The organism is Halomonas sp. HMF6819 (assembly GCF_044335525.1).
Taxonomy (GTDB): domain Bacteria; phylum Pseudomonadota; class Gammaproteobacteria; order Pseudomonadales; family Halomonadaceae; genus Vreelandella.
Window position 1 is genome coordinate 1 of the sequence record NZ_JBIQVY010000003.1, and the last position, 111,805, is coordinate 111,805.

Genomic DNA, 111,805 nt, shown 5'->3' on the forward strand with positions numbered 1-111,805 from the left:
CGATGTTTGTCAACCGCTGATTTCAGCGCGTGAAGCAAGCGATTAAAACTGCGCTAACTTCCTGACAAACCGAAGGTTTTCACCTTCATTCACCGCCTGAAACGTTGTCCGTCCCCGGCAGCGGATGCGTACTTTACGGATTTGGCGGGGCGAGTGCAAGCGGTTTTGTAAAAATCTTTCACGGCTAACCGTCAGGCCTTTTCAAAGCATTTCGGCCACGCCCGGGTTAACGGTTAAACTAGCGCTCTCGCCCACCATCTCCGAGGTCCTTGATGAGCCCCCACCTGCTATCCGTCGATTCATTGAACCGCGAAGGCGTCGATCATCTGCTGCGCGTGGCCGCGCAGATGGAGCCGATCGCCAGCCGCCAACAGGTCACCCGTGTGTTGGAAGGCGCGGTACTGGGCAATCTGTTTTTCGAAGCCAGTACCCGTACGCGCGTGAGCTTCAACGCCGCGTTCTGCCGGTTGGGCGGGAGCGTGTGCGACACCACCGGCTTTACCTTCTCCTCCATGGCGAAGGGCGAGTCGCTTTACGACACCAGCCGCGTCATGAGCGGCTACTGCGATGCGATCGTGATGCGCCACCCGGAGCAGGGGTCGGTTGCCCAGTTCGCCGAGGCGACCAACGTGCCGGTGATCAACGGCGGCGACGGCCCGGGCGAGCACCCAAGCCAGGCGCTACTGGATCTTTATACCATCGACAAGGAGTTTCAACGCCTTGGTAAGCGCCTGGAAGGTGCCCACATTCTACTCACCGGCGATCTGAAGTACGGGCGCACCGTGCATTCGCTGATCAAGCTGCTCTCGCTTTATGACCCGCTGCGCATCACGCTGGTATCACCGCCGGGGCTCGAGATGCCGGCACACCTTGTGGACCTGGTGACTTCGCGCGGCCACCGGGTCGAGATGCGCGAGCACCTGGGCACGGACTTCAGCGATCTGGACGTGGTGTACACCACGCGCATTCAAAAGGAGCGCTTCACCGAAGAGATGAACGAGAGCTTCAAGGGCGTCTCGGACGACTTCGTCGTCAACAAGGGCTTTCTCGATCGCCACTGCACAAGCTCCACGATCGTCATGCACCCGCTGCCCCGCGACAGCCGCCCTGGCGTGAACGATCTCAACGTGGATTTGAACGGCGACCCCAGGCTTGCGATCTTCCGCCAGACCGATAATGGCATCCCGATGCGCATGGCGATTTTTGCCACGCTGCTGAAAGTCGACGGTTTGATCGCCGAGGATTTGCGCCCGGTCCGCTGGTTCGTCCCCCATCAGACCGGCACGCTGGACCGCTAAGCGTTAGAAAAAGAAAGGATAAAAAAGAGGCGCAGACGTTAGAGCGAGAGACGCCCGCCGGGAAGCCCTTCCCGGTGGGCAAACCAGCCTTCCAGGATGAGCACGGCGGCGATGCCATCGACACTCTCTTCGCGGTAGTTACCGCGGTGGCCGGCGTCGCGGGCGATGCTTTTGGCCTCTTTGGTAGAGCCGCGCTCGTCGACCATTTCCACCTGTTTGCCAAAGCGCCCATGAAGCCGGTTACCGAACTTGCGCGCGCGCCGGCTCATCTCCGACTCGCTGTCGTCCATGTTGAGCGGCAGCCCCACTACCAGCAGATCCGGCTGCCACTCTTTTAACAGCGCCTCGACGCGCTGCCAGTCGGGAATGCCGTCGCGGGCGGTCAGCGGCTCGAGCTCGCGAGCGCTTTTCAAAAGCTCGTTGCCGACCGCCACGCCGATACGCCGCGTGCCGTAATCGAAGGCGAGTACCAGCCGCTGACCGGGCGCCGCCACTAGGCGTGCCCTGCGTCGCGGGTCATGAGGTTCAAATCCACGCCGAGAATGCCCGCCGCGCTCGCCAACCGCTCGGCGGGGGGCGTGGCGAAAATCACGCGCTCATCGCCTTCCACGGTCAGCCAACTGTTCTCCTTGAGCTCTTCCTCGAGCTGGCCGACTTCCCAGCCAGCGCAGCCCAGGCAGACCAGAAACTGCTCCGGCCCGTCGCCGTCGGCGAGCGCCTTGAGAATATCCATCGAGGTGGTGAGTGCGACGTTGTCATCGACCTGAACGCTGGAGTCCCACTGCTGGCTGTCGCCGACATGAAGAATGAAGCCGCGATCCTTATGCGTCGGGCCACCGTAGTAAACCGGCGCGTTGCGGTGCGGGCTTTCCTCACCGCCGAGCGAGAGCTGCTCGAACAGCGTGTCGAGGGTGATCTCGAGGGCGTGGTTGATGATCACGCCCATGCAGCCGTTGTGATCGTGATCGCACAGATAGATCAGACTGCCGGCGAAATTGGCGTCGTCGAGGTGCGGCATTGCCATTAAAAAGTGGTGCTTTAAGCTTTGCATGCGTCTCCTACGGCGCGCCGAACGTCAGCGCGCCTCGCTTGATAGGCAGTAAATAGCGCGGGTGAAGCCTCTACGCGCCAAGGCGGCGCTCAACGGCGTCCAGCAAGAGCCCGGCAATGTTGGTGCCGCGCTGATCGTCGATTTCGCGCACGCAGGTGGGGCTCGTGACGTTGATTTCGGTAATGTAGTCACCGATCACGTCGAGCCCCACGAACATCAGCCCCTTCTCCTTGATGACCGGTTTGACCTGATCGATCAGCCAGTGATCGCGGGCGGTGAGCTCGCGAGTCACGCCGCGCCCGCCGGCGGCCAGGTTGCCGCGGGTCTCCCCGGCGGAGGGAATGCGCGCCAACCCAAACGGCACCGGCTCACCGTCGACCAGCAGAATGCGCGTGTCGCCATCCTTGATTTCGGGCAGGTAGCGCTGGGCCATGATCTGGCGCTGCCCGCGCAGAGTGAGCTGCTCGATCACCGCGCCGATGTTGCGCCCGTCAGGGCCGATATGAAAGATGCCGGTGCCGCCCATGCCGTCGAGCGGCTTGAAGATGACGTCGCCGTGCTCAGCGTGGAAGGCGCGCAGTACGTCATCGCGGCTGGCGACGATCGTGGGCGTACAGCACTCGGGAAACTGCTGGGCGAAGAGCTTTTCGTTGCACTGCAAAAGCGCTTGGGTCGGATTGACGATCAGTACGCCTTCGCGCTCGGCAAAGCCCAGCAGGTGCACCGCGTTGATGAACTCGGCGTCGACCGGCGGGTCCTTGCGCATCAGCACCGCGTCCAGGCTTGCCAGCGGGCGCGACTCGACCTCGCCCAGATCGAACCAGTGCGCCGGGTCGCGGTGAACGGTCAGCGCGCGCATGCGGGCGTGGGCCTTGCCTGCCTCCAGGAAAAGGTCGCCCTGCTCCATGTAATACAGGGTATAGCCGCGCTCCTGGGCGGCCCACAGCATGGCCAGCGTCGTGTCCTTTTTATAGGCAATGGCGCTGATGGGGTCCATTACGACGCCAAGCTGCAGATTCGGTTGACTCATCGGGGCACTATCCCTTCATAAACGGTAGAGAAGCAGTATGACGCACCGCTAAGGCGGCGCAAACCTCACTGGGTGAGCGCGCCGGGCACCAGGCGGATCGCATCCGGGGCGAGGGTGATCAACTGCTGCTTATAAAGCCGGCCGATCGCCTGCTTGTAGGCGCTCTTGCTCACCCCGAGCCGCGCCTTGATGGCGTGGGCATCGCTCTTGTCGCCCAGCGGCAGATAGCCGCCGCTCTCTCTGAGCGCGGCGAGGATCGTCTCGCCCACCACGTCCAGGCGCGCCGCGCCCGGTGGCAGCAGCGAAATATTGACCCGGCCATCGTCCCGGCGCTGCTTGACGTAGCCGGTCACCGACTGACCGCGACGCAGCGGTTTGGTGATGTCGTCCTGGTAGATCAGCCCCCAGTAACGATGGTTGACCACGACCTTGAGGCCCAAGTCGGTGCGGTCGGCGACGATAATGGCGACTTCCTCGCCGTTTTCAAGGTTTGATGCGTCGTCGCTCAAAAAACGATCAAGGCGCTGGGAAGCGACCGGACGTCCACGGTCATCCTCATAGAGCATGACCAGCACGCGCTTGCCGGGGTCGGGGCGAAAGCGCTGCTCACCGTAGGGCAGCAGTACGTCCTTGGGCAGGCCCCAGCGCAAAAACGCGCCGGTGTCGTTGACGGTCACCACTGTCAAATAGGCCACTTCCCCGATACGGGCAATTGCATCGCTTGCAGGCCCGGGGGTGGGGCGCGCGTCGTCAGCCATGAGCACTTCCTCGATAATTGAGCCTTCATTATGAGCCCTGGGCCTGCCGGGGGCAAAGCGGGTGACCCCGCGCCTGCGTTAAATGCGTTTAGGCCGAGCTGCTATGCTCAATGGGTCAATAAAAAACGGGCCAGTCAAAAAACAGGCCAGTAAAAAACGGATCATTAAAAAAGGGGGCGGCGGCATGGAAGGATTCACGCTGTTGGATACGGGGGTGCTGATCGGCTATATCGCGCTCATCGCCTGGATCGGTTCGCGCTTTGGTAAAAACCAGCACAGCCCGGAAGACTACTTTCTGGGCGGGCGCAGCATTCCCGGCTGGGCGATCGGGCTTTCGGTGATGGCCACCCAGGCCAGCGCCATTACCTTCATCGGCGCGCCGGGCTGGGGGTTCGAGGGCGGCCTCGAGCGGCTAGTGACCTTTCTCAACGTCCCGCTGGCGATGATCGTGCTGATTCTGGTGCTGGTGCCGGTGTTTCATCGGGCGGGCATCTACAGCATTTATGAGCTTCTCGAGCGCCGCTTCGGCCCCAACACGCGCACGCTGACCGCACTGCTGTTTTTGATCGCTCGCGGCCTTGCCACCGGCGTGGTGCTCTACGCCCCGGCGCTGGTGCTGGCGGTGGTCACCGGCTGGAGCGTAAACCTGACCATCGTCATCATGGCGGTGCTGGCGATCAGCTACACCGTGCTTGGCGGCATCAGCGCGGTGATCTGGACCGACGTCATCCAGATGTTCGTGCTCTGGCTCGGGGCGCTGTTGAGCGTCATCTTTTTGGTCACGAGCCTGCCCGGCGGCTGGAGCGATGTGTTCGCGTTTGGCGCCGAAAGCGGCCTGTTCAACGCCATCGATCTGTCGCTCAACCCGAATGTGACCTACTCGCTGTGGGCCGGGCTCTTCGGCGGCTTCTTTCTTCACGTGGCGTACTTCGGCACCGATCAAAGCCAGATCCAGCGCGTGCTGTCGAGCCCCTCGGTGCCGGACGCCCAGCGCTCCCTGTTGATCGGCGGCTATCTGCTGATTCCCCAGATGCTGCTGTTTCTATTCGTAGGCATCATTTTAGCTACCTACTACCAGCAAAACGGCCTGAGTGCGCCGGAGAACCTCAACGAATTGCTGCCCCGCTACGTGGTCGAGACCTTTCCCTCCGGAATGGCGGGGCTGGTGATCGCCGGCGTGTTCGCCGCGGCAATGTCGAGTCTGGACTCGGCGCTCAACTCGCTCTCTGCGGTCTCGATACGCGACTTTTACAGCCGCTATATCAAACGAGACGCCAGCGACGCTCATTATCTCAAGGCCTCGCGCTGGGCGACGGTTTTCTGGGGCGGCTACGCCACGCTGTTCGCGTTCTTTGCCGGCAATCTGGGTCCGGTGATCGAGGCGGTCAACCAAGTGGGCTCCTGGTTCTACGGGGCGCTGTTAGGCACCTTTTTGCTGGCAATCTTTAGCCACCGCAGCAACGCCCGCGGGGCGATGGCAGGACTGTGTACCGGTATGCTCGCGGTGTGGGCAACCACTGCCTTTCTGGATATCTCCTGGCTCTACAACAACACCGTGGGCGTGGTGGTTTCGGTCGGCGTGGGGTATCTGGTGAGCCTGAGCGCGCCGGCGCCCAGCGCCGAGGCGCTGGGTGACGTGATCATCGACGAGTCCGCCCCGGACATGCAGGCCATTCTCACCGCCCGTGCCGGCAGCGCCCCGGAGGTTGGTCATGAGGCGCGCCTGACCCGGCGGCGCTGCCTGGGGCTTTTGGTCTGGTTCGTTTTGATGCTAATGATGCTCGCGCTGCTCCAAGGCTGGGCCAATGCCTGAGGCCATCACGCTCGCCCGGCATATCGATGCCCAGAGCGCGCGCGAGCGGCTAGCGCGCCTCGGTGGGGCGAACTTCGAACCCGCCTGGGTATCGCTTTGGGCGTTTGGCCTGGGCGCTCTGCACTCCGAGCCCGCCGCGTGGCTGCTGGCAAGCCAAGCGCTCGCCCGCCCGCTACTGCTTCCCCACGCGGCGCTGACAGAGCGGGCCGAAAAGCTCTCGGACGAACTCACGCTCGATGGCGGTGAAGCACCTTCCCGCGCGCCGCTATCCCGTCAGTGGTTTTGGGAGCGCATGGCAAGCCCTAAACGCTGGCCGCTGACGCTGAATGAGTCGCCGCCAACCCCGCTCTGGCTGCCTTGCTGGCTTGGCTATACCGCCCACCGCCAGCGCCGGCTCGTGGTGCTGAGCGGACTCTCGGGCCAAGCGCTACCCCAGCTCAAGCCGCTGGTACTGAGTGAGCTCAAACGACGGGCGCACGAAGGGCGGCGTCAATCGAAAAGGTTTCTGGAGGAGAGCGGCGGTTAACCTGGATGGGAAGCGCTTGTCAAGTGAGTAAGCGCTTACAAATCGCCGAAATGGTGCTGTAGAAGCGTCAGCGCTACAACCGGCGCGGTTTCGGTGCGCAGTGTGCGCGGGCCCAGCGTCAGCGGCGTAAAGCCGTGAGACTCGGCGGCGGCGATATCCTGCTCGGTCAGCCCACCTTCCGGGCCGATCAGAAGCGCTGCACTCGCCGGGCGCTCGGCTAGATCGAAGCGGTTACCGGTGGCCAAGTGCAGCATCAACTTTAGCGGCTCATCGCGCGTGGCAAGCCAGGCATCAAGCGCCATGGGTGGATGCACCACCGGCACCGTCGCCCGCCCGCTCTGCTCGCAGGCGCTTTCGGCGACCGCCTGCCAGTGGGCGTGCTTTTTGGCTTCGCGCTCGTCTTTCAAGCGCACATCACCCCGCTCGGTATAGAGCGGGGTGATGGCGGCCACGCCAAGCTCCACGGCTTTCTGGATGGCGTAGTCCATCCGGTCGCCCTTGGAGATCGCTTGGCCCAGGTGGACCGAAAGCGGCGACTCGCCTTCGCCGGACCACACGCGCTCGACCAGCACGACGCTACGCTTGCGCCCAGCCTCGACCAGGCGCACGCCGGCTTCCTGGCCCTGACCGTCGAACAGCACCAGCGGCGCGCCCTCCCCCATGCGCAGCACGCGAGTGACGTGACGCGCCGGGCCTTCCAGCAGCTCCACCCGAGCGCCGACGCTGAGCGCGGCGGCAACGTACAGGCGGGGCATTTTACCGTTGAGGGCGTACCAGTCGGCTTTCATGGCTTATTGGGTGTCCGGCTTAGTGAGTGTTTTCGGCCGCGCCCTGAGCCTGCTGCGCTTCGCGCTTTTTGCGCTGGGCGTACATGGCTTCGAAATTGACCGGCGCCAGCATCAGCGGCGGGAAGCCGCCCCGGTTGACCAGGTTATCCACGCACTCACGGGCGTAGGGGAACAAAAGGTTCGGGCAGAACGCGCCGAGGGTCTGTTCGAGCTGCGCCCCTTCGATGCCGGAGATACGGAAAAGACCCGCCTGCTCCACTTCGGCCAAAAAGGAGGTGGTGCCGGACTCGCTGTCGTTGACCTGGGCGGTCACCTTCACCACGACCTCGTACTGGTCGTCGTCGATTTTGGTGCTGGTGGTGTTCAAATCCAGATTGACCTTGGGCTTGAACGACTGCTTGAACACCGACGGCGAGTTCGGCGCCTCAAAGGAGATGTCCTTGACATAGATGCGCTGCAGCGAGAATTTCAGCTGCGGCTTTTCGCCTTCCGCCGCACCGGCGCCTTGCTGAGGGGCGTTGTTCTCTTCCGCCATGGGAGTACTCCTGGTCATTGTTACGTTGGATAAATTACTGCGTTGGATAAAGCGGCGCCGCGGCGCTTACTTTTTCACCACCGGCAGGCTGTCCGCCTGCCACTGCGCCATGCCGCCCTTGAGCTTGTGGGCATTGAAACCCGCCTTGGCGAGCTTGGCCTGCACCGCGCCCGCGCTTTGACCATGCTTGCACACCACGATGATGGGCTTGTCTTTCACTTTCTCAAGCTCGTTCATGCGGCTGTCCAGATTGGACTGCGGGATGTTGCGCGCGCCGGCGATGTGACCGGCCTTGAACTCCTTGCTCTCGCGTACGTCCACTATCACCGCGTCTTCCCGGTTGATGAGCTGCGTCGCCTCAGAGGAGCTCACCGCGTGGGTGGACGCGCTGCGGGTTTCATAAACGAGCCATGCCAGCAGCACCAGCAAAAATGCGCCCACCAGCAAAGGGTGGTTCATTACGAATTCGAACAGCTGATCGATCATCGCGAACACAATCTCTTGGTATATGCAAAAAAAGCGGCCAGGCCACCGTCAAACGCGACAAGTATACACGTCACGGGCGCCGACGCGCAGGCCATGACGCCTAACGACTGGCTGCGTTATGATGCCCCAAGCGTACGCTGGTCGCGACCCCGACCAAAAGGGGGTATTCGAAAAGGAAACGACCCGCGCTCTTTTCGAACGCCTGGCTTAACGGGCACGCTTTAAAACGACCACTTTGAACGACCATCCGATACGACGAGGCTTCAATGGCAACACAGACCCCGCGCCCGGTAGCGCTGATCATTCTGGACGGTTACGGCCACAACCCGGACGCCGCGCACAACGCCGTCGCCGCCGCCAATACGCCGGTCATGGATGCGCTCTGGGCCCAGCGCCCCCACGCTTTCGTGCACACCGATGGCGAGCACGTGGGCCTGCCCGAGGGGCAGATGGGCAACTCCGAAGTCGGCCACATGAATCTGGGCGCAGGGCGCGTGGTGTATCAGGATTTCACCCGCATCACCAAGGCGATCAAAGAGGGTGAGCTTGCGCGCATCGAGGCGCTCACCGCGCCCATCGACGAGGCGGTTTCCCAGGGGCGCGCGGTGCATCTGCTGGGGCTTTTATCGCCCGGCGGCGTGCACAGCCACGAGGATCACTTTTTAGCGCTGGCCGAGCTTGCCGCGAGCCGCGGCGCCACGCGCATCTACGTGCACGCCTTCCTCGACGGCCGCGACACCGCGCCGAAAAGCGCGCTTTCGTCGATCGAACGCGCCAACGCCAGGCTGTCTGACCTGGTCGGTGCGGACAACGGCTTCGTCGCCTCGATCATCGGGCGCTTCTACGCCATGGACCGCGACAACCGCTGGGAGCGCGTCGAGAAGGCCTACCGCCTGCTCACCCAGGGCGACGCCGAGCACACCGCCGAAAGCGCCGAGGCGCTTTTGGAAGCCGCCTACGCCCGCGGCGAAACCGACGAATTCGTCGAAGCCGGCCAGGTATGCAAGGAAGGCTCCGGGGTGGCGATCGAAGACGGCGACGCGGCGCTTTTTTTGAACTTTCGCTCCGACCGTGCCCGCGAGCTGACCCGCGCCTTCACCGACGACGCCTTCGACGGCTTTACCCGCGAGCACCGCCCCCAACTAGCCGGCCAGGGCCTGGTGATGATGACCCGCTACGCCGCGGACATCGACGCCCCCGCCGCCTTTCCGCCGACGGACCTGACCGATACCCTGGGTGAAGCGGTTGCCAAGCGCGGGCTTTCGCAGCTGCGCATCGCCGAAACCGAGAAGTACCCCCACGTCACGTTCTTCTTCTCCGGCGGTTTCGAGGCCGAATACGAGGGCGAAGAGCGTATCCTCGTGCCCTCGCCGCGGGATGTGAAAACCTACGACGAAAAGCCGGAGATGAGCGCCTTCGAGATCACTGACAAGCTGGTCGAAGCGATCGACGGCGGCACCTTCGATTTGATCGTGTGTAACTACGCTAACGGCGACATGGTCGGCCACACCGGCGACTTCGACGCCGCGGTGAAAGCGATCGAAACCGTGGACACTTGCGTTGGCCGCGTGGTCGAGGCGATCGAGCGAGCCGGCGGGGCCTGCCTGATCACCGCCGATCACGGCAACGCCGAGCAGATGATCCACCCGGAGACCGGCGCGCCGCAGACCGCCCATACCACCTTCGTGGTGCCATTGATCTACGTTGGCGAGCGCCCGGCGCGCCTCGCCGAAGGCCGGCTGTGCGACCTGGCGCCCACGCTTTTGACCCTGATGGATCAGAGCGTGCCCGAGGCGATGACCGGCACGCCGCTGCTCACCTTCGACGAATGAGGCCACGGCTCGCCAGGCGGGCGGCGCGCCGCGTCGCCCTGCTGAGCGCGCTCTGCGCGCTGGGCATTGCCAGCGCCGCACTGGCCCAAAACGAGCGCGCCGCCCGCGAGCAGCTCGACGCTCTGGGTCAGGAGATCGAGTCGCTCAATACCCGACTCTCAAACACCGGCCAGGCGCGCGACAGCGCCGAGCGCGAGCTACAAGCGGTGGAAACCGAACTGGCCCAGACCCATCAGCGCCTCGATCGCCTGCAGGCCGAGCGGCGCACGCTCGACGACGAAACCCAAACGCTTCGCCGCCACCGCGACCGGCTCACAAGCGAGCGCAGCGCCCAGGTCAACGCGCTGGCGCAGCAGTTCGCCGCGCTTTACCGCCTGGGGCCGACCCCGCAGCTGAAGCTTCTGCTCAACCAAAGCGATCCGGCGGAGCTCGACCGCATGCAGGCGTACCTGAACCGCCTGACTCAAGCGCGCGAGGCCAAGCTCGTGGAGCTTGCGCGCCTCGACACCGCCCTGGCCGACACCGAAACCGAGCTCGACCAGCGCCAGACCCAGCTGGCAGTGCTTTCCGAGGAGCTCGAGACGCAAAGTGCCGCGCTTGCCGAAACCAGCGCCGAGCGCCAGAGCGTGGTGGCCACGCTAGATGATCGCTACGAAAGCGAGGCCGACCGGCTGGCGGATCTTAACCAGACCCGAGAGGAAGCCGAAGAGCAGCTTCGCCGCATCCAGGCGGAAATGGCACGGCTGGCCGAGGCCACGCCGACCACGCACATTGGCCGCACCCAGGGCGACTTGCCCTGGCCGGTTCAGGGCGCGATCAGCGCGGGCTTTCGCGGCCAGGACGGCGTGCACTATAACGGCATCGTCATCGAGGCCGGCGCCAACACGCCGGTCACCGCGGTGCACGAAGGCCGGGTGGTGTTCGCCGACTGGATGCGCGGCTTTGGCAATTTGCTGATCATCGACCACGGCGATCAGGTGATGACGCTCTACGCGCACCTGCAGCAGTTCAGCGCCCGAGCGGGCCAGGCCGTCGGCGCCGGCGAGGAGATCGGCCGCGTCGGAAATAGTGGCGGACAGCGCCGCGCCGCGCTTTACTTCGAAGTAAGAAACCGTGGCGAGCCGATTAATCCCGAGCGTTGGATTGCGCGCCGCTGACGGGATAAGCTGGCACGACACGATACGACACTTCACTACACGCGCTACCCCGGCGCCTTCTGCCTTGCGGAGTCTGCATGACGCTAACTGTGAACGAAGTACTGGCCCCCGCCAGACGGCTGATAGCGCCCCTGCTTTCGCTTTCGCTGCTCGGCGCGCCGCTGCCACTCTGGGCGCAGCCCACCGATGGCACGCCGGAAGCGCTGCCCCTCGAGGAGATCCAGACCTTCGCCGAGGTGTTCGAGCGCATCAAGCGCGGCTACGTCGAAGAGGTGGACGACGCGACGCTTTTGCGCAACGCCATGCGCGGGCTTTTGAGCGAGCTCGACCCACACTCCGCCTATCTGGACGTCAACGAGTTTCAGAGCCTGCGCGAATCGACCGAGGGCGAGTTTGGCGGCATCGGCATCGAGGTGGGTAACGAGGATGGCCAGCTGATGGTCATTACCCCGATCGATGACACGCCCGCCTCCCAGGCCGGGCTGCTCGCCCGCGATTTGATCATTGCCATCGACGGCACGCCGACGGAAAGCCTGTCGCTGCAGGAAGCGGTGACGCTGATGCGCGGCGAGCCCGGAAGCGAGCTTACGCTGAGCATTCTGCGCGCCGGCGAGGACAGCCCGCGCGAAATCACCCTGGCCCGCGAAGTGATTCGCAGCGAAAGCGTCAAGCACGAGCTGTTGGAGCCCGGCTACGGCTACCTGCGTATCAGCCAGTTCCAGTCGCGCACCCCGGAGCAGGCGTCTGATGCGCTTTCCCGCATGAGCCGCGAGCAGCCGCTCCAGGGCCTGGTACTCGATCTGCGCAACAACCCGGGCGGGGTGCTGCAATCCGCAGTGGGCGTAGCGGATCTGTTTCTCGACAGCGGGCTGATCGTCTACACCGAAGGGCGTCTGGCCAACACCGAGATGTCGTTCTCTGCCAACCCGGCCACGCCTGCCCGCGACACGCCGCTGGTGGTATTGATCAACGGCGGCAGCGCCTCCGCCGCCGAAATCGTCGCCGGCGCCCTGCAGGATCAGCGCCGCGGTATCATCATGGGCACCGAAAGTTTCGGCAAGGGCTCAGTGCAGCAGATCATGCCGCTGGGTAACGGCGAAGGCTTGAAGCTCACCACCGCGCTCTACTACACCCCCAACGGCCGCTCGATCCAGGCCCAGGGCATCGAGCCGGACGTGGAGGTCGTGCGCGGGCGGCTGGAAGTCGCCGAAGGGCGCCGCGAAATTCGCGAAATCGATCTGGACGGCCACCTGAACAATCAGGACGGCGGCACGTCCGATCGCGGCGAGTTCTCCGAGCGGCTGAGCGACGACTACCAGCTCAGCGAAGCGCTGAATCTGTTGAAAGCGCTCAACGTGGTCGACCGGCGCCGCTAGCCTGCCGGGTTAGCGGCACGAGCGCGGCAGGCGACCGCGCTCGCCGGTGGCTTGGCGCATGATCAGTCGTTTGAGCGGGACCGCCTGGCTCATCGCGCTCATGCCGAGATTGCGCGCCAGCGTCAGCGCCGGCAGGCGGCTGCCAAAAAGCTGCTTGAACCCCTTCATCAAGGCGAGCATAGCGGTGTTGTCGAAACGCCGCCGGCGCTCGAAACGCGCAAGCGTTACACGCTCGCCCCAGGGGGCGCGGCGCCGCCAGGCGTGCACCACTTCCTCGGCCAGCACCGCCGCATCCATCAGCCCCAGATTCACGCCTTGGCCCGCCAGCGGGTGAAGCGTGTGCGCGGCGTCGCCCACCAGCGCGAAGTGATCCAGTACGTAGCGCTTGGCGTGGCGCTGGATGAGCGCAAAGCGATAGGCGTCGTCCAGCACCTCGATACGCCCAAGCGCCGGGCCAAAGGTCTCCTGTAGCGCTTGTCCCAATGCCTCGCGAGACAATCCCTGAAGCGTCTGCGCGTGCTCCGGGGTGGTCGACCAGACGATCGAGCAGTAGCGCGCATCGTCGCCGTCGGTCAGCGGCAAAAAGGCCAGCGGCCGACCATCGACGAAGACCTGCCGGGCGGTACCACCGTGGGGCTTTTCGCAGCGCACGGTGGTTACCACCGCGTCCTGCTCCATGGACTCTTCTGCCACCTCGATACCGGCAAGCGCGCGAAGCGCCGAGCGGGCGCCGTCGGCGGCAATTACGAGCGGCGTATTGAGCTCGCGCCCATCCTTGAGCACCAGGCTGCGCCCCCTGGCCGTCGTTTGCAGCGCGGCGACCTCGGCACCAAAAAAGAGGCTCAGCGTCGGCAGCGTCAGCACATGGCGATTGAGCGCGGCCAGCGTCACGCCATTTTCGACGATGTGCCCCAGCACTGGAGTACCCGCCTCATCGGCTGAAAAGTGGATGCTGCCGCTGCCCTCGCCGTCCCACACGTGCATATAGCGATACGGTGTTACCCGCGTGGCCGCCATATCAGGCCAGGCGCCGAGGTGTTTCAACAGTCGCTGGGACACCGGCGTCAGCGCGCTCACCCTGGGGGCGAGCGTGCGGGTGTCGAGGGTGCTCAAATCGAGCGGCGCGGTTTGGGCCTCTACCAGCGCGGTGCGCATGCCCGCGCCGGCCAAAAGCCCCGCCAGCGCCGTGCCCACCATGCCGGCGCCGACGATGACGGCGTCAAATTGCTCGAAGGTACTGCCGGGTGACGCCTGTTGGGTCTGCATACCGCTTCCTGTCGTGAATCGTGAATCGTGAATCGTGAATGACGAGTATAAGCGCTAGCGCTCCAGGCCCATGGCGCGGCGCGCCAGCCCGCGGCGCAACGGCCCGAACAGGTTGAGGCCGATGAGCCCGGCGGCGCGGGCGTGAGGCAGCAGCGGAAACGAGGCGCCGAACAGCCGCACCAGGCTGTCGCTAAAGCGAATCACGTTGGTCCGATCCTTAGCCCGGCGGTGCTCGAAAGCGAGCAGCGTCTGCATGTCGCCAAAGCGCCGGCCCTGCTCGCGCCCCTCTTCCAGTGCCTCGACCAGGTCCATCACCGAGCGCAGCGCCAGGTTGAAGCCCTGGCCTGCCACCGGGTGCAGCGCGTGGGCAGCGTTACCGAGTACCGCAAGCCCCGGGCGCACCGACTCGCGAGCGGTCACCAGCGAGAGCGGATAGCTAAAGCGTTTGCCGACTCTGGTGAAACGCCCGACCCGGTCGCCGAAGGCGCGCTGGAGTTGATCCAGAAACGCGCCGTCGCTGAGCGAAAGCCTCGAGCCCTCCTCGCCGCTTTGGTGGGTCCAGATCAGCTCCATCGCCTGGTGGGGCAGCGGCAGCAGCGCAATCGGCCCTTCATCAGTGAAGCGCTCGAAGGCCACCCCCTTGTGCGGCTGGCTGATGCCGACGTGGGCAATCACCGCGGTCTGCTCGTAGGAGCGGCGCTCGCTTTGGATACCCAGCTGCTCCTTGAGCCCGGAGCGGCCGCCGTCGGCCAGCACGGTCAGGCTGGCCTCGAGCGTATCACCGGTCGAGAGTTCAAGGCGGTGCCCCCCGTCGACCGCGGTCATGGTGTCGACCGTGGCCGGGCAGTACCAGTCGATGGCAAGCTCATTAAGGCGCTGATGCAGCACCTGCCCCATCCAGGCGTTGGGAATCACGTAGCCAAGCGCCTCGACCCCCACCTCGGCGGCGGAAAGGCGGGTGGCGCCCAAGCGCCCGCGCTCGCTGATATGAATGCGCGAAATCGGCGAGGCTTCACGCTGCATCGCCGGCCAGACGTCGAGCTCGCGAAAGCGCTGGGCGGAGCCGGCGGCAATGGCGCTGGCGCGCGCGTCGAAACTCGGCTGCCAGGTGAGCTCATCGGCGTTCGGCAGCGCCGCGGCCTCCACGATCGCTACCCGCAAAGCAAAGCGTTCGATCAGCGGCGCCAGCGCGCAGCCAAGGCTCGCCCCCACCAGCCCGCCACCCACGATCACGATATCGTAAGCAGCCGTTTTTAAAGCATTTTCCGGCACATCCGCGAGCATCGAAAGCCTCCGTGATTAAATGTAATTTCGTAATCCTTTACATAACGTTATTTTTGGCATGTTAAAACTGGTTACTTTTTAGCCATTAACGCTTCGATTTCGTCAATCCGCTTGGGAACGTCGCTGGTCAATATTTCACCACCCGTTTCACTAACGACCACGTTGTCCTCGATACGAATACCGATGCCGCGGTAGGCGGCGGGCAGATCGTCGTCATTGGGAATATAGAGGCCGGGCTCGACGGTCCCGACCATGCCGGGTGAAAGCGCGCGCGGCGTCTGCTCGTCGAGCCGGTAGGTACCGACGTCGTGAACGTCGAGGCCCAGCCAGTGGGACGTGGAGTGCAAATAGAAGCGCCGGTAGCTTTCATCGTCGATGCGCGCCTGCACCTCGCCTTCCAGCAGCCCAAGCTCGATCAGCCCGCGGGTTAGATCCTCGACTACGCCTGCATGGATATCGGCAAGCGTCGCGCCGGGCGCCACGGCGGCGACGGCGCGCTCCTGAGCGCCGAGCACCACCTCGTAAAGCACCCGCTGAGCGTCGCTGAAACGGCCGCTGACCGGGAAGGTGCGGGTAATATCGCCGGCGTAGAGATCGAACTCGGCGCCGGCGTCGATCAGTACCAGCGCGTTCTCTTTGAGTACGTCGCCGTTTTCAATATAGTGCAGCACGCAGGCGTTCGCGCCGCCGCCCACGATGGTGCTGTAGGCCGGGCCGCTGCCGCCGTGCCAGAGAAATTCGTGCTCGAGTTCGGCCTGGAGCTGGTACTCGAAGAGCCCGGGGGCGCAGGTGCGCATCGCGCGACAGTGCGCACGAGCGGAAATGCGACAGGCGTGGCGCAAAAGCGCAAGCTCCGCCGGGCTTTTGATCAGCCGCATGTCGTGGATTAGCTCGCGGCTGTCGAGCCAGCCCTTGAGCATCGGCTTGCCGCGGCGCTGGCCTCGCTGGGCCTGAGCAAGCGCCTCTTCTGCAATGGACTGAGCTTCGGGGTGATCCAGCGGCGCGTAGAGCAGGGTGCGGCTTTCGAGCATCGCCGGCAGGTAGTCGTCGCGCTCGGCGTTTTCAAACGCCTGGTCGATACCGTGCTCGGCCATGACGCCCTCGGCCCCCAGCCGCCGGCCGGTCCAGGCCTCCATCGTCGGGTCGCGGTCTTGACAAAACACGACGCTTTGACCCGCCACACGGCCGGGTAGTAGCAACAGCAGCGCATCGGGCTCGTTGATGCCGGTCAGATAATAGAAGTCGCTTTGCTGGCGAAACGGGTACTCGCTGTCGTTGGAGCGGATGGTGAGCGAGGCGCCGGGCACGATGAGCGCCGCGCCGTCGGGCAGTTTCGCCATCAGCGCCTCGCGGCGGCCGCGGTACTCATCGAGGGTGATCGCGGCGGGGCGCGAAAGCGTATCGGGTAACATTGAAGCTCCTTAAAACGGCCGGGAAAACTCAGTGAACCGGGGCGTCGGTCTGCTCGACCTGAGGTTTGCCCGGATGCTGTTCGGTGTAGAGCAGCATCGCGGCCATGCGCGCGTGCTCGGAGAGCGCAAACAGGTCGTTCTCGTTTTCCGGGCTGTCGTCGATGTCGGTCTCGATCTGACCAAAACTTGCAAGATCGTCGATGGCCTCTTTGAGCGGCTGCGACCAGCGCTTTTTCAGCGCCTCGTCGGCCACGTCATCGATGACCTCGTTAAAGCCCAGCGCCCACTCCTTGAGTGCCTGGGCCTGCTCGCCGAGCGAGAAGAGCTCGTCGGGCAGAAGCGGGGCGTAATTCAAGTCACTGGCGCTGAGCGCGTCCAGGGTTTGCCGGCGCCAGCCGAGCAGGCGCTCGGCGCTCTCCGGGTCTCTGGGCTGCTCGACGCCCAGGCTCATACAGACTTCCTCGAGCCAGGCCTCGGCGGTGACGTCGCGAAGGGCTAAAAGCGCGCAGAGCCGGCCGTCGAGAAAGGCGGGCGACTGCATGCTGCCGTGAAGAAGAAAGACGTCGGCCACGTCGGAAAAGTCCTGGCGCTGCTCGATGAGGGACATGGGGGCTCTCGCTTTGGGCGGTGAACGAAGGGTGTCGAAAAAGCGAAGGAGGTTGAGTAGGCGGCGCCCCGGCGGCAAAGCGCGTTGACCCCGCGCAAGCCGCTCTCTTATAGTGAACGCCGCCCCTCCTTTCTATACCGTGATGTTAACGCATTCGGGCCCTGACGTGCCCGTGCCGGAGTCTTCGATGAGTAACGCCAAGCGGCCAACCAAAGAAATTACCCTGCTGGGTCGCGGCTACATGATCGCCTGCGATACCGGCGAGCAGGCCAAGCTTGAACGCGCCGCTCGCTATCTGGACCGCGCCATGCAGGGCATTCACTCGCAAAGCAATGTGCTGGGCAACGAGCGCATCGCCATCATGGCGGCCTTGAACATCACCCACGAGCTTTTGGAGGCGCTCGATGAGCACCGCGCCGGCGAGGCGAGCCTGAACCGCTTGCACGACCGGCTGGAAAAAGCGCTGCAAAATGCCCGCCCCGTCGAAACCCCCTGACACCTTCGCGCAAACCGGGCCCAGGCCTATGGCATCGGCGCTTGCTCTGTTAAGATGAAGCGGTTCTCTGGAGTGTGCGCCAGTCGTTATAGTCCCTCGAGCCTATGCGCAGTACCCAGGGGGCCAAATGCTAGCCAGACCCGTGTGCATGTCCGTGCGTCGGAAAGCCTGACGGTTTGGCTGCGGCCACCCACTCTGAACCAGTAGGTTCAGGGCCAGAACGACAGCGGCACTCTGGGGAACACCATGCTCGATCCTTTCGATACCGAACACCTCGACAAGCGCGCCCTGCGCCGCGAGCTTCGCCGAAGGCGCCGTGCCTTGAGCGACGCCGAGCAGCAAATGGCGGCCACCTCGCTTTGTCAGCGTCTCAAGAAACTTCCCGAAATCCAGCGCGCCAGGCGCGTGAGCCTTTATCTGCCGGTCGGCGGCGAAATCGACCCAACATCGCTACTTGGCTGGTTCCAAAAGCGTCGCGTGACGGTTTACCTGCCGGTGCTGCGCCCCTTGAGCCACAACGCGCTCTGGTTCGTGCGCTTTGACGATGACACCCCCATGGTCGAGAACCGCTTCGGCATTTCTGAGCCCTGCACACGCTTTGGCGCACGGCGACAAAACCGGCTGCCCGCCTGGGCGCTGGATACGCTGATCGTGCCGCTGGTCGGCTTCGATGGCGAGGCCAACCGCATGGGCATGGGCGGCGGCTTTTATGATCGCACGCTCGCCTTCATGCGCCGCCCGGGCCCCAAGCCTGCACTGATCGGCGTGGCCCACGCCTGCCAGCAGGTGAATGAGCTCGAGGTCGAGCCCTGGGATATCCCGCTGGATGCGGTGGTGAGCGACCAAAATATCGTTCGCCGCAGCGGTGGCTGAGTGCCTAATGACCGCCACAAAAAAAGGGCCGATCGCGCGATCGGCCCTTTTTTATGTCGCGGTCAGCGCTAAGCGCGCCGCTTTGCAACGATCAACTTCCTGCCAGTGCCTGTGCGTATCCGGTGACTAGTACTCCCAACAAAAAGACGACCGTCAACGCCATTACTACGTCAGGCTTCTTACGCCGCATGCCTTGTCTCCAACGTTTTTATGATGACCGATGCCCTAAAGCCAGTCATCAACGCTTGTTTTCAAGGATGGCTGGCTTGACTAATTTTCAAAGCCGACTATAGGGCCAATGGCGGGCTGCTGACAATAGCCAGCGGCCCACTTTTTTAATCATCCGATGGCGACCAATGCACCACAATGGCGCGGCAGGCGTGAACCAGAGGGTTGGTAAACGCTAACTCACTCACGCCATGAAGAGCTTGTAGGCCGGATTGTCGCTCTCCTGCCAGTAGCGGTAGCCGATGGCGTCCAGATACTCGGCCACGTGGGTACGGTCGTCGGCGGGCACCTGCATGCCGACCAGCACGCGCCCGTAGGCGGCGCCGTGATTGCGGTAGTGGAACAGCGAGATGTTCCAGTCGTGGGGCAGCTGGGTGAGAAAATTCATTAAAGCGCCCGGGCGCTCGGGAAACTCAAAACGGTAGAGCTCCTCTTCGAAGCGCTCGCTGGGGCGTCCGCCGCTCAAATGGCGAATGTGCAGCTTGGCGAGTTCGTTGTCGGTCAGATCCTCCACCGGGTAGCCGGCTTCCACCAGCCGGTCGATGACGGCACGGCGGTCCTCGCCGCCGGGTTTGACCTGCACGCCGACGAAGATGTGGGCCTCGTGATCATCGGCGTAGCGGTAGCTGAACTCGGTGACCATGCGCCGGCCCAGCGCCCGGCAGAATTTCTTGAAGCTGCCGGGGGTCTCTTCGATGGTGACCGCCAGAATCGCTTCGCGCTGCTCGCCAAGCTCGGTACGCTCGGCGATGTGCTGGAGCCGGTCGAAGTTGGTATTGGCCCCGGAGTTGATGCACAAAAGCGTCTGCCCTTCAACGCCAGTTTGCTGAACGTACTTTTTCAAGCCGGCCAGCGACAGCGCCCCGGAGGTTTCCGACACCGCCCGGGTATCTTCGAAGATATCCTTCACCGCCGCGCAGATCTCATCGGTATTGACCGTGATGACGTCGTCGATCAGCGTTTTGGCCAGATTAAAAGGCACCTCGCCGATCTGCGACACCGCTACGCCTTCGGCGAAGGTACCCACCTGGTCGAGCACCACGCGCTCGTTTGCCGCCAACGCCGCCTTGAGGCAGGCGCTGTCTTCGGCCTCGACGCCGATCACCTTGATATCCGGGCGCAGGTACTTAACGTAAGCCGCCACGCCCGCGATCAACCCGCCGCCGCCGACAGGCACGAAGATCGCGTCCAGCCGGCCGCTGTGCTGGCGCAAAATCTCCACGCCGATGGTGCCCTGGCCTGCGACCACGTCGATGTCATCGAAGGGCGGAATGTAGGTGTAGCCGTGCTCGGCGATCAGCTCGTGGGCGTGGGCGGCGGCATCGGAAAAGGCGTCGCCCTTGAGTACCACGCGCGCCCCGCGCGAGCGCACGCCCTGCACCTTGATCTCCGGGGTGCTGCGGGGCATGACGATGGTCGCTTTGACACCCATCAGCTTCGCCGCCATGGCCAACCCCTGGGCGTGGTTGCCGGCGGAAGCGGCGATGACGCCTTTCGCCTTCTGCTCCTCGGAAAGCTGGGCCATCTTGTTGTAGGCGCCGCGAATCTTGAACGAGTAGACCGGCTGCAGATCCTCGCGCTTGATCAAAATCTGGTTGTGAAAGCGACGCGACAAAAAGGGAGCGGGTGAAATGGGCGTTTCGCAGGCCGCTTCGTAGACGCGGGCCTGGAGGATCTTTTTGACGGTAGCTTCGAGCATGCGGATATCCAGACGGTGAAAAGACCCAAGGGCCGAGAGAAAAGCCTTTATTGGTAGCAGATCGCGCCCGGCCGCGTCCAGCGTTATAGGCGTGCATCAACACATCGCGCCAGAAACGCTATACTGGCGCCGCCCACCACTGCCCGGAGCCCTTCATGACCCAGGACGAACTCAAAGCCGCCGTCGCCGATGCCGCCATCGACGAAATCACCCCGCACCTTGAACGCACGACCGTGCTGGGGATCGGTACCGGCTCGACGGCGAATCTTTTCATCGACCGATTGAAACCGCTGCGCGACCGCTTTCGCGGCGCAGTGGCAAGCTCTGACGCCTCGAAAGCGCGCCTCGAGGCGCTCGGTATCGAGGTGTTCGAGCTTAACGAAGTGGGATCGGTACCTTTCTATATCGACGGCGCCGACGAAGTGAACGCTCACTTTCACATGATCAAGGGCGGCGGCGCGGCGCTGACTCGCGAAAAGATCGTGGCCGCCTGCGCCGAGCGCTTCATCTGCATCGCCGACGGTTCCAAGCGCGTCGAGACGCTAGGGCACTTCCCGCTGCCCATCGAGGTCATTCCGATGGCGCGCTCTTACGTTGCCCGGGAACTGGTCAAGCTCGGCTTCGACCCGGTGTATCGCCAGGGCGTGGTGACCGACAACGGCAACCAAATCATCGACGGCTATGATCTAGCGATCGACGACCCGGTCGCGATGGAAACGCGCCTAAATGCCATCGTCGGCGTGGTCACTAACGGGCTATTCGCCGCCCGCGGCGCCGACGTGCTGCTGCTGGGCACCGACAAGGGCGTCGAGCGAAGCGAGCGCTAACTCACCGGGCGCTCGTCGCCCTGAGAAAGCAGCACGTCGAGCCCTTCCAGCGTGTGCGAAAGCGACCCCTGATGGTCGCGGATGACGTCGACGCCCGCCTGTCCCCGCGCTTTCGCCAAGGCGGGGTCGGCCAGCAGCGTCGCGACCGCCAATCCCAGCGCCGCCGGCGTCTCGACCCGCTCCAGCGCTTTTGCCTTCAGAAGCGGCTCGGCCACGTCGATGAAGTTCTCGAGCGACGGCCCGCAGAGCACCGGCCGGCCCAGGGCGGCGGGTTCGAGTACGTTGTGCCCGCCAAGCTCAACCAGAGAGCCGCCCACGAACGCCGCATCTCCTGCTGCGTAGAGCGTGGCGAGCTCGCCCAACGTATCGCCCAGGTAGACCTCGACGTCGTCAGAGATAGCGGCGTTCTCGCTTCGCCGCGCCGTCATCCAGCCTTCGCGCTGGCAAAGCTCGGCGACCTCGTCAAAGCGCTGAGGGTGGCGCGGTACAAGGATCAACAGCGCCCTGGGGAAGCGCTGGCGCACCGCCCTGTGGGCGCTCAAAACGAGTGCCTCTTCGCCGTCACGGGTCGAGCCCGCCACCCACACCGGACGCTCACTCTCACCAAACAGTGAGCGCTTACTATCTTCAGGGCAGCTTTCGCTAACGGCAACGTCGAACTTGAGCGAGCCAACGACGCTTGCGCGTTTGGGCGCGCCCAGGGCCTGGAAGCGGCGGGCGTCGGCGGTGGATTTTGCCGCCAGCCAGTCGACGTTATTCAGCGCACCAGCCATTAGCGGGCGAATGCGCGCGTAGCGCGAAAACGCTCGCTCGGAGAGGCGCCCATTGACCACCGCTACCGGCACGCCGCGCCGGGCGCAGGCGTGCAGCAGGTTCGGCCAGAGCTCGGTTTCGAACATCAGCGCCATCGACGGCGCTACGCGGGCGACAAAGCGCCGCGCCGCGCCGGGAAAATCCAGCGGTAGAAAGCGGTGGGCCAGCCGCGGCTTTAGCGCATCCGTTTGAGCGTCGATCAGCGCCTGCGCCTGGCCGGCGCCGGTGGCGGTCATGGTGGTGATCAAGAGGCTGTGGTGCGGGTAGCGCGCCAGCAGCGCCTCGATCAGGGCTTTTGCGGCGCGCACCTCGCCGACGGAGGCGCAGTGGAGCCAGATCCTTGGCGCGGGCGGAAGCGCGCCAAGGCCGAGGCCCAAGCGCTGGCGGCGCGGGTAAGTGGGCACTTGCTCACGCCAGATACGCTTAAAGATCAGAGGAGAGAGCGCGTAGAGCGCCGCCGAATAGAGTGCTCGCGCCAGCCGCTGCTGGGCTTTCGACTCGGTCAACGGCGCCGACATTAGCGCTCGCGCTCGAGAATGGTGTCGATCATACCGGAGGTGGAAACGCCGTCCTCGAAGCCAAGCACCTTCACTTCGCCGCCGTTGGCGAGCACCGCTTGGCTGCCGGCGATCTCGTCCACGCGGTAGTCGCCGCCCTTGACCAGAATGTCCGGCAGCACGTCTTCGATCAGCGCCTGCGGGGTGTCGTCGCTAAAGGGCACTACCCAGTCCACCGCGCCGAGCCCGGCCAGCACCTGCATGCGCCGTTCCAGCGGGTTGATCGGGCGCTTCTCGCCTTTTAAACGGCGAATGGAGGCGTCGTCGTTGACCGCGACGATCAGCCGGTCGCCCAAGCGCTTGGCCTGTTCCAAGTAGCTGACGTGGCCAGCGTGCAGAATATCGAAGCAGCCGTTGGTCATGACCACCCGCTCGCCGCGGCCGTGGGCGGCGCGTACGGCGTCGCAAAGCGCCGCTTTGTCGGTGACACCGAACTCAGCGGGCCGGTCGCCGTAGTGGGCTCGCGAAAGCTCCTCGACGCTGAGCGTGGCGGTGCCGGGCTTGGCGACGACGAGCCCGGCGCCCAGGTTGGCCAGCATCATCGCGTCCGGAAGTTCGCTGCCCGCCGCCAGCGCCAGCCCTAAAAGCGCGATCACGGTGTCGCCGGCGCCGGTCACGTCGAACACTTCCTGCGCCCGGGTGGGCAAATGCAGGGCCGCGTGGTCGCGGCGAATCAGGGTCATGCCCTTTTCGCTGCGCGTGATCAAGAGTGCTTCGAGCTCGAGCTCGGCGCGCAGCGCCTCGCCCTGACGCTCCAGCGCCTCATCGGAATCGCACACCCCGGCCACCGCCTCGAACTCGCCCAGGTTGGGGGTGATCAGACTTGCCCCGCGGTATTTGGTGAAATCGACCCCTTTGGGGTCGATCAACACCGTCTTGCCCAGCCGGTTGGCCATCTGGATCAGCTTCTCGACCTGGTTGAGCGTGCCCTTGCCGTAGTCCGAGAGGATCATCACGTCGGCATCCGCCAGCGCCCTCTCCACCCGCGTGAGCAGCTCGTCGGTGTCGGTACCGGCCAGCGTCTGTTCGAAATCAAGGCGAATGAGTTGCTGGTTGCGGCTCATCACGCGCAGCTTGGTGATGGTGGGAAGCGCCTCACTTACCTGGAAGTGAGTGCTCACCCCGGCGTTAGTCAGCGCGTTTTGAAGCAGAGTGGCGTGCTCGTCACGGCCTACGACGCCGGCAAGTGATACTTGTGCGCCGAGCGAGGCGACGTTGAGCGCGACGTTGGCCGCCCCACCCGGGCGGTCGTCGGCGCCGTCCACGCGGACCACCGGCACCGGCGCCTCCGGGGAGATGCGCGAGGTGCTGCCGTGCCAGTAACGATCGAGCATGACGTCACCCACGACCAGCACGCGGGCGCGGGCAAGCGCGTTGAGATCAACTTTCATTGGTAGGCCCCGTGATGGTGGGTCGGGTGTGTTCGAGCAGCGCGTCGAGCTTTTCGATCACGTCGTCGGTTCTGATCAGGTCCATGGCGTCGGCATGACGCACGCGCTGGCCCCAGCTCACCTCCCCCACCGATTTGTTCAGATAGGTACGCACCGCCTGGGGGTAGGCGTTGACGGCAAAATCGCGCCATAAATAGGGCGCGGCGCGCTGCGGATTGGTCGTGGCGTAGAGCCCGAGGGTCGGTGTGCCCAGGGCGTTACCCATGTGCGCCGGGCCCGTGTCCGGGGCGATCACCGCGCGCGCCTCATCGACCAGCGCCAGCACCCCTTTCAAGGAGGTGGCGCCGATGGCGTTGACGACGCTGCCGGGCTGGCAGAGCGCCTCGATCGCGTCGCCCATTTCGCGCTCGGCGGCGCTGCCGCCGCCGGTCAGCACGCTTTTCAAGCCGTGGTGGGTAAAGGCGTGCTCGATGACGCTGGCATACCCTTTCACCGACCAGTTGCGAAAATTGCGCAGCCGCGGATTGCTGCAGGGATTGATGACCAGGTAAGGCGCCTCGCCGGCCAACGCACGCGCTTCCTGATAGGCGGTATCCGGGATGGCCAGATCCCACGTCAGACGGTCGTCGCTCACACCGAGTAGGCGGGCGAAGTCCATGAAGGAGTCGAGCACGTGGGGGTTGCTTCGCGGATTGATCTGGCGCTGGGTGAACCAGTGCTGGAAATCCTTGGCTCGGGCATTGTCAAAGCCTACGCGTACCTTCGCCTTGAGCCCGAGCGATAGCACGCTTGCGCGAATCGCCTGCTGCATGTGCAAAAGCACATCAAAGCGGGTATCGGCCAGCTCTCGCCAGATCCGGCGCATGCCAGCAAGGCCGGTGGCCTTGTCGAAAACGACGAACTCGACCCCGGACAGGCCCGCCAGTAGACTGTGCTCGCCTTTACCGATGATCCATGTAATGCGCGCCTCGGGCCATTGGCGCTGCAGCGCGCGCACGGTGGGCACGAGATTGCATACATCGCCCAGCGCGGAAAGGCGCAGAATGGCAATATGACGAGGATCCTTGGGCAGAGAGGGCTTCATGCGCTTAGCGGCACTCCAGCAAAAAAATTGGCTGATTCTACACGATGTGGACAGTTTAAGTGACGACGACGCGCCATACCAACCCGGGCCCGCGCTCTTCGACGGACAGGCGTGGCGCCGGGCGGGCCTGGTCACCGGCGAGGCTCCGGGGCGCGGCGAGAGCCTGTTTTTACAACACGGCGAGTCGCAGTGGGTGCTGCGCCCCTACCGGCGCGGCGGGCTGGTCGCCCATCTGTGCCAAAAGCGCTACCTGTGGCTCGGCGCCGAGCGCACCCGCGCCTTTCGTGAACTGCGCCTGACCGCCGCGCTATATGATCAGGGCCTGCCGGTGCCCCGCCCGGTGGCCGCCGGGGTGAAGCGCGAAGGCCCTGGCTACCAGGCGACGCTGATCACGGTGCGCATCGAAGGTGCCCGGGCGCTGGCATCGCGCCTGTCCGAGGCCAGCGCCAGCGATGCGCTGCTCGAGCGGGTGGGCGAGATGATCGCGCGCTTTCACAAGAGTGGGCTCGACCACGTCGATCTCAACGCCCGCAATATCCTGATCGACGCCGAGGACGCGCCCTGGCTCATCGACTTCGACCGCTGCCGGTTTCGCCAACCCGGTAAATGGCAGATGGACAATCTCGAACGGCTGGCGCGCTCGGTAGCCAAATTTAGCGCGGCGACTGATGCCGTGATGACCGCCATTTCCGCAGGCTACGCCAAGGCGTCGTAGTAACCCATCAGGCGCTTGACGTGCTGTTTGTTGCTGAAATGGCGCTCGACCCGCGTGCGCGCCGCCGCCCCCATCGCTTGTCGGCGCGCATCGTCGTCAATGAGCGCGGCCATGGCGGCGCGCCAGGCTTCGACGTCGAAAGGCCCGACCAGCACGCCAGAGGCCTCGTCGACGAGTTCGGGCAGTGAGCCGGTGTTGGAGCCGATGATCGGCATCCCGCACGCCATGGACTCGATGATTGTCAGGCCAAACGCTTCGTTTTCCGAGGGAATGCACACCAGATCGAGCACCGGCAGGATCTCGGTGAGATCTGAGCGATGGCCCAAAAAGCGGATCCTGTCGGCAAGCGGTGTGCCGTCGATCATCTCGACCAGCGTTTGATAGAACTCCTCGGTGCCGCCGGAGGCGTAGTCGGTCCCACCAATCGAGACCGCGAAGAAGTCGAGCGTTTCCGGCAACGCCAAAAGCGCCTTCACCCAGACGTCCTGCCCCTTGCCCGGCGTCACCCGACCGGGCAGCCCGATCACCACCGCTGATTCAGGGATGCCGAGTTCGGCGCGCTTGGCGGCGATGCGCGCTTTGTCCGTTACCGGGTGATAGGTATCAATATTGACGCCGTGGGGCAGGCAGATCACGCGCTCACGCGGCACCGGCAGGTTGTTGACGTTGCGTACATGAGTCGCCTGGCTGATGGAGAGTACGTAGTCAACGTTTCGATAGGCGAAGCGGTGATAGGGGCTTTTCTTGGCGCGCTGTCCGCCGACGTGGTCGGTGTAGAGCACGCGAAGGCTTGGTAGCAAAAGCTTCAAAAGCGCGGTGAGGCGCAAGTCGCTGGACTTGTGGCAGTGGACGATGCGCACGTTTTCATCGATCAGCCAGCGGCGGATACGCCAGGCACTTTTCAGCGCATCCAGGTTGCTCGAAAACGCCTTGAAGGCCACGCCGTGTCGCTGGAAGTAGGTTTCGATACGGGTCTGGCGCAGGCAGATGCCGATGACCTCGACCCCTTCCGCGTTCAGATCCTCGATGACCCGGTCGACGTAGAGCTCCATGCCGCCCTTGCCGTCGGACATGCAAAGCTGCAGCACCTTTGCCGCTTTTCCACTCGCCTGGTGGCCACCTTCTGTTTTGTCACCTGCTGATTTTACATCTTCAGCTTCTACACCCTTGGCCATTACGCCTCGCCTTCTCTGCACCGTTCAACAAGTTATGCGTTGTCTTGTAGTATACAGGCTGCAATTAACGGGGTATTCACCATGGCGCAGAAAGTGCTGGTCGTGCGCAACGACAAAATCGGGGATTTCATGCTGGCCTGGCCGGCGCTTGCCTGCCTGAAAAGCGCCTCGCCGACACCGCACGTCAGCGTGCTGGTGCCGGCCTACACCGAGGCGCTGGCCCGCGCCTGCCCCTGGGTGGACGAGGTGATCGTCGACCCGGGCCAAAGCGGTGACAAGCGCGCGCAAAAGGCGCTGCTCGACACCGTCAAAGCCGCCCGCTTCGATGCCCTGCTGACACTGTTCTCGACGCCGCGTATTGGCTTTCTTGGCTGGCGGGCGGGCATACCGCTACGTTTGGCGCCCGCCACCAAGTGGGCCCAGATTTTCTATAACGCGCGAGTCACCCAGCGCCGCTCGCGCTCAGAAAAGCCCGAGTACCAGTACAACGTGGATTTGGCCTGCCAACTACTCGAGCGGCTCTCGCTCAAGCTCACCCGCCTGCCCACACCGCCTTTCTGGCCGCTGGCCAGTGAACAGGTTGCGCACCAGCGCCAGGCGCTGACGACGGTCGCGTCTTCCTGTGCGGTCGTGGTACACCCGGGCAGCGGCGGCTCGGCGGTGAATCTCTCGCTCGAACAGTACGCCGCGCTGATCCACCAGGTGAACGCGCAAGCAAAAGCGCCGCCCGCCTGGTGGATCAGCGCAGGGCCGGGGGAAGAGGCGCAGGCCGACGCCCTGATCGAGGCGCTGGCAGCGCAGGGCATCGAGGCCAACCGCTTGGCGCCGAGCGCGAGCGTCGAGGCGTTCGCCTATCAGCTTGCCGGCGCCGATCTCTTGATCGCCGGCTCCACCGGCCCTCTGCACATCGCCGGGTGTTTGAACATCGCCACCGCCGGCTTTTACCCGGCCAAGCGCTCGGCCACGCCGCTTCGCTGGCAGACCTGCAATGACGCCGACAGGCGCCTGGCGTTTAGCCCACCCGCGAGCGCCGACGAGCAGGAGATGACGGCCATCGATATCGGCGCCGCCGCCGGCGAGATCTCAGCGCTTATCGACGCCTTGCTTGCCGCGCACCCAGAGCGCAGCGTACTTGTTGAAGGTGGAGTGGGCGGAGAGAATGGCGAGGAGTAGCCCCTGAGCGCCGTCGCGAAAGCCCGCCTTGAGCAGGTACATTTTAAGAAAGCAGCCCAGCCCGTGCATCACGCCTTGGCCGAGGGAGGCGCTCTTGCCGCGGGCGGCGCGCTGCTCCGCCCAGGCATCGGCGTAGTGAGCGGATTTTTCCAGGTAGTGGCGCACGTCGCGGTAGGTGTAGTGCAATAGATCGCCGCTCAAGGGAAGCACTTTGAGCGAATCCGGAACGACCAGCTTTTCGTGCACCAGCGCGGCGTTATAGGAAGCGCGCCCCTTGGGGTATAGGCGCAGCACCCGGTCGGGGTACCAGCCGGAGTGGCGGATGAAGCGGCCAAAGCACCAGGAAAGCCTGGGTGCGCTGTAGACCGCCGCCGGCCCCTTTACCGCCGCCTGAATACTCTCTCTGAGCTCGTCGGTGACGCGCTCATCGGCATCGATCATCAAAATCCACTCAAAACGCGCCAGCGCCTCGGCGCGCTGGCGCTGAACGCCAAAGCCCTGCCAGTCGGCCTCGACGCTGACGTTGTCGGTGAACTCCCGGGCGATGGCAAGCGTCTCATCCTGGCTTCCGGCGTCGAGCACGGCGATGTCGTCGACGAAGGTGAGGGTTTCCAGGCAGGCGCGAAGGTGGTGCGCTTCGTTTTTGACGATCAGTACGGCGGAAATGGCCACAAATTACCCTTGCGCGTTCGAAGACCGCGACCCGGCGCCTTCGTTGGACTCATTCGTCGCGGCGAAGGGGAATCTGCCACCCGCGCACGACACATTTGGTAAGCTAGCATACTCATTTGGTTAAGGATGAAAAGGGATATGGCATGGCGTTGATAAGGAGCTATCGGCTCACCCCTTGGCTGCCGCTTTTGATCATTGGCGCCAGTTTTGGCTACGCCGTGACGGTGGTCACCCGCCTGCCCTGGTGGACACTTTTCCCCATCGCGGCGGTTTGGGTAGCACTCGGGCTCAAGCTTCGCTGGGGGGCGCCCAAACGCGAGCGCTACAAGCCGGTGTGGCCCTGGTCGCTCGTCCCCTTAAGCCTTCTAGGTATCTATGTCTATTTGGCCGACAGCTTCGGTAACGTGGATCTCGGCGCGGTGTTTTTCCATCTGCAGGCGGGCATTACCGACCACGGCGGCGGCGGCAAGATGGTCGTCGCCGTGATCTACGTGCTGATCATACTCGCGCTTTTAACCTCGATTACGTGGATGGCCCGTCGAGATCCGCGCTGGCGGTTGGCAGAGCGCTTCTTCGCGCTGGCGCTTTTGGCGATCAACCCGCTGCTTTATGGCCTTGGCCAGCGCAGCGCGGCCATCGTGACCGACGACGGCGAGTGGCTCGATCGGCGCTATGTAGCGCCGCCCACCGTGACGCGCTCCGACCCGCCCAATTTGCTTTTGATGTACCTGGAGAGCATGGAGCGCACCTACTCGAGCGACATCTTCGGCGACGCCTACGCCGATCTCGAGGCGCTTGGCGAGCGCGGCTGGGTGTTCGAAGGCGTGCGTCAAATGGACAACACCGGCTGGACCATGGCCGGCATGATCGCAAGCCAGTGCGGCGTGCCCCTGATGCCCGCGGGGCTTTTACACGACACCCAGTTCGAGCCGCTTACGCAGGTGGTGCCCGGCGTTAACTGTCTGGGCGACGTGCTGGCAGATCAAGGTTACCGGTTGAGCTACTTGGGCGGGGCCAGCTCGCAGTTTGCCGGCAAGGGGCTTTTCTACAACGGGCACCAGTTCCAAACGGTCAAGGGCAAGGAGGACTGGCTCGCCGAGCTCGACGACCAGCAGTACGTCAACAGCTGGGGCGTGTACGATGACACCCTTTACAGCGAAACCGAGCGCGAGATTCGACGGCTCGAAAATGAGGACGACGGCCCCTGGGCGGTGGTCAACCTGAGCCTGGCCGGCCACTCCCCCCACGGCTTTCCTTCGCAAACCTGCATCGACCGCCAGGGCGACTTCGACGGCCAGGACATTCTCTTCTCGGTGAAGTGCTCCGCCTGGCAGGCGCGGGATCTGATCGAGCGCCTGGAAGCCGAGGGCCTTTTGGACAATACGCTCGTCGTGCTCCAGAGCGATCATTTGACCATGCGCGTGCCGGTGTGGGACCAGCTCACCGCGCTCGACCGCGACAATACACTGATCATGCTCGGCGACGGGCTCGAGCCCCGGCGCATTCGGCGAAACGCCACCATGCTCGACGTATTTCCGACGATTTTGGAGGCGATGGGCGTGCCGCTGGATGAGCACCGCGCGGGGCTCGGGGTGTCTCTGTTGGGCGACCGCTCGACGCTTACCGAGACCCACGGGCTCGACGTGCTCAACGAGCGCCTGCGTGAGGAGACCGCGCTGCAGCACCGGCTGTGGGAAGGTCTCGCCCCGCAGCGCCAGAACGCCACCCCCTCCCCTGCCGAGCAGGTCGTCGAAACGCCGTCCGACGCCCCGCTGGAGGTGGAGAACGTCAGCCGCTGACGATCACGCCAGGCGTGCCGGACTGCACCGCGCCCACGGCATCATACACGCTCGCCTCGGTCAGCTGGTTCAGGCAGTTGGTATGGCCCAGCGGGCAGACCCGCTTGAAACAGGGCGAGCACGAAAGGCCCAGGTAGTGCACCGTGGCGCTGTCGGTGAGCGGCGGCGTGTAGCGCGGTGATGACGAGCCGTAGAGCGCGTGGATCGATACCCCCACCGCCGCCGCTACGTGCATCAACCCGGAGTCGTTGGTGACCACCTGGCGGCAGTCGGCGAGCAGGTCCACCGCGTCGGCAAGCGCGGTCTGCCCGCACAGGTTGTGAACATGGCTTAGCCCTGCACTGATCACTTCCCCCACCGCGTGATCCTTCGGCCCGCCGAAAATGCGCACCTCGAATCCCTCGTCAGTCAGCCGTTTGGCCAGACCATGAAAGTACGCCGGCGGCCACTGCTTGGCCGGGCCGTACTCCGCGCCGGGCATCATGCCGATCGCCGGGCGCGACGACAGCGCAAGCTTCAGGCGCAGGTTCACCAGGTTGTCGTGATCCACCGAAAGCCTGGGCGGGGCAATAGTGAAATCGCCGCGCCGCGCTTCTTCTTTGGATACGCCAAGCGAGACGAAGCGCTTCACGGTCTGGTCGAGCACGCGTTTATCGAGCTTGCGCGTCTCGGTCAAAAGCCCGTAGCGGTACTCGCCGAGAAACCCGACCCGCTCAGGGATTCGCGCTAGAAACGGCACCAGCGCCGCCTTCCAGGAGCGCGGCAGCACGATGGCCATATCGAACCGGCCTTTCAACCGGGCGGCCAGCTCGCGCCGGCTTTTGAGGCCAAACTCGCCGTGGCCCACGCCCAAGGGCAGCACCTCATCGACCTGAGGCATGCGCGCCAGAATCGGCTGGGACCACCCCGGGGCGACCACGCTCAAGGTGGCGCCTGGATGGCGCGCCTTGAGCTCGATGAACAGGCTCTGGGCCATCACCATGTCCCCCACCCAGGAGGGCCCCACGACTAAAAGCCGCTTGGCGGTGTCAGCCATTGAGCCACTCCAGGTACGCCTTCACGCCCTGAGCGACGGTCTTGAATTCGACGTCGCAGCCGGCGTCGCGAAGCCGCGAGATGTCCGCTCGGGTGTAGCTCTGGTAGCGCCCCTTGAGCTCGTCGGGAAAGTCGATGTAGTCGATCTGCCCCTTACCATAGTAGTCGATGACCGCCTCGCCGATCGCCTTGAACGGCTCGGCGCGCCCGGTGCCCAGGTTGAAGATGCCGGAAACGTTAGGGTGATCCAGAAACCACAGGTTCACGTCCACTACGTCGCCCACGAAAACGAAGTCGCGGCTCTGCATGCCCGCTTCATAACCGTCGAACGCGCCGAAGAGCTTGAGCGTCTGACCATTTTTGACCTGGCCGTGGTTGTGAAACGCCACGCTCGCCATTTTGCCCTTGTGTTGCTCGCGCGGGCCATAGACGTTGAAGTAGCGAAACCCGACCACTTGGGTGGTGAGCGTCGGCATGCGCGCGCGCACGTGCTGGTCGAACAAGAGCTTCGAGTAGCCGTAGACGTTGAGCGGCTTTTCGAACTCCGGCGACTCCTTAAACACTTCGCTGCCGCCGTAGGTGGCCGCCGAGGAGGCGTACAAAAAGGCGATGCCGTGCTGCTCGCAGTACTCCAAAAGCACCTTCGAGTACTCGAAGTTGTTCTCCATCATGTACTGGCCGTCCCACTCGGTGGTATCCGAGCAGGCGCCTTCGTGAAAGATCGCCTCGATCGCGGGCAGATCATTGGGCTCGCCGCGCAGGGATGCCTGCACTTCCATGAGGAAGGCGTCCTTGTCGCGGTAGTCAAAAAGCGTACAGTCGACCAGGTTCACGAACTTGGTGCCATCCGATAGATCGTCCACCACGACGATGTCGGTGCGCCCGCGCGCGTTGAGCGCCTTGACGATATTGGCGCCGATAAAGCCGGCCCCACCGGTCACTACGATCATAAGAACTCCTTGAAAAGCGCTCTGGTTGGCTTTGGTGCCTATAACCCATCTGCCTGGGATTGTATACTTGACGGCTTCTGAATTCATGGCCAATGGTGCTTTTTGCGATGAGTGTCTCGACGAACCAATCGACGCCAGATGTGTCGACCTTTCAAGGCTTGATCCTTGCGCTGCAGCAGTACTGGGCGGAACAGGGCTGCGTGATTCTTCAGCCGCTGGACATGGAAGTAGGCGCGGGTACCTTCCACCCGGCCACTTTCCTGCGCTCGATTGGCCCGGAAAACTGGAACGCCGCCTACGTGCAGCCTTCACGGCGCCCCACCGACGGGCGCTACGGCGAAAACCCGAACCGCCTGCAGCACTACTACCAGTTTCAGGTCGTGATGAAGCCCTCGCCGCAAAACTTCCAGGACCTGTACCTGGGCTCGCTCAAGCGCCTGGGACTCGATCCACTGGTGCACGACGTGCGCTTCGTCGAGGACAACTGGGAGTCGCCGACCCTCGGCGCCTGGGGGCTTGGCTGGGAAATGTGGCTCAACGGCATGGAAGTGACCCAGTTCACCTATTTCCAGCAGGCCGGCGGCATCGAATGCTACCCGGTGACCGGCGAGCTCACCTACGGGCTTGAGCGCATCGCCATGTACCTGCAGGACGTGGACAGCGTCTATGACCTGGTGTGGGCGGTCGCGCCGGACGGAAGTAAAGTCAGCTACGGCGACGTCTACCTGCAAAACGAGCGCGAGCAGTCCACCTACAACTTCGAGCACGCCGACGTCGACCAGCTCTTCGCCAACTTCGACCACCAGGAGAAGGAGTGCGGCAAGCTTCTGGAAGCGAAGCTACCGCTGCCCGCTTACGAGCAGGTGCTCAAGGCCTCGCACACTTTCAACCTGCTGGATGCCCGCCACGCGATCTCGGTGACCGAGCGTCAGCGCTTTATCCTGCGCGTGCGCACCATGGCCCGCGACGTGGCCCACGCCTACTTTGAATCGCGCAAGGCGGAAGGCTTCCCCATGGCTTCTGATGCGCTTCGCCGTGAACTACTAGACGACCAGGGAGACGCCTAAATGGCCGCTGATACGCTGTTACTCGAGCTCGGTGCCGAGGAGCTTCCGCCGACCGCTCTCGACGCGCTCTCAAACGCCTTTGCCGACGGTATCGAAAAAGGCCTAACGGAGGCCGAGATCGCCTTCGATAACGTGATCGCCTACGCCACGCCGCGGCGGCTGGCCGTGCGCGTCGAAGGGCTTGCCGACAAGCAGCCCGACCGCGAAGTCGAAAAGCGCGGCCCGGCACTGGCCGCCGCCTTCAAGGACGGCGCGCCCACCAAGGCCGCCGAAGGCTTCGCCCGCTCCTGCGGGGTCAGCGTCGACGAGCTGATTCATCTGGAAACCGATAAGGGCACCTGGCTTGGCTATCGCGAGCGTCAGGCGGGTGAAAGCGTTCAGGACCTGCTGCCGGCGCTTTTGCGTAAAACGCTGGCCGCGCTTCCGGTGCCCAAAAACATGCGCTGGGGCAGCTCGCGCATCGAATTCTCCCGCCCGGTTCACTGGCTGCTCGCGCTTTACGGTAGTGACGTGATCGCCGCCGAGGCGCTGGGCCTCGAGGCGAGCCGCACGACCTACGGCCACCGCTTTCACGCCCCGGATGCGATTCAACTTACGCATGCCGACGACTACCTCGAGGCGCTCGAGAACGCCTACGTGCTAGCGGATCGCACCAGGCGCCGCGAGCGTATTCGCGAGCAGGTACTGGCGGAAGCCGAAGTTCATGACGCAACGGCAGTGATCGACGAGGATCTGCTGATCGAAGTCAGCGGTTTGGTCGAGTGGCCGGTGGCGTTGACCGGCACCTTCGATGAGCGCTTTCTGAAAGTGCCCGGCGAGTGTCTGATTTCGTCGATGAAGGCGAACCAGAAGTACTTCCACCTGCTCGATGACGACGGCGCGCTCAAGCCCTTGTTCATCACTATCTCCAACATCGAGAGTCAGGACCCGCAGCAGGTCATCTCGGGCAACGAGAAGGTGATTCGCCCGCGTCTGGCGGACGCGGTGTTCTTTTATGACACCGACCGCAAACAGAGCCTCGCTTCGCGCATTCCCCAGCTCGAAAGTGTCGTCTTCCAGCAGCAGCTCGGCACGCTGGCCGATAAGGTGCGCCGTAGCACCGCGATCGCCACTTATATCGCACAAAAAATCGGCGGCAACACCGGCCATGCCCAGCGCGCAGTAGCGCTGGCCAAGTGCGATCTGGTCACCGAAATGGTGCTCGAATTCCCCGAGCTTCAGGGCATCATGGGCCGCTACTACGCCGAACAGGACGGCGAACCCGCCGAGGTCGCCCAGGCAATTGAAGAGCAGTACCTGCCCCGCTTCGCGCTGGATGACATTCCGCAAAGCCAAGCGGGCAAGGCGCTGGCGCTGGCAGACAGGCTCGATACGCTGGTGGGCATCTTCGCCATCGGCCAGCGCCCGACCGGTGCCAAGGACCCCTTCGCCCTGCGCCGCGCCTCCATCGGCGTGCTGAATATTCTGGTCAAGGGCGAGCTCGACCTGGACCTGCGCGAACTCTTGAGCGTGGCCGCCGAGCAGCATCGCGAGCTTGCCAAGGACGGCCTGGTCGACGACGTACTAACCTATATGCTGGATCGCTTCCGCGCCTGGGGGCAAGAAGAAGGGATCAGCGCCGAGATGTACTTGGCCGTTCGCGCCCGCCCCGTGACCAAGCCGCTGGACTTTGCCCGCCGCCTGCGCGCGGTCAAGGCGTTCACCCAACGCGAGGAAGCAACGGCGCTGGCCGCCGCCAACAAGCGCGTCTCCAATATCCTCGCAAAGCAAGAACACGACGGCAGCACTCGGGTCGATGAAGCGCTTCTACAGGAAGACGCCGAGCTCGCGCTGTTCGAAGCGGTTTCCCAGAGCCAGACGCGGGTAGCTCCGCTATTCGCCGAAGGCCACTACCAGCAGGCGCTGGACACGCTCGCGGAGCTTAGAGCGCCGGTTGACCGATTCTTCGATGAGGTCATGGTCATGGCGGAAGATCCCGGCGTGCGCCAAAACCGTTTAGCGCTGCTGGCGAGCCTTCAAGCGCTCTTTTTGGAAGTGGCGGATATTTCGCTACTGCCGCAGTAACTTCCTTAAAACGCGATGCTAAAAGGGGCGCCTTGCGCCCCTTTTTTATGACTGCTTATACCTCTTGAGCACACTTTCAATCGCCGTGTTTCACGTGAAACACTTTTTAAACTGCGTGCTAAACTCACCGGTATTAACGTTACGCTGCGACGTTTTCATTGTTGAAAAGATGATCGCGGCCTACCGAGACCATGTATGTATGACGAGTTTTTAAAGCAAGCCTACCCCAACCAACACTCCTCGATGGCTTACCATCAGCTGGGCGAAGAGCGGGTTTGGCTTAAGCGAGCCGTAAAACGCAACGGACGCTTTACTTATACGCCGCTCAATCTGTTTGCTCTTGTTCTCAAGGTCCAGGCGCTCAAGCCCGTACCGAATCCAGGCGGTGAAAAAAGCATTCAAACGGAAGTAGCCCGCCTTGAAGCGCTCGACGCCGCCGGCATTGCTGTACCGCGGCTGCTGGCGTGTAATTCTCAGGCGCTGCTGCTGGCGGACGCGGGTACGCCGGAAGCCCCCGCCTCGACGCTGCTGCATTGCCTAAAGCGAGCCGAGTCGCCGGAGGAGGTCGACCGCCTTCTGCAACTGGGTATCGAGGCGCTCAACGACGTCCATCGTCGCGGCTTTTACTTGAGCGAGGCCTTTACGCGCAATATCCTGGTCGTGAACGGACGCCAAATTGTTTTCATCGATTTTGAAACCGATCCGGGTGAGATACACACCCCGCTCGACTGTATGGTACGCGACTGGTACTGCTTTATTTTCTCGCTCTACGGCAAACTGCATGCTTCGCCGCTTCAGCGTGAACGCCTGACGCCGGCATTTATCGAAGGGCTCAATCGTACTCGCGGTGACGTCTCTACCGCTTTCAAGCAGGCCCTTTCGCCGCTTCTTCGCCTGCAGCGCATACCGTTCAAGCGTTTTGGAAGCGACGGCAGAAAAATTCACTCAACCCTGCAATCGCTCGCTATTTTACAAAAGCGTATTGCCTGAGAGCGCCATGCCTTCTTTTACTGCTAAAAAACTGGTGATCCTCGACCGCGACGGCGTCATCAACCAGGATTCCGATCATTACATCAGAACCCTCGACGAATGGGTGCCCTACCCCGCTTCGATTGCCGCCATTGGCGAGCTGACCCGCGCAGGCTTTACCGTTGTACTTGCTACCAACCAGTCTGGCCTCGCACGCGGCTACTTCGACGAAGCGACGCTCAGAGCCATGCATGAAAAGCTCGAACGGCTGGTCGACAACGTGGGCGGCAAGATCTCGTATATCGCTTTTTGCCCCCACGGGCCTTCCGATGGCTGCCGCTGTCGAAAGCCGCTACCTGGGCTGCTTCTTGAAATACAAAGCGCGCTCGATCTGGACTCGCTTCAAGGAAGCTGGATGGTCGGCGATAGCCTGCGCGATTTACAGGCCGGCGAGGCAGCGGGGAGTCAGCCGGTGCTGGTCAAAACCGGCAAGGGCCAAAAGACGCTTGAGAAGAACGAAGGGCTCGATAACGCGCGCGTTTTTGACGATCTTGCCGCGTTTACCCGCTGGCTTTTGGAAGAGCACGCCCACTGAATATTTTATTCAGCTTGCATAAAAAAACGCCGCGATAATCGCGGCGTTTTTCGTTTTCACTGTTTCACGTGAAACACATGGACTTAAATGTCCAGGTTCGCCACCAGCGCGTTGGTTTCGATGAAGTCGCGACGCGGCTCGACTTCGTCGCCCATTAGCGTATTGAACATCATGTCTGCCGCAACGGCGTCCTCGATGGTCACACGCAGCATGCGACGACTGTCCGGGTCCATGGTGGTTTCCCAAAGCTGATCCGGGTTCATCTCGCCCAGACCCTTATAGCGCTGCACGGAGAGTCCACGCTGACCTTCGTGCATCAGCCACGCCAGCACCTCGGAGAAGTCCTGAACCGGCTTCTGGCGCTCGCCACGGGCGATAAAGGCGCCCTCTTCCAGCAGATTGTTGAGCGTTTCACCCAGGCCCGCTATTGCACGGTAATCCGTGCTCTCGAAGAAATCGAGCCCCCACACGTACTCGGTGGTCACACCGTGAGCAATCAGCGACACCGTGGGTAGCATAAGGCCGCGCTCGCTGTCCTCCTTGAGATAGAACTGGTAGCGCGGACCGCCTTCGTAAGCCACACGTTCGTCCATGGCGGTTTGCAGCTCCGCAATCCAGTTCTCCATGGTGGCGCGATCCTTGAGGCTCGACTCGCCCTGCAGCGCGCTTGCGTAAACCGCCTGACGCAGTACTTCGATGGGGAACACGCGCCCGAGCCGGTCGATACGCTTCATGACGTTACGGTACTGATTCACCAGCGATTCGAGCTGTGAGCCGGTGATCGCCGGTGCGTCGGCGTTGACGTGCAGTCCGGCGCCGTCCAACGCGGTGGTGGTCAGGTAATCAACCATCGCCTGCTCATCCTTCAGGTAGAGCTCCTGCTTACCACGCTTGATCTTGTAAAGCGGCGGCTGGGCGATGAAGACATGACCGCGCTCGATCAGCTCCGGCATCTGGCGGAAGAAGAACGTCAACAGCAGCGTACGGATGTGCGAGCCGTCGACATCGGCATCGGTCATGATGATGATCGAGTGATAGCGCAGCTTATCCGGGTTGAACTCTTCACGGCCGATCCCGCAGCCAAGCGCGGTAATCAGCGTGCCGACTTCGGCGGAGGAAAGCATCTTGTCGAAGCGGGCTTTCTCGACGTTCAGAATCTTGCCTTTGAGCGGCAGGATGGCCTGGGTGCGGCGATCGCGACCCTGCTTGGCGCTGCCACCGGCGGAGTCACCCTCCACCAGATACAGCTCCGACTGGCTCGGGTCCTTCTCCTGGCAGTCGGCGAGCTTACCCGGCAGGCCGGCGATATCCAGCGCGCCCTTGCGCCGGGTCATGTCGCGTGCCTTGCGCGCCGCTTCCCGCGCGCGGGCGGCGTCGAGCATCTTGTTGACAATCGCCTTGGCTTCGTTGGGCTTCTCGACCAGATACTCGGCTAGAAGTCGCCCCATCTCCTGCTCGACGGCGGTCTTGACTTCGCTGGAGACCAGCTTGTCCTTGGTCTGGGACGAGAACTTGGGATCCGGCACCTTCACGGAAATGATCGCCGTGAGGCCTTCGCGGGCGTCATCACCGGAGGTGGCGACCTTGGCTTTCTTCAAAAGCCCTTCCGCTTCGATGTAGTGGTTCAGCGTGCGCGTCAGCGCCGCACGAAAGCCGGCAAGGTGGGTACCACCATCGCGCTGAGGAATGTTGTTGGTGTAGCAGTAAATGCTTTCGGTAAAAGAGTCGCTCCACTGCATCGCCACTTCCACCTCGACGCCGTCTTCGCGCACCGCGTTGAAATGGAATACCGGGTTTAGCGTCGACTTGTTCTTGTTAAGGTGGTCCACGAACGCTTTCAAGCCGCCTTCGTAGTGGAACAGCTCTTCACGACCGTCGCGCTCGTCCATCAAACGAATCGCCACGCCGGAGTTCAAAAACGACAGCTCGCGCAGGCGTTTGGCCAGAATGTCGTAGTGGAATTCGATATTAGCGAACGTTTCCGGCGACGGGCGAAAGTGCACCTTGGTACCACTTTTCTCAGTCTTGCCGACTACATCCAGCGGCGCCTGGGGTACGCCGTGTTGGTAGTGCTGTTCGAACACTTCACCCTGACGCCAGATGGTCAGCTTGAGCTCGGCGGAGAGCGCGTTGACCACCGAGACGCCAACGCCGTGAAGCCCGCCAGAGACTTTATAGGAGTTGTCATCGAATTTACCGCCGGCATGCAGCACGGTCATGATGACTTCGGCGGCGGAGACTCCCTCTTCCTCGTGAAGCTCCGTCGGAACGCCGCGACCGTTGTCGCTCACCGTAATGGATTCGTCCGGGTGAATTACCACGCGAATTTCACTGCAGTGGCCCGCTAGTGCTTCATCGATGGAGTTATCCACCAGCTCGAAAACCATATGGTGCAGCCCGGTGCCATCGTCGGTATCGCCGATGTACATACCCGGACGCTTGCGTACCGCATCGAGCCCTTTGAGCACCTTGATGCTTGATGAATCGTAAGCCTGCTCGCTCATTGACCACTCCGTCGTGAAGTCTGTCTCGTTCCGTGTCATCTATCCGGTTGGGGCTAGCCGACCGACCCCGTGTTCGTCATGTTTCACGTGAAACATTCGGATTTGAGTCGCTGGCTGCCACACGTCGCTGAGTACATCCGGATCGACGCTGGTGATGAATACCTGACACTGCATCTCTTCGAGCAGCGCGCAAAATAGCTTGCGGTGTTCGAAATCGAGCTCGGCCGGTAGATCGTCTATTAGATAAATGCATTGCCGTTTGGCACTGCTTTCCAGAAGCCGCCCCTGGGCAAGCTTCAGTGCGCTAACCACCAGCTTCTGCTGGCCTCTGGAAAGCACCTCAATGGCGGGCTGCTTACATAGCCGTATGCGAAGGTCCGCCCGCTGAGGCCCCTGCTGGGTAAAGCCCATTTGCTGGTCCGATGCACGGCTGGCTTTCAGCACGTCTGAAAGCGAGCGCTTGACGTCCCAACCGCGGGCATAGCGAAGCGTTAGCCCTTCAATGGGCAACAGGCGTTCGAGCGTCTGTTCGAAAACGGGCAAAAACGCGCTAAACCAGGTTTGACGCAGCGCGTCCATTCGCTCGCCGGATTCGCAGAGCTCCTGCTCCCATACCGCAATTTCCGCATCGGTTATTCTACCACGCCTTAGCAGCGCATTCCGATGTTTCACCGCGCGGCGAGCGCGTTTCCAGGCGTGCAAAAAATCGTGTTTCACGTGAAACACACCCCAATCCATGAACTCGCGTCGGCCGGCGGGCGAGCCCTCCAATAGGCGAAAGGCATCCGGGTTTATAAGCTGAAGGGGCATGGCATCGACCAGTTCGGCCAGACGTACGCCTTTCTGCCCCTTCAAACGCAGCTCCAGCTCGCGCTCAGCGCGAAGGCGCCGCACCCCAAGGGCAACCTCCGGGTCACCGGCCAAGCGGCCGTAGAGCGTCATGGCGGGGGCTTCGAACTGTATGGCGTGCTTGAGCTGGCGGGTACGAAACGAGCGTCCCATACCGAGGATGTGAATACCTTCCAGCAGGGTGGTCTTGCCGCTGCCGTTCGAACCGTGAATCAGGTTGACGTGGGGCGACGGCGCAAGCTCTACCGCGGCCAGGTTTCGAATGCCTTGAAAGTTGAGCTGGGTCAGGCTCATTGCTTAATCGCCTTGCTGCCAATGCGTGAAAAAAACGGCGCCTTTGAGTTAGGCGCCGCCTTGCCAAGTGACATCAAAGCCGCATGGGCATGACCACGTAGAGTGCATCGCCGCCGCCTGGCTCTTCCAACAGCGCGCTGCTGTTCGGGTCGGCCAGCGTCATCTGCACACGGTCCTCATTGAGCACCGCCAGCACATCGACCAGATAGCCGACGTTGAAGCCGACTTCCATGGCAGGGCCGGTGTATTCGATCGCCACGTTCTCTTCGGCTTCTTCCTGCTCCGGGTTGTTGGCCATCACCTTGAGGTTGCCCTCTTCCAGATACAAACGCACGCCGCGGTACTTTTCGTTGGAGAGAATCGCGGTGCGCGACAGCACCTGACGCAGCTCGGCGCGCTCGGCGATGAGTACCTTGTCGCCGTTTTTGGGCACCACGCGCTCGTAGTCGGGGAACTTGCCGTCAATCAGTTTCGAGGTGAAAGTGAAGTCGCCGGTGTGAGCGCGCAGATGGGTAGCGCCTAGCGTCAGGCTCACCGGCTCGTCGCTGTCGTCAAGAAGGCGCGAAAGCTCGAGGATGCCCTTACGGGGCACGATCATTTTCTGGCCCTGTTCGACGCTGACATCGACATCCCGCGAACACATCGCCAGCCGGTGACCGTCGGTAGCTACGGCGCGCAAAAGCTGATTCTGGATATCGAGCAGCATCCCGTTCAGGTAGTAGCGGACGTCCTGCTGCGCCATGGCAAAGGAGGTCGCTTCGATCAGGTGCTTGAGCGTGCCGCGCGGGATGCTCAGCTCCTGACTGCCTTCGCCATCCTCGATGTTGGGAAACTCCGCAACCGGCAGGGTCGATAGCGTGAACCGCGAGCGGCCGCTGCGCAGTACCGCCCGCCCCTCTTCGAGGGCCAGCTGGATCTCGGACTGATCCGGCAGCGATTTACAGATGTCCATCAACTTGCGCGCGGGAACGGTCGCGCCGCCCTCCTGCTCCACCTGGCTTGCCACCGTGCGGCCAACAAGCTCGACCTCGAGGTCGGTGCCGGTCAGCGCGACTTGATCGCCCTCGACCTGAATCAGCACGTTGGAGAGCACCGGTAGCGTTTGACGGCGCTCGACCACGCCCGCTACCAGCGTAAGGGGACGTAGCAGCGCCTCTCGGGAAATTGAAAACTTCATCACTACTCCAGGTTAAAGGATCAAAGGCCGCATCGGCTCGTCGAATATCAGTGCATGAACAAGGTGCGTTGGCAAAGGCTCAACTGGTGAGCAGGCGCATGAGGTTTTTGTAATCCTCGCGAATGTCGGCGCTCTCTTCCTGCAGCGTTTTGACCTTGCGACAGGCGTGTAGCACCGTCGTATGGTCGCGCCCGCCAAAGGCGTCGCCGATTTCCGGCAGACTGTGGTTGGTCAGCTCCTTGGCTAGAGCCATCGCCACCTGGCGCGGCCTTGCGACCGAGCGCGAACGGCGCTTGGAGAGCAGATCCGCCACCTTAATCTTGTAGTATTCCGCCACCGTGCGCTGGATGTTGTCCACGCCCACCTGCTTGTCCTGAAGTGCGAGCAGATCCTTTAGCGATTCGCGGATGAAATCCTGAGTGATCGGCTTGCCCATGAAGTGGGAGTCGGCGATGACTTTTTTGAGCGCGCCTTCGAGCTCGCGCACGTTGGAGCGAATCTTCTGGGCGATGAAAAAAGCGGCATCATGCGGCAAATCGACGCTTGCCTGGTCGGCTTTCTTCATCAGGATCGCCACGCGGGTTTCAAGCTCCGGCGGCTCGATGGCCACGGTCAACCCCCAGCCAAAGCGCGATTTCAAGCGCTCTTCTACCCCGTTGATCTCCTTGGGGTAGCGGTCCGAGGTCAGAATCATCTGCTGGCCGCCTTCCAAAAGCGCGTTGAAGGTGTGGAAAAACTCTTCCTGAGAGCGCTCCTTTCCGGCAAAAAACTGAATATCATCAATGAGTAGCGCGTCGACGCTGCGATAAAAACGCTTGAAGTCGTTAATCGCGTTGAGCTGTAGCGCCTTGACCATATCGGCGACGAAGCGCTCGGAGTGCAGATAGACCACGCGGGCATTTTCACGCTTGCCCGCCAGGGCGTTGCCCACCGCGTGCATCAGGTGGGTTTTACCCAGACCCACCCCGCCATAAAGAAACAGCGGATTGTAGGCGCCGCCCGGGTTTTCCGACACCTGCCGGGAGGCCGCGCGGGCGAGTTGGTTCGACTTACCCTCGACAAACTTGTCGAAAGTGAAATTGGGGTTGAGGCCGCTTGCGTGCTTGAGGCTCCCCTCGACCTGTACCTGGCGTTCGCCGGTACGTTTACCCGCAGACTCTTCACGCTCGGCATCGATTTCGCGCTCATCGGCAATATCGCCGCGCGGCGGGGTATGAACAGCCGGCGCGGCGGGGCGCTGTGGCGCGGCTGACACCGGATTACCCAGCTCTCGCGGCTGGGGGGCGGCCGCACGGCGGCTGCCAACGGTCAGACTCACCTTGGGCGGCTTTGCCGGTGATAGCTCGCGGATCAGCTCACTAATGCGCTTGGCGTATTTATCGCTCACCCAGTCGCGCACAAAGCGGTTGGGCGCCAGCAAGCAGAGCTCGTTGGCGTCTCCTTCTTCGGCCTGCAAAGGGCGAATCCATGTATTGAACTGCTGGGAGCTTAGTTCGTCCTGCAGATAATCCAGGCACTGCTGCCAAAGCGCGAGTGACACTCATCTCACCATCAGTTGAAAACGGCCGACTATTGTAGCGCTCAGCCTCCCTGTTATCCACACGTGTAAAGCCCCCTTTTTGGCCTGTGGACAACTTTGCGCGAGCTAGCGGGAAAAGTTCGGTGTGGGGTGGGGACAGCTCGTCCGATCGCGTTTTTCTCCCGCGCTATCCACACTCCTTTCACATCTTTCAAGCCGCTTTTAGACGGCTTATGCACACATTTTTTATAACTTTAACCAGCTGTTAATAAAATATAAAAACCACTTATCCACAAATAGTATCCCCACCATTAATAACAGCAGGTTTTAAATAACTTCATTAGTAATAGTAGTGTCTCGATGCGAACGCTTTGAAAACACGTTGCGGGTCGTTAGAAGGTTTTTAGCGCTTTTTGTACGCATAAAAATTGCACCGGGGGCGCGAAGTCTCTACAATTTCCGGTCTTGAATTGGATCTCCCCGGCTAGTTGCTCACTGGACCGGGTCGTTTGGAATTCACTTTCGTCCTAAACCACGTGGGAATAACGAGTTATGAAACGCACTTTTCAACCCAGCGTTCTCAAGCGCAAGCGCGCGCATGGCTTCCGTGCTCGTATGGCAACCAAAAACGGCCGTGCCGTTATCAATCGCCGTCGCGCCAAGGGCCGCAAGCGTCTGAGCGCCTGATTTCAGATTGCGTGTGTCGCATCAGGGCTTTCCCCGGGATTTACGTTTACTGAATGCCGGGGATTTCAGCCACGTATTCGAGCAGGCAGACCTCAAGGTCCACGGCAAAGGCATGATGGCGCTCGCGCGCTTTTCGCCTCGAGGACATCCTCGCGTTGGATTTGTGGTCAGTAAGAAGAACGTCAAGCTCGCCGTCGATCGTAACCGCTTCAAGCGTCTTGTTAGAGAATCCATTCGACTTCGTCAGCACCGCCTTCCCGCGATGGATATCGTGGTATTGGCAAAACGCGGCGTACAGGATATCGATAATGACACCCTTGCCCGCCAGCTACACGGCATGTGGAAACGACTCGCCCGAGAGGCAACGGCCGCCACACCGCCTTCCCCGCTTGAAAACGCTACGCATGGCGCTTGATTCAACACGTCGCTGCTCGACCCGGGCCTGCCTTCTGGCAGGCTTTCGTGTGTCTTGGGCCGAGTAAACGGCGCTGCGCCATTGGCATGTTCACCACCCATCGGGCAGACCCCTCATGGACGTAAAACGACTTTTATTGCTGATTCCACTGGCCATACTGGCCTATCTACTGGTGATCCAGTGGAATCAGGACTACGGGCAGACCAGCTTCGAATCGACGCCGGAAATCACCCAGCGCGACAACACCCCGGCCGATGAAGGCGCGGACCGCGACAATCTGACTGTCCCCAGCAGCGGTGCCCCGCAGGGTAGCGCCGACGAAGGGCTACCGGCAGAGTCGGCAAGCGATGCTGCCAGCCGCGATTTCATCGCCGTCACCACCGACGTGCTGGACGTGCGCATCGACCCTTACGGCGGCGACATCGTTTTTGCCGCCCTGCCCCAGCACGAAATGACGCTGGATTCCGAGCGCAACTACGTGCTGCTTTCGGACAACGCCACGCGAAGCTACGTCGCGCGTTCGGGCATTCAGCTCGATGGCCAAGCCAGCCGTATCGCCTTTACGCCGGAGCGCACCGAATACCGCCTGGGCAACGACGAGCAGACGCTCAACGTCGACCTGACCGCCGACGTCAACGGCGTCGAGATCACCAAGCAGTTGACCTTCGAGCGCGGCAACTACGCGGTCGACGTCAACTACTTCGTGGCGAACAACACCGATGCGCCGGTCAGCGCCCGCTTTATCGGCCAATTAGCGCGCGATAACAGCCCTGACCCCTCCAGCGGCGTGACGCTGGGCATGAACTCCTACATGGGCGCGGCATACTCCACGCCGGATACGCGCTACGAAAAAATCGACTTCGAAGATATTCAAAATAGTAGTTTCCAGAATCGCGAAGCCGAAGGCGGCTGGATTGCGATCATTCAGCACTATTTCGTCTCCGCCTGGGCGCCGAAGCAGAACGAGCAGAACCTTTTTTATGTCACCACCGACGCGCGCGATCGCAACGTGGTCGCCTTTGCCGGCCCGACCAGCAGCGTCGCCGCCGAAGGTGAAGCAACCCTAGGGGCCACGCTCTACATGGGCCCGAAGGTGCAGGACTATCTGGAACAGGTCGCCCCCAACCTTCAACTGACCGTGGACTACGGCTGGCTCTGGTTCATCGCCAATCCGCTGTTCTGGCTTCTCGATCATATCCAGGACATCGTCGGCAACTGGGGCTGGTCGATCGTGCTTCTGACCGTGCTGGTCAAAGCCGTGCTCTTCCCGCTATCCGCCAAGGCCTACAAGTCGATGGCGCGCATGCGCAAGCTCGGACCGGAGATGCAGCGGCTTAAAGAGACCTACGGCGACGATCGCCAGAAGATGTCTCAGGAGATGATGAAGTTCTACCAGAAAGAGAAGATCAACCCGCTCGGCGGCTGTCTTCCGATCGTGGTGCAGATGCCGGTGTTCATCGCGCTGTACTGGATGCTTCTGGAGTCCGTGGAACTTCGCCACGCGCCGTTCATTTTCTGGATTCAGGATCTCTCGGTGAAGGACCCCTACTTCATCCTGCCGATTCTGATGGGCGTGTCGATGTTCGTGCAGCAGATGCTCAACCCGACGCCTCCGGACCCGATGCAGGCGAAGATCATGCGGCTACTGCCGATCATCTTCACCTTCTTCTTCCTGTGGTTCCCGGCGGGTCTGGTCATCTACTGGGTGGTCAACAACATTATCTCGGTGGCGCAGCAGTACTTCATCACCAAGCGCATAGAGAAAGACCCAAGCGTTGGTAAAGGGATGCGAACCAAGTAATCGCTCCCCGCACTTGACTCACCAGACCCCCGCCCCGTGCGGGGGTCTGGCGTTTTGAGCGCCGCGAATTCACACTATCGCCATTCATTCAAGAGACGCGCCATGGCCTCAACACTCTACACCCAGGACACGATCGCAGCGCTGGCTACCCCGCCCGGGCGCGGCGGAGTCGGCATCATTCGGGTCTCCGGACCTGCCTGCGGCGATATCGCCACCGCACTGCTGGGGCGATGCCCGGTCAACCGCTACGCGCACTACGGGCCGTTTCACGGCGAGCACGGCATCATAGATGAAGGCATCGCGCTTTCATTTGAAGGCCCGAACTCCTTCACCGGCGAGGACGTGCTGGAGCTTCAGGGCCACGGCGGGCCGATCATCATGGACATGCTGCTTGAGCGCTGCATGGCGCTCGGCGCGCGCCTCGCCCGTCCCGGCGAGTTCTCCGAGCGCGCTTTCCTCAACGACAAGCTGGATCTTGCCCAGGCCGAGGCGATCGCCGATCTGATCGACGCCACGTCGCGCTCGGCCGCCGAAAACGCCGTGCGCTCGCTGCAGGGCGAGTTTTCGAACCGGGTATCGCAGCTGGTCGAACGGCTGATTGCGCTGCGCGTCTATGTCGAGGCCGCCATCGACTTCCCCGAGGAGGAGATTGACTTTCTCGCCGACGGCCACGTGGCCACACGGCTTCAGGGCGTACGGGAGGAGCTGGAGTCGGTACGCCGCGCCGCGGGCCAGGGCGCGCTGTTGCGCGAAGGCATGAGCGTAGTGATCGCCGGGCGACCCAACGCTGGCAAATCGAGTCTTTTGAACGCGCTGACCGAGCAGGAGACGGCAATCGTCACCGACATCGCCGGCACCACCCGGGACGTACTGCGCGAGCATATCCATATCGACGGGATGCCGCTTCACGTGATCGACACGGCCGGACTCAGGGACACGCCGGATGCGGTGGAGAAGATCGGCGTGGCCCGCGCCTGGGCGGAAATCGAGAAAGCCGACCGGGTACTTCTGATGGTGGACGCCGCAACAACCGAGGCGACGGATCCGATGGCGATCTGGCCGGAGTTCGTCGAACGCCTGCCACAGCTTTCGCGGCTCACGCTAGTGCGCAACAAGATCGATGAGAGCGAAGAAGCCGCGGGTATCGATTTATCCACAGCTACCCCGACATTGCGCCTGTCGGCGAAGACCGGGACGGGTGTGGACAGTTTGAAAGAGCATCTCAAGGACGTGATGGGCTTTGCCGCCACCACCGAGGGGCGTTTCTCGGCCCGCCGGCGCCACCTGGATGCGCTGGACCGTGCATTGGCCGCACTCGATAACGGCCGTGCCCAGCTCGAAGGCCTAAGCGCCGGTGAGCTGCTCGCCGAAGACCTGCGCGACGCCCAAGGGGCGCTTGGCGAGATCACCGGCGAGTTCAGCGCCGACGATCTCTTGGGCGAGATTTTCGGCAGCTTCTGTATCGGCAAGTAGCACCGACCACCTATGCGAGTAAGTGCTTACTTTTCTTACAGAGCCTATAGAATAGGCTATTAGCCTCTATTCGCCCCACACGTCGCGGGCGATGTCGACCACAAGCGCAAGCTTGGCCTGCTGCTCGGCTTCACTGAGCGAGTTACCCTCTTCGGTCGAGGCGAAGCCGCACTGGGTGCTCAGGCAAAGCTGATCGAGCGGCACGTAGCGCGCCGCCTCCAGGATGCGCGCCTTGATCGCTTGTGGGTCCTCAAGCTCGCCGGTCTTGGTGGTCACTAGCCCAAGCACCACTTTTTGATGGCCGGGCTTGATGAAGCGCAGCGGCGCGAAGTCGCCGGCGCGGTCGGAGTCGTACTCCAGAAAGAACGCGTCGATATTCACCGAGCCGAACAGCAGCTCGGCGACCGGCTCGTAACCGCCTTCGGAAATCCACGTCGAGCGGAAGTTACCGCGGCAGACGTGCATGCCGATCACCAGATCCTCGGGTTTGTTCTCAAGCGCCTGGTTGATTACCCGGGCGTAAATGCGGGCTAGCGCGTCCGGGTCTTCACCGCGCTCGACGACCTGGGCGCGCTGCTCATCGGAGCAGAGATAGGCCCAGACGGTATCGTCGAGCTGCAGGTAGCGACAGCCGGCGTCGTAAAAGGCCTGTACCGCCTCTTTATAAACCCGGGCGAGGTCGTCGAAGAAGTCGTCGATATGGGGGTAGGCCTGCTGGCTAACCACGTTCCGACCGCCGCGAAAGTGCAGCACGCTGGGGCTGGGGATCGTCATCTTGGGCGTGGCGTTGCCGCTGACGCTGGCGAGATACTTGAAATCCTCGAGCATTGGGTGCGTGCCAAAGCCCAGTTTGCCCGTCACGCGAACGTTGCGCGATTTGGTCTGTACGCCGCTGAACTGGATGCCCTGCTCGGCGTCGATCCCCTCTACGCCTTCGAGCCCCTCAAAAAAATCGAAGTGCCACCAGGCGCGGCGAAACTCACCGTCGGTGACCACTTTCAAGCCGCACTGGCACTGCTCGTCGACCGCGTGCTTGATCGCCGCGTCTTCTATCCGGCGAAGGTCGCTGTCGCTTTTTTCACGGGCGTTCTTGATGGCCGTTGGCCGCAGCAGGCTGCCCACGACATCGGCGCGAAAGGGGGCGGTTTGATCGCTCATCATACTCTCCTGCTCTATTACACGTGACTCGATAAACCCATGCTCGCGCAAACCTGCGCTGAGCAAAAGTGATCTTTTTTTGAGATCAGGTGAATCATTTTAATGACTGCGCCGACGCATCGGCCAAAACGCTGTTTGGTCTCTGCTCATACTGAGCACGCCCTCCACGCACAGCACGAAAACGGCCAGCCAGATGGCGATATAGGTCGGCCACTCGTTGGGGGCGACCGACTCACCCAGCCACAGCGCCACCGCGAACAGCAGCAGAGGCTCTACATAGACTAAAAGGCCGAACAGGCTCAGGTTCAAAAGCGGCGCCGAGAGCGCCTGAAACACCAGCGCCAGAGCGCTCAAAAGCCCAAGGCCCACGACCAGCGCCGCGGATTCGATACTCGGCGCGCCGATCACACCGCCCCCATTAACGATGAAAAAGAGGCTGACCGGAAGCGCCAGCAGCATGTCGAACCAGAGCCCGCCGATGTGGTTGGTGCCGGTCGCCCGGCGCAGCCAAAAGTAGAGCGGATAGCCCAGGCACACCACGAGCGCGGGCCAGGCCAGCGCCTGAGAGATCAGCAGCTGATTCAATGCCCCCGCCAAAGCGAGCAGGCTGGCCAGGCGCTGAAAGCGCGACAGACGATCGTCAAAGGCGAAGCGGCCGATGATGATCATGGTTATCGGCATCAGAAAATAGCCTAGTGACACCGCCAGCCCCTGCCCGTGGCCTGGCGCCCACATGAAAAGCCATAGTTGAACGCCGAGCAGCCCAGCCCCGAGAAGCCGCGTTGCCCAAAAGTAGCGCTCGGCTTTTAGGCGCCGCGCCACCTCGATAACGAGCGCGCCGTAGCCGCGCCAAAGAATGAACAGAGTTAGGCAGGGAAAAGTGAGCAGCATGCGCCAGCCGTAAATTTCCGAGCCGCTTAGCGCGCCGAGCAGTGGCGTATAGGCGAACATGAGCGCAAAGAAGATCGAAGCCGCGACGTTCAGAGTAACGCCAAGGGCGATAGAGGATTGAGTAGGCATGAGGCGCTTCCGGACAGGAACAGGTCGCGGTACTTTATTGCATCACGTACGATAAAGGCGCCCGAATTAGCCGGCCATCACGATAAATTTTCTCACGGAGCACACACAATGGTGCTGGATGACTTCGATAAAGCCCTGCTCGAACATCTGCAAAAGGATTGCCAGACACCGCTTCGCGAGCTTGCCGAGGCGGTACATCTTTCCACCGCCTCCGTGCAGCGGCGCATTCAGCGGCTCAAAAAGGAGGGCTACATCAAGGCGAACGTGGCGGTGCTCGACCCGGACAAGCTCGGTCAGGTGATCACGATTTTCGTCGAAGTGCGCGCCGACAAGACCCACGCCGCCGACCTGGACGCGCTCAAGGCGCGCTTTTCAGGCCCGGAGATTCAGCAATGCTACTACGTGACCGGCGAGGCGGATTTCATGCTGGTGCTTTTGGTGCCCAGCATGCGTCGCTTCCAGCAAATTTGCGACGCGCTGTTTCACGAAAACCCGAACGTGAAATGGTTTCGTACGCTGGTCGCACTGGATCGCGTCAAAACCTCTCAGGAAGTTTTGCCGGCCTAGTTTGGCTACTCTTCGACCAGCCAACGGGCATCGAAGCGGCTCTCGCCGCCGAGCAGCGCGGTCACCTCGCTCATCGCGCCCTGCATGCGCTCATCGAGCCCCCAAGGGGGGTTGATCACCAGCATGCCGCTGGCGTACATACCGTGGGCCTCGACGCCGGGTTCACGTAGTGTGAGCTCACTTTGCCAGATCTTGCGCACGCCGCTGGTTTTCAGCGCGCTTAGAAGCGTGTGATGAGCGCCTGACGGCAACAGCGGGTACCAGATCAACATAACGGCGTGGCGCACCTTCTCGAGTGCGTAAATCACGCTATCCGCCACCTCCTGATACTCCGCCTTACGCTCAAAACTCGGGTCGATCAGCACGCACAGCCGAGGCGTTCTCACCGGCACGCGCCTTTCGAGCTCGGCCAGCCCATCGCCATGGATACGCAGCGCCGCCTCGGGCAGCGTCTGGCCGTCGAGCTCGGCATGCTCGCCTGGGTGAAGCTCGCAAAGGCGCAGCGCGTCCTGCTCGCGAAGCCCCTGGCTTAGCCACCAGGGCGAGCCTGGGTAGCGGCTCAATTCGGTGTCATTGGCTTGAACACGAGCTACGTGGGAGAGCCATTCGCACAGTAACGGGTTGGCCAGGCTTTTGCGCGCCTTCCATAGCGGCTCGACACCTTCGCGGTGCTCCTGAAGCTTCAAGGCTTCCCTTGATCCCAACGGATAAAGGCCGCGACCGGCGTGGGTATCTATATATGTAATAGCGCTTTTTTTACGTAATAGATAATCACACACTGCATAAAGGGTGAGGTGTTTATGAACATCGGCAAAATTGCCGGCATGATAGGCGTGTTGGTAGGAGAGCATGGCGGTTCGCACTGGTGAAATAAAAAAGCCCGCTATCCATGATAGCGGGCTCGCGGGTCAGACCCTACCGGGTCGAATCACATCGATCAGTAGTTGCCCTGGCCCTGATTTTGGTTCTGACCGGCCTGACCGGTCGGCGTCAGGGTGATTTCAACGCGACGGTTCTGTGCACGGCCCTGTTCGTTGTCGTTACTGGCCACCGGCTGCGATGCGCCGTAACCGCTGGTTACCAGACGAGAGGAAGAAACACCGTTCTGGCTCAGGTAGCTACCTACGGCCTGAGCGCGGCGCTCGGAAAGGCGCTGGTTGTAGTCGGCGGCGCCGGTACTGTCGGTGTGGCCAGCAATATTGACGCGCGTATCGGTGTATTGAGTGAGCACGTTCGCTACTTCGTTGAGCGAGCCGCGTGCCTGACCGGTCAATTCCGAGGAGTCAAAACCGAAAGAGACGCTATTGGGCATGTTGAGCACGATGTCGTCGCCGCGACGGTCGATTTCGATGCGCGAACCCTGCAGGCTTTCGCGCAGCTGATTCTCCTGACGGTCCATGTAAGCGCCAACACCGGCCCCCGCAGCAGCACCTACGGCAGCTCCGATCAGCGCACGGTCGCGACGGCTAGTGGCGCCGTCACCGGAGAGCGCGCCGGCCACACCGCCGACCACCGCACCAATACCCGTACCGATGCCGGTGCTGGAGCGCTGCGTTTGGCCGCCGTAGGGGTCGGAGCTGGCACACCCGGCAATCAGAAGGGCCGCGGCTACCGGGGTCAACAGTCGAGAAATACGCATCACTCACTCCTTTAAAAGCTTATTTGATTAAACCGGGCTGTGGGTCAGTCGTCACTGATCAACGCCAACAGCTCGTTCAAGAATAATAGACCATGAGGAGAAGCACGTAGTTTTACCGGCACTTGCACTAAAAGTCCTTTTTTCTCAGCGCTGGATAGTTTCTTCAAGAGAACCTCCGGCGGCTGGCCCGTATGCGCCGACCAAAGCGCCATATCGACGCCGTCGGTCAAGCGCAGCGCGTTCATGGCGAACTCCAGCGGAAGCTCCGCTTCATCGATCGTCGATTTGCCGGCGATGAAGCCGCGCGGATCAAAGCGTCGGCGCAGGTAGGCATCGGGCTGGCGGGTCTTCCAGCGCCGCTCGATCGTCCAGTGCCCCTGCTCGTCGATATGCGAAAGCTTACCGTGGGCGCCGGCGCCGATCCCCAGGTAGTCGCCGAACTGCCAATAGTTAATATTGTGACGGCTCTGTTGACCCGGCTGGGCGTAGGCCGATATTTCGTAGCGCTCGAACCCCGCCTGAACCAGCCGCTCGTGGCCCCGCTCTTGAATGTCCCAAAGCGCCTCCTCCTGGGGAAGCACCGGCGGGCTCGAATGAAAGGCGGTGTTGGGCTCGAGCGTCAGCTGATACCAGGAGAGGTGATCCGGCGAAAGCGCTAGCGCCTGGTCGATGTCGGCCAGCGCCAGCTCCGGCGTTTGACCCGGCAGGCCGTGCATCAAATCGATGTTGAGATTATCGAAGCCCGCAGCGCGGGCCTGGCCCACGGCGTTGGCGGCTTCCTCGGCGCTGTGGATACGACCCAGCGCTTCGAGCTGAGCGGGTTGAAAGCTTTGGGTGCCGATCGAGAGCCGATTGATCCCCGCCTCACGGTAGCCGACGAAGCGCGCCTGCTCGGTGGTGCCAGGATTGGCTTCCAGGGTGATCTCGATGGACGGCGAGAAAGGCAGCCGCGCGCGTACTTCGCTCAACAGACGCCGGTAGAACGAAGGCGATAACAGGCTCGGCGTGCCGCCACCGATGAAGATGGTCTCGAGCGAGCGGCCGTCGGCCAGCGCCAGATCGGCATCCAGATCCGCCAGCAGCGCATCAAGGTAGTTTTCCTCGGGCAGCTCTCGGCTTTGCGGCTCGTGCGAGTTGAAATCGCAGTAAGGGCACTTTCTAACGCACCAGGGGGTGTGGATATAAAGCGACAGCGGTGGGGTATTACCCATGCGCCACCTTCAACAGATCGACCAACCCCTGCAGCGCCCGTCCCCGGTGGCTGAGCCGGTTCTTGGTTTCCGATGAAAGCTCCGCCACGCTCATACCCTGGTCCGGTAGCCAGAAAAGCGGGTCGTAGCCAAAGCCGTTGTCGCCGCGCGGGTGGGCCAGTATCTCCCCTTCCCAACTGCGCTGAACGATGATCGGCACCGGATCGTCGGCGTGGCGCAAATAAACCAGCACGCACCAGTAGCGTCCGGTGCGCTGACCTTCGGCGCAGTCGGCGAGCGCATGAAGAAGTTTCTCGTTGTTGCGCGCATCGCTTTTGGGCTCGCCAGCAAAGCGCGCCGAGTAGATACCCGGCGCCCCGGATAGTGCGTCTACCTCAAGACCCGAGTCGTCTGCCAGTGCCGGTAGCCCGCTAATCCGGCTCGCTTCGCGCGCTTTCAACAGTGCGTTTTCGATAAAGGTCAGGCCGGTCTCTTCGACGTCCACCACGCCAAATTCGGACTGCAACCGCACATCGAACATCAAGGGCGAAAGAAGCTGTTTGAACTCTTTTAACTTGCCAGCGTTACCGCTGGCTAAAACGAGCGTATCGACCGCGGACATGGTGTCACCTCCAGTATGGACTCTCCAGTTTACGCCGAACGAGATCGCAGCTAAAGATGGCGACTTCAGGTGGATGGATTAGACTGTTCATCCGAAAGATGACTAGCCAATCAGACCGGCGGCTTACTTTTTCCTAAGCAATATGAAGGTAAAGCGCCATTTCACTTATTTTTAGTAACATAACTTTACTAAACTGATCTTCCAGGTAACAATCACCTCATTAGCGTCTCACACTTTATTTGCAGTTGGAGGGTTTATCGATGGTGCAGGAAAAGACCCAGGGCGTGGTGTACATCGTCACCGAAAAAAGCCCTCAATCTCAGCTATTTGCAGAGTACCTGAATAAAAAAACAGGTCACACGATCGATCTTTACGCGCCGGGGGCGGCGCTGCCGGCGTCCAACGCCGAGCATCAGCTTTTGCTGGTGGATGCGGATCACATCAGCGTCGATGCCATTCCCGACTGGCAGGAAAAGCTTCCCGAATCGCTCGCCCGCATGCCTTTGGCCGCCTTCAACATCCGTGACATGGACCATGCGCTGGAAGCGCTCTCATGCTCGCAGCTCAAGGGCGTGTTCTACCGCAACGAAAATCTCGAAGTGATTTGTAAGGGTATTCACGCGCTTCTAAACGATGAGCTCTGGATGTCGCGTGACTTGATGGCACGGCTCATCCTTTTTTATCGCAAGTACCAAAGCAACGCGTTTCGTCCGGCCTGTGGGCTGACCAATCGTGAAATGGAGATCATTTCGCTGTTGAGCGCGGGCTCGTCGAACCAGCAGATCGCCGAAAAGCTTTTTGTTAGTGAGCACACGGTCAAGTCGCACCTTTACAACATCTTTAGAAAGATCAACGTGCACAACCGCATTCAGGCGCTTAACTGGATTCATCAGAACCTGGGGCCGATTCTACCCAATATCGAAACCGCGCGTAGCCTGCAGCGCGGCCGCTAATTTTCCAACGAGCATTCGGCCATGGTCACGTATCGTTTTCATTTACCGCTCGCCGCCTGCCTGCTGACGCTGGCCCTGTCGGTTTACGCCAGCGAAGAGCTTCCTGGCCAGCCCGTATCTCCCAACCAGCCGGCTTCACCAAACGACACTCTGTCGGAAAACGAGCAGGAAGAGGTGGATGCGATCAACCGCCTCTCCGGGCCAGACGGTGCGGAAATCGAGCCGCGCGGTTACGGCAGCAGTGAGCTGACCGGGGTCATGATCGATCGCACCATCACCATGGCCGGTCGTTCGTTCTACCGTGCATTCAGTCAGCGCGCTATGGATAACCCGCTAATCAACAACGCCACGATCACGATTCAGGAGCGCCCGGACGCCCGTTGGGGAAGCCAAGTCTGGATCATGCAGGGCAATCAAATGTATTTCCGCACGCAGCTTTCGCCAAGAATCAATCAGGCGGATGAAGCCGCTGACGAGGCGGTACAAGTGGTTCAGGAAGCGCTGCTAAAGGAACAGTTGGCAACGGCGTTAACGTCAGACAAAGATCTGGGAAGCGAGGAGTTACGATAATGAAAGGCAAACAACGCAGTTTCATGCTAGGCGTCGCCGCTCTGGCGTTAGCGGGTACTACACATGCAGTCGCAGGGGATCTGGTTTACCGACCGCTCAATCCTTCTTTTGGTGGCGACCCTTTCATGGGCACTTATCTACTGGGTAAGGCGCAGGCTCAGGATACCACCACCGACCCCAATGCGCGCAGCGTGGACAGGCTCTCTTCCACAGACCGACTCGTTCAGAGTCTGGAAAGCCGGCTCATTTCGCAGCTAATCAACGATGTGGGCGCCGGCAATGTCGATCAGGGCTCTTTCGATAGCGGCGAGTTCAACGTAGTGGTAAGCGACGATGGCGGCGAGCTCGTCGTACGTGTGGTGGACAAGCTCACCGGCGATATAACTAATATCAGTGTAGGCGGCGCCTTTAATCCTTAATAAAAACAGCGCTCACGTTTACCAATACCGAATCGGCAAAACGCCGCATAACGCTTATTTGTATCGTCAGGGGATCACAATGAAAATCATCGCTTCACTCATGCTGGCTGCGCTTCTTAGCGGCTGCGCCGGCATGGTCGCCAATTCGGAAAATCTGGAAGGTGCTCAAGCCACGCTCACACCACGCGGGGCTACCTATCAGGATCTCGTTTCGCTCCCGCCGCCGGCAGGCAAAATCTTCGTCTCGGTCTACGACTTTCGCGATCAGACCGGTCAGTACCGCCCGGCGCCAGCCAGCACCTTCTCCACCGCTGTGACGCAAGGGGCTGCGGCGATGCTAACCGGCGCGCTTGCCGATTCTGGTTGGTTCATCCCACTTGAGCGGGTCGGGCTTCAAAATCTTTTGACTGAGCGGCGCATCATCCGTGCCGAGTTCGAGCGCTTCGGCCAACCCGATACGCTACCGTCGCTGCGGGCGGCGTCAGTCATGCTCGAAGGCGGTATCATCGCGTATGAGTCCAACGTACGCACCGGCGGCGCGGGCGCTGAATACTTCGGCATCGGTGCTTCGGGCCAGTACCAGGTTGACCAGGTCACGATCAACCTGCGCGCGGTGGAGATTTCCACCGGCGAGATACTTGCCAACGTAACGACCACCAAGACCATCTACTCAAAAGAGCTACGTGCCGGGGTGTACCGTTTTATCGATTTCCGTCGACTGCTGGAAGCCGAAGCGGGGATTACCACCAACGAGCCTGTACAGATGGCGGTCATGTCGGCGGTGGAGTCTGCGGTTATTCACCTAATCGCTCAAGGAGTGGAAAACAACCTTTGGAATCTGGCAAGCGGTAACAACATTCAAGGTTCGGTACTTGCCGACTATTTGAATGCGCCCATTCCAGAATTGTAAAAATATGTGAACAATATTTTTTGGTACCGGTACGCGCCATTTTCCTAATAAAGATTGGTCGATAAAAGCGTTCGGTCACTAAAAACTTACTAAAAGCGGTGTCGCACAAGTGTGGCACCGCTTTTTTAATTCACTAAAAACAACAACTTATAACAGCATTAAAAAAATAGTACTTTGTATTATTAGAATAATTAAATAGATGATCTTATATCCAGGAAAATTACTGATAGCGCAATTTTACAGATAGGCCAAACTCAACCTCGTGAATACATTTTGATACAAAAACTTTCAAAGGGTATGAGGATGACTATCAACCAGGCGTTTTCGCTGTTAAGAGCAGCAACGGTCAAACCGTCGCTAGCGCTAATCGCCCTAACGATGACATTTTCATCCGCTGCCCAAGCCGGCCAAGACAATCGCATCGCTCAGTATGTCTATAGCGGGTCAAAGCAGATAGGCCCCGGTAACTACAGCGTCATTTACCAAAACGGTAACAACAACCGGACCAACGTCGCTCAATCCTATTCGGCCCAGTATCAAAACGGTAACTTTTCGAGTATCCGCCAAATCGGTAACGCAAATGCGGCGTCAATCGAACAAATCGGTGGCAACAATACCAGCCAGGTTTCGCAAAAAGGTAACGAGCACAGCGTTTCGATTCTTCAGAATAACGGTTCTCAAGGAGCGGAAGCCTTCGTTACTCAAACGGGTCAGCAAAGCAATATCACGATTTCACAATCGGGGAGTGGTTACCGCAGCATCAATGTCGAGCAACAAGCGTTCTCGGGCAATGCGCGACCAGTCACCGTCGTCACTTACTGAGCAAAAATCCTTGCTCAGTAACCAACAAAGCAAGTCGTCATCATAAAGGGGAATCACCAAATGAAAACTCAAATCACTACTATCGCTGCTGGTATCGCTCTTGCATTAAGCACCGCTGCTTCTGCTCAAGTCGCCAGCGATTCCTACATTATCCAATACGGCAACGAACACAGCACCAACGTTACTCAGTACGGTAACCAGGAATCACGTATTCGTCAGGAACGTGGTAACGACAACGCAGCTACCGTCGTTCAGGACGATGTTGTCGGCCAGGCTCCCACTCCGTTCGAGGCAGCGAACGTCTCCAGCATTCAGCAACAAGGCAGCCGCAACGATACAGTCGTGAACCAGGTAGGGAACGGTAACGACAGCTACGTTCTTCAAAACGGCAACGGTAACGTAGCTGAAATCATGCAAGACGGCCTTGATGACAAGTCAGTGGCGCAGTCTTACGGCAGCGATAACCTGACCATGCTCGATCAAAACGGCAACATGAACGATAGCACCGTTACTCTGCGTGGCGACCGTAACATTGCCGATGTAACACAGTCTGGTAACGAACTGAAGAGCGTTATCGTTAACCAAGGCGGTAACGACAACGAATACAATGTAATGCAAAGCGGCGACCGTCACGACTCTTACATCCTGACCAACGGCTATGGCAACTACCAGCAAGTTAGCCAAAGCGCTTTGTACACTCAAAATGCTCATCAATCCACTATCGAAACTTACGGCAGCTACAACAATAACGTTGTAAAGCAGGCTCGCTAAGCGTTTATCGCTCAAAGATATTGGAAGCCAAAACCGCCCTTGAGGGCGGTTTTTTTTATGCACAAGAATTATTAAAAACGCTTATCTAAGATGCAGGGTTAGCGTCCCCCCCTTACCCTGGGTCGATGAGCGTGAGCGGTTGGTACCCTTGAGGATATCTACCTCCAAACGTTCGTTGTCGGTTAACAGCGTGACCTCACCTTCTAATGCGGTACCTTCATAACTGAAGTCGGCGGGAACGCTCATACGTTCCTCCGAGTACTCGGTGACCTGGTCGCCGTCGCTTACCCGCCAGTGCGCTGAAAACTCCGCGCCTTCCGTGCCGCTGATGTTGATCTGAATTCGGGTCATGTCCTGCTCCTGATAGGCCAGTGCGCCGGTGGATAAGGCGCCCACCAAACCCGCAACGCCCAGTGTATAAGACCAAATCGATCGCCGTTTCATGGTGAGTAACCTCATCAACCATAAACGCCGCCCGGATGGGCGGCGTTTTGAGTGTAGCAGCAGTTTGCCGATCGCTCTGATTAAAGCAGCGCAAACGCCTTTTCGGCGGCCTCCAGAGTTTTTTGGATATCCTCCGGCGTATGGGCGCTGGACATGAAACCCGCTTCGAACGCCGAGGGCGCCAGATACACGCCATGATCGAGCATGGCGCTGAAGAAGCGGCGAAAGATTTCCGGGTCGCAGGCGGTGGCCTGGGCGAAGTTATCGACCCGCGACTGAGAGGTGAAAAAGAGCCCGAACATGCCGCCGGCGGACTGAGTCATCATCGGCACGCCCGCTGCGTCAGCACGCTCCTTAAGCCCGGTACACAGCGTCTGCACCCGCTGAGTCAGCGCGTCGTGAAAGCCTGGTTCCTTGAGCTTTTGTAGCAGCGTAACGCCAGCGGCCATGGCCAGCGGATTACCCGACAGCGTACCCGCCTGATAAACCGGCCCCATGGGCGAGATGTTATGCATGATATCGCGCCGTCCGCCAAAGGCGCCGACCGGCATGCCACCGCCGACGATCTTGCCAAGGCAGGTCAGATCCGGCGTGATCCCGTAGTGCGCCTGGGCACCGCCAAGCGCTACGCGAAAGCCGGTCATTACCTCGTCAAAGATCAATAGGCTCCCGTGCTCGTTGCACACCCGGCGCAGGGTTTCCAGAAAGCCGGGCTGCGGTGGAATGCAGTTCATGTTGCCCGCTACCGGCTCGACGATGATACAGGCGATCTCGCTACCGATCTCGGCAAAGCACGCCTCGACGCCTTCCGGGTCGTTGTAGGAGAGCGTGATGGTGTGCTCGGCCAGTGATGCCGGCACGCCAGGCGAGCTAGGCTCACCGTGGGTCAGAGCGCCGGAGCCGGCTTTCACCAGCAGTGAATCCGAGTGGCCGTGGTAGTTGCCCTCGAACTTGACGATCTTGTCGCGGCCGGTACTGCCCCGGGCCAGGCGAATCGCCGACATGGTCGCCTCGGTGCCGGAGCTGGTCATGCGCACCATCTCCATCGAGGGAATCATCTCGCAGATCAGATCTGCCATGGTGGTTTCGACCGCGGTGGGCGTACCGAATGACAGCCCGTTATCCAGACGCGCGCGCACCGCGGCCAGTACGTCCTGGTCGGCGTGACCGGTGATCATTGGCCCCCAGGAGCCGACGTAGTCGATGTAGCGGTTGCCCTCGACGTCGAACAGGTAGGCGCCTTGGGCGCGCTCCATGAACACCGGCGGGCGGTGCAGGCCCTTGAACGCGCGAACGGGGGAATTGACGCCGCCGGGAATGTGGCGCGTGGCTTGCTCGAAGAGTTCGGCAGATGTGGTCATGGCATCCTCAGCGTGGTTGGCTCGATGATTGATAGCTTAGCGCCTGACGGCGCGGCGTAAACAGGCGCTTTATCGATCGGCGGCCAATGAGATCAAAAGCGGGTCGGGCGAGGCAAGCGGCGGGGAAGATACTGGCCGCTTTCCGGCGCATAGGCCTTCGACAGGGCCTGCCAGGTAAAGTGCTGCGCCTGTTCGCAGGCGGTTGGTAAGCGCTCACCCACCGCCATGCGCGCGGCGATCGCCGAGGCGAGCGTGCAGCCTGAGCCATGAAAACGCTCCGGCAGGCGCGGCCACTGCCACTGCCGCGTGGTGTCCGGCGAGTGCAGCGTATGCACCACCTGGTCCGGATTACCCGGCAGCGGGTCGTCGGTGGCCGTCACCAGCACCGCCTGGCAGCCCTGGGAGATCAGCGCCACCGCGCGGGCGGTGTCGTCCTCGCCTTCGGCAATATCCGGGGTCAGCGTCATCAGCTCAAAGCGGTTGGGCGTCAGGATATCCACAAGCGGAAGCAGCCGGTCGATGTAGAGCTTTTGCAAAGCGGCTGTGGATAACTCAGCCCCGCCGCCGGCTTTCAATACCGGGTCCGCCACCACCGGAACGCCGGGAAAGCGGCGGATGATCTGCTCGGCGGCCAACAGCGTCGGCGCGTCGGCCAGAAGCCCCAGCTTGATCGCCCCAATAGTGAAGTCGCCAAGCGCCGCCGCGCTTTGCAGCATCATCTGCGGGTCGGCGGGCAACACGCGCTGGACATCGCGGCAGTTTTGCACGGTGGTGGCGGTGGGGATCGTCAGCGCCCAGCCGCCGCAGCCGGCGATGGCTTCGCTATCGGCGATCAGGCCTGCGCCGCCGGTCGGGTCGTGCCCGGCCAACACCAAAACGATGGGAGGAAGCGTTTGGTGCATTAAAACGGCTTCAACACGGCAAGCAGGACGACCGCGACCAGCACGATTACCGGGGCTTCATTGAAAAAGCGAAAGAAGGTGTGACTTTTGGTGCAGCGGTTCTGGGCGAACTGCTTGAGATAGATCAGGCACACGTGGTGGTAGGCGATCAATAGCGCCACCAGCGTCAGTTTGACGTGCATCCAGCCCTGGCTCATCCAGCCGGGCACCAGGTAAAGCATGATCCCGCCGAAAATCAGTACCAGAATCATCGACGGCGTCATGATCCCGCGGTAGAGCTTGCGCTCCATGGTTTTGAAGTAAGTGATCGCTTGCTCATCGCCAGCATCGCGAGCCGTGGCGTGGTAAACGAAAAGCCTGGGCAGATAAAAAAGCGCGGCGAACCAGGTCACCATGGCCATCAAATGCAAAGCCTTCATCCATAAATACATGGTCTCTCCTTACGCGGTCGGCTCATTGTCACGCGGTCCGGCTTTGTCGTTCGGATCCGAGTAGTGGTAATAGCGCTCGATGGCACCGCGGGTAATGATACCTGAAATTCGCTGCTGCTTCGGGCGATAACCGTGCACCACGTAAAGCGCGCCCAGGGCGTTGTCCTGAAGTTTCAAAAACGCCTCGGAGAGCGTGGCTTGAAGCGCGATCGGCGCCATTTCCACGCGCTGACCCGGAATTTCGAGAAGATCCACCAGTTCATCCTCCGGCGGCGGCTTACCGTCGAGCGCCTCGTCGTGCTCTAAAAGCCAGCGCGCCAGCGCCGCCGCCTTGAGCCCCAACGCCGGCTTTTTGTCGCTCGAGCGCTCGATCAGAAGCCATACCGGATTGGTTTCCAGAAGCTTGCGCGCCTGGTCTGGCGTGACGACGCGCTCGGTGCGCACCAGCTGGCGCTCCATCACCGCCGGGACCGACACGCGTGAGAGCGCCTGCATCAAGGGCTGCTGCAGTGGGTGCAGCCCGTAGCGTACGGAGCTCAGGAAAAAGCCTTCACAGCCGGTGAGCTGGCGCGAGGTCAAACACGCCACCACCACTACCAGCATGCCCGGCAGCATGATGTTCGGCGTATGGGTCAGCTCCAAAAGCGCCATGAGCGCGGCCAGCGGCGCTTGGAGCACCGCGCCCATCATCGCTGCCATCCCGAGCATGGCGAATACGCCGGGGTCGGCGGCGGGGGCCGGCCAGATCCAGAGCCCCAGCGAGCCGCTGAGCGCTCCGGCCGCCGCACCCACCACCAGCACCGGGCCGATGATACCGATAGGCACGCCGCCGGCGACGGTCAGCGCGGTGATCAACAGCTTGGCGACGACCAGCCCCAGCAGCACATAGACGCCGAGCTGATTATTGAGCGCCGCGGCCAGGCTGTCGTAGCCGATACCCTGCACCTGAGGGAACCACCAGGCCATCGCCGAGGTGGCAAGCCCCACCGCCGCCAGGCGCATCCACAGCGGCATCGCGGCCAGGCGCTTGTTGCGCGCGATATGAATGAACAGCCCGGCCAGAAGCCCGATAAACAGCCCGGTGATGACCACCCAGGGCAGGTTCATCAAGGAGCCGAGGGTGACTTCGGGAATACGAAAGGCGGGTTCGCTGCCGTACACCATCTGAGCCACGACCGCCCCCATGGTCGAGGCCAGAATCACCGGCATGAAGCTCATCAGCGTGTACTCCATCATCACCACTTCCATGGCGAAGATGACCCCGGCGATCGGCGTATTGAAGGAGGCGGAAATGCCCGCCGCGGTACCGCAGGCGACCAGCACGCGCAGGCTGTTGTTGGGCAGCCGAAGCTTGACCCCGAGCCCGCTCGACGCCGCCGCGCCCAAGTGGATGGCCGGGCCTTCACGCCCAGCGGAGAGCCCGCCAAGCACCGACACCACGCCGACCCACCACTGATTGAGCCAGTTGCGTAGCGGAAAGCGGCCCTGATGATAGGAGAGCCGCTCGATCACGTGGCTGACGCCAAGCTTTTGCGCCGCGGCCTTCTGGCGGTAAAGGAACACGCCGATCACCGTGACCGCCAACAGCGGCAGCAGCGCGCGAAGCCAAGGGGCGAGCCCTTCGAAAGCTTCCGGGTTGGCGTCGGGCATGTAAAGTACTGCGCCCATTTCGAGCAGCAGGCGAAAGCCCACCATCACCGCCCCGGTGATGATTCCGGAGAGCAGTCCCAGTACGCACAGCTGGGGCAGTGCGTCGACGTTGGCGAGCTGGCGGCGAAAGGCCTCCAGGGTGAAATCTGCTCGGGAATACCGTGCCACGACCGCGTTCCTTAGCTGTTGGCTTTTTTATCAGAGAGGTGCCCTGCGCGCTGTCGACCCGGTAAAAAGTAAGCGTTCACTCACCGATCCCTGCGCTCACGGGCCGCCACTCTTGTGTATCATAGCTCGACGAGCTTGGACAGTTTGACGAGCTTGGACAGCCCGTCGCCAGTTTATTAGGCTGTGAACGACGTATTCGAATCAAACCAGAGAACGGATAAGGGGTGGCGTGTGATCAAGGTCGGCATCGTAGGCGGTACGGGGTACACCGGCGTAGAGCTATTGCGGCTTCTGGCCGGACATCCCGAGGTTAGCGTCGAGGCGATCACCTCGCGCTCGGAAGCCGGGGTCAAGGTGAGCGACATGTACCCCAACCTGCGCGGCCATTTTGATGGGCTCGCCTTTAGCGAACCCGACGCCCGCGCCTTAAGCGCCATGGATGCGGTTTTTTTCGCTACCCCCCACGGCGTGGCCCACGCGCTGGCCGGCGAGCTTTTAAAAGGCGGCACTCGGGTAATCGATCTCTCAGCGGACTTTCGCCTGCGCGACGCCGACGAGTGGAGCCGCTGGTATGGCCAGCCACACGGCGCCCCGGAACTGCTCGAGGAAGCCGTCTACGGGCTGCCCGAGATGCACCGCGAAAAGATCAAGACCGCGCGCCTGATCGCCGTGCCCGGCTGCTACCCCACCGCCGTGCAGCTTGGCTATCTGCCGCTGCTGGAAGCAGGACTGGTCGACCCGACCCGGCTGATCGCCGACTGCAAATCCGGCGTGACCGGCGCCGGACGCGGGGCCAAGGTGCCCTCGCTGCTCGCCGAGGCGAGTGAATCCTTCAAGGCTTACGGCGCCTCCGGCCACCGCCACCTGCCGGAAATCAGCCAGGGCCTGAACGACATGCAGGCGGGAAACATCAAGCTCACCTTCGTGCCGCACCTGACGCCGATGATTCGCGGCATCCACGCCACGCTCTACTCGACGCTAACCGAAAGCGCCGAGGATCTGCAGGCGCTGTTCGAGGCGCGCTATCGGGACGAGCCCTTCGTCGACGTCATGCCCGCTGGTAGCCACCCAGAAACGCGCAGCGTGAAAGGCAACAACACCTGCCGGATCGCCGTTCATCGCCCGGAAGGCGGCGACACGGTCGTGGTGCTGTCGGTGATCGACAACCTGGTCAAGGGCGCCTCCGGCCAAGCGATTCAGAACCTGAACCTGATGTTTGGCTTCGACGAAAAAACCGGCCTCAACGCCCCGGCGCTAATGCCGTAAGCGCTCGGGCACGACGCGATCTCCCGGCAAAAGGGCACGCAATAGTTGACCCTTTTGCTGGGGATTACCCATAATTGCCCTTTCATCCAGCCATTCAGCTTGCGGGAGGTACCCATGAGCGGTGCAGAAGCTTTCGTACCAACCCCACTACTGCTATCCGACAGCGCCCGCCAGCGTATCAAGGCGCTGATGAGCGAGGAGCAAAACCCCGCGCTGAAACTGCGCGTCTACGTGACCGGCGGCGGCTGCTCGGGCTTTCAGTACGGATTCGATTTCGCCGATAGCGTCGACGACGATGACACGCTCATCGAGTTCGGCGATGCCACCCTGGTGGTCGACCCGCTCTCCTACCAGTACTTGGTCGGCTCCACCGTCGATTTCGAAGAGGGCCTGGCCGGCGCGCGTTTTCGCGTGCAAAACCCCAACGCCACCACCACCTGCGGGTGCGGCGCCTCCTTCATGGTTTGAGCCCGCCGGGCACTTGCGTTAACTCCCCTGCTTTCTCGTGACTTGACGCCTTGGCGGTTTCTCGCCAAGGTTGATAGGTCTAAAACGGCGCGCGCGTACGGGCAATGGCTGCCCGAAACGCCGTGCCCTATAACATCACGGGGAAACACATGAACAATACGCTTAGCTATAGCGCTATCGCCGCCGCCCTGACGCTGAGTCTTGGCAGTACTGCCGCACTGGCCCAGACACCATCGGTCAACGTGGCTACCGACCCAAGCTTCGTTCCCTTCGAGATGATGGACCCGGACTCCGGCGAAATGATCGGCTTCGATATGGACATCATCAACGAAGTCGCCCGCCGCGCCGGCTTCGAGGTCAATCTGACCACCATGGAGTTCTCGGGCATCATCCCGGCGGTCCAGACCGGCAGCCAGGAGATCGCTATCGCCGGTATCACGATTACCGACGAGCGCGCTCAGGTCGTCGATTTCTCTGACCCCTACTACGACTCCGGCCTGCAGATTATCGTGCGCGCCGATAACGACGACGTCGAAGCGATCGACGATCTGGAAGGCATGAGCATCGCCACCAAGATCGGCTCGACCAGCTACAACTTCCTGCAGCAGGAGCTGGGTGAAGACGCCGACATTACCCCCTACCCGGGCACTGCCGACATGTACATGGCGCTGTTGGGCCGCAACGTCGACGCGGTGCTGTATGACGCGCCCAACGTCGCTTACTTCTCTCAAACCCGCGGCGAAGGCCGTACCAAAGTGGTCGGCCCGCTTTACGAAGGCCAGCAGTACGGCTTCGTTTTCCACAAGGGCAGCGAGTGGCTAGAGCCGAGCAACGAAGCGCTCGCGGCCATGCGCGAAGACGGCACCTACGACGAGATCTACGAGAAGTGGTTCGGTGAAGCGCCGACCGCCGACTAACGCGGCTCTCGAGTAACGCACTCCTTCAGGGTCGGGCGATAACGCCCGACCCTTTGTTTACCCGTACTACCTGTAATTTTCACCTGGAGATAACGCGTGGACGTTACCTTTGAGTTCGACTGGTCGGCGGCGTTTGCCTCGATCCCCCACCTGTTACCCGGTATTCCGTGGACGCTGGCCATCTCCTTCGGCGGCCTGGCCATCGGTTTTTTCATCGGCATCTTCTTCGGCCTCTTGCGCATCAGCCCCGTGGCCTGGATGCGCTGGGTCGCGACGATCTACATCGAAGTCTTTCGCGGCACGCCGATTCTGGTGCAGGTACTGTTCATCTTCTACGGGCTGCCGCAGCTTCTGGGCGGGCCGATCAACGCGCTGGTCGCCGGTATTGCCGCCATCGCGGTGAACTCCGGCGCCTACATTTCGGAAATCGTGCGCGGCGGCGTGCAGTCCATCGAGCGCGGTCAGCGCGAGGCCTCTCTTTCGCTCGGGCTTTCTCGCGCCCAGTCGTTTCGCTACGTGATTTGGCCCCAGGCGCTTAGACGCATGGTGCCACCGTTGGGTAATCAGGCGATCATCAGTATCAAGGACACCTCACTGTTCTCGGTGATCGGCGTTGGCGAGCTGGTACGCCAGGGCCAGATCTACATCGCCACCACCTTCACCGCGCTCGAGGTCTACTTCATGGTGGCCCTTTTGTATCTGGCCATCACCTGGACGCTCTCCGTGGTGCTGCGCCTGGTCGAGCGTTCGAACCTTGCCGGCCAATAAGGAGCGCGCCATGACAGCGAACCGATCTTCACACCCCGCTCCCATCGTGCGCATGGAAAAGCTCAACAAGCACTTTGGCGCCCTGCACGTGCTCAACAATATCGACCTTGAGATCACCTCTGGCGAAGTCGTCGTAGTGATCGGCGCAAGCGGCTCGGGTAAATCCACCCTGATTCGGTGTATCAACGGGCTCGAGGAGTTTCAGTCCGGCACCCTGGAGGTGGATAACAACACGCTAAAACCCTATGGGAAGAGCTCAAAAGCGCTTCAAACCATTCGCACCGAAGTCGGCATGGTCTTTCAGCAGTTCAACCTCTTTCCGCATTTGAGCGTGATCGACAACGTCACCCTGGCGCCGATCAAGGTGCGCGGCCAGCGCCGGGACCAAGCGACCCAAACCGCAAAGCGCCTGCTCGACCGCGTGGGCATCGCCGACCAAGCGAACAAGTATCCCAGCCAGCTCTCCGGCGGCCAGCAGCAGCGTGTGGCGCTGGCCCGGGCGCTGGCCATGGAACCCCGGCTGATGCTGTTTGATGAGCCCACGTCGGCGCTCGACCCGGAGATGATCGGCGAGGTGCTCGACGCCATGCGCGAGCTTGCCAGAGAGGGCATGACCATGGTGATCGTCACCCACGAAATGGGCTTTGCCCGCGAAGTCGCCGATCGTGTCATCTTCATTCATAAAGGAGAGATCACCGAAGAGGGCCCGCCAGAGCAGCTGTTCGATACCCCCCAACACGAACGTACTCAATCGTTTTTGGCCCGCGTACTCAAGCACTGAAACGCGTACTTAAGGCGCGCTATACGCTAAAAATCCTTCACCAAAACCGGCTATTTTTTGAGCCTGTCCTTGCGACAGGCTCTTTTTTTGCCTGTGGACAATTTTTTTTCGATTTTTTTCATGCCTGCCTACGTCGCCCGCCATTCGCGCTTTAAAGCCATTTATCAAACGCTGGCTCTGATGTTCACAAGCGCGCGCACAGCGTCGGTATGCGTCGGTGGATAAGCCGTGTTTTTTTGGCGCTGTGTATAAATGCCCATTCGATCCACAGCCCCAACACCGCTTCTGCGCAGCAACTACGCCCTTTAATCACCGTTTGGTCAACAATATAGTGATTTGAAAAATATAATTTTTAATGGCTTATACACAGATTTTATCCACACCAGTAGTTACAACATCAACAGAACTTCTCTTTATATTTTTTATTTTGTTATTAGTAGATCAGTACTGACAAACCGAGGTGTGGAAAAACCTGACTGTTATTCACAGGAGGTTTATACTGGCGGGCTTATCGAGGCGAGCCTCGTTCTCAAACGATCGATCGGCGCTTTTTGGAAGGGCCAAGTTGAGGTGTCAATTGAATTACCCCGACCGCTTTGACGTGATTGTCATCGGCGGTGGCCATGCGGGAACCGAAGCCGCACTGGCCTCTGCTCGCATGGGTTGTCAAACCCTGCTGCTCACTCATAACATCGAAACCCTGGGCCAAATGTCGTGTAATCCCGCCATCGGCGGTATCGGCAAAAGCCACCTGGTGAAAGAAATCGATGCGCTGGGCGGCGCCATGGGGCTTGCCACTGACCTGGGCGGTATTCAGTTTCGCGTGTTGAATGCCCGCAAGGGGCCCGCGGTGCGCGCCACTCGCGCTCAGGCCGACCGGGTACGCTACAAGGCAGCCATTCGCGGCATGCTCGAAAACCAGCCGAACCTGACGATCTTTCAGCAGGCGGCGGGCGATCTGGTTGTGGATAACGACACCGTGCGCGGCGTCGTTACCGAAACCGGCATCCGCTTCATGTCCGAAACCGTCGTGCTCTCGACCGGTACATTCCTGGGCGGCGTGATTCATATCGGGCTCGATACCAGCCGCGGCGGCCGTGCGGGCGACCCGCCCTCCAACGCCTTGGCCGAGCGCCTGCGCGCGCTGCCGTTTCGCGTCGATCGACTAAAAACCGGCACGCCGCCGCGTATCGACGCCAAAAGCGTGGATTTTAGCCAGCTCGAAGAGCAGCCCGGCGATACGCCAACACCGGTCATGTCCTATCTGGGCTCGCGCGACATGCACCCGCGCCAGGTGAGCTGCCATATCGCGCACACCAACCAGCGCGCTCACGACATCATCATGGCGAATCTCGATCGCTCGCCGATGTACTCCGGGGTGATCGAGAGCACCGGTCCGCGCTACTGCCCGTCGATCGAGGACAAGGTTCACCGCTTCGCGGACAAGTCGAGTCATCAGGTGTTCATCGAGCCCGAAGGGCTGGACACCAACGAGCTTTACCCCAACGGTATTTCCACCTCGCTGCCTTTCGACGTTCAGCTTCAGGTGGTGCGCTCGATGAAAGGGCTGGAAAACGCCCACATCACGCGCCCGGGCTACGCCATCGAGTACGATTTCTTCGATCCGCGGGATCTCAAGCACTCGCTGGAAACCAAATTTATCCACAACCTGTTTTTCGCCGGCCAGATCAATGGCACCACGGGTTACGAAGAGGCCGGCGCCCAGGGGCTTTTGGCCGGGCTCAACGCCGCCCGCCGGGCGAAGTCGCTCGAGTCCTGGCATCCGCGCCGCGACGAGGCGTATCTTGGCGTACTGGTCGATGACCTGATCACCATGGGCACCAAAGAGCCCTACCGCATGTTCACATCAAGAGCGGAGTATCGCCTGATGCTGCGCGAGGACAACGCGGATCTACGCCTGACCGAAAAAGGCCGCGAGCTTGGCCTGGTCGACGACGCACGCTTCAAGGCGTTTAGCGAAAAGCGCGAGGCGATCGAGCGCGAAAGCGCACGCCTCACGTCGGTATGGGTCCAGCCCAACACCGCCGCCGCCGAAAAAGTCGCCGAGAAAACCGGCCATCCGCTTAATCGCGAGTACTCGCTGGCGGATCTTCTTAAGCGCCCGGAGCTGACCTACGCCGATATCGCAGCGCTTCCCGGCCTTGAAAGCGAGGCGGTGCAGAGCGGCGCCGTGGCTGAGCAGGTACAGATCCACGCCAAGTACCAGGGCTATATCGACCGCCAGCAGGACGAGATCGACAAGCTCAAGCGCCACGAGAACACGCCGCTGCCGGCAGAACTCGACTATCAAAAGGTCGAGGGCCTCTCCAACGAGATTCGCCAGAAGCTCATGGATGCCCGCCCGGAAACCCTGGCCCACGCGGCGCGTATTTCCGGCGTGACTCCGGCAGCAGTCTCGATTCTGCTGATCCATCTGAAAAAGCGCCGCCTGATTGGCAGCGCCGAGGTAGCGAACGGATGAGTTCGCTGTCTCCGCTTTTGAACGACCTGTCCGCTGACGTTGCTACCCGGCTGGATGACGGCCTCGATACCCTTGGTCTCGAGGTCAGCGCTTCCCAGCGCGAGCGGCTTTTGAGGTTGGTGGCGCTGTTGCACAAGTGGAACCGGGCTTATAACCTCACCGCGGTGCGCGATCCGGTCGAGATGGTCTCTCGTCACGTACTGGACAGCGCCGCCATCGCGCCTTTCGTGCACGGCGATACGCTGCTCGACGTCGGTGCGGGTCCAGGCCTTCCGGGCCTGGTGATTGCCATTTTGAAGCCCGAGGTTCAAGTCACGCTGGTCGACAGCAACGGCAAGAAGGTGCGCTTTCAGCGCCAGGCGGTCATGGAGCTTTCGATCGACAACGCGACCCCGACCCAGGTGCGGGTCGAAGCCTTTGGCGAGCGGACCTTCGATCAGGTCGTCTCCCGTGCGTTTGCAAGCCTGGTCGACTTTGTCGAGCTGACCCGAAAGCTCGTGGGCCCCGGCGGGCAGTGGCTGGCCATGAAAGGCCCCGGCGCCGACGATGAACTCAGTGCACTTCCCGCCGATATCGCGCTGACAGCGCGGCATCGGCTGCCAATCCCCTATGAGACGGCGACCCGGCAGCTGTTGATTTTGACCCCTGAAGGAGCCTTGTAGTGAGCCAGATCATTGCCCTGACCAACCAAAAAGGCGGCGTGGGCAAGTCCACCTCGGCCGTCAATCTCGCGGCGAGCCTGGCGAGTCTCGACCGCCGCGTGCTGCTGGTGGATCTCGACCCCCAAGGCCACGCCAGCATGGGCAGCGGGATCGACAAGTACGATCTGGACAAGAGCGTACTGGACGTGCTGCTCGGTGAGGCCAGCGCTCATGAGGCGATCATCAAGAATCTGCCGGTCAACTTCGACGTGCTACCGGGTAACGGTGATCTCACCGCCGCGGAGGTCGAACTTCTGGATCGCGACGAGCGCCAGAGTCGGCTCTCTACCGCGCTCAGCACAGTGGCCGAGAACTACGACGTGGTGCTGATCGACTGCCCGCCGTCGCTCAACATGCTGACCGTCAACGCGCTGACCGCTGCCCACGGCGTGCTGATCCCGCTGCAGTGCGAGTTCTACGCCCTCGAAGGGCTATCGGCGCTTTTGGATACCGTTGAGCAGATTAAGGAGAGCGTCAATCCGGAGCTCGCGATTTCCGGTATATTGCGCACCATGTACGATAAGCGCACGAGCCTGACGCGGGAAGTGGACAAGCAACTGCGGGACTTTTTCGGCGATGCGCTGCTCAAGACCACCATTCCGCGCAATGTGAAGGTGGCCGAGGCGCCGAGCCACGGCCTGCCGGTCACCCACTACGCGCGCTTTTCGCGGGGAAGCCAGGCGTATCGCGTGCTCGCCAAAGAGATGATTCGCAAGCTGGCACTTTAGCGCCTGACGGCCGGGTATTGACTCAACGTTTAAGGGGAAGCGCATGACGCGTAAACGCGCGCTAGGACGTGGCCTGGACGCCCTCATCGGAGCGGGCGCACGTCGTCGTGACAGTCTGGATCTCACCAGTGAGGAAACGTTTGAAAGCGTCGATACAGCGCCGTCGAGCGTCGTCGTCGAGGCCGCCGACAACGAGCGTCTCGAGCGTTTGCCGCTGGGCCAACTGAGCCGCGGCAAGTACCAGCCTCGCCGCGATATTCAGCCCGAAGCCCTTGAGGAACTCGCCGACTCGATCCGTGCCCAGGGCGTGATGCAGCCGATCGTCGTGCGCCCGGTGGGCGAGTCTCGCTACGAGATCATCGCCGGCGAACGGCGCTGGCGCGCCGCGCAGCTCGCCGAACTCGACGTTATCCCCGCGGTCATTCGTGACGTCAGCGACGACGTCGCGCTGGCACTTGCCCTGATCGAGAACATACAGCGCGAGAACCTCAACGCGGTGGAAGAGGCGATCGCGCTCAAGCGCCTGGGCGACGAGTTCGAACTCACCCAGCAGCAGATCGCCGATGCGGTCGGCAAATCGCGCACCCAGGTAGCGAATCTCTTGCGGCTTTTGAGCCTGGATAACGAGGTGCAGACGCTTTTGGAGCGCGGCGATCTCGATATGGGCCACGCCCGCGCGCTTTTATCGCTCACCAGCGCCCAGCAGCGCCGTATCGCTCACGAGGTGGTCAACAATGACCTGACCGTGCGCGCCACCGAAGCGCTGGTCAAAAAGCTTGGCAGCGATGAAGCCGCCAAGGCCGCGCCCAAACGCTCGAACAAGACCGCAGACGTTACGCGGCTCGAAACCCAGCTTGGGGAGTTGCTCGGCGCGCCGGTGTCGATCGACCACGGCCAGCGCGGCAAGGGCAAGGTGACCATTCGCTACACCAGCCTCGAAGAGCTCGATGGCATTCTCGGGCACATCAAATAGCGGGTTGGCTGAATAAATAGCAGGCTCATTAAATGGCCACACGTTAGCCCCTTTTTTTAGCGCTTTGGTCGCAACTGCGCGCGTAAACCCGCAAATTAGACGCAACTTCGGTTGAAGGTGCGATAGCGCTTCCCTATAATCGCGCAAGATTTGTGCAGGTTGTTCGCAGTAACGGAACGGCAAAGAGTAAAACAGCGAACGCCACGGCTTCAGCCTTCGATGCTGACACGCGAGTGCCGAGGGGTTGGGCCGGGGGCTATGCAGCGATTCGAAACGCAGCGGCGCAGAACCTATATCGTTCAGCTCACGCTCGCTCAGTTAGCCATCATGCTGCTCGGCGCGGCGCTTGCGTACCCAGCGGCCGATGTGTCTGGCAGCGTTTCTGTGCTGATCGGGGCGCTGGTGGCAATACTGCCGCAGGCATTTTTCATACAGCGAATGGGGTTTCTTCGCACTCGTGGCCGCAGAGCCGGCGCCACGCACCTGCTGCGCGCCGAGGCAGGCAAGTTTGGTTTGACGGTGGCACTTTTCACGCTGGTCTTCGTGGCAGTGCCTCCTTCAAACCCTACTTTATTTTTTAGCGCTTATGTTGCGGTGATACTGACGCATTGGCTGGCGCCCTGGTTAATGCTGAAACGCCGTACAACTGATTGAGGTGACATCTCCATGGCCGCAGGTAACGAAGTCTCGACGACTTACTATATCCAGCACCACTTGCAGAATCTGACCTTTGGTCATCATCCGGTCAACGGCTGGTCGCTGGCGCATAGCGCCGAAGAGGCGAGCGAAATGGGCTTTTGGGCGATCCACCTGGACACCATGGGCTGGTCGATCGCGATGGGCCTTCTGTTCGTCTGGCTGTTCCGCAAGGCGGGTAAAATGGCGACCACCGGCGTGCCGGGCGGCCTGCAAAACGCCGTCGAGATGGTGTTCGAGTTCGTCGAAAACATGATTCAGGGCGCCTTCAAGGGTCATAACCCGTTGATTCCACCGCTGGCACTGACGCTGTTCGTTTGGATTCTGTTCATGAACACGCTGAAGATCATCCCCGTCGACTTCTTCCCGGTGCTGTTCGCTAAGCTCGGCGTCGATTACATGAAGATCGTACCCACCACCGACGTCAACGCTACCCTCGGCCTGGCGCTGGGCGTGTTCGGTTTGATCCTCTACTACAGCTTCAAGGTGAAGGGCGTGGGCGGTTTTGCTCGCGAGCTTTCGCTGACCCCGTTCAATCACTGGCTGTTGATTCCCTTCAACCTGGTGCTCGAAATCGTATCGCTGCTGGTCAAGCCGTTCAGCCTCGCGATGCGTCTGTTCGGCAACATGTTTGCCGGTGAAGTGATCTTCATCCTGATCGCCATGCTGCCCTTCTGGGCCATCTGGGTGCTGGACGTGCCGTGGGCCATCTTCCACATCCTGATCGTCACCCTGCAGGCGTTCATCTTTACCGTTTTGTCCGTGGTCTACCTGAGCGCCGCTCACGAACACCACTGATCTCAAGATCCACCCTTAACTTCAACCCTCAACCTCAACCTTCAACTTGAAAAACCAGGAGCATTACCATGGAAATGATCTACATTGCTGCTTCCATCATGATCGGTCTGGGTGCACTCGGCACCGGTATCGGCTTTGCCATCCTCGGCGGTAAGCTGATTGAGTCTACCGCTCGCCAGCCGGAGCTTGGCGACCAGCTGCAAACCAAAACCTTCCTTATGGCGGGTCTGCTGGATGCGGTACCGATGATCGGTGTTGGTATCGCGATGTACCTGATCTTCGTTGTTGCCGGTTAATCAAACCTGACCGGGCGCTTCAACGCTCGGTTTTGTTTTACCCCGGTCGCCACGAACTTGTCAGAGGTACAGTCCTGTGAATATCAACATGACGCTTATCGGGCAGACGATCGCCTTTGCGATCTTTGTCTGGTTTTGCATAAAGTACGTGTGGCCTCCGATCAGCAACGCGCTTCACGAGCGCCAGAAGAAAATTGCTGATGGTTTGGACGCAGCCAGCCGTGCAACGCGCGATCTCGAGCTTGCCCAAGAGCGCTCCGAGCAGACGCTCAAGGAGAGTAAGGAGCAAGCTTCACAGATCATCGAGCAGGCCAACAAGCGCTCTGCCCAGATGATCGAAGAGGCGCGGGAACAGGCGCGAGCCGAAGGCGAACGCATCGTTGCAAGCGCCCGCTCGGAAATCGAGCAAGAGGTCAACCGCGCGAAAAGCGAGCTTCGTGCTCAGGTGTCTCACCTCGCGATCATCGGCGCTGAGCGTATTTTGCAAGAGTCGGTCGACGAGAACGCACATCGCAAGTTGCTTGATGAGCTTGCCGCCGAACTGTAAGGAGGTGACCCATGGCGGAATTACTGACCGTCGCTCGTCCTTACGCCAAGGCGGCGTTTGAATACGCGCGTGACCAACAGGCGTTTGATAGCTGGTCCCAAACGCTGAACTTTCTAAGCGTTGCGGTCGCCGACGACACCCTTCGCCGGGTGCTTGGCAGCCCCAAGGTGTCTAGTGAGCAAAAGGTCGAGCTTCTGGGCGACCTGCTGGCGGAAAAGCCCGACGGCCTTTCTCGTTTTTTGACGACGCTGGCCGCTCAGGGGCGCCTCATGGCCCTGCCCTTCATCGCCGATCAGTTCGAGCGCCTGCGCGCTGAACACGAGGAGCGTGTCGAGGTGCTGGTCACGTCGGCCTATAAGCTGACGGCGCCGCAGAAAACCAAGTTGGCAAACGCGCTTAAAAAGCGTCTGAATCGCGAAATCTCCATTACTACTCAGGTAGACAAGTCGCTCATCGGCGGTGTCATCCTGCGTGCCGGCGACACCGTCATTGACGGTTCGGTACGCGGTCGATTGAACCGCCTTTCTGACGCGCTCACCGCTTGAGTCCGAGGGACATGGCATGCAGCAACTGAATCCTTCCGAGATCAGCGACATCATCAAGCAGCGTATCGAAAAGCTTGACGTCGCATCCGAAGCCCGTAATCAGGGCACCATCGTCACCGTTTCCGACGGTATCGTGAAAATTCACGGCCTCGAAGACGCAATGTTTGGTGAAATGATTGAATTTCCGAACTCCGTGTTCGGCATGGTACTCAACCTGGAGCGCGACTCCGTGGGTGCCGTTGTACTGGGTGACTACCTGCTCCTCGAAGAGGGCATGACCGCCAAGTGCACCGGTCGCATCCTCGAAGTGCCGGTGGGTCCGGAGCTGGTTGGCCGCGTGGTCGACGCACTGGGTAACCCCATCGATGGCAAGGGCGACATCGACGCCAAGATGACCGACGCGGTCGAGAAAGTCGCGCCGGGCGTCATCACGCGTCAGTCCGTCGACGAGCCGATCCAGACCGGTCTGAAGTCGATCGATTCCATGGTGCCGATCGGTCGCGGTCAGCGTGAGCTGATCATCGGCGACCGTCAGATCGGTAAGTCGGCGATCGCCATCGACGCGATCATCAACCAGAAAGGCAAGGGCGTGACCTGTGTCTACGTCGCGATCGGCCAGAAGCAGTCGACCATTGCCAACATCGTGCGCAAGCTCGAAGAGCACGGCGCGATGGAACACACCATCGTGGTTGCGGCCGGCGCTGCCGATCCCGCGCCGATGCAGTTCCTCGCCGCCTACTCCGGCTGCACCATGGGCGAGTACTTCCGCGACCGCGGCGAAGACGCGCTAATCGTCTACGACGATCTCTCCAAGCAGGCCGTGGCGTATCGTCAGGTATCGCTGCTGCTGCGCCGTCCGCCGGGCCGTGAAGCTTACCCGGGTGACGTGTTCTACCTCCACTCGCGTCTGCTCGAGCGCGCCGCGCGCGTCAACGCCGACTACGTCGAGAAGTTCACGAACGGCGAAGTGACCGGCAAGACCGGCTCGCTGACCGCGCTTCCGATCATCGAGACCCAGGGCGGCGACGTCTCCGCGTTCGTTCCGACCAACGTGATCTCGATCACCGACGGTCAGATCTTCCTGGAAACGAACCTGTTCAACTCGGGCATCCGCCCGGCGATCAACGCCGGTTTGTCGGTATCTCGTGTCGGTGGTTCGGCTCAGACCAAGATCATCAAAAAGCTTGGCGGCAGCGTGCGTCTGGCACTGGCCCAGTATCGTGAGCTGGCGGCGTTCTCGCAGTTCGCCTCTGACTTGGACGAAGCTACGCGCAAGCAGCTCGAGCACGGTCAGCGCGTCACCGAGCTTATGAAGCAGAATCAATACTCGCCGATGTCCGTGGCTGAAATGGCGCTTACCCTGTGCGCCGCCAACGAAGGTCATCTGGATGATGTCAGCGTCGACAAGGTGCTGGATTTCGAGCGTGCCCTGCACGACTACATGAAGTCCGAGCACGCTGACCTGATGGACAAGATCAACCAGACCGGCGACTACAACGACGAGATCAAAAACGGCTTGAAGTCGGGTCTCGAACAGTTCAAGGCGACTCAGAGCTGGTAATGATCGGCCCGCCTGCGGGCGGGCTTCACGCCTTTTTGAGAGCCACGAACGAAGGGTAGATCGCTATGGCAGCTGCAAAAGAGATACGCACCCAGATCGGGAGCATCAAAAATACGCAGAAAATCACCAGCGCCATGGAAATGGTTGCTGCGTCGAAAATGCGTAAAGCACAAGATCTGATGAAGGCTGGCCAGCCCTACGCACGACAGATTCGTAACGTGGTCGGCCACATCGCTGACGCCAATCCCGAGTACAAGCACGACTACATGGTCGAGCGCAAGGTGAAGCGCGTTGGTTACATCGTGGTGTCCACCGATCGCGGTCTGTGCGGCGGTTTGAACGTCAACCTCTTCAAGGCCGTGCTGAAAGACGCCGCCGCCTGGAGAGAGGAAGGCGCTGAGCTGGACTTCTGCGCCCTGGGCTCAAAGGCCAACACCTTTTTCCGCAAGTACGGCGGCAACCTGGTTGCGGCGAAAAGCGGGTTGGGTGAAAAGCCGACCGTCGAGGGTCTGATCGGTAGTGTCAAGGTCATGCTCGAAGCGTACGACGAAGGCCGTCTTGATCGTCTATACGTGGTGTACAACGAATTCGTCAACACCATGACGCAAAAGCCGGTGGTTCGTCAGCTCCTGCCGCTCTCATCCGACATGGGTGAGGACGCCGGACATGACAACGAAGAAAACGCCCGTCCCGGAAGTTGGGACTACCTGTATGAACCGGATGCCAAGGCGTTGCTGGACAGCCTGCTGATTCGCTTTATCGAATCCCAGGTGTATCAGGCGGTCGTCGAAAACGGTGCGTGCGAGCAGGCCGCCCGAATGATCGCCATGAAGAGCGCGACCGACAACGCGGGTAATTTGATCGACGATCTGCAGATGGTCTACAACAAGGCCCGTCAGGCCGCCATTACCCAGGAAATTTCCGAGATTGTCGGCGGCGCCTCAGCCGTATAACGCCTTAGAGCCGCTCGCCGGCTCAAGGCAGACAGGTTTCATTTGCAGGTTTTAAAGAGGAACCAAGATGAGCGGACGTATCGTACAAATCATCGGCGCGGTGATTGACGTAGAGTTTCCGCGGGACTCTGTGCCCAAGGTCTACGACGCGCTGAAAGTCTCCGATAAAGAGACCATCCTCGAAGTCCAGCAGCAGCTGGGCGACGGCGTGGTGCGCACCATCGCCATGGGCTCCACCGAGGGTCTCAAGCGTAATCTGGACGTGACCAACACAGGGGCCGCAATCTCCGTGCCGGTCGGTAAAGAGACGCTGGGCCGGATCATGAACGTGCTCGGCGAGCCGATCGACGAAGCCGGCGAGATCGGTGAAACCGAGCGTATGCCGATCCACCGCAAGCCACCGACCTATGCCGAGCAGGCTGCTTCTGGCGAGCTGCTGGAGACCGGTATCAAGGTCATCGACCTGGTTTGCCCGTTCGCCAAGGGCGGTAAGGTCGGCCTGTTTGGCGGCGCGGGTGTGGGTAAAACCGTCAATATGATGGAGCTTATTCGCAACATCGCCACCGAGCACAGCGGCTACTCCGTATTCGCCGGTGTGGGTGAGCGTACGCGTGAGGGTAACGACTTCTATCACGAGATGACCGAATCCAACGTTATCGATAAGGTATCGCTGGTGTATGGTCAGATGAACGAGCCGCCGGGTAACCGTCTGCGCGTAGCGCTGACTGGCCTTACCATCGCGGAGAAATTCCGTGACGAAGGCCGTGACGTTCTGCTGTTCGTCGATAACATTTACCGCTACACCCTGGCGGGTACCGAAGTATCGGCACTCCTGGGCCGTATGCCGTCTGCGGTAGGTTACCAGCCGACACTGGCCGAAGAGATGGGCGTTCTGCAGGAACGTATCACCTCGACCAAAACAGGCTCTATCACGTCTGTTCAGGCCGTATACGTACCCGCCGACGATATGACCGACCCGTCGCCGGCCACGACGTTCGCTCACCTGGATGCCACGGTATCTCTGTCGCGTTCTATCGCCGAGCTAGGTATCTATCCGGCCATCGACCCGCTGGATTCTACCTCGCGTCAGCTCGACCCGCTGGTCGTCGGTGATGAACACTACAACATCGCCCGCGGTGTTCAGGGGGTTCTGCAGCGCTACAAGGAACTCAAGGATATCATCGCCATTCTGGGTATGGACGAGCTGTCGGACGAAGACAAGCTGGCCGTTGCCCGGGCGCGTAAGATCCAGCGTTTCCTGTCGCAGCCGTTCTTCGTGGCCGAGGTGTTCACTGGCTCGCCGGGCAAATACGTGTCGCTGAAAGACACGATCAAAGGCTTCCAGGGCATTCTCGACGGCGATTATGACGATCTGCCCGAACAGGCCTTCTACATGGTCGGCTCTATCGACGAAGCGGTCGAAAAAGCCAACCAGATGAAGAAGTAATCCCGTTCAATAGGGGGATTCGCTATGGCGAATAGCTTCACTTGCAATATCGTCAGCGCCGAAGACTCGATCTTCTCGGGAACCATCGAGATGGTGGTGGCGGCCGGCGTCATGGGCGATCTCGGTATTCTGCCGGGGCACGCTCCGCTTTTGACCGAGCTACAGCCCGGGCCGGTTCGCGTGTTTCACGACGGTGGCAAGGAAGATCACTTCTTTGTGTCCGGGGGCTTCATGGAGGTCCAGCCGGACCACGTGACCATCCTGGCCGATGCCGCCACGCGGGCAAGCGACCTTGACGAAGCCGCCGCCGAACAGGCGCGGGAAGAAGCGCTAAAAGCCTTCAACGACAAGTCTGCCGAGCTCGACTACACGCGCGCCTCGGCAGAGCTTGCCGAAGCAGTGGCCCAGCTGCGTACGATCCAGCAGCTGCGCAAGAAGGCGGGCAAGGGCTAGAAAGAACGACGCCCTTCACGCGACGAAAACGCTCCTTGAGCCCATCGGGTTCAGGGAGCGTTTTTTTTCTCTGCTACTATAGTCGCCTATGCGCCGCGTCAAAACGCACGCTCACCCTTCATCCTGCCCACTGGGTTTAGTAGAGGAAATAACGATGTCGCTAAACGATGAAACCCTGCAGGCACTGAAAGCGGCGCTTCTGGACGCGCTCAACGCCAACCCGGTGCGCCGGGACCTGCTCGCCGGGCGGCTGGCGGAAATTCGCTCGGCAGATATCGGCGAGGTGCTCGAGGAGCTTATCGAGGATGACGAGCGGCTGCCGGCAGCGATCGCCATCCTCGATATTCTCTCACCGGAGCGCGCTGCCAACGTGCTGGGCTACCTGCCCGGTGAAAGCCAGCTCGAAGTCGTTGGCGAGCTCTCTGACACCCAGGTACTGAAACTGCTCGAAGAGATGGGCTCGGATGAGCGGGCGGATCTATTCAACCTGCTGGGTGAGGATCGCCGCGAGGCGCTGCTGCGGCGCATGGCCCACCAGGAGCGCGAGGATCTAAAGCGCCTGGCAAGCTATGAGCAGGGTACTGCCGGCGCCATCATGACCTCGGACTACGTCGCGATCACCAGCGGCATGACGGTCTCCCAAGCGCTGATGCGCGTGCGCCAGACCGCGCCGGACGCGGAGACGGTCTATCAGCTTTACGTGCTGGATAGCGATGGCGAGCTGATCGGCACCATGTCGCTGCGCCAGCTGATGGTGGCGCGCCCGGGCGCGGTGGTCGACGACATCATGATCAAGGATGTGATCAGCACCGTCGTGGACCGCGCCCAGGAGGACGTCGCTCGCGTGGTCGCCCGCTACGATCTGCTGGCGCTGCCGGTGATCGACCATGATGGCCGGATGGTAGGGATCGTTACCCACGATGATGCGATGGACGTGGCGGAGTCCGAGGCGACCGAGGATATCCACAAGGGGATGTCGATCGGCCAGCTCGAAGATGGCGTGAGTCGGGTGCCGCTTTGGAGCCTTTATCGCAAACGTGTGACCTGGCTGGTGCTGCTGGTGTTCGCCAATCTCTTCTCCGGGGCGGGCATCGCCTACTTCGAGGACGTGATCGCCGCTCAAGTGGCGCTGGTGTTCTTTTTGCCGCTTTTGATCGGCAGTGGCGGCAATGCCGGCGCTCAGGCCGCGACGCTGATGGTGCGCGGGATGGCGACCGGGGATGTCGGGGTCAAGGATTGGAGCAAGATGCTCGGCCGGGAGCTTTTGGTGGCCGGCTCTCTGGGCCTGACCATGGCGATTGCGGTGGCGCCGATCGGCATCATGCGCGGCGGCGAGGCGGTAGCGGGAATCGTTGCGCTGAGTATGGTGGTGATCGTGCTGTTTGGCAGCCTGATCGGCATGTGCCTGCCCTTCGTGCTCGAGCGCTTCAAGGTCGACCCGGCCACGGCCTCGGCACCGCTGGTGACTACGCTGATCGACGCCACGGGCGTCTTGATCTACTTCAGCATCGCCACCGCCGTGCTGGTCAGCGTCAACTAGCCGCCCGGTTTAACGCAGGGCGCTGCTCGCCGCCCGGGTGATGAAGAGAATCTCGACGTGGCCCAGCCACTCGATGTCGCCGGCCATCGCCTTGAGCTGGCTGGCCAGACACTGGGGCGGCTGGTGCACCGGGTCGCTGATGATCAGCGATACCGACACCTTGTTGTCCAGGTAGTGAAGCTGCAAGTCGCTTAAGGTGCGCCACACCGGGTGCGCGTACCAGCGCTCGTCGAGGGCGGCTTCGACCTCCGGGCGCAGCGGCAGGCCCGGCAGCTTACTCGGGTCGCCTTCGCCGGCGTCGTCTTCCGGGTCGATATGGAAGATCACGTCGGTGAGCAGCGGAAATTCGTGGCGCAGTCGGCGGCTCACTTCGTTACCGATCTCGTGGGCTTCCGAGACGGTGATCGTCGGCCCCACCACGACATGCAGATCGACCATCACCCAGCCCGCGGACTGGCGCGTGCGCAGGTCGTGCACGCTGTCCACGCCGGGTACGCTGCAGGCCACGTCGTGCATCTGGCGCTGCACCTCCTCGGGCAGTGCGGTATCGACGAGCTCGCGGGCGGATTGCCACAGAAGATCCCAGCCCACCTTGCCGACCAGAAGCCCGACCACCACGGCGGCAACGGCGTCCAGCCAGCCGGCGCCGAACTGCGCGCCCAGAAGCGCTACCAGCACCACGGCGGTGGAGAGCGCGTCGCTTCGCGAGTGCCAGGCGTTGGCTTCCAAAAGCTTCGACTTCACCTCCTTCGCCACGCGCATGGTGTAGCGAAAGATCCACTCCTTGCTCAAAAGCGCGGCCACGGTGATGGCGATCGCCACCGCTCCCGGCGCGTTGACGCCTTCGCCGCTTAAAAGCCTGTCGACGCTCGACCAAGCGATTGCCCCGGCAACGAAAATCAGGATACTGCCCAGCAGCAGCGTGGTTAGCGTTTCGATGCGCCCGTGGCCGTAGTGGTGGTCATCATCCGGCCCTTGGCGGCCGTAGTGGATGGCCGTGAGCACGAAGCCGTCGGTGACCAGATCGGAGAGCGAGTGGATGCCGTCGGCAATCAGCGCCGCCGAGCCGACCAGATAGCCAACCGCCACTTTGACGATGCTTAAAAGCGCGTCGAGCCAGGCGCCCACGTAGGTCACCCGCTTGGCTTTTTGATGGTCGAGCGCGTGGTGTTGAACCACTGGCGATTCTACGGTCTCAGACATGGGTTTTTGACGATGCTTAAAAGCGCGTCGAGCCAGGCGCCCACGTAGGTCACCCGCTTGGCTTTTTGATGGTCGAGCGCGTGGTGTTGAACCACTGGCGATTCTACGGTCTCAGACATGGGTTCCCTGCCGGGGCTTGCACGATCAATAGGGCACTATTGTAGCGCATCGCAGCTTCATCCATACCCCTGAACGTTTGTTCACTTGATGTTACAAAGCGGACAAATATCGAGAGGATGTGTATTCTTGCAAACCGTTCAGGGCCACATCGAAGAGGTCCTGTGTGAAAAGCCGGCGAGCGCCCGCGCTTTTCGCACAGGACCCGAATAACTTAATACGAACAGGATTATTCATGGATTGGCTTCAAGTAGTCGTGCTGGCGGTCGTGCAGGGGTTGACCGAGTTCCTACCCGTTTCGAGTTCGGCTCATCTCATTTTAGTGCCCGTTTTGACCGAGTGGGACGACCAGGGCTTGGCGTTCGACGTTGCGCTGCATCTGGGTAGTCTCAGCGCGGTGGTGCTCTATTTTCGCCGCGAGCTTTGGCAGATGGTGACCAGTACGTTCGCCACTTTGGGCGGCAAAGGCATCAATCGGGACGCAACGCTGGCGCTTTGGGTGGTGGTGGCAACCCTTCCGGTGTGCGCCGTTGGGTTTGTGCTTCAAGACATTGTCGAGGCGAACATGCGCTCGACATCAGTCATTGCCGTGAGTCTTATCGTGTTTGGGCTGCTGTTGGGCTACGCCGACATGAAAAAGCGCGGTGAGCGCTCGGAGTACGACATGCGCCTAAAAGATGCGCTTATCATCGGCGCCGCTCAAGTGCTTGCGCTCATCCCCGGCACCTCGCGTTCAGGCATCACGATTACCGCCGCGCTGATGGTGGGCATGGGCCGTGAGGGGGCTTCGCGCTTTTCGTTTCTACTCTCCATTCCCGTGATCGTACTGGCCGGCGGGCTCGAAACTTTCAAGTTGATCAGCGCGCCAGTATCGGTCGACGTCACCGCCATGTTTTGGGCGACCCTGCTCTCCGGCGTCAGCGCCTATCTCTGTATTCACTACTTTTTAGCGGTGATTAGAAAGTTGAGCATGCAACCCTTCGTGATTTATCGCGTATTATTTGGCCTTTGGCTTTTATGGTTCTTTTACTTTTAGTCGCCCAGCGTTTTCGAAGGGATCTTGCATGAACATGACTTCGCCGAGCGCGAACCGAACCGCGCGCTACCTTCCTCTTGTGCTGCTACTGGCACTAGGCCTGTTGGCGGGCTGCTCGGAAAACGACCGGCCGCTCGACTCGCCCGTACGCCTGGAGGGCGGTATCTTCGGCACGTTCTACCAGGTCACCATCGCCGATCCGCTCACCCAGGGCGAGTCACAGGCGCTCGAGGAGGGCATTCTCGCCGAGCTCGAGGATGTCGATCAGGCGATGTCCACCTACCGCGACGACTCGGAGCTGATCGCCTTCAACGGTGCCCCGCTCGACGAGTGGCAGCCGCTCTCCAACGAGCTGATCGAAGTGATGGCAATCAGCCAGTCGGTGGCCGAGACGAGCAACGGCGCCTTTGATATCACCGTTGGGGAACTGGTCAATCTTTGGAGTTTCGGCCCCGAGGCGCGGCCCCAGGAAGTTCCTTCCGACCAGGAACTCGAGGAGCGCCTGGCGCGCATCGGCTTCGATGCCGTCGAGGTGGATACGCAGAAAATGCAGGCGCGGCGCGTGCGCGACGTTTTCGTCGATCTCTCCGGGGTGGCCAAAGGCCATGCAACGGACCGGGTCGCGGCGTATCTCGACAAGGAAGGCATCGACAACTACCTGGTCAACCTGGGCGGAGACCTGATCGCCCGCGGCCACCGCGTTGCCGCCGAGCAGGAGCCTTGGCGCATCGGCATCGAAGTGCCCCGGGACGGCCGCCCCCAGGCGCAGCACATCATTCCGCTGGAGACGCTGTCGGTGGCTACCTCCGGCGATTACCGCAACTACTTCGAAGTGGACGGGCAGCGCTACGCCCATACCCTGGACCCGCGCACCGGGCGCCCGGTCACCCACAGCCTGGCTTCTGTATCGGTGTTCCATCCGTCGAACGCCTGGGCGGATGCCTGGGCTACCGCGCTTTCGGTGGTGGGCGAGGACGTCGGCATGCAGATGGCCGTCGACAACGACCTGAGCGTGCTGATGCTCGTCAACGACGACGAAGGGCAGTGGCAGAGCGTGGCGAGTCCTGCCTTCGTCGACTACTTCGGTGAAGACCTTCTTCAAACGCTCGGCGTCGATGTATGGAACGCCGAGACGACACCCGCCGCAACAGGTGAATAACGTGCAAGAACTCGATATCGTCATTCTCGCCGCTGGTAAGGGCTCGAGAATGCGCTCGCAAACGCCCAAGGTGCTTCATACGCTTGCCGGCAAACCTCTGGTCCAGCACGTACTGGACAGCGCCTTTGCGCTTTCGCCCACGCGTACCCACGTGGTGATCGGCCACGGCGCAGACCAGCTGCGCGACGCGCTCGAAGGCCAGAACGTGAGCTTCGCCGTTCAGGCCGAGCAGAAGGGCACCGGCCACGCCGTCGCCCAAGCCCAATCGCAGTGGGGAAGCGGCAAGGTGCTGGTGCTTTATGGCGACGTGCCCTTGATCCAGACCGACACCCTGCGCGCGCTGCTCGACCAGGTCGACGATACCCACATGGGGCTTTTGACAGTCACGCTTTCTGATCCCACCGGCTACGGGCGCATCAAGCGCAATGAGCAGGGCGAGGCGGTGGCCATCGTCGAGCAAAAGGACGCCAGCCGCGACGAGCTCGCCATCACCGAGTGCAACACTGGCATCATGGCGATGACCAGCGAGCAGCTTTCGCGCTGGCTGCCGAAGCTCTCGGACCAAAACGCCCAGGGCGAGTACTACCTGACCGATGTGATCGAGCTTGCAAGTAACGAGGGCACCCGGGTCTGCACCGCCCAGCCACAAAGCGCCCTCGAGGTCGAAGGCATCAACAATCGCGCCCAGATGGCGCGGCTCGAGCGCGCCTATCAGTCTCAGCTTGCCGAGGCGTTGATGGAGCAGGGCGTAGCGCTGGCGGACCCGGCACGGCTGGACGTGCGCGGCTCGCTCACCTGCGGCGAGGACGTGTTCATCGATGTGGGCTGCGTGTTCGAAGGAAAGGTACGCCTGGAAAAAGGCGTACGCGTTGGGCCCTACAGTGTGATTAAAAACAGCACCCTTGGCCCCGATAGTACGATTGACAGCCATAGTGTGGTTGAGGATACCGTAGGGGCTGGCGATAACCAGATCGGCCCCTTCGCCCGGCTACGCCCGGGAACGCGGCTGGCGCGGGGAGCCAAAATTGGCAACTTCGTCGAGACCAAAAACGCCGAAGTCGGTGAAGGCAGTAAAATCAATCATTTGAGTTACGTAGGCGATGCGCGCTTGGGCCGCGGTGTGAACGTGGGCGCTGGGGTGATCACCTGCAATTACGATGGCGCCAACAAGCATCAAACCGTTATCGAGGACGATGCGTTCATCGGCTCCAACAGTGCTCTTGTCGCTCCGGTGCTGATCGGCGCGGGCGCTACGGTCGGCGCCGGCTCGACGGTGACGCGCGATGTCGATGGCCACTCGCTGGCGCTGGCACGCAGCCAGCAAACCCAGAAAACGCCCTGGTCACGTCCGGCCAAGAAAACGTCATAAACCTTTTACTGCCCAAAACGCCCAGGAGTGAATCATGTGTGGCATCGTCGCAGCGGTTGCACAGCGCAACGTACAGGAAATTTTGCTGGAAGGTCTTAAGCGCCTGGAGTACCGGGGCTATGACTCCGCCGGCATGACGGTGCCAAACGGCGGTCAGCTAAACCGCCACCGCGCGGTCGGCAAGGTGGCCGCACTGGCACAAAAACTCGAGCGCGAGCCACTGCCCGGCACCTTCGGCATTGCCCACACCCGCTGGGCCACCCACGGCACGCCCGTCGAGGCCAACGCCCACCCGCACCATAGCAGCGACCGGGTCGCCGTGGTGCATAACGGCATCATCGAAAACTTCGAGTCGATCAAGCACCGCCTCGAAGGCGACGGCTACACGTTCCAGTCGCAAACCGATACCGAAGTGATCGCTCACTTGCTCGACGAGCGGGTCGAGGGCGGCGCCAGCCTTTATGAGGCGACCCGGCAAATCGTCGCTCAGCTTGGCGGCGCCTACGCACTGGGCGTGGTGTGCGCAGCGGAGCCGAACGTGGTGATCGGCGCCCGCCAGGGAAGTCCCCTGGTGGTCGGCGTGGGCATCGACGAGGCGTTTCTCGCTTCGGACCCGATGGCGCTTTTGCCGGTGACCGACCGCTTCATCTATCTCGAAGAGGGCGATCTGGTGGTGCTGCGCGAGCGCGGCGAGATTGAGGTGGTCGACCGCGACGGGCAATCCGTCGATCGCCCGGTTCAAACCTTCGAGCACGGCGACGGCGCGGCGAGCAAGGGCGAATACCGCCACTACATGCTCAAGGAGATCTTCGAGCAGCCCGGGCTGATCAGCGCGGCGCTGGAAGGGCGCCTGAGCGCCGACAGTGTGCTGGTCGAAAGCTTCGGGCCCGAGGCGCTGTCGCTGTTCAAGGCCACGCGCCAGATCCATATCGTCGCCTGCGGTACGAGCTATCATGCCGGCATGGTCGCGCGCTACTGGCTCGAGCGCTACGCCGGCGTGCCGGTTCAGGTGGAAGTGGCCTCGGAGTATCGCTACCGCTGTCCGGTGGTGCCGGAGGACACACTGTTCGTCACGCTCTCCCAGTCCGGCGAAACCGCGGACACCATGGCGGCGCTGCGCTTTGCCAAAACGCTTGGCTATGTGGGAACCCTTGCGATCTGCAACGTGCCGGGAAGCTCGCTGGTGCGCGAATCCGACGTGGCGCTGATGACCCGTGCCGGCCCGGAGATCGGCGTGGCCTCGACCAAGGCGTTCACCACGCAACTGGTGGCGCTGATGCTGCTGACGCTGTCGGTGGCGAAGGTCAAAGAGCGGGGCGACTACCGCGATATCGTCGAGGTGCTGCGTACGCTGCCCGAGCTCTGCCAGCAGGTGCTGGCGCTGGATAGCCAGATCGAGACCCTCTCCCAGGCCTTTGCCGAGAAGCACCACGCGCTCTTTTTAGGTCGCGGCGCCCACTACCCGGTGGCGTTGGAAGGCGCGCTCAAGCTCAAGGAAATCTCCTACATCCACGCCGAGGCGTACCCGGCCGGCGAACTCAAGCACGGGCCGCTTGCGCTGGTAGACAGCGAAATGCCGGTAATTTCAGTGGCGCCCAACGACGACCTGCTCGAGAAGCTCAAGTCGAACCTGCAGGAAGTGCGCGCCCGCGGCGGTCAGTTGTTCGTCTTTGCCGACGAGAACGTGGGCATCAAGCCCGAAGAAGGCATCGAGGTGCTGACGCTGCCCCACGTGCACGAAGCGCTGGCGCCGCTTCTCTACACGTTACCGCTGCAGCTTCTGAGCTATCACGTGGCGGTACTCAAGGGCACCGACGTCGACCAGCCGCGTAACCTGGCCAAAAGCGTCACCGTCGAATAACGTTGCAAAGATTCACAAATTGGGCTTTGCAAGACGCGGTCAATTGTCGCATCGTATGCGCAACCGCTGCGTTGCAACACGTCATTAGTGTGCTTATCATTCGGCGGTGTCTCTCCACCTAAACGCCCAGGATCTCGCCGCCATGACTCCATCAAACGCCCTCGCAGCCCGGTGCTCCAACCGCCGGGGTGCCTGGCTGTTGATTTCGTTTGTGCTTCTCGCTTTTCCCTCGCTCGCCTTCGCCGCCCCCGGCCCCATCGATCTAACCACGTCCGCTGCCGGTATCACCGCCGTTTTGCTGTTCATCCTCGCCTACGCGTTGGTGATGTCCGAAGAAATCATCCACATGCGCAAGTCCAAGCCCGTGCTGGTCGCGGCGGGGCTGATCTGGGCGATCGTGGCCTGGGTTTACGTGCAGGCAGGCATTCCCGAGGCCTCGGAAGAGGCGTTTCGCGAAACACTTTTGGAATATACCGAGCTTCTGCTGTTCCTGCTGGTGGCGATGACGTATATCAACGCCCTCGAGGAGCGCCGGGTGTTCGACGCGCTGCGCGCCTGGCTCGTGCGCAAGGGGTTTAGCTACCGCAGCCTTTTCTGGATCACCGGTTTTCTCGCCTTCTTCATTTCGTCGATCGCCAACAACATGACCACGGCGATGCTGATGTGCGCGGTGGTACTCAAGGTCGCCGAAGGCGATAACAAGTTCATTGGCCTTTGCTGTGTCAACGTGGTGGTCGCCTCCAATGCCGGCGGTGCCTTCAGCCCGTTTGGCGATATCACCACGCTGATGGTGTGGCAGGGTGGTCAGGTGCCGTTCATGGGCTTTTTCGTGCTGCTGGTGCCGGCGATCATCAACTTCATGGTGCCCGCCACCATCATGAACTTCTTCATTCAGAACCGTCAGCCCGCCGCACTCACCGAAAACGTCTGGCTCAAGCGAGGCTCACGGCGCATCATCGCGCTTTTCCTGCTGACCGTGGCGATCTCGGTACTGTGCCATTCGGTGCTCTACCTGCCGCCAGCGATGGGCATGATGTTCGGTCTCGGGCTTTTGCAGTTCTTCGGCTACTACCTGCGCCGGAGCCTGCCGCGCTCGCTCGAGCGCAAGCGTGAGCGCTACTCGCGCCGCGGCGACTGGAAAAAGCTTGAGCAGCTGGGAAGCGTCGTGCCCTTCGATATTTTCAGCCGTATCGCCCGTTCGGAGTGGGATACGCTGCTGTTCTTCTACGGGGTCGTGCTGTGTGTCGGCGGTTTGGGCTTCATGGGCTATCTCGCGCTTCTCTCCGAGACGCTCTACGGCGGCTGGAACCCGGTTTGGGCCAACGTGGTACTGGGGCTGATCTCGGCGGTGGTGGATAACATTCCGGTCATGTTCGCCGTACTCTCCATGGCACCGGACATGTCCGAGGGCAACTGGCTGTTGATCACCCTGACCGCCGGCGTGGGCGGAAGCCTGCTCTCCATGGGCTCGGCGGCGGGTGTGGCGCTGATGGGCCAAGCCCGCGGCATCTACACCTTTGCGGTGCATCTACGCTGGGTGCCGGCCATTTTGCTCGGCTACGCCGCGAGTATCGGCGCGCATCTGTTGATCAACGCGTCGCTGTTCTAGGCTCGCAAGCGTTAGACGTATGGCGTTTAGCCAAACGAAAACCGCCCTCGAATGAGGGCGGTTTTTTTGTTCGGCAAATTTGTTTGGCAAAACTGGCGGATCCTACAGATCGTGGCCGGTGATGACCTGACAGATATCGGCGAAGCTGCTGGCCATCGGGATGGCGGAGCTCGATACCTTGCTGTTCGCGCCCTTGCCGATGGCATTTTGAATATCGGTCACCGAGATCAAACCACGAACGCTCAGCTCGTGCTCGGGGTTTTGCTCGGTGATCAAGAGGTGCTGCTCGGTAAAGCTCTCCATGGAGAGAATTAGGTCCTGAATGCTCAAGGATTCCAGGTGCTCCAGCGGCATGGCGCTGAGCTTCTCCCAGGGCGTCATGATCATTTCGGCGGTGACTTCCTCGCGGTCGATCTGGCGCTGCTGCATTGCCAGGTTCACGCGGCGAGTGCCGATCACTTCCTTGGAGGTCAGTACGCCGATGCAGTGGCCTTCCGGGTCGATCACGAACAACAGCCGAACACCGCCATGACGCATTTTTAGGTGCGCGTCGTTGATCGGCATATCCGAGGCCACCGACTGCGGGGCGATCTGTTTGAAATCGGTCAGAAGCTCGATAGCCGGGCTGTCCGGGATCAGTTCTTTCACGGCGGGCGTGGTCAGAAACGGGGTTTGGCCGAACTGGACAAGGGGTTTGGGTTTGCGAACCATCAGATTCATGGCGGTACCTCTAGTGTAAGGGTGATCAAGCAGCCAAGCCTGTTTCGTAACTTAAGATTTGCAGCTAATTCTTATCAGAACCTTAAGGGGATAAAAAACTATTCTGAGAATGCATGACGCTTGAGCATTACGTCAACGCGTAACCCGCCGCTGGGAGCATCACCTAACTGTAATGTACCGCCATGGCGAATAACCAGTCGCTCAACGATTGAAAGCCCTAACCCAGACCCGGCGCTAGGGCCTGAACGTTGAAATCGCTCAATCACTTTATGACGCTCGTCGGCTGGTATACCGGGCCCCTGATCATCCACTATGAGCTGAAAACCTTGAGGCGTGGCCGACAGAGAGATGCTAATAGTACTCTGGTTAGGCGAGTGCTGAATGGCATTGCCGACCAGATTTTGTATCAGGGTTTCGATCGCACCGGGTTCTTGCAGATTCAACCATTGTGCTTTCTCATCCGCGTCTAATAGTAGCTGCTGTTGGCGCTCTGCGGCCAAGGGTGAAAGCTTGGCTAGCGTTTCACGCACTTCACTGAGTATGTTGGTAGAGCGGTACTCGAGCTGAGGTTCCTCTTCAGGCTCCAGACGCGCCAGCGTTAATAGCTGGGTAACCAGGCGTGTGGCTCGGGCAACACCTCCGCGCAAATGAAAGAGCGCTTCCTGGCGATCTTCAAAATTGCCGGCAGTCAATGCATTCTGGGCATGCAGGTCAAGTACTGCCAAGGGCGTGCGAAGCTCATGGGCGGCATCGGCAATGAAGCGCTTCTCGCGAACGCGCATAAGACGAATACGCTCCAGTAAGCGGTTAAGCGCACCAGCGATCGTATCCAGTTCCTGGGGTAACCGACTTAGCGTCAACGGTTGCAAATTATGTGCATCACGACTGCGTATCTGCTCGGCCATACGGGATAGTGGGGCCAGCCCCCAACCAATGGACCACCACAGCAGAATAACAAGGAGTGGCAGACCAATCAGGTCGGGCAATAGAGTTCGAAGTGCTACTGCTCTGATTAATTCACCTCTTACGTCTTCGCGCTCGCTAACTATCAAGCGCTTTGAGGAATTGGGCACATTCAGAACATACATCCGCCAATCGTATCCTTTCACGGTTAGCGTCGAGTAGCCCGTGGTCTGTTGGGAAATCGGTGTTTCAGGGGCTGTCGCGGAGCGCAAAAGCAGCCGGTCATCTTCCCATAGTTGAAAGGCCAGTTTGCTCTCATAGCGGTGGCCAGCAAAACGCTTGTCGGATTGACGAGCGCGTTCCAGGGCGTTTTCCAGGCTACTCAACAGCACCGTACGATCCGCGCCGGACAGCGGAGCCTGCAAAAAGCCTTCCAGCAAACGGGCATTTTGCGCCAAACTGGCGTCATAAAGTTCCTCTACTTCATGGGCAGCGTAGCGATAACTGATAAAACCGATCACTAACATACTGGCGCCGAACACGAGTAGTACCAGTCCTAGGGTGCGTTGGCGTATAGACGTCATGTGTCATCCTTTGGCGGTTTATCCATGACATAACCAATACCACGTACCGTTCGGATGACGTCGGTGAATAACTTGCGACGTAAGTGATGGATGTGGACTTCAATGGCATTGCTTTCGACGTCCTCGTCCCAGCCGTAGACCAAGCGGGTCAAGGTATCGCGGGTAAATACTCGGCCAGGATGGCTCATGAACTCCTGAAGCAGGGTCAACTCACGACGCGTAAGACCGATATCTTGCCCCCGATAACTAACGTTCAGGGTATGGGGGTCCAGTTGAATACCGCGACAACTCAATATACTGCTGACTTGACCTTGGCTGCGGCGCATTAATGCGCGTAGTCGAGCTTTCAACTCGGCCACTTCGAAGGGTTTGGTCAAATAGTCGTCGGCGCCTGCATCCAGCCCCGCGATGCGGTCGTTCACTGCATCGCGGGCCGTCAACACCAGAATAGGCACTTGGCTTCCATGGCGCCGGGCTGCGTTCAATACCGTCATGCCATCCATACCGGGCAGACCCAGATCAAGAATCACGGCATCGAATGGTTCCTTCTCTTTAAGCGCATTCAAAGCGGTAGCACCGTCGCTTAGATGATCCACCGTGTAGTGTTCAGGCTTCAAAGCCAAGCGGATGCCCGAGGCCAAACTTGGGTCATCCTCTACCAGCAAGATGCGCATGAGTCCTTCCTATTGAAGTTCTGACATTAACTGACGAATATCGTCACGGCGGCCATCATCTGCAAGTTCGCGACCAGAGCGAGACGGTGCCACCAGGGCTCTTTCCAATACCTGATGTGCCTCTACATCGCGGCCTTGCTCGTGTAAATAGTCACCCCAGAAGTAAAGACTGTCGATCCCATCGGGATTAATCGCAAGCGCTCGCTGCAGATACCATTCGGCTTTTTCGTCGTCACCAAAGCCGATAGGCCAGCCGGGAACTTGATAATAGAGCGCACCCAGACTCGTATAGGCCGAGCCATCGAGTGCCAGCGGATCCAATTCCAACGCGGTTTCAAGCTCCTTTTTAGCCTCCTTCACCAATCCCAATGCGCTCAGCCCGCCACGAGCCCCCGCCTCTGTCGAACGAATGATGCCGGCCCATATATGCAGCTCGGCGGCGTCGGGATAGCGCCCGACCAGTTGTTCGGCACGGTCGCCCAGGTGACTGAAAGCGGCCTCCTGTTCGGCGGGTGGCAGCGTATAATTGATTTCTGCCCAACGGTTTTGTAGCTCGGCAAGCGAGGTGGCGATTGCCGTACTATCGCCCTCACTGGCGAAACCAGGCAGGCTGATCAAGGCAATGGCGCTCGCCAATAGCGTGGTGCGTAGCACCCTGGATGCTGACTGGATCATGATACAGACTCCTTGGACGTCATAAATCGGCGAATGACCGGCAGTTGACGTAAGAGCGCGCGGTCAACGGCGCTTGGCCAGAGCGTGTTAAGACGAGTGAAAAAGCGTTCCGGCAGACCGATCTGCAACTCCTCACGTTGCTGTTCCACCGCATCGACAATGGCCAAAGCGACGGCATCCGGTGCATCGACGGCATTTCCAAGTGCCGCGTTGAGCGCCTCGGTCTGTGGGGAGTTCATGGCGGTGCGTGTCGCTCTTGGAGCGATGTACATCACGCGTACACGGGTATCGGCTAGCTCACGGCGCAGCGCCTGACTGAAGCCACGCAGGGCGAACTTGGTTGCGCAGTAGGTGACTTGTCCGGGATAACCCAACTGCCCGAAGGTCGAGCCGAGGGTGATGATCATCGCCCGAGGGTAGGTCATCAGCTGTGGAAGAAGAGCTCGAGTGAGTTGCAGCGTAGCGGTCAAGTTAATGGCGATGAGCTGTTCGATATCGTGATCGCTGGCGGTATCGAAAAAGCCCTGCTGATTGCTGCCGGCAGCATTGATCAGCATGTTGCATTCCGCCATACGCGCGGCATTGACCAAGCGACTGCGATCTTCTGCATTGGTCAAGTCGGCGCTGACGGCGACGACATGATCAGGATAGCGGTTGGCCAGTGCAGATAGCACCTCCTGATTTCGCCCACTGATGAGCACTTGGGCGCCTCGCTTCGCCAAGGCCTCAGCGAGCGCATGTCCGATGCCGCCGCTGGCACCGGTGATCAGCACGCGTTGTGCCGCCCAACCGCCAAGAAAAACGCGTTTACCAAACCAGCGCATGACTAACTTCCTCTATCGTACTTTGTTGCGCATAGCGTGCTTCAATGCCCCTGAACATCGCGCCGTATAAGCGGTAGAACATATTGGCGCTATCGATCACTGCGGCAAGATCCTCTTCCCCTAGCTGATTTATCTGCTCTTCGAAAAAGGCCAAGTGGCCAATATCCAGGCTGCCGTGTGAGGTCAGGTAGCGAACAGCATTGTCAGGTAGCGCTAGGCTGGCCTGAAGCTTCTCGGCAGCTTGGGTCGCCAGCGCCGTGCTCGTACCTTCCAGTACCTGCACCATGCCGAAGAACGCGACTGGGTTACCATGCTCGATCGAATCACGAATCCAGGCCACCATCAGGCGTGTAGCGGGGTCGGGCATCGCATCAGCGGCAGCACGGGGATCGCCACCCGCCTCGCGGATGTCGTCCAGAATCCACTGCTCGTGACCGTGCTCCTCTTCGATGTACTCCACCAAGGCCGTGCGCAGCCAGCCAAGGCGCTCGGGTAGCCGCGCACCACAGGCCATCATGAGTGGAACGGTAAAGCGTACGTGATGGTATGCCTGACCGAGAAATGCAAGATACTCCTCAAGGGTCACGTTGCCTGCCAAGGCACGGCCGACGATAGGCGTGCTCAGTAACCAGGTACGTGCTTCTTCCGTTGCGCTTTGCAGCTGTTGGTAAGCAGTCATTGTGTTGCTCCTTTCGTAGAGTAGGGGGCCGTGCTTTGTAACCAGTGTCCATAGGCCTTGAGTAGCTTGTCGCGACGTAGGCGGCCATTGGCGGTCAGTTGCTGGTTATTTGGAGTAAAAGGGGGGGTACGCTGCCACTCGTGTACTTGGGCGTAGTCGGGTAGCTGGCGATTGACGGCCTGGATGGCGGCGTCGAGCTGTGCATCGGTATGCTGAGCCGATGTGGGAACGATTAGCGCGCGATTGGCGGGCAGCGCCTCGCCGTAGACCATGGCTTGAGCAATCGCAGACTGCGTGCAAAGCTCGCTCTCTACCCATTGCGGATTGACATTACGGCCATAGGCCGTAATGAAGACGTCTCGCTGGCGACCATTGAGCGCGATGGACTCGTCTTGCCACTCACCGGTATCTCCCGTGGCGTGCCATTCGCCACACGCAGGCTCACCCAGGTAGCCCAGCATCAGGGCACCGCTAACGTGCAGTTGACCTTCGCCATCGATACGCAGGCGCGCATGGGCGAGTGGGCGACCGACTCCCTGGCGTTGCTCGCCTGGACGGTTAAGACACACCACCGAGGAACACTCCGATAAACCGTAGCCTTCGAAGACCGGCCAGCCGCCCTGTTGAGCATGGGTGAGCAAGGTGTTGGCCACCGGTGCCCCACCTACCGCGACAAAGCGCAGGCCAGTAGGTGCGAGTGGGGAGTGGTTCACTAACGCTTGCAGCAGTTGCGGGACTAAAATCATGCTATGAGGCTGGTAGTAGGCGATAGCCTTCAGTGCAACAGTAGCGTCGAAGCCGCTGGCTCCCTGCCAACCTAGCGATGCCATGCCAGGCAGCACGCTACAAGCGCCAAGCCATAGCGGTAAATAAAGCCCACCGATATTTTCCAGGAGTGTGGAAAGAGGCAGCATGGCCAAATGGCGGCGGATATCGAGCGGGGCCACTACCGCCGCGAGGCTTTCGGTAACGGTCAGCAGCGCCTCATTATCCAGACACACCCCCTTGGGGGAGCCGCTAGTGCCTGAGGTAAAAGTGATCCGTGTAGTGCCTTCATGTAACGCGGGCACGTGGTCGACGCGACGCTGGCAGATGGCTGTATCACTGGTGGGCCGAAAGCTAAACGTTTCGCTACCCTGGCCAATCCAGCTGTCAATTCCTGCCTGTTGAACGATATGACGACGCTGCGTGTCACTGAAAAAATCAGGAATAGGCACCGCCACACGTGCTTCCATCATGAGAGCCAAATCCCACAGAGCCCACTCCAGTCCGTTATCCAGCGCCAACGCCACGCGTTGCGCACCGACCTCGCGCAAGCGTTGGCGCCGTTGAGCAATGTGCTGCATGACAGCCTTGTACGAGAGGTGCTGCTCGCCATCGCTGAGGGCGATACGCTGGGGGGTATGATGGGCGTGGTATTCGATCCGCTTCATCAGCGCATTAGGCAATACGTGCATGCAACACCTCTTCGACGGCGGTTTCAGCCACTTCTAATCGGGTCTGGAGCATCTGTATGGCGTAACGAAGGTCCCCTGCCATGACCCAAGGACGATGCTTGTAATAACGCCCCCATAGGTGCGACTCATCGCCTAGCCGCTCAGGATCAGCCGGCATGATGGGCTGCGGCTCGAAGCCCATTCGGCGTAGGCCATTGGCAACTTCAGGCGTTGCCGTAAACAGCAACCAGGCGATGCCTTCTTCCGCCAATTGGTAGGCCAGGTAGAGAAACAGTTGACGCTGCAAGCCAGGACGCAAGCTGACCAGGTTGCCGATTTCAGCAATATCCTGACGAACAAGCGATGACTGAAAGCGCTTCATGAGGATCTCTTCGGCTTGACCATCCAGGTAACGTTCCAAAAAGAGTGGCCCGCTGCTGGCAAGGCGAAGACCCACTGCAGCCAGAGGTTGATCGGCTTGCCACACCCCAAAAAGACGAGGTAAAAAATGCTGGATATGAGCACTATGCTGTAGAACAAAGCGCTTTCTAATCAGCTGTTTAAGCGCTGTCTTTTCCTGCCAACTGATCGCCTCATGCCAATGCAGCGTCGACGGGTCAGGGGAGAGTGAACGTAAGCGAGACATCGGTATCTCCATCGTGTTTTTAAACACTCTGGAGGGGGTGGCTTAACACAGGCTTAAGTCAGCTAAATATTTATTACCGCTTTTGCCGGGCAATGAAGAAAGGTGATGAATCAATGGCGTCAGAACATGGATCATTTCTACAGGCTGAACGATGTCCGCTTTCCCAGCGCCGCGAAGCGCTGCTGCATCTTGCAGCGGTCAACGACCCCAGCCATCAAACCGATCTACAGCGCGCTCTAGAGCGCGCGAAGGCCGCCCCAAACGTCGATTGGCAGGGGCTTAGAGTCGTCAAACGAGGTGCTCACATCGAGACGGCGCTATGGGTCGAGCCCATGGAGGGCAACACCGCCCGGCTCTGGCTGCCCGGTGTTCAGCACGAGTGTTTGGGCACGCTTTTGAGCGATGCCCGTCAGTGGGTCGAAGCGCAGGGATACACGCTTTGCCACGTGGCGCTTGGAGAAAGTGACAGCCATTGGGAGCCGGCGCTTGTAAAAAGCGCCATGGAGCGTCTGGCCGCGCTTTGGCACCTGAGCGTTGCGCTTTCAACGCCGCCTGCAATGTCAAAAACAATGCCAAAAACAACGCCGGAAACACTTGAAGTGGCTCCGTTCGGCGCGCTTGGCCGCGAAGCGCAGCTTGGCTTATTGCAAGGCGTTAGCGACGGCTCGCTCGACTGTCCGGCGCTGCTCGAGGCGCTGCCGATACAGACGCTGCTGTCGGGGTTTTACGCCGGTGCTCCCGATGCCCCCAGGCACTGGTATCGTATCCTTCACGAGGGCGTAACGGCGGGCGTGCTGCTGCTGGCGCCGCAAAGCCCCGCGCGCTGGGAGCTTCAACTGATGGGGTTATTGCCCGGCTGGCGCGGGCGTGGGCTTGGCCGGGCGCTTTTAGAGCGGGCGATGCGGCTGGCGTTTCAGGCTGGGGCCCGTGAGCTTTGTCTAACCGTCGATGCGCAGAACGCCCCGGCGATCAAACTGTACCTCAATGCCGGGTTCGAGCGTGAAAGCGAGCAGTTGCTCTATGCGTGGCGTAAGCCTTCGTAACTAAGGCAAATGGTCTTCGAAAAACGCCTTTTTACTCTATACTGAGGGCGTTCGCACAAGGACAACTGTTCAATTCATGGAGGAACGCTGGTGAAAATCATTCTCGGTATTATCGTATTTATCTTCCTCGTCGGTTTGTTGACGCTCACGGGCGTGTTCAAGCTCATCTTCTGACGGTGTCGGCGTGGCTTGACGTTCGAGCCAGCCTCCGGTCGCGACGCTTTGGGCGATAGGCGCTCTAATGCTCGCGACCGCTTTCCCCAATTTCTTCACGCCCCGACATTGGTTCCTCGGCCGGTCGGGGCGATGTGTCATACAAGGAGTCCACGGTGAGCGTCAGGCGCGTAGCGGCAGTAGTGTTCGGCGTTTTAACAAGCGTCGCCGTGGCCGGTGAGACCGGAGAGGGCGAGGCGGTCTATGATCGGCTCTGTATGGCGTGTCACCAAACCGGCGTGGCCGGCGCGCCGATTCGTGGCGACAGCGACGACTGGACGGCACGCCTGGAGCAGGACGTCGAGACGCTGGTGCAGCACGCCATCGACGGCATCGGCGCCATGCCGCCGCGCGGCGGTAATCCCAATCTGACCGACGACGAGATACGCGCGGCCACGCACTATCTGGTCGAGCCGGTCATGGCGGCGCCGGCTGAAGAGAGCGAGGCCCCCGATGAACGTGTCAAGGGCGAGGCGCCGCTACCGGTTTCTGACGATGCCGATGCCGAGCCTGACACCAACGGCGAAGGCTCAAGCGCCGATCACCGCAGTCTCGACGGCGAGGCGCTCTACGCCCGCGCGCGCTGCGCTACCTGCCATGCCACCGGTATCGCTCGCTCGCCAAAACTGGGTGACACGAGCGCCTGGCGGGAGCGGCTGGAGCAGGGGCGCGAGACGCTCTATCAAAGCGTGATTCTAGGCAAGGGCGTGATGCCGCCCCGGGGCGCAAGCACCGCCAGCGACGACGAGCTCAAGGCGATGGTGGACTACATGGTCGAGCGCGCCCGCTAAGACGCACCTTCAAACCATCCACAGCCGCTCGGTTCGATCCGGCTGTGGATAACTCAATATTTCCCCCAATGTTTTGCCGGCATGGCTTGGTTTTACCGGCGTGACCTAGCCCAGCAGCGAGCGCAGCCCGGCGATCGCGTCCTTGCCCCGCGCCTGCTTTTTATCCGGGTCTTCCTTGTCGGCGCGCCCCTCCCACTCGAGGTCGTCGGCGGGCAGCTCGTCGAGAAAGCGGCTCGGCTGGCAGTCCATCAGTTCGCCGTACGCCTTGCGCTGGCGGGCGAGCGTCATGGTCAGCGTGCGCCGGGCACGGGTGATACCCACATAGGCCAAGCGACGCTCCTCCTCGACGGTGCCAACCTCGATAGCGTTACGGTGGGGCAGCAGGTCCTCTTCGAGCCCCATCAAGTAAACGTGGGGAAACTCGAGGCCTTTCGAGGCGTGCATGGTCAGAAGCTGCACGCGGTCGGAGTCGTCCTCCTCGGCCTGCTGCTCGAGAATATCGCGCAGCACCAGCCGCGAAATAGCGGCTTCGACGCCGTCGGTCTCTGTCGCCGTGGCGTCGTCATCCTCTTCCGGGTCGCGGTTGAGTGACTTCTCGAGCTGGTCGATCAAAATCCACACGTTGGCCATGCGACGCTCGGCGATGGTCGGGGCGCTGGCGTTTTGGTAAAGCCAGGCCTCGTAATCCATGTCGCGCAGCATGTCGCGAATGGCGGCGATGGCGTCGCCCTGGTCCATGCGCTTTCTGACCCCTTCGATGAAATGGGTAAAGCGCGACAGCCGCTCCACCGCCCGGGTCGGCAACACCTGTTCAAGGCCCAATTCGCGGCAGGCGTTGAACAGTGAAATGGCGCGGCCAGAGGCCTGGTCGTTGGCGTAGTTGGCGAGCTTTTCGAGCGTGCCGGGGCCGATCTCGCGGCGCGGCACGTTGACGATGCGCAAAAAGGCGTTGTCGTCCGCCGGGTTGATCAGAAGGCGCAGGTAGGCCATGGCGTCCTTGATCTCGTTGCGCGAGAAAAACGAGGTGCCGCCGGAGAGCTTGTAGGGAATCTGGTAGTGCTGGAGCTTGAGCTCCAAAAGCCTGGCCTGAAAGTTACCGCGGTAAAGCACGGCGAAGTCGCGCCACTCCGCTTTCTCCTTGATGCGCCGGGTGAGCATTTCGCTTGCCACCCGCTCCGCCTCGGCCTCCTCGTGGCGGTTGACCACCACGCGGATCGGCGCGCCGTCGCCCATTTCCGACCACAGCGTCTTGTCGTAGACGTGGGGGTTGTTGGCAATCAGCGTGTTCGCCGCGCGCAGGATGATACCGGTGGAGCGGTAGTTCTGCTCGAGCTTGATGACGTTGAGCCGCGGAAAATCCTCGCCCAGCGTCACCAGGTTCTCAGGGCGCGCGCCTCGCCAGGCGTAGATCGACTGGTCGTCGTCGCCGACCACGGTGAAGGTGGCGCGCTCCGCCATCAAAAGCTTCACTAAAAGATACTGCGAGACGTTGGTGTCCTGGTACTCGTCCACCAGCATGTAGTGGATCTTGCGCCGCCACCGTGCCAGCGCCTCGGCGTCGTTTTGCAAAAGCACCACCGGCAGCAGAATCAGGTCGTCGAAATCCACCGCGTTATAGGCTTTCAAATGGCGCATGTAGGCTTCGTACACTCGCGCGGCGAACTGCTCGTCCTCGTCTTCGGCATGGGATAGCGCCTGAGCGGGTAGCACCAGATCGTTTTTCCAGGTGGAGATTTTGGCCTGCACCGTGTTGATTTGCTCGGCGTCGACCTGGGCGTCCTTGTTCATCAGATCGCGCAAGAGCGCCTTGGCGTCCTCCGGGTCAAACAGCGAAAAGCCGGGTTTGTAGCCCAGCGTTTTCAGCTCGCCGCGAATGATGTTGAGCCCTAGGGTGTGGAAGGTGGAAACGGTCAGCCCGTGGCCCTCCTTACCCTTAAGCATCTGCCCGACCCGCTCTTTCATCTCGCGGGCGGCCTTGTTGGTAAAGGTGACCGCGGCGATTCGTCGCGCGCTCATGCCGCACTCCTGCACCAGATAGGCGATCTTGGTGGTGATCACGCTGGTCTTGCCCGAGCCCGCGCCGGCCAATACCAGACAAGGGCCGTCGATATAGCGCACGGCTTCCTGCTGGCGCGGGTTGAGGCCTTTGATGCGGCTGAGAATAGAGGACATGATCACTACCTGACAGGAAAGCGGGACGCTTTGGCCGTATCATACAGGCCGGCACGACGAAGGCGAAACCGGTGAATAAAAGTGGCCGGTAGCGTCTAAAAAATCTTTTATAGCATTAGACCAAAGTTCTATAAGAGCTTGTATAATACGCGACCGCTAAAAGGCGCCACGCATTGGCTGGCCGCGTTCAGCCTGCCCCGGCCGTCAATCCACTGGCCGGCGCAGCACGCAAAGGAAGAGTCATGTTTGAAGTAGCGCTTTTCGAGCCGCGCATGGCGCCCAATACGGGCAATATCATGCGCCTGGTGGCGAACAACGGCTGTCGGCTGCATTTGATCGAGCCGCTGGGCTTCGATCTCGAGGAGAAGAAGCTTCGTCGCGCGGGGCTGGACTATCGGGATCTGGCCAACGTGACGCGCCACGCCGATTTCGCCGCCTTTTTAGAGGCGATGGTCGGCCGCCGGATCTGGGCGATCACCACGAAAGGCGCCATGGCGCACAGCGAGGTCGCCTTTGCCCCGGGGGACGTGCTGCTGTTCGGCTCGGAAACCGGCGGGCTCTCAGCGGAGGCCCACGCTGCGATCGACGAGGCCCAAAAGCTTCGGATCCCCATGCAGCCCAACAATCGCAGCCTCAATCTCTCCAACGCCGTGGCGGTGGTGAGCTACGAGGCCTGGCGCCAGCAGGGCTACCAGGGCGCTGGTGATTAGGCGGCGGTAACGCCGTAGCGGTCGCGGTAGGCGCGTACCGCCTCGGCGTAGGCGAGCATCTCGCCGCCTTCATGCTCTTCGAGATATTCAAGTACCTGCTCGAGCGTGACGATACTGACAACGGGCATGCCGTAGTCGGCGGTGACTTCCTGTAGCGCGCTCTTCTCGCCTTGGCCGCGCTCCTGGCGGTCCAGCGCGATGATGACGCCGGCGGCGCGGGCGCTTTGAGCCTCGATCAGCGTCATGACCTCGCGGATGGCAGTGCCGGCGGTGATGACGTCGTCGATGATCAGGATGTCACCGGAAAGCGCCGCGCCGACGATGTTGCCGCCTTCGCCGTGGGCCTTCGCTTCCTTGCGATTGAAGGCGTAGGGCATGTCCCGGTCATGATGGTCGGCAAGCGCGGCGGCGGTCACGGCGGCAAGGGGAATGCCCTTATAGGCCGGGCCGAAGAGCACGTCGGCGCCAAGGTCGCTGTCCATGATCGCCTGGGCGTAGAAGCGGCCGAGTTTGGCCAAGGCGCGTCCGGTCTGAAAAAGACCGGCGTTGAAGAAATAGGGGCTGACACGCCCGGACTTGAGCGTGAACTCGCCGAATTTGAGTACGCCCTGTTCGATGGCGAAGGCGATGAAGTCGCGCTGATAGGATTTGAGAGTCGAAGTCACAATGATCGTCTCTTGAGTCGAAAGTGAGTGAAAGTAACCGATTTGATCAGGTAACACGCCTGATTGAGCCTGCCTATTTACCCAAACGTCGAAACGTCGGGTATCATACCGCAGCGACGCAAAAGGGACGATTTATGAAAATTGCCAGCATTAATGTCAATGGTATACGCGATGCCGTCGATCGAGGCTTCCTGGACTGGCTGGCTCAGCAGGATGTCGACGTGGTCTGCGTGCAGAACCTCAAGGCCAAGAGCTTCGAGCTTGGCGACCATATCCTCTACCCGGAAGGCTTCGAAGGCTATTTTCTCGATGCCGAAGAGGACGGCTTCTCCGGCGTGGGCCTTTATTGTCGCAAGATCCCCAAGGCCATCATGTACGGGCTGGGCTTTCCCCAGTGCGACCACGAAGGGCGCTTTTTGCAGGCGGACTACGACCGCTTCAGCATCGCCACGTTTTTGATGCCCGACGGCTCCGATCAGAAGGCCAAGCAAGCCTTCATGGACCAGTACCAGGAGTACTTGACCAAGATGTCGCGCAAGCGCCGCGAGTACATCATCTGCGGGACTTGGCACGTCGCCCACAAGACCGTGGATCTGGCCAATTGGTCCGATAACCAGCTCACCTCCGGCTTTCGCCCGGAAGAGCGGGCTTGGATGGACCAGGTGCTCGGCCCGACCGGCTTCATCGACACCTTCCGCGAAATCAATCGCGACGCCGGCGAATACACCTGGTGGCCGAAGCTCGACCAGGATGTTCCCCGCGACCGCCAGGAAGGCTGGCGCATCGACTACCAGCTGGTCGGCCCGAACTTTCGCCGCCACGTGGTCGACGCCTGGATCGACTATGATGCGACCTTCTCCGAGTACGCGCCGCTGATCGTCGAGTACGACCTCGCGCTGTAAGCGCAGACGGCTTCCCGCGTCGCCTGTAGCGAGCCGCCCGCAAAAAGGCCAGCATCATGCTGGCCTTTGGCGTTTCTACACGTTGACGTTCTACACGGGCGCAGCCAATCAGCCGCGAATGCCCAGCGCCTCGCGCTGATGCTCGAGAAGCTCGGCTCCGGCCTTCTCGGCCAGATCCAGCATGGCGTTGAGCTCCTGGCGGCTGAAGGCGCCGGCTTCGGCGGTGCCCTGCACCTCGATCAGCTCGCCGCTTTCGGTCATCACCACGTTCAGGTCGGTATCCGCTTTGCTGTCTTCCGGGTAGTCCAGGTCCAGCACCGCCGCACCCTTGAAGATTCCCACCGAAATCGCGCTGACCATCTGCTTGAACGGATCGCCCTTGATCTTTTTCTCGCGCTGAAGATAACGAATCGCATCCACCAGCGCCACGCAGCCGCCGGTGATCGCCGCGGTGCGGGTACCGCCGTCGGCCTGGATCACATCGCAATCCACGGTGATGGTGAACTCGCCCAGCTTTTTCAGATCCACCGCGGCGCGCAGGCTGCGCCCGATCAGCCGCTGAATCTCGAGCGTCCTGCCCCCCTGCTTGCCGCGGCTGGCTTCACGACCGCTGCGCGAGTGGGTGGCGCGGGGCAGCATGCCGTACTCGGCGGTCACCCAGCCCTGGTGTTTACCGCGCAGCCAGCGCGGCACGCCCGCCTCGACGCTTGCGTTACACAGCACTTTGGTATCGCCGAACTCCACCAGCACCGAACCCTCGGCGTGGCGGGTATAGTCACGGGTCAGGCGAATATCGCGCAGCTGGTCGGCCTCGCGGCCGCTGGGGCGAACAACATCGGGACGCATGGCACCTCTCGTCAATTAAGGCTAAAGCGACCCATTGTACACCCTCGGGCCTTGTGGCGCCTGAGCGTGTTTACTCCAGGCGGCCGGCATAGAGCGCCTTGAACGCTTGATAGCGCGTGGCGTGCATCGCACCCATGGCGGGGTCGGGTTCCAGCACGTGCTCGCCCGGGGAGAGCCCTTTGGCCACGCCCAGCACATCGCCTTTCGTCGCGGCACCCAACGCCGCCACGGCGGCGCCCAACAGCACCGGCTCCGGCGCCTCGGAAAGCACTACCCGGCAGCCGGTACCATCGGCGTAAAGCTTGCGTAGAAGCGCTGATCGGCCGTGGCCGCCGCTCAAGTGCAGCGTGTCGATGGCGTAACCGTGGGCATTGAGCCGCTCGATGATCGCCCGAGTGCCGTAGACCAGCGCGGTGGCGGCGGCCCAGTACACCTTGATGAAACTCTCTTGAGGAGTATCCAGGGTGAGCCCGGTGATCGCGCCGCGAATCTCCGGGTCGGCGAGCGGCGAGCGGTTGCCGATGAAGTCCGGGCAGACGTGGGTGTGCGGAGCGGGATCACCGCTTTCTAGCCGCTCGAGCAGCACCTTCGATAGCTCGCCGTGCACGTCATCACCGAACGCGCTGCCAGCGGCGAACATCGCGACCAGGTGATCGAGCAGTGCACCGGTAATGCTCTGGCCGCCTTCGTTGGCCACGAATCCATCGCACAGCGCGCCAGGGTAGGGCCCCCAGACGCCGGGAACCTCGCAGCGGCTGGGCTGGGCACCGATATGGCAAGTCGAGGTGCCACCGATCACCGCCAGACGGGTCTCGGGAGCGTTTGTTAGGCTGCGACCCAGGGTGCCCAAGGCGCCGGCGTAGGCATCGATCATGCCCACCGAAAAGTGACACCCGGTGGTCAGACCCAGATCCGCTGCAGCGGCCTCGGTGAGCGGGCCAAGATCCACGCCTACCGGCAGCGCGGTTTCGGGGAGGCGAGCGCGCTCGATGACATCCGCCATATCGATACGGTCGAGAAAGTCGTGATCCCAGCCGTGGCCCGGGCGCGGGTCGAAAGTCCACTTGCAGGCGAGCATGCACACCGAACGCTCGAAAGAACCCGTGCAAGCAAAGCCTAGCCAGTCGCCCAAATCGCCGGCATAACCGATCTGTTCATAGAGTTCGGGCCGGTGGCGTTTAAGCCACTTGAGCTTGGGCATCTGCATTTCCGGCGACATCGCCCCGCCCAGGTTGGCGAGGACCTTCGAGCCGGTCGCGGTGCACTCGGCGGCTTCAATCGTGGCGCGATGATCCATCCAGACGATGATGTCCCAGGGCTCGTCCCCTTCCGATAGCGCCAGAGGGCGATAGGCTTTATCCAGTAGCACCAGCGAGCAGGTGGCGCTGACCGACATGCGCGTCACGCTCTCGGCGGCAACGCCGGCGGCCTCGGTCGCCCGGCGAGTAGCGCTGCAGACTGCGCGCCAGATATTGGTAGAACTTTGCTCGACGTGGTGCTCGGCGGGGCGGTGCATGGCGATGGGGGTTTTCGCCTCCGCCAGCATTACGCCATCCTGGGTAAAAATACCCGCGCGGGCGCTACCGGTGCCGATGTCGATGCCCAGAACGTGCTCTTGGTGACTCATAAATGCGTACTCATGACTGTTTGATGAACGGCATCCGCAGTGCCATCACGATGATCAGAAACCCGCCCCAGACGGCGGTGGCCAGGTGCTGGCTGGCGCCCATCAGGTTCATGCCCGAGGCGATTACCTGCAGGCTCATCAACCCCAGTACCAGCGGCAGCACGCGGCCAAAGCCGCCAAACGGGTTGGCGCCGGCCAGAAAACAGGCCAGTACGGTGATCAACAGGTAGCTTTCACCGTGGCCGACGCGCACCGAGTTGAAGCGCGCCAGCATCACCATGCCGGCTAGCCCTGCCAGCAGGCCAGAAAGGGTGTAGACGGCGATCAGCACGCGCTTAACGTTGATGCCCGAGTATGCGGTCGCGCGCGGGTTGGAGCCGAGCATATAAATCGAGAAGCCGGTTCGGGTGAAGTGCATGATATACATGAGCCCGGCGGCGGCACCGAGAAAGATCCACATGGGAATCGGCACGTTCAGCCAGTGGCCGCTGCCAATGACCTGGAATACCTCCGGCATGCCCGAGATACCGCCGCCGCGGGTCAAGAACTCGCCCACGCCCTGCAAAAAGATCATCGCGCCCAACGATACCAGGATCGGGTGCGCACCGACGTAAGCGACGATGACGCCGATCAGGCATCCCGCCGCCGCGCCCACCGCCAGCCCCGCCAGAATGGCGAGCGGCGCACCGACCCCGCCCATTTCCGCAAGCACCCCCTGCACCAGCCACGCCGTGGTGAGCCCGGCGATGTTGGCGGTAAAGGTGACCGACAGGTTCAGCCCGCCGGAGATGATCGGCACCAGCATGGCCAGCGAGAGCAGGCCGAGCTCGGGTAGCTGCATCGACATCGAACCGAAGTTGGTCGTGCTGAGAAACCCGGGAGCCAGTAGAGAAAAGAACGCGATGCTGACGATCAAAAGCGCGGTCATCGCCAGCACTTCGAGACTATCGCCGCCCAGACGAATGCCCGCCTTGGCGGGCGTGGCTTGATGCTTGTTCATACGGTTTTTGCCCTGGTGGAACGGGGCAACAGGTTGCCCAGATTACTGGTCGTGATGGCGGCCAGGATGATCAGCCCCACAATCATGCGAAATGCGTAGGGTGTGACGCCCAGCAGGTTCAGCCCGTTCTGTACCACGGCGAGCAGCAGCACGCCGAGCACTGCGCCGAGCACCGTGCCACGCCCCCCGCCCAGGGTGGCGCCGCCCAGCACCACTGCTGCCAAAATGGGCAGTTCCTGGCCGATCAGCGCATTGGGCACCACTTCCTGCACGATATGCGCCTGCATCAGCCCTGCAACGCCTGCGCAGAGCCCTAGCCAGCCGTAGGCAAAGGCATGGATCTTCCACACGCTGACGCCGGAGCGCCGCGCCGCCTCGGGGCTCGAACCGTAGCCGTAGAGCGCCCGGCCAAAACCTGTTCTCGCCAGGATGAACCAGGTCAGCAGCACCATCACCGCCATGACGGCGGCGGGAAAGTACAGCGTGGCCGAGCCACGTTCGGCGGGCAGGTCCAGCAGTGGAATCGAGTAGTAAAGCCAGTCGGGAATGTCGTAGATCGATACCCCGCCGGTTACGTACATCAACAGCCCAAAGAACAGGTTGAACGTGCCGATGGTGACGATGATCGACACGATACGAAAGCGGTGGATCAGCAAGGCGTTGATAAGCCCCAACAGCGTGCCCACCAGCATGGACAGCAGGATGCCAGCCACCCAACCGCCGCCGCCCATGTACTGCGTCAGCGCCGTGATCACCACGTACTGCACGACCGAGGCGGCCACCGCGAAGGAAATATCGATACCACCGGCGATCAGCACCACCACCAGCCCTATTGCGAAGATGATGTTGACCGACTGGTTGTTGAGCAGGTCGAACAGGTTCTGAACGCTCAAGAAGCTGTCGGTACTCAGCGCCAGCACCACGCAAAGCGCGATGATGATAGCCAGCAGTACGCCTTCGGTGCCAAGGCCCTTTCTACCAAGGCCCCGGCGGGGTAAAAGCTTACGCATTGATCACTGCCTCCAGCGCTTCTTCGGTGGTGTCCGCGGGAATGATTTCGGTGGCGATGCGCCCGTCACGCAGTACCAGCGCGCGGTCGGTGTTCATCCAGATCTCGCCAGCCTCGTCGGAAATCAGGATGATCGCCATGCCCTGATCGGCAAGGCTACGGATGATGTCGAAAATACCGGCTTTCGCGCCGACATCGACACCAATCGTGGGGCAGTCGAGGATCAGCACGTCCGGCTCGGTGGCCAGCCACTTGGCCAGCGCAATGCGCTGCTGGTTGCCTCCGGAAAGCGACGACACCGCAAGCTCGGCGTCACTCACCTTGGTCTTCAACTGTTCGATCCAGCGCGCGGTCAATGCCTTGATACGCCCGGGCGAGAGAAAGCCTCGTGGCCTCTCCAGAGAGGGCAGTACGGTCACGGCGCTGTTCATGTTGATCGACTGGTTCTGCACCAGCCCCAGGTGTAGGCGATCTTCCGAGAGATACGCGATCTTTTGGCGCACGGCGTCGCGATTGGAGCGCAGCTTGAGCGGTTTGCCCTCCTTGCGCATCTCGCCTGAGGTGGGGCGGGTCATGCCGAAGATGGCGTGAGCGATCTCGGTGCGCCCGGCGCCCAGAAGCCCTGTCAGCCCCAGAATCTCGCCGCGGTGCAGAGTGAAGGATATATCCTCGAATTCGCCGTCGCGGCTCAAACCATCGAGCTCCAGCATCGGCGCGCCTTTCCAGGCATTCGTTCGCGGAGTGAGCTCAAGCTCCATGCCGGTCATCAATGTGGAAAGGCGCGCTTGAGTCATGCCCACGGTGGGGTAGGTGCCCACCAGTTGGCCGTTGCGAAGCACAGTGACTCGCTGGCAGACCTCCAGCACTTCCGCCAAGCGGTGGCTGACCAGCACGATGGAAATGCCCTTGTCGGCCAGCGTTCGGGTGATGGCCAGCAGCGACTGCACCTCTTTATAGGTGAGCGAGGCGGTGGGTTCATCCATGAAGATGATGCTGGCGCCAGCGCGCAGCACCCGGCAGATCGCCACCAACTGGCGGTGAGCGATAGAGAGATCTTCCACGCGCGCAGTCGGGTCCAGGGTCAAGCCAAACTGCTGGATGATCTCGCGAGACTGTCGAAGAGCCTCCTTGTAGGAGATCGGTCGCCAAGGCTTGGCCACATAGTCGTCAAAGACGATATTCTCCGCCACGCTCAGATGAGGAAAGAGCGCCAAATCCTGCCAGATCACGTGGATACCGCGACTGCGCGCCTCTAGCGGGCTGATCGTGGTGAGGGTTTCGTCACCGAAGGTGAATTCCACGCCCGGCTCGGGTTTGTAGACCCCGTTGATGATCTTGATGAGCGTGCTTTTACCGCAGCCATTTTCGCCCGCCAAGCACATGACCTCGCCGCGGCGCAGCTCGAACTCGACCTCGTCGAGTACCCGGCTTTGCCCGAACACCTTGCTTACATGACGCGCGCGAATCGCGATGTCGCTCATCGGCGGCTTCTCTCTAGACATGATGGCTCTCTTGACATGACTGCCGCGCTCAAGGAGCGCGGCAGCGTTGACACGATGGGATGAAGGGGGTGTGTTACAAGCCAAGCTCGGCGAGTTCGTCTACGGTTTCTTCGCTAAGCTCCAGAGGCTTCGATGCAAAAAGGGTGTGGCCATCCAGAGTAATCTCGCCCAGTACCGGCAGCTCGTCACCGTCGGTGATCTCTTCGCCGTTGTAGAGCAGGTTACCCAACGCCACGAACGCCTTGCCCGCCTCTAGCGGGCTCCACTGGAACCCACCGGTGATCACGCCTTCGTGCACCAGGCGCCGCCCCTGACCCGGCGAAAACAGGCCCATTACGGCGACATCGCCGGCCAGGCCGCGCTCTTTCACCGCCCGCGCCGCGCCAATGGTGCCTTGGCTGCCAAACGACATGATACCGGCCAGGTCTTCGTGGGCGCGCAACAGATCGAGGGTGGTGTTGCGGCTATCGTCGACGCTTTCCGCCACGCCGAAACGCTCCGCGGCCGGGGTCAGACCTTCGCAGTTCTCCTCCAGCCAGTTCACCGCGGCATCCGCCCAGGCGTTGTGCGCCGGAACGCTCAAGCCACCCACAAAAACGGCATACGAGCCTTCACAGCCGGTGGTGTCTGCCAGAAGCCTTGCATGCTCTTCACCGAGCTGCTGGGCGGAGATCATCTCGAAGTCGTAGTCGATATTGACCGACTCGGGGCTTTCGTGGGTCAGCACGATGATTCCTTGCTCGCGAGCGCGCTCGAGCACCGGCTCCAGCACTTCACGGTCGTTGGGAACCACGCCGATGACGTCGACGCCGCGGCTGATCAGATCTTCGACGGCGCGTACCTGCAGGGCCGGGTCGGCGCTGGTGGGGCCGACCATATAGGCCTCGACGCCCAGCTCGTCGCCCATCTCCTCGATGCCTATTTCCATGGCGTTGAACCAGGGAATACCGCCCACTTTCGCCACGACAGCAATGGTGGGAGACTCCTGCGCCATGACGCCAGTGCTGGCAAGCGCACCGGTAAGCGTGGCGGCACTCAGAAGTACTTTGTATTTCATTGTCTTATCCTTTGCTGGTGGCGAACAAAGCCAGTGAAATGAAGCATAGGTGGCGGTGGCCTCCGACCCTGAGCTGCAAAGATAAAGCGCCATGGAGTCGAACGTCACTTAAATTAGGCTGCACAATCGGTTGTGCAAAGTGTAGCATTGTTCGTTGGCGCCTTCATGTCAATGCGACTTTTATCTATTACAAGGAGCGGTTACGTGGCAAGCGAGTCCCCTAAGCGGCCGACCATCTACGATCTAGCGAGACTCGCTAACGCCTCGCCGAGCACCGTCAGCGCCGTGCTCAACGGTTCGTGGCAGCGCCGGCGCATCAGCCAGAAGCTGGCCGACAGGATCCTCTCCCTGGCGCAGGCCGAGGGCTACTCGGCAAACATGCAAGCTCGCGCGCTGCGCCGCGAGCGCTCGGGTATCATCGGTATGATTTTGCCGCTCTACGACAACCGCTACTTCAGCTCCATCGCCCAGCACTTTGAAGCTCAGGCGCGTCAACGTGGCCTGTTTGCCATCGTCGCCTGTACCAACCGCGACCCGGAACAAGAGCGGGAGGCCGCGCGCATGATGCTGGCCTACCGGGTCGAATGCCTGGTCAGCACCGGTGCCACCGACCCCGACACGATTTCCGAGATGTGCGACGAAAGCGGTGCAGCCAGCATCAATCTAGACCTGCCAGGACACAAGGCACCCTCGGTGATTTCCGACAACCGCGAAGGCGCGCGAAGTCTGACCGATGCCATTCTCGACCGCTTGGCCGAGCAACCCGTCAGCGGCGACGACATTCTTTTCATCGGCGGGCGCGCTGAGGATCACAACACTCGCGAACGTATCGCCGGGTTCACCCAGGCCCGTACTCAGCGCGGGCTTGCCACCTCGGAGGTGGATATCATTCCCTGCGATTACGCCGCCGATAAAGCCCAGGCCGCCTTGGAAGCGTACATGCGTCATCGCCCCCGGCTGCCCAGCGCGATGTTCGTCAACTCGACGATTTCATTGGAAGGCATCGTGCGCTGGCTGCAGCTAGGCGGCTATCAGCTCGACGACATGGTGGTAGGGTGCTTTGACTGGGACCCGCTGGCCGCCGCCTTTCACCCGCACTTGATGATGGTGCGGCAAAGCGTGGAGGTGATGATCGC

The 111,805-nt window shown here is 61.3% G+C and carries 109 protein-coding genes and 1 other RNA gene (1 of these 110 cut by a window edge); 57 read left to right on the forward strand and 53 right to left on the reverse strand.

What is annotated here, in order from left to right; genetic code table 11:
- Positions 1–272: 272 nt before the first annotated feature.
- Positions 273–1,298 (forward strand): aspartate carbamoyltransferase, encoded by a 1,026-nt coding sequence (gene pyrB / locus ACGLWX_RS10070; RefSeq protein WP_396239452.1) that lies wholly within the window; start codon positions 273–275, stop codon positions 1,296–1,298.
- A gap of 38 nt (positions 1,299–1,336) precedes the next feature.
- On the opposite strand, the gene ruvX is transcribed toward pyrB, so the two are convergent.
- From ruvX to ACGLWX_RS10090, 4 genes are all read right to left on the reverse strand, one after another.
- Positions 1,337–1,792, reverse strand: coding sequence for a Holliday junction resolvase RuvX (gene ruvX / locus ACGLWX_RS10075; RefSeq protein WP_396239455.1), 456 nt, complete (start codon positions 1,790–1,792; stop codon positions 1,337–1,339).
- Positions 1,792–2,349 carry a YqgE/AlgH family protein gene (locus ACGLWX_RS10080; RefSeq protein ID WP_396239457.1) on the reverse strand — a complete coding sequence of 186 codons (558 nt, stop codon included), beginning with the start codon at positions 2,347–2,349 and terminating at the stop codon, positions 1,792–1,794. Before ACGLWX_RS10080 ends, ruvX begins: the two co-directional genes overlap by 1 nt.
- A 70-nt stretch (positions 2,350–2,419) precedes the next feature.
- Positions 2,420–3,379, reverse strand: a complete 960-nt coding sequence (gene gshB, locus ACGLWX_RS10085) for a glutathione synthase (protein ID WP_396239459.1) — start codon at positions 3,377–3,379, stop codon at positions 2,420–2,422.
- Positions 3,380–3,444: 65 nt separating this feature from the next.
- Positions 3,445–4,137, reverse strand: a complete 693-nt coding sequence (locus tag ACGLWX_RS10090; protein ID WP_396239461.1) for a S1 RNA-binding domain-containing protein — start codon at positions 4,135–4,137, stop codon at positions 3,445–3,447.
- A 184-nt stretch (positions 4,138–4,321) separates the two neighbouring features.
- Here ACGLWX_RS10090 and ACGLWX_RS10095 point away from each other — a divergent pair, with 184 nt between their 5' ends.
- Both ACGLWX_RS10095 and ACGLWX_RS10100 read left to right on the forward strand, forming a co-directional pair.
- Complete coding sequence (locus ACGLWX_RS10095; protein ID WP_396239462.1) at positions 4,322–5,950, forward strand: sodium:solute symporter; 1,629 nt, start codon at positions 4,322–4,324, stop codon at positions 5,948–5,950.
- Positions 5,943–6,476 carry a hypothetical protein gene (locus tag ACGLWX_RS10100; protein WP_396239464.1) on the forward strand — a complete coding sequence of 178 codons (534 nt, stop codon included), beginning with the start codon at positions 5,943–5,945 and terminating at the stop codon, positions 6,474–6,476. Before ACGLWX_RS10095 ends, ACGLWX_RS10100 begins: the two co-directional genes overlap by 8 nt.
- Positions 6,477–6,511: 35 nt before the next feature.
- Here the strand turns inward: ACGLWX_RS10100 and ACGLWX_RS10105 are convergent, their stop codons facing one another.
- The 3 genes from ACGLWX_RS10105 to ACGLWX_RS10115 form a co-directional block, all read right to left on the reverse strand.
- A complete protein-coding gene (locus tag ACGLWX_RS10105) occupies positions 6,512–7,264 on the reverse strand; it encodes a 16S rRNA (uracil(1498)-N(3))-methyltransferase (protein WP_396239466.1) in 753 nt (250 codons plus the stop codon).
- Positions 7,265–7,283: 19 nt separating this feature from the next.
- Positions 7,284–7,799 carry a protein-export chaperone SecB gene (gene secB / locus ACGLWX_RS10110; protein WP_396239468.1) on the reverse strand — a complete coding sequence of 172 codons (516 nt, stop codon included), beginning with the start codon at positions 7,797–7,799 and terminating at the stop codon, positions 7,284–7,286.
- Between the two features lie 66 nt (positions 7,800–7,865).
- Positions 7,866–8,285: a rhodanese-like domain-containing protein gene (locus tag ACGLWX_RS10115; RefSeq protein WP_252107722.1), complete on the reverse strand. Its 420-nt coding sequence runs from the start codon at positions 8,283–8,285 to the stop codon at positions 7,866–7,868.
- A gap of 266 nt (positions 8,286–8,551) precedes the next feature.
- Here ACGLWX_RS10115 and gpmI point away from each other — a divergent pair, with 266 nt between their 5' ends.
- The 3 genes from gpmI to ACGLWX_RS10130 all read left to right on the forward strand — a co-directional run bounded on the left by gpmI (position 8,552) and on the right by ACGLWX_RS10130 (position 12,650).
- Positions 8,552–10,117 (forward strand): 2,3-bisphosphoglycerate-independent phosphoglycerate mutase, encoded by a 1,566-nt coding sequence (gpmI, locus tag ACGLWX_RS10120; protein ID WP_396239470.1) that lies wholly within the window; start codon positions 8,552–8,554, stop codon positions 10,115–10,117.
- Positions 10,114–11,274, forward strand: a complete 1,161-nt coding sequence (locus ACGLWX_RS10125; RefSeq protein WP_396239472.1) for a murein hydrolase activator EnvC family protein — start codon at positions 10,114–10,116, stop codon at positions 11,272–11,274. Before gpmI ends, ACGLWX_RS10125 begins: the two co-directional genes overlap by 4 nt.
- Before the next feature lie 77 nt (positions 11,275–11,351).
- On the forward strand, positions 11,352–12,650 hold the full coding sequence (locus ACGLWX_RS10130) for a S41 family peptidase (RefSeq protein WP_396239474.1): 1,299 nt from the start codon (positions 11,352–11,354) through the stop codon (positions 12,648–12,650).
- A 9-nt stretch (positions 12,651–12,659) separates the two neighbouring features.
- Here ACGLWX_RS10130 and ACGLWX_RS10135 read toward each other — a convergent pair whose 3' ends face one another.
- The 4 genes from ACGLWX_RS10135 to ACGLWX_RS10150 all read right to left on the reverse strand — a co-directional run bounded on the left by ACGLWX_RS10135 (position 12,660) and on the right by ACGLWX_RS10150 (position 17,219).
- The gene (locus tag ACGLWX_RS10135; RefSeq protein WP_396239476.1) at positions 12,660–13,916 is read right to left on the reverse strand and encodes a UbiH/UbiF/VisC/COQ6 family ubiquinone biosynthesis hydroxylase; all 1,257 of its coding nucleotides are present in this window, start codon (positions 13,914–13,916) and stop codon (positions 12,660–12,662) included.
- 54 nt (positions 13,917–13,970) lie between these two features.
- Positions 13,971–15,200, reverse strand: coding sequence for a 2-octaprenyl-6-methoxyphenyl hydroxylase (ubiH, locus tag ACGLWX_RS10140; RefSeq protein WP_396239478.1), 1,230 nt, complete (start codon positions 15,198–15,200; stop codon positions 13,971–13,973).
- Positions 15,201–15,271: 71 nt separating this feature from the next.
- The gene (gene pepP, locus ACGLWX_RS10145; RefSeq protein ID WP_396239480.1) at positions 15,272–16,612 is read right to left on the reverse strand and encodes a Xaa-Pro aminopeptidase; all 1,341 of its coding nucleotides are present in this window, start codon (positions 16,610–16,612) and stop codon (positions 15,272–15,274) included.
- A 28-nt stretch (positions 16,613–16,640) separates the two neighbouring features.
- Positions 16,641–17,219, reverse strand: coding sequence for a UPF0149 family protein (locus ACGLWX_RS10150; protein WP_396239482.1), 579 nt, complete (start codon positions 17,217–17,219; stop codon positions 16,641–16,643).
- 187 nt (positions 17,220–17,406) lie between these two features.
- Here ACGLWX_RS10150 and ACGLWX_RS10155 point away from each other — a divergent pair, with 187 nt between their 5' ends.
- The 3 genes from ACGLWX_RS10155 (at position 17,407) to ACGLWX_RS10165 (ending at position 18,588) form a co-directional block, all read left to right on the forward strand.
- Entirely contained in the window at positions 17,407–17,715 is a 309-nt protein-coding gene (locus ACGLWX_RS10155; protein ID WP_252107739.1) for a cell division protein ZapA, read from the forward strand.
- Between the two features lie 61 nt (positions 17,716–17,776).
- Positions 17,777–17,960: non-coding RNA, 6S RNA (ssrS, locus tag ACGLWX_RS10160), on the forward strand.
- Between the two features lies 1 nt (position 17,961).
- The gene (locus tag ACGLWX_RS10165) at positions 17,962–18,588 is read left to right on the forward strand and encodes a 5-formyltetrahydrofolate cyclo-ligase (protein ID WP_396239484.1); all 627 of its coding nucleotides are present in this window, start codon (positions 17,962–17,964) and stop codon (positions 18,586–18,588) included.
- Between the two features lie 412 nt (positions 18,589–19,000).
- Here ACGLWX_RS10165 and ilvA read toward each other — a convergent pair whose 3' ends face one another.
- Positions 19,001–20,515, reverse strand: coding sequence for a threonine ammonia-lyase, biosynthetic (gene ilvA / locus ACGLWX_RS10170; RefSeq protein WP_396239486.1), 1,515 nt, complete (start codon positions 20,513–20,515; stop codon positions 19,001–19,003).
- A 155-nt stretch (positions 20,516–20,670) separates the two neighbouring features.
- On the opposite strand from ilvA, the gene rpiA reads away from it, so the two are divergent.
- Positions 20,671–21,342, forward strand: a complete 672-nt coding sequence (gene rpiA / locus ACGLWX_RS10175; protein WP_252107744.1) for a ribose-5-phosphate isomerase RpiA — start codon at positions 20,671–20,673, stop codon at positions 21,340–21,342.
- On the opposite strand, the gene waaA is transcribed toward rpiA, so the two are convergent.
- Genes waaA through ACGLWX_RS10190 form a run of 3 tightly spaced genes read right to left on the reverse strand, consistent with a single transcriptional unit; the run spans position 21,339 to position 25,187 of the window.
- The gene (waaA, locus tag ACGLWX_RS10180) at positions 21,339–22,673 is read right to left on the reverse strand and encodes a lipid IV(A) 3-deoxy-D-manno-octulosonic acid transferase (protein WP_396239488.1); all 1,335 of its coding nucleotides are present in this window, start codon (positions 22,671–22,673) and stop codon (positions 21,339–21,341) included. The genes rpiA and waaA overlap by 4 nt on opposite strands.
- Positions 22,673–24,103, reverse strand: a complete 1,431-nt coding sequence (gene hldE / locus ACGLWX_RS10185; RefSeq protein ID WP_396239490.1) for a bifunctional D-glycero-beta-D-manno-heptose-7-phosphate kinase/D-glycero-beta-D-manno-heptose 1-phosphate adenylyltransferase HldE — start codon at positions 24,101–24,103, stop codon at positions 22,673–22,675. The genes waaA and hldE overlap by 1 nt, the downstream gene beginning before the upstream one ends.
- Positions 24,093–25,187: a glycosyltransferase family 9 protein gene (locus ACGLWX_RS10190; protein WP_396239492.1), complete on the reverse strand. Its 1,095-nt coding sequence runs from the start codon at positions 25,185–25,187 to the stop codon at positions 24,093–24,095. The genes hldE and ACGLWX_RS10190 overlap by 11 nt, the downstream gene beginning before the upstream one ends.
- On the opposite strand from ACGLWX_RS10190, the gene ACGLWX_RS10195 reads away from it, so the two are divergent.
- Complete coding sequence (locus ACGLWX_RS10195) at positions 25,186–25,902, forward strand: 3-deoxy-D-manno-octulosonic acid kinase (RefSeq protein ID WP_396239494.1); 717 nt, start codon at positions 25,186–25,188, stop codon at positions 25,900–25,902. The two genes, ACGLWX_RS10190 and ACGLWX_RS10195, sit on opposite strands and share 2 nt — an antisense overlap.
- Here the strand turns inward: ACGLWX_RS10195 and ACGLWX_RS10200 are convergent.
- The gene (locus ACGLWX_RS10200; RefSeq protein ID WP_396239496.1) at positions 25,884–26,975 is read right to left on the reverse strand and encodes a glycosyltransferase family 4 protein; all 1,092 of its coding nucleotides are present in this window, start codon (positions 26,973–26,975) and stop codon (positions 25,884–25,886) included. The genes ACGLWX_RS10195 and ACGLWX_RS10200 overlap by 19 nt on opposite strands.
- A 183-nt stretch (positions 26,976–27,158) precedes the next feature.
- Here ACGLWX_RS10200 and ACGLWX_RS10205 point away from each other — a divergent pair, with 183 nt between their 5' ends.
- Positions 27,159–28,250: a glycosyltransferase family 9 protein gene (locus tag ACGLWX_RS10205; protein WP_396239498.1), complete on the forward strand. Its 1,092-nt coding sequence runs from the start codon at positions 27,159–27,161 to the stop codon at positions 28,248–28,250.
- Here the strand turns inward: ACGLWX_RS10205 and ACGLWX_RS10210 are convergent.
- Positions 28,161–28,922 carry a glycosyltransferase family 2 protein gene (locus tag ACGLWX_RS10210; protein ID WP_396239500.1) on the reverse strand — a complete coding sequence of 254 codons (762 nt, stop codon included), beginning with the start codon at positions 28,920–28,922 and terminating at the stop codon, positions 28,161–28,163. The genes ACGLWX_RS10205 and ACGLWX_RS10210 overlap by 90 nt on opposite strands.
- A 143-nt stretch (positions 28,923–29,065) precedes the next feature.
- Here ACGLWX_RS10210 and ACGLWX_RS10215 point away from each other — a divergent pair, with 143 nt between their 5' ends.
- On the forward strand, positions 29,066–30,721 hold the full coding sequence (locus ACGLWX_RS10215; RefSeq protein ID WP_396239501.1) for a sulfatase-like hydrolase/transferase: 1,656 nt from the start codon (positions 29,066–29,068) through the stop codon (positions 30,719–30,721).
- On the opposite strand, the gene waaF is transcribed toward ACGLWX_RS10215, so the two are convergent.
- A complete protein-coding gene (gene waaF, locus ACGLWX_RS10220; RefSeq protein ID WP_396239502.1) occupies positions 30,711–31,757 on the reverse strand; it encodes a lipopolysaccharide heptosyltransferase II in 1,047 nt (348 codons plus the stop codon). The two genes, ACGLWX_RS10215 and waaF, sit on opposite strands and share 11 nt — an antisense overlap.
- Complete coding sequence (gene rfaD / locus ACGLWX_RS10225) at positions 31,750–32,706, reverse strand: ADP-glyceromanno-heptose 6-epimerase (RefSeq protein WP_396239504.1); 957 nt, start codon at positions 32,704–32,706, stop codon at positions 31,750–31,752. The genes waaF and rfaD overlap by 8 nt, the downstream gene beginning before the upstream one ends.
- Before the next feature lie 107 nt (positions 32,707–32,813).
- On the opposite strand from rfaD, the gene glyQ reads away from it, so the two are divergent.
- The 4 genes from glyQ (at position 32,814) to gmhB (ending at position 37,401) form a co-directional block, all read left to right on the forward strand.
- The gene (gene glyQ, locus ACGLWX_RS10230; RefSeq protein WP_396239506.1) at positions 32,814–33,773 is read left to right on the forward strand and encodes a glycine--tRNA ligase subunit alpha; all 960 of its coding nucleotides are present in this window, start codon (positions 32,814–32,816) and stop codon (positions 33,771–33,773) included.
- Positions 33,774–35,837: a glycine--tRNA ligase subunit beta gene (gene glyS / locus ACGLWX_RS10235; RefSeq protein ID WP_396239508.1), complete on the forward strand. Its 2,064-nt coding sequence runs from the start codon at positions 33,774–33,776 to the stop codon at positions 35,835–35,837.
- A 195-nt stretch (positions 35,838–36,032) separates the two neighbouring features.
- Positions 36,033–36,827, forward strand: coding sequence for a hypothetical protein (locus ACGLWX_RS10240; RefSeq protein WP_396239510.1), 795 nt, complete (start codon positions 36,033–36,035; stop codon positions 36,825–36,827).
- A gap of 7 nt (positions 36,828–36,834) precedes the next feature.
- Positions 36,835–37,401 (forward strand): D-glycero-beta-D-manno-heptose 1,7-bisphosphate 7-phosphatase, encoded by a 567-nt coding sequence (gene gmhB, locus ACGLWX_RS10245; protein ID WP_396239512.1) that lies wholly within the window; start codon positions 36,835–36,837, stop codon positions 37,399–37,401.
- Between the two features lie 83 nt (positions 37,402–37,484).
- Here the strand turns inward: gmhB and gyrB are convergent, their stop codons facing one another.
- From gyrB to dnaA, 4 genes are all read right to left on the reverse strand, one after another.
- A complete protein-coding gene (gyrB, locus tag ACGLWX_RS10250) occupies positions 37,485–39,905 on the reverse strand; it encodes a DNA topoisomerase (ATP-hydrolyzing) subunit B (RefSeq protein WP_396239514.1) in 2,421 nt (806 codons plus the stop codon).
- A gap of 39 nt (positions 39,906–39,944) precedes the next feature.
- Positions 39,945–41,048, reverse strand: coding sequence for a DNA replication/repair protein RecF (gene recF, locus ACGLWX_RS10255; RefSeq protein ID WP_396239516.1), 1,104 nt, complete (start codon positions 41,046–41,048; stop codon positions 39,945–39,947).
- A 73-nt stretch (positions 41,049–41,121) separates the two neighbouring features.
- Entirely contained in the window at positions 41,122–42,225 is a 1,104-nt protein-coding gene (gene dnaN, locus ACGLWX_RS10260) for a DNA polymerase III subunit beta (protein WP_396239518.1), read from the reverse strand.
- A gap of 79 nt (positions 42,226–42,304) precedes the next feature.
- Positions 42,305–43,765, reverse strand: a complete 1,461-nt coding sequence (gene dnaA / locus ACGLWX_RS10265) for a chromosomal replication initiator protein DnaA (RefSeq protein WP_252107778.1) — start codon at positions 43,763–43,765, stop codon at positions 42,305–42,307.
- Positions 43,766–44,296: 531 nt separating this feature from the next.
- On the opposite strand from dnaA, the gene rpmH reads away from it, so the two are divergent.
- The 4 genes from rpmH to mnmE all read left to right on the forward strand — a co-directional run bounded on the left by rpmH (position 44,297) and on the right by mnmE (position 48,120).
- Positions 44,297–44,431 (forward strand): 50S ribosomal protein L34, encoded by a 135-nt coding sequence (gene rpmH, locus ACGLWX_RS10270; protein ID WP_227391295.1) that lies wholly within the window; start codon positions 44,297–44,299, stop codon positions 44,429–44,431.
- A 13-nt stretch (positions 44,432–44,444) separates the two neighbouring features.
- Entirely contained in the window at positions 44,445–44,846 is a 402-nt protein-coding gene (rnpA, locus tag ACGLWX_RS10275; protein WP_396239520.1) for a ribonuclease P protein component, read from the forward strand.
- 115 nt (positions 44,847–44,961) lie between these two features.
- The gene (gene yidC, locus ACGLWX_RS10280; RefSeq protein ID WP_396239522.1) at positions 44,962–46,647 is read left to right on the forward strand and encodes a membrane protein insertase YidC; all 1,686 of its coding nucleotides are present in this window, start codon (positions 44,962–44,964) and stop codon (positions 46,645–46,647) included.
- A gap of 102 nt (positions 46,648–46,749) precedes the next feature.
- Positions 46,750–48,120 carry a tRNA uridine-5-carboxymethylaminomethyl(34) synthesis GTPase MnmE gene (mnmE, locus tag ACGLWX_RS10285; RefSeq protein WP_396239524.1) on the forward strand — a complete coding sequence of 457 codons (1,371 nt, stop codon included), beginning with the start codon at positions 46,750–46,752 and terminating at the stop codon, positions 48,118–48,120.
- 66 nt (positions 48,121–48,186) lie between these two features.
- Here the strand turns inward: mnmE and ACGLWX_RS10290 are convergent, their stop codons facing one another.
- Together ACGLWX_RS10290 and rarD are read right to left on the reverse strand one after the other, a co-directional pair.
- Positions 48,187–49,278 carry a cobalamin-independent methionine synthase II family protein gene (locus ACGLWX_RS10290; RefSeq protein ID WP_396239526.1) on the reverse strand — a complete coding sequence of 364 codons (1,092 nt, stop codon included), beginning with the start codon at positions 49,276–49,278 and terminating at the stop codon, positions 48,187–48,189.
- A 99-nt stretch (positions 49,279–49,377) separates the two neighbouring features.
- On the reverse strand, positions 49,378–50,298 hold the full coding sequence (rarD, locus tag ACGLWX_RS10295) for an EamA family transporter RarD (protein WP_396239528.1): 921 nt from the start codon (positions 50,296–50,298) through the stop codon (positions 49,378–49,380).
- Between the two features lie 108 nt (positions 50,299–50,406).
- On the opposite strand from rarD, the gene ACGLWX_RS10300 reads away from it, so the two are divergent.
- Positions 50,407–50,865 (forward strand): Lrp/AsnC family transcriptional regulator, encoded by a 459-nt coding sequence (locus ACGLWX_RS10300; protein ID WP_252107797.1) that lies wholly within the window; start codon positions 50,407–50,409, stop codon positions 50,863–50,865.
- Positions 50,866–50,870: 5 nt separating this feature from the next.
- Here ACGLWX_RS10300 and ACGLWX_RS10305 read toward each other — a convergent pair whose 3' ends face one another.
- The 4 genes from ACGLWX_RS10305 to rdgB all read right to left on the reverse strand — a co-directional run bounded on the left by ACGLWX_RS10305 (position 50,871) and on the right by rdgB (position 54,316).
- On the reverse strand, positions 50,871–51,716 hold the full coding sequence (locus tag ACGLWX_RS10305) for a 23S rRNA (adenine(2030)-N(6))-methyltransferase RlmJ (RefSeq protein ID WP_396239530.1): 846 nt from the start codon (positions 51,714–51,716) through the stop codon (positions 50,871–50,873).
- 86 nt (positions 51,717–51,802) lie between these two features.
- The gene (locus tag ACGLWX_RS10310; RefSeq protein WP_396239532.1) at positions 51,803–52,504 is read right to left on the reverse strand and encodes an OmpA family protein; all 702 of its coding nucleotides are present in this window, start codon (positions 52,502–52,504) and stop codon (positions 51,803–51,805) included.
- A 44-nt stretch (positions 52,505–52,548) separates the two neighbouring features.
- Entirely contained in the window at positions 52,549–53,715 is a 1,167-nt protein-coding gene (hemW, locus tag ACGLWX_RS10315) for a radical SAM family heme chaperone HemW (protein ID WP_396239534.1), read from the reverse strand.
- Positions 53,708–54,316 (reverse strand): RdgB/HAM1 family non-canonical purine NTP pyrophosphatase, encoded by a 609-nt coding sequence (rdgB, locus tag ACGLWX_RS10320; RefSeq protein WP_396239536.1) that lies wholly within the window; start codon positions 54,314–54,316, stop codon positions 53,708–53,710. Before rdgB ends, hemW begins: the two co-directional genes overlap by 8 nt.
- A gap of 260 nt (positions 54,317–54,576) precedes the next feature.
- Between rdgB and ACGLWX_RS10325 the strand changes: the two genes are divergently transcribed.
- The 6 genes from ACGLWX_RS10325 (at position 54,577) to ACGLWX_RS10350 (ending at position 58,761) form a co-directional block, all read left to right on the forward strand.
- Positions 54,577–55,269, forward strand: a complete 693-nt coding sequence (locus tag ACGLWX_RS10325) for a LuxR C-terminal-related transcriptional regulator (protein WP_396239538.1) — start codon at positions 54,577–54,579, stop codon at positions 55,267–55,269.
- A gap of 21 nt (positions 55,270–55,290) precedes the next feature.
- On the forward strand, positions 55,291–55,839 hold the full coding sequence (locus ACGLWX_RS10330; protein WP_252107807.1) for a curli production assembly/transport protein CsgE: 549 nt from the start codon (positions 55,291–55,293) through the stop codon (positions 55,837–55,839).
- The gene (locus tag ACGLWX_RS10335) at positions 55,839–56,258 is read left to right on the forward strand and encodes a curli assembly protein CsgF (RefSeq protein ID WP_319022812.1); all 420 of its coding nucleotides are present in this window, start codon (positions 55,839–55,841) and stop codon (positions 56,256–56,258) included. Before ACGLWX_RS10330 ends, ACGLWX_RS10335 begins: the two co-directional genes overlap by 1 nt.
- A 79-nt stretch (positions 56,259–56,337) precedes the next feature.
- Positions 56,338–57,168 carry a CsgG/HfaB family protein gene (locus ACGLWX_RS10340; RefSeq protein WP_396239540.1) on the forward strand — a complete coding sequence of 277 codons (831 nt, stop codon included), beginning with the start codon at positions 56,338–56,340 and terminating at the stop codon, positions 57,166–57,168.
- Positions 57,169–57,471: 303 nt separating this feature from the next.
- Positions 57,472–57,990 (forward strand): hypothetical protein, encoded by a 519-nt coding sequence (locus tag ACGLWX_RS10345; RefSeq protein ID WP_252107811.1) that lies wholly within the window; start codon positions 57,472–57,474, stop codon positions 57,988–57,990.
- 60 nt (positions 57,991–58,050) lie between these two features.
- Entirely contained in the window at positions 58,051–58,761 is a 711-nt protein-coding gene (locus ACGLWX_RS10350) for a curlin subunit CsgB (RefSeq protein WP_252107813.1), read from the forward strand.
- A gap of 81 nt (positions 58,762–58,842) precedes the next feature.
- On the opposite strand, the gene ACGLWX_RS10355 is transcribed toward ACGLWX_RS10350, so the two are convergent.
- From ACGLWX_RS10355 to ACGLWX_RS10375, 5 genes are all read right to left on the reverse strand, one after another.
- Positions 58,843–59,112 carry a hypothetical protein gene (locus ACGLWX_RS10355; RefSeq protein ID WP_252107815.1) on the reverse strand — a complete coding sequence of 90 codons (270 nt, stop codon included), beginning with the start codon at positions 59,110–59,112 and terminating at the stop codon, positions 58,843–58,845.
- Positions 59,113–59,285: 173 nt separating this feature from the next.
- Positions 59,286–60,566: a glutamate-1-semialdehyde 2,1-aminomutase gene (gene hemL, locus ACGLWX_RS10360; RefSeq protein ID WP_396239542.1), complete on the reverse strand. Its 1,281-nt coding sequence runs from the start codon at positions 60,564–60,566 to the stop codon at positions 59,286–59,288.
- 92 nt (positions 60,567–60,658) lie between these two features.
- Positions 60,659–61,468, reverse strand: a complete 810-nt coding sequence (locus ACGLWX_RS10365; protein WP_396239544.1) for a hydroxymethylpyrimidine/phosphomethylpyrimidine kinase — start codon at positions 61,466–61,468, stop codon at positions 60,659–60,661.
- The gene (gene hemJ, locus ACGLWX_RS10370) at positions 61,468–61,899 is read right to left on the reverse strand and encodes a protoporphyrinogen oxidase HemJ (protein WP_252107828.1); all 432 of its coding nucleotides are present in this window, start codon (positions 61,897–61,899) and stop codon (positions 61,468–61,470) included. The genes ACGLWX_RS10365 and hemJ overlap by 1 nt, the downstream gene beginning before the upstream one ends.
- A gap of 9 nt (positions 61,900–61,908) precedes the next feature.
- Positions 61,909–63,717: a chloride channel protein gene (locus tag ACGLWX_RS10375; protein ID WP_396239546.1), complete on the reverse strand. Its 1,809-nt coding sequence runs from the start codon at positions 63,715–63,717 to the stop codon at positions 61,909–61,911.
- Positions 63,718–63,948: 231 nt separating this feature from the next.
- On the opposite strand from ACGLWX_RS10375, the gene argC reads away from it, so the two are divergent.
- From argC to mgtE, 19 genes are all read left to right on the forward strand, one after another.
- The gene (argC, locus tag ACGLWX_RS10380) at positions 63,949–64,983 is read left to right on the forward strand and encodes an N-acetyl-gamma-glutamyl-phosphate reductase (protein WP_396239548.1); all 1,035 of its coding nucleotides are present in this window, start codon (positions 63,949–63,951) and stop codon (positions 64,981–64,983) included.
- A 114-nt stretch (positions 64,984–65,097) separates the two neighbouring features.
- The gene (gene erpA, locus ACGLWX_RS10385) at positions 65,098–65,451 is read left to right on the forward strand and encodes an iron-sulfur cluster insertion protein ErpA (protein WP_252107838.1); all 354 of its coding nucleotides are present in this window, start codon (positions 65,098–65,100) and stop codon (positions 65,449–65,451) included.
- 149 nt (positions 65,452–65,600) lie between these two features.
- On the forward strand, positions 65,601–66,368 hold the full coding sequence (locus ACGLWX_RS10390) for a transporter substrate-binding domain-containing protein (RefSeq protein WP_396239550.1): 768 nt from the start codon (positions 65,601–65,603) through the stop codon (positions 66,366–66,368).
- A 96-nt stretch (positions 66,369–66,464) separates the two neighbouring features.
- Positions 66,465–67,136 carry an amino acid ABC transporter permease gene (locus ACGLWX_RS10395; protein ID WP_252107841.1) on the forward strand — a complete coding sequence of 224 codons (672 nt, stop codon included), beginning with the start codon at positions 66,465–66,467 and terminating at the stop codon, positions 67,134–67,136.
- 10 nt (positions 67,137–67,146) lie between these two features.
- Complete coding sequence (locus ACGLWX_RS10400; protein ID WP_396239552.1) at positions 67,147–67,917, forward strand: amino acid ABC transporter ATP-binding protein; 771 nt, start codon at positions 67,147–67,149, stop codon at positions 67,915–67,917.
- A gap of 577 nt (positions 67,918–68,494) precedes the next feature.
- Positions 68,495–70,399 carry a tRNA uridine-5-carboxymethylaminomethyl(34) synthesis enzyme MnmG gene (gene mnmG, locus ACGLWX_RS10405; protein ID WP_396239554.1) on the forward strand — a complete coding sequence of 635 codons (1,905 nt, stop codon included), beginning with the start codon at positions 68,495–68,497 and terminating at the stop codon, positions 70,397–70,399.
- Positions 70,396–71,061: a 16S rRNA (guanine(527)-N(7))-methyltransferase RsmG gene (gene rsmG / locus ACGLWX_RS10410; RefSeq protein ID WP_396239556.1), complete on the forward strand. Its 666-nt coding sequence runs from the start codon at positions 70,396–70,398 to the stop codon at positions 71,059–71,061. Before mnmG ends, rsmG begins: the two co-directional genes overlap by 4 nt.
- Positions 71,061–71,828 carry a ParA family protein gene (locus ACGLWX_RS10415; protein WP_396239558.1) on the forward strand — a complete coding sequence of 256 codons (768 nt, stop codon included), beginning with the start codon at positions 71,061–71,063 and terminating at the stop codon, positions 71,826–71,828. Before rsmG ends, ACGLWX_RS10415 begins: the two co-directional genes overlap by 1 nt.
- 43 nt (positions 71,829–71,871) lie before the next feature.
- Positions 71,872–72,801: a ParB/RepB/Spo0J family partition protein gene (locus tag ACGLWX_RS10420; protein ID WP_396239560.1), complete on the forward strand. Its 930-nt coding sequence runs from the start codon at positions 71,872–71,874 to the stop codon at positions 72,799–72,801.
- A 258-nt stretch (positions 72,802–73,059) separates the two neighbouring features.
- A complete protein-coding gene (locus tag ACGLWX_RS10425; protein ID WP_396239562.1) occupies positions 73,060–73,455 on the forward strand; it encodes an ATP synthase subunit I in 396 nt (131 codons plus the stop codon).
- A 12-nt stretch (positions 73,456–73,467) separates the two neighbouring features.
- Positions 73,468–74,295, forward strand: a complete 828-nt coding sequence (atpB, locus tag ACGLWX_RS10430; RefSeq protein WP_252107850.1) for a F0F1 ATP synthase subunit A — start codon at positions 73,468–73,470, stop codon at positions 74,293–74,295.
- A gap of 68 nt (positions 74,296–74,363) precedes the next feature.
- The gene (atpE, locus tag ACGLWX_RS10435) at positions 74,364–74,591 is read left to right on the forward strand and encodes a F0F1 ATP synthase subunit C (protein WP_252107852.1); all 228 of its coding nucleotides are present in this window, start codon (positions 74,364–74,366) and stop codon (positions 74,589–74,591) included.
- A 76-nt stretch (positions 74,592–74,667) separates the two neighbouring features.
- Positions 74,668–75,138: a F0F1 ATP synthase subunit B gene (locus ACGLWX_RS10440; protein WP_252107853.1), complete on the forward strand. Its 471-nt coding sequence runs from the start codon at positions 74,668–74,670 to the stop codon at positions 75,136–75,138.
- Positions 75,139–75,149: 11 nt separating this feature from the next.
- Entirely contained in the window at positions 75,150–75,683 is a 534-nt protein-coding gene (locus ACGLWX_RS10445) for a F0F1 ATP synthase subunit delta (protein WP_252107854.1), read from the forward strand.
- 16 nt (positions 75,684–75,699) lie between these two features.
- Positions 75,700–77,244: a F0F1 ATP synthase subunit alpha gene (atpA, locus tag ACGLWX_RS10450; RefSeq protein WP_396239564.1), complete on the forward strand. Its 1,545-nt coding sequence runs from the start codon at positions 75,700–75,702 to the stop codon at positions 77,242–77,244.
- A gap of 65 nt (positions 77,245–77,309) precedes the next feature.
- On the forward strand, positions 77,310–78,197 hold the full coding sequence (gene atpG / locus ACGLWX_RS10455) for a F0F1 ATP synthase subunit gamma (protein ID WP_396239566.1): 888 nt from the start codon (positions 77,310–77,312) through the stop codon (positions 78,195–78,197).
- Between the two features lie 67 nt (positions 78,198–78,264).
- Entirely contained in the window at positions 78,265–79,644 is a 1,380-nt protein-coding gene (gene atpD, locus ACGLWX_RS10460; protein WP_396239568.1) for a F0F1 ATP synthase subunit beta, read from the forward strand.
- A gap of 24 nt (positions 79,645–79,668) precedes the next feature.
- Entirely contained in the window at positions 79,669–80,097 is a 429-nt protein-coding gene (locus ACGLWX_RS10465; protein ID WP_396239570.1) for a F0F1 ATP synthase subunit epsilon, read from the forward strand.
- A 154-nt stretch (positions 80,098–80,251) separates the two neighbouring features.
- A complete protein-coding gene (gene mgtE, locus ACGLWX_RS10470) occupies positions 80,252–81,637 on the forward strand; it encodes a magnesium transporter (protein WP_396239572.1) in 1,386 nt (461 codons plus the stop codon).
- Between the two features lie 9 nt (positions 81,638–81,646).
- Here the strand turns inward: mgtE and ACGLWX_RS10475 are convergent, their stop codons facing one another.
- Together ACGLWX_RS10475 and ACGLWX_RS10480 are read right to left on the reverse strand one after the other, a co-directional pair.
- Positions 81,647–82,840, reverse strand: coding sequence for a cation diffusion facilitator family transporter (locus ACGLWX_RS10475; protein ID WP_396239574.1), 1,194 nt, complete (start codon positions 82,838–82,840; stop codon positions 81,647–81,649).
- Entirely contained in the window at positions 82,825–82,959 is a 135-nt protein-coding gene (locus ACGLWX_RS10480) for a hypothetical protein (protein WP_396239576.1), read from the reverse strand. The genes ACGLWX_RS10475 and ACGLWX_RS10480 overlap by 16 nt, the downstream gene beginning before the upstream one ends.
- A gap of 233 nt (positions 82,960–83,192) precedes the next feature.
- Here ACGLWX_RS10480 and ACGLWX_RS10485 point away from each other — a divergent pair, with 233 nt between their 5' ends.
- The 5 genes from ACGLWX_RS10485 to nhaD all read left to right on the forward strand — a co-directional run bounded on the left by ACGLWX_RS10485 (position 83,193) and on the right by nhaD (position 89,991).
- Positions 83,193–83,993: an undecaprenyl-diphosphate phosphatase gene (locus ACGLWX_RS10485; protein WP_396239578.1), complete on the forward strand. Its 801-nt coding sequence runs from the start codon at positions 83,193–83,195 to the stop codon at positions 83,991–83,993.
- 28 nt (positions 83,994–84,021) lie between these two features.
- Complete coding sequence (locus ACGLWX_RS10490; RefSeq protein WP_252107884.1) at positions 84,022–85,152, forward strand: FAD:protein FMN transferase; 1,131 nt, start codon at positions 84,022–84,024, stop codon at positions 85,150–85,152.
- A gap of 1 nt (position 85,153) precedes the next feature.
- Complete coding sequence (gene glmU / locus ACGLWX_RS10495; protein WP_396239579.1) at positions 85,154–86,521, forward strand: bifunctional UDP-N-acetylglucosamine diphosphorylase/glucosamine-1-phosphate N-acetyltransferase GlmU; 1,368 nt, start codon at positions 85,154–85,156, stop codon at positions 86,519–86,521.
- Between the two features lie 34 nt (positions 86,522–86,555).
- Positions 86,556–88,382 (forward strand): glutamine--fructose-6-phosphate transaminase (isomerizing), encoded by a 1,827-nt coding sequence (gene glmS / locus ACGLWX_RS10500; RefSeq protein WP_396239581.1) that lies wholly within the window; start codon positions 86,556–86,558, stop codon positions 88,380–88,382.
- Between the two features lie 142 nt (positions 88,383–88,524).
- Entirely contained in the window at positions 88,525–89,991 is a 1,467-nt protein-coding gene (gene nhaD, locus ACGLWX_RS10505; RefSeq protein ID WP_252107889.1) for a sodium:proton antiporter NhaD, read from the forward strand.
- 102 nt (positions 89,992–90,093) lie between these two features.
- Here the strand turns inward: nhaD and ACGLWX_RS10510 are convergent, their stop codons facing one another.
- The 8 genes from ACGLWX_RS10510 to ACGLWX_RS10545 all read right to left on the reverse strand — a co-directional run bounded on the left by ACGLWX_RS10510 (position 90,094) and on the right by ACGLWX_RS10545 (position 97,132).
- The gene (locus tag ACGLWX_RS10510; protein ID WP_396239583.1) at positions 90,094–90,711 is read right to left on the reverse strand and encodes a CBS domain-containing protein; all 618 of its coding nucleotides are present in this window, start codon (positions 90,709–90,711) and stop codon (positions 90,094–90,096) included.
- A gap of 98 nt (positions 90,712–90,809) precedes the next feature.
- Positions 90,810–92,198: an ATP-binding protein gene (locus tag ACGLWX_RS10515; protein WP_252107893.1), complete on the reverse strand. Its 1,389-nt coding sequence runs from the start codon at positions 92,196–92,198 to the stop codon at positions 90,810–90,812.
- On the reverse strand, positions 92,195–92,872 hold the full coding sequence (locus ACGLWX_RS10520; protein WP_396239585.1) for a response regulator transcription factor: 678 nt from the start codon (positions 92,870–92,872) through the stop codon (positions 92,195–92,197). Before ACGLWX_RS10520 ends, ACGLWX_RS10515 begins: the two co-directional genes overlap by 4 nt.
- A 9-nt stretch (positions 92,873–92,881) precedes the next feature.
- The gene (locus ACGLWX_RS10525) at positions 92,882–93,547 is read right to left on the reverse strand and encodes a hypothetical protein (protein ID WP_396239587.1); all 666 of its coding nucleotides are present in this window, start codon (positions 93,545–93,547) and stop codon (positions 92,882–92,884) included.
- The gene (locus tag ACGLWX_RS10530; RefSeq protein ID WP_396239589.1) at positions 93,544–94,371 is read right to left on the reverse strand and encodes an SDR family oxidoreductase; all 828 of its coding nucleotides are present in this window, start codon (positions 94,369–94,371) and stop codon (positions 93,544–93,546) included. Before ACGLWX_RS10530 ends, ACGLWX_RS10525 begins: the two co-directional genes overlap by 4 nt.
- On the reverse strand, positions 94,355–95,050 hold the full coding sequence (locus ACGLWX_RS10535; protein WP_252107901.1) for a TenA family transcriptional regulator: 696 nt from the start codon (positions 95,048–95,050) through the stop codon (positions 94,355–94,357). The genes ACGLWX_RS10530 and ACGLWX_RS10535 overlap by 17 nt, the downstream gene beginning before the upstream one ends.
- The gene (locus ACGLWX_RS10540) at positions 95,047–96,507 is read right to left on the reverse strand and encodes an AMP-binding protein (RefSeq protein WP_396239591.1); all 1,461 of its coding nucleotides are present in this window, start codon (positions 96,505–96,507) and stop codon (positions 95,047–95,049) included. The genes ACGLWX_RS10535 and ACGLWX_RS10540 overlap by 4 nt, the downstream gene beginning before the upstream one ends.
- A complete protein-coding gene (locus ACGLWX_RS10545) occupies positions 96,491–97,132 on the reverse strand; it encodes a thermostable hemolysin (RefSeq protein ID WP_396239593.1) in 642 nt (213 codons plus the stop codon). The genes ACGLWX_RS10540 and ACGLWX_RS10545 overlap by 17 nt, the downstream gene beginning before the upstream one ends.
- A 113-nt stretch (positions 97,133–97,245) precedes the next feature.
- Between ACGLWX_RS10545 and ACGLWX_RS10550 the strand changes: the two genes are divergently transcribed.
- The gene (locus tag ACGLWX_RS10550) at positions 97,246–98,175 is read left to right on the forward strand and encodes a GNAT family N-acetyltransferase (protein WP_396239595.1); all 930 of its coding nucleotides are present in this window, start codon (positions 97,246–97,248) and stop codon (positions 98,173–98,175) included.
- Between the two features lie 69 nt (positions 98,176–98,244).
- On the opposite strand, the gene ACGLWX_RS10555 is transcribed toward ACGLWX_RS10550, so the two are convergent.
- Entirely contained in the window at positions 98,245–98,490 is a 246-nt protein-coding gene (locus tag ACGLWX_RS10555; protein ID WP_252107915.1) for a hypothetical protein, read from the reverse strand.
- 14 nt (positions 98,491–98,504) lie between these two features.
- Here ACGLWX_RS10555 and ACGLWX_RS10560 point away from each other — a divergent pair, with 14 nt between their 5' ends.
- Positions 98,505–99,179 (forward strand): c-type cytochrome, encoded by a 675-nt coding sequence (locus tag ACGLWX_RS10560; protein ID WP_396239597.1) that lies wholly within the window; start codon positions 98,505–98,507, stop codon positions 99,177–99,179.
- A 105-nt stretch (positions 99,180–99,284) separates the two neighbouring features.
- On the opposite strand, the gene rep is transcribed toward ACGLWX_RS10560, so the two are convergent.
- Positions 99,285–101,351: a DNA helicase Rep gene (gene rep / locus ACGLWX_RS10565; RefSeq protein WP_396239599.1), complete on the reverse strand. Its 2,067-nt coding sequence runs from the start codon at positions 101,349–101,351 to the stop codon at positions 99,285–99,287.
- A 242-nt stretch (positions 101,352–101,593) separates the two neighbouring features.
- On the opposite strand from rep, the gene ACGLWX_RS10570 reads away from it, so the two are divergent.
- Positions 101,594–102,061 carry a tRNA (cytidine(34)-2'-O)-methyltransferase gene (locus ACGLWX_RS10570; protein ID WP_396239601.1) on the forward strand — a complete coding sequence of 156 codons (468 nt, stop codon included), beginning with the start codon at positions 101,594–101,596 and terminating at the stop codon, positions 102,059–102,061.
- On the opposite strand, the gene pyrE is transcribed toward ACGLWX_RS10570, so the two are convergent.
- Positions 102,058–102,729, reverse strand: coding sequence for an orotate phosphoribosyltransferase (gene pyrE, locus ACGLWX_RS10575; protein ID WP_396240037.1), 672 nt, complete (start codon positions 102,727–102,729; stop codon positions 102,058–102,060). The genes ACGLWX_RS10570 and pyrE overlap by 4 nt on opposite strands.
- 131 nt (positions 102,730–102,860) lie before the next feature.
- Here pyrE and ACGLWX_RS10580 point away from each other — a divergent pair, with 131 nt between their 5' ends.
- Entirely contained in the window at positions 102,861–103,628 is a 768-nt protein-coding gene (locus ACGLWX_RS10580) for an exodeoxyribonuclease III (RefSeq protein ID WP_396239603.1), read from the forward strand.
- Between the two features lie 108 nt (positions 103,629–103,736).
- Here the strand turns inward: ACGLWX_RS10580 and rph are convergent, their stop codons facing one another.
- The 6 genes from rph to ACGLWX_RS10610 form a co-directional block, all read right to left on the reverse strand.
- Positions 103,737–104,474 carry a ribonuclease PH gene (rph, locus tag ACGLWX_RS10585; protein WP_396239605.1) on the reverse strand — a complete coding sequence of 246 codons (738 nt, stop codon included), beginning with the start codon at positions 104,472–104,474 and terminating at the stop codon, positions 103,737–103,739.
- Positions 104,475–104,544: 70 nt separating this feature from the next.
- Entirely contained in the window at positions 104,545–106,101 is a 1,557-nt protein-coding gene (locus ACGLWX_RS10590) for an FGGY-family carbohydrate kinase (RefSeq protein WP_396239607.1), read from the reverse strand.
- A 10-nt stretch (positions 106,102–106,111) separates the two neighbouring features.
- A complete protein-coding gene (locus ACGLWX_RS10595; protein ID WP_252107926.1) occupies positions 106,112–107,101 on the reverse strand; it encodes an ABC transporter permease in 990 nt (329 codons plus the stop codon).
- On the reverse strand, positions 107,098–108,111 hold the full coding sequence (locus ACGLWX_RS10600) for an ABC transporter permease (RefSeq protein WP_252107927.1): 1,014 nt from the start codon (positions 108,109–108,111) through the stop codon (positions 107,098–107,100). Before ACGLWX_RS10600 ends, ACGLWX_RS10595 begins: the two co-directional genes overlap by 4 nt.
- Complete coding sequence (locus tag ACGLWX_RS10605; RefSeq protein WP_396239609.1) at positions 108,104–109,612, reverse strand: sugar ABC transporter ATP-binding protein; 1,509 nt, start codon at positions 109,610–109,612, stop codon at positions 108,104–108,106. The genes ACGLWX_RS10600 and ACGLWX_RS10605 overlap by 8 nt, the downstream gene beginning before the upstream one ends.
- Before the next feature lie 73 nt (positions 109,613–109,685).
- Positions 109,686–110,669: a substrate-binding domain-containing protein gene (locus ACGLWX_RS10610; RefSeq protein WP_396239611.1), complete on the reverse strand. Its 984-nt coding sequence runs from the start codon at positions 110,667–110,669 to the stop codon at positions 109,686–109,688.
- A gap of 204 nt (positions 110,670–110,873) precedes the next feature.
- Between ACGLWX_RS10610 and ACGLWX_RS10615 the strand changes: the two genes are divergently transcribed.
- Positions 110,874–111,805: the 5' portion of a substrate-binding domain-containing protein gene (locus ACGLWX_RS10615; protein ID WP_252107930.1), read on the forward strand. The gene runs 82 nt beyond the window's last position; 932 of the gene's 1,014 nt are visible here — the first part of the coding sequence; its start codon is at positions 110,874–110,876; its stop codon lies off the right edge, out of view.

Excerpts from the sequence above, each read along its gene's own strand:
- pyrB (WP_396239452.1), top strand. The coding sequence starts at position 273 with ATGAGCCCCCACCTGCTATCCGTCGATTCATTGAACCGCGAAGGCGTC.
- ACGLWX_RS10080 (WP_396239457.1), bottom strand. The coding sequence starts at position 2,349 with ATGCAAAGCTTAAAGCACCACTTTTTAATGGCAATGCCGCACCTCGAC.
- gshB (WP_396239459.1), bottom strand. The coding sequence starts at position 3,379 with ATGAGTCAACCGAATCTGCAGCTTGGCGTCGTAATGGACCCCATCAGC.
- ACGLWX_RS10090 (WP_396239461.1), bottom strand. The coding sequence starts at position 4,137 with ATGGCTGACGACGCGCGCCCCACCCCCGGGCCTGCAAGCGATGCAATT.
- ACGLWX_RS10095 (WP_396239462.1), top strand. The coding sequence starts at position 4,322 with ATGGAAGGATTCACGCTGTTGGATACGGGGGTGCTGATCGGCTATATC.
- ACGLWX_RS10100 (WP_396239464.1), top strand. The coding sequence starts at position 5,943 with ATGCCTGAGGCCATCACGCTCGCCCGGCATATCGATGCCCAGAGCGCG.
- ACGLWX_RS10105 (WP_396239466.1), bottom strand. The coding sequence starts at position 7,264 with ATGAAAGCCGACTGGTACGCCCTCAACGGTAAAATGCCCCGCCTGTAC.
- secB (WP_396239468.1), bottom strand. The coding sequence starts at position 7,799 with ATGGCGGAAGAGAACAACGCCCCTCAGCAAGGCGCCGGTGCGGCGGAA.
- ACGLWX_RS10115 (WP_252107722.1), bottom strand. The coding sequence starts at position 8,285 with ATGATCGATCAGCTGTTCGAATTCGTAATGAACCACCCTTTGCTGGTG.
- gpmI (WP_396239470.1), top strand. The coding sequence starts at position 8,552 with ATGGCAACACAGACCCCGCGCCCGGTAGCGCTGATCATTCTGGACGGT.
- ACGLWX_RS10125 (WP_396239472.1), top strand. The coding sequence starts at position 10,114 with ATGAGGCCACGGCTCGCCAGGCGGGCGGCGCGCCGCGTCGCCCTGCTG.
- ACGLWX_RS10130 (WP_396239474.1), top strand. The coding sequence starts at position 11,352 with ATGACGCTAACTGTGAACGAAGTACTGGCCCCCGCCAGACGGCTGATA.
- ACGLWX_RS10135 (WP_396239476.1), bottom strand. The coding sequence starts at position 13,916 with ATGCAGACCCAACAGGCGTCACCCGGCAGTACCTTCGAGCAATTTGAC.
- ubiH (WP_396239478.1), bottom strand. The coding sequence starts at position 15,200 with ATGCTCGCGGATGTGCCGGAAAATGCTTTAAAAACGGCTGCTTACGAT.
- pepP (WP_396239480.1), bottom strand. The coding sequence starts at position 16,612 with ATGTTACCCGATACGCTTTCGCGCCCCGCCGCGATCACCCTCGATGAG.
- ACGLWX_RS10150 (WP_396239482.1), bottom strand. The coding sequence starts at position 17,219 with ATGTCCCTCATCGAGCAGCGCCAGGACTTTTCCGACGTGGCCGACGTC.
- ACGLWX_RS10155 (WP_252107739.1), top strand. The coding sequence starts at position 17,407 with ATGAGTAACGCCAAGCGGCCAACCAAAGAAATTACCCTGCTGGGTCGC.
- ACGLWX_RS10165 (WP_396239484.1), top strand. The coding sequence starts at position 17,962 with ATGCTCGATCCTTTCGATACCGAACACCTCGACAAGCGCGCCCTGCGC.
- ilvA (WP_396239486.1), bottom strand. The coding sequence starts at position 20,515 with ATGCTCGAAGCTACCGTCAAAAAGATCCTCCAGGCCCGCGTCTACGAA.
- rpiA (WP_252107744.1), top strand. The coding sequence starts at position 20,671 with ATGACCCAGGACGAACTCAAAGCCGCCGTCGCCGATGCCGCCATCGAC.
- waaA (WP_396239488.1), bottom strand. The coding sequence starts at position 22,673 with ATGTCGGCGCCGTTGACCGAGTCGAAAGCCCAGCAGCGGCTGGCGCGA.
- hldE (WP_396239490.1), bottom strand. The coding sequence starts at position 24,103 with ATGAAAGTTGATCTCAACGCGCTTGCCCGCGCCCGCGTGCTGGTCGTG.
- ACGLWX_RS10195 (WP_396239494.1), top strand. The coding sequence starts at position 25,186 with ATGCGCTTAGCGGCACTCCAGCAAAAAAATTGGCTGATTCTACACGAT.
- ACGLWX_RS10190 (WP_396239492.1), bottom strand. The coding sequence starts at position 25,187 with ATGAAGCCCTCTCTGCCCAAGGATCCTCGTCATATTGCCATTCTGCGC.
- ACGLWX_RS10200 (WP_396239496.1), bottom strand. The coding sequence starts at position 26,975 with ATGTCCGACGGCAAGGGCGGCATGGAGCTCTACGTCGACCGGGTCATC.
- ACGLWX_RS10205 (WP_396239498.1), top strand. The coding sequence starts at position 27,159 with ATGGCGCAGAAAGTGCTGGTCGTGCGCAACGACAAAATCGGGGATTTC.
- ACGLWX_RS10215 (WP_396239501.1), top strand. The coding sequence starts at position 29,066 with ATGGCGTTGATAAGGAGCTATCGGCTCACCCCTTGGCTGCCGCTTTTG.
- waaF (WP_396239502.1), bottom strand. The coding sequence starts at position 31,757 with ATGGCTGACACCGCCAAGCGGCTTTTAGTCGTGGGGCCCTCCTGGGTG.
- rfaD (WP_396239504.1), bottom strand. The coding sequence starts at position 32,706 with ATGATCGTAGTGACCGGTGGGGCCGGCTTTATCGGCGCCAATATCGTC.
- glyQ (WP_396239506.1), top strand. The coding sequence starts at position 32,814 with ATGAGTGTCTCGACGAACCAATCGACGCCAGATGTGTCGACCTTTCAA.
- glyS (WP_396239508.1), top strand. The coding sequence starts at position 33,774 with ATGGCCGCTGATACGCTGTTACTCGAGCTCGGTGCCGAGGAGCTTCCG.
- ACGLWX_RS10240 (WP_396239510.1), top strand. The coding sequence starts at position 36,033 with ATGTATGACGAGTTTTTAAAGCAAGCCTACCCCAACCAACACTCCTCG.
- gmhB (WP_396239512.1), top strand. The coding sequence starts at position 36,835 with ATGCCTTCTTTTACTGCTAAAAAACTGGTGATCCTCGACCGCGACGGC.
- gyrB (WP_396239514.1), bottom strand. The coding sequence starts at position 39,905 with ATGAGCGAGCAGGCTTACGATTCATCAAGCATCAAGGTGCTCAAAGGG.
- recF (WP_396239516.1), bottom strand. The coding sequence starts at position 41,048 with ATGAGCCTGACCCAGCTCAACTTTCAAGGCATTCGAAACCTGGCCGCG.
- dnaN (WP_396239518.1), bottom strand. The coding sequence starts at position 42,225 with ATGAAGTTTTCAATTTCCCGAGAGGCGCTGCTACGTCCCCTTACGCTG.
- rpmH (WP_227391295.1), top strand. The coding sequence starts at position 44,297 with ATGAAACGCACTTTTCAACCCAGCGTTCTCAAGCGCAAGCGCGCGCAT.
- yidC (WP_396239522.1), top strand. The coding sequence starts at position 44,962 with ATGGACGTAAAACGACTTTTATTGCTGATTCCACTGGCCATACTGGCC.
- mnmE (WP_396239524.1), top strand. The coding sequence starts at position 46,750 with ATGGCCTCAACACTCTACACCCAGGACACGATCGCAGCGCTGGCTACC.
- ACGLWX_RS10290 (WP_396239526.1), bottom strand. The coding sequence starts at position 49,278 with ATGAGCGATCAAACCGCCCCCTTTCGCGCCGATGTCGTGGGCAGCCTG.
- rarD (WP_396239528.1), bottom strand. The coding sequence starts at position 50,298 with ATGCCTACTCAATCCTCTATCGCCCTTGGCGTTACTCTGAACGTCGCG.
- ACGLWX_RS10300 (WP_252107797.1), top strand. The coding sequence starts at position 50,407 with ATGGTGCTGGATGACTTCGATAAAGCCCTGCTCGAACATCTGCAAAAG.
- ACGLWX_RS10305 (WP_396239530.1), bottom strand. The coding sequence starts at position 51,716 with ATGCTCTCCTACCAACACGCCTATCATGCCGGCAATTTTGCCGATGTT.
- ACGLWX_RS10310 (WP_396239532.1), bottom strand. The coding sequence starts at position 52,504 with ATGCGTATTTCTCGACTGTTGACCCCGGTAGCCGCGGCCCTTCTGATT.
- hemW (WP_396239534.1), bottom strand. The coding sequence starts at position 53,715 with ATGGGTAATACCCCACCGCTGTCGCTTTATATCCACACCCCCTGGTGC.
- rdgB (WP_396239536.1), bottom strand. The coding sequence starts at position 54,316 with ATGTCCGCGGTCGATACGCTCGTTTTAGCCAGCGGTAACGCTGGCAAG.
- ACGLWX_RS10325 (WP_396239538.1), top strand. The coding sequence starts at position 54,577 with ATGGTGCAGGAAAAGACCCAGGGCGTGGTGTACATCGTCACCGAAAAA.
- ACGLWX_RS10330 (WP_252107807.1), top strand. The coding sequence starts at position 55,291 with ATGGTCACGTATCGTTTTCATTTACCGCTCGCCGCCTGCCTGCTGACG.
- ACGLWX_RS10335 (WP_319022812.1), top strand. The coding sequence starts at position 55,839 with ATGAAAGGCAAACAACGCAGTTTCATGCTAGGCGTCGCCGCTCTGGCG.
- ACGLWX_RS10340 (WP_396239540.1), top strand. The coding sequence starts at position 56,338 with ATGAAAATCATCGCTTCACTCATGCTGGCTGCGCTTCTTAGCGGCTGC.
- ACGLWX_RS10345 (WP_252107811.1), top strand. The coding sequence starts at position 57,472 with ATGACTATCAACCAGGCGTTTTCGCTGTTAAGAGCAGCAACGGTCAAA.
- ACGLWX_RS10350 (WP_252107813.1), top strand. The coding sequence starts at position 58,051 with ATGAAAACTCAAATCACTACTATCGCTGCTGGTATCGCTCTTGCATTA.
- ACGLWX_RS10355 (WP_252107815.1), bottom strand. The coding sequence starts at position 59,112 with ATGACCCGAATTCAGATCAACATCAGCGGCACGGAAGGCGCGGAGTTT.
- hemL (WP_396239542.1), bottom strand. The coding sequence starts at position 60,566 with ATGACCACATCTGCCGAACTCTTCGAGCAAGCCACGCGCCACATTCCC.
- ACGLWX_RS10365 (WP_396239544.1), bottom strand. The coding sequence starts at position 61,468 with ATGCACCAAACGCTTCCTCCCATCGTTTTGGTGTTGGCCGGGCACGAC.
- hemJ (WP_252107828.1), bottom strand. The coding sequence starts at position 61,899 with ATGTATTTATGGATGAAGGCTTTGCATTTGATGGCCATGGTGACCTGG.
- erpA (WP_252107838.1), top strand. The coding sequence starts at position 65,098 with ATGAGCGGTGCAGAAGCTTTCGTACCAACCCCACTACTGCTATCCGAC.
- ACGLWX_RS10390 (WP_396239550.1), top strand. The coding sequence starts at position 65,601 with ATGAACAATACGCTTAGCTATAGCGCTATCGCCGCCGCCCTGACGCTG.
- ACGLWX_RS10400 (WP_396239552.1), top strand. The coding sequence starts at position 67,147 with ATGACAGCGAACCGATCTTCACACCCCGCTCCCATCGTGCGCATGGAA.
- rsmG (WP_396239556.1), top strand. The coding sequence starts at position 70,396 with ATGAGTTCGCTGTCTCCGCTTTTGAACGACCTGTCCGCTGACGTTGCT.
- ACGLWX_RS10420 (WP_396239560.1), top strand. The coding sequence starts at position 71,872 with ATGACGCGTAAACGCGCGCTAGGACGTGGCCTGGACGCCCTCATCGGA.
- ACGLWX_RS10425 (WP_396239562.1), top strand. The coding sequence starts at position 73,060 with ATGCAGCGATTCGAAACGCAGCGGCGCAGAACCTATATCGTTCAGCTC.
- atpB (WP_252107850.1), top strand. The coding sequence starts at position 73,468 with ATGGCCGCAGGTAACGAAGTCTCGACGACTTACTATATCCAGCACCAC.
- atpE (WP_252107852.1), top strand. The coding sequence starts at position 74,364 with ATGGAAATGATCTACATTGCTGCTTCCATCATGATCGGTCTGGGTGCA.
- ACGLWX_RS10445 (WP_252107854.1), top strand. The coding sequence starts at position 75,150 with ATGGCGGAATTACTGACCGTCGCTCGTCCTTACGCCAAGGCGGCGTTT.
- atpA (WP_396239564.1), top strand. The coding sequence starts at position 75,700 with ATGCAGCAACTGAATCCTTCCGAGATCAGCGACATCATCAAGCAGCGT.
- atpG (WP_396239566.1), top strand. The coding sequence starts at position 77,310 with ATGGCAGCTGCAAAAGAGATACGCACCCAGATCGGGAGCATCAAAAAT.
- atpD (WP_396239568.1), top strand. The coding sequence starts at position 78,265 with ATGAGCGGACGTATCGTACAAATCATCGGCGCGGTGATTGACGTAGAG.
- ACGLWX_RS10465 (WP_396239570.1), top strand. The coding sequence starts at position 79,669 with ATGGCGAATAGCTTCACTTGCAATATCGTCAGCGCCGAAGACTCGATC.
- mgtE (WP_396239572.1), top strand. The coding sequence starts at position 80,252 with ATGTCGCTAAACGATGAAACCCTGCAGGCACTGAAAGCGGCGCTTCTG.
- ACGLWX_RS10475 (WP_396239574.1), bottom strand. The coding sequence starts at position 82,840 with ATGTCTGAGACCGTAGAATCGCCAGTGGTTCAACACCACGCGCTCGAC.
- ACGLWX_RS10480 (WP_396239576.1), bottom strand. The coding sequence starts at position 82,959 with ATGTCTGAGACCGTAGAATCGCCAGTGGTTCAACACCACGCGCTCGAC.
- ACGLWX_RS10485 (WP_396239578.1), top strand. The coding sequence starts at position 83,193 with ATGGATTGGCTTCAAGTAGTCGTGCTGGCGGTCGTGCAGGGGTTGACC.
- ACGLWX_RS10490 (WP_252107884.1), top strand. The coding sequence starts at position 84,022 with ATGAACATGACTTCGCCGAGCGCGAACCGAACCGCGCGCTACCTTCCT.
- glmS (WP_396239581.1), top strand. The coding sequence starts at position 86,556 with ATGTGTGGCATCGTCGCAGCGGTTGCACAGCGCAACGTACAGGAAATT.
- nhaD (WP_252107889.1), top strand. The coding sequence starts at position 88,525 with ATGACTCCATCAAACGCCCTCGCAGCCCGGTGCTCCAACCGCCGGGGT.
- ACGLWX_RS10510 (WP_396239583.1), bottom strand. The coding sequence starts at position 90,711 with ATGAATCTGATGGTTCGCAAACCCAAACCCCTTGTCCAGTTCGGCCAA.
- ACGLWX_RS10515 (WP_252107893.1), bottom strand. The coding sequence starts at position 92,198 with ATGACGTCTATACGCCAACGCACCCTAGGACTGGTACTACTCGTGTTC.
- ACGLWX_RS10520 (WP_396239585.1), bottom strand. The coding sequence starts at position 92,872 with ATGCGCATCTTGCTGGTAGAGGATGACCCAAGTTTGGCCTCGGGCATC.
- ACGLWX_RS10525 (WP_396239587.1), bottom strand. The coding sequence starts at position 93,547 with ATGATCCAGTCAGCATCCAGGGTGCTACGCACCACGCTATTGGCGAGC.
- ACGLWX_RS10530 (WP_396239589.1), bottom strand. The coding sequence starts at position 94,371 with ATGCGCTGGTTTGGTAAACGCGTTTTTCTTGGCGGTTGGGCGGCACAA.
- ACGLWX_RS10535 (WP_252107901.1), bottom strand. The coding sequence starts at position 95,050 with ATGACTGCTTACCAACAGCTGCAAAGCGCAACGGAAGAAGCACGTACC.
- ACGLWX_RS10540 (WP_396239591.1), bottom strand. The coding sequence starts at position 96,507 with ATGCACGTATTGCCTAATGCGCTGATGAAGCGGATCGAATACCACGCC.
- ACGLWX_RS10545 (WP_396239593.1), bottom strand. The coding sequence starts at position 97,132 with ATGTCTCGCTTACGTTCACTCTCCCCTGACCCGTCGACGCTGCATTGG.
- ACGLWX_RS10550 (WP_396239595.1), top strand. The coding sequence starts at position 97,246 with ATGGCGTCAGAACATGGATCATTTCTACAGGCTGAACGATGTCCGCTT.
- ACGLWX_RS10555 (WP_252107915.1), bottom strand. The coding sequence starts at position 98,490 with ATGACACATCGCCCCGACCGGCCGAGGAACCAATGTCGGGGCGTGAAG.
- rep (WP_396239599.1), bottom strand. The coding sequence starts at position 101,351 with ATGTCCTCTATTCTCAGCCGCATCAAAGGCCTCAACCCGCGCCAGCAG.
- ACGLWX_RS10570 (WP_396239601.1), top strand. The coding sequence starts at position 101,594 with ATGTTTGAAGTAGCGCTTTTCGAGCCGCGCATGGCGCCCAATACGGGC.
- ACGLWX_RS10580 (WP_396239603.1), top strand. The coding sequence starts at position 102,861 with ATGAAAATTGCCAGCATTAATGTCAATGGTATACGCGATGCCGTCGAT.
- rph (WP_396239605.1), bottom strand. The coding sequence starts at position 104,474 with ATGCGTCCCGATGTTGTTCGCCCCAGCGGCCGCGAGGCCGACCAGCTG.
- ACGLWX_RS10590 (WP_396239607.1), bottom strand. The coding sequence starts at position 106,101 with ATGAGTCACCAAGAGCACGTTCTGGGCATCGACATCGGCACCGGTAGC.
- ACGLWX_RS10595 (WP_252107926.1), bottom strand. The coding sequence starts at position 107,101 with ATGAACAAGCATCAAGCCACGCCCGCCAAGGCGGGCATTCGTCTGGGC.
- ACGLWX_RS10600 (WP_252107927.1), bottom strand. The coding sequence starts at position 108,111 with ATGCGTAAGCTTTTACCCCGCCGGGGCCTTGGTAGAAAGGGCCTTGGC.
- ACGLWX_RS10605 (WP_396239609.1), bottom strand. The coding sequence starts at position 109,612 with ATGTCTAGAGAGAAGCCGCCGATGAGCGACATCGCGATTCGCGCGCGT.
- ACGLWX_RS10610 (WP_396239611.1), bottom strand. The coding sequence starts at position 110,669 with ATGAAATACAAAGTACTTCTGAGTGCCGCCACGCTTACCGGTGCGCTT.